This window comes from Rhizobium sp. LjRoot258, from assembly GCF_964254185.1.
Classification (GTDB): Bacteria; Pseudomonadota; Alphaproteobacteria; order Rhizobiales; family Rhizobiaceae; genus Rhizobium.
Genome location: NZ_CAXUST020000001.1, coordinates 3,962,615 through 4,075,161 on the forward strand (window position 1 = coordinate 3,962,615; position 112,547 = coordinate 4,075,161).

At 60.9% G+C, this 112,547-nt stretch carries 108 protein-coding genes, 2 tRNA genes and 1 other RNA gene (2 of these 111 running past the window's edge); 53 read left to right on the forward strand and 58 right to left on the reverse strand.

Going from position 1 to position 112,547, the window contains the following annotated elements; all coding sequences use genetic code 11:
- Positions 1-627: the 5' portion of an NAD(+) diphosphatase gene (gene nudC, locus ACSQ9D_RS19400; RefSeq protein ID WP_436283510.1), read on the reverse strand. The gene continues 336 nt to the left of window position 1, outside the view; 627 of the gene's 963 nt are visible here — the first part of the coding sequence; the start codon lies at positions 625-627; the stop codon falls past the left edge of the window.
- Complete coding sequence (locus ACSQ9D_RS19405) at positions 624-1,034, reverse strand: HIT domain-containing protein (protein ID WP_024316264.1); 411 nt, start codon at positions 1,032-1,034, stop codon at positions 624-626. The genes nudC and ACSQ9D_RS19405 overlap by 4 nt, the downstream gene beginning before the upstream one ends.
- An 88-nt stretch (positions 1,035-1,122) precedes the next feature.
- On the opposite strand from ACSQ9D_RS19405, the gene ffs reads away from it, so the two are divergent.
- The 4 genes from ffs (at position 1,123) to ACSQ9D_RS19425 (ending at position 4,164) form a co-directional block, all read left to right on the forward strand.
- Positions 1,123-1,219, forward strand: an RNA gene (gene ffs / locus ACSQ9D_RS19410) — signal recognition particle sRNA small type.
- A gap of 47 nt (positions 1,220-1,266) precedes the next feature.
- A complete protein-coding gene (locus tag ACSQ9D_RS19415) occupies positions 1,267-3,135 on the forward strand; it encodes a DNA polymerase III subunit gamma/tau (RefSeq protein ID WP_436283511.1) in 1,869 nt (622 codons plus the stop codon).
- Between the two features lie 22 nt (positions 3,136-3,157).
- On the forward strand, positions 3,158-3,481 hold the full coding sequence (locus ACSQ9D_RS19420; protein WP_024316266.1) for a YbaB/EbfC family nucleoid-associated protein: 324 nt from the start codon (positions 3,158-3,160) through the stop codon (positions 3,479-3,481).
- Positions 3,482-3,552: 71 nt separating this feature from the next.
- The gene (locus ACSQ9D_RS19425; protein ID WP_436283512.1) at positions 3,553-4,164 is read left to right on the forward strand and encodes a LysE family translocator; all 612 of its coding nucleotides are present in this window, start codon (positions 3,553-3,555) and stop codon (positions 4,162-4,164) included.
- Position 4,165: 1 nt separating this feature from the next.
- Here ACSQ9D_RS19425 and ACSQ9D_RS19430 read toward each other — a convergent pair whose 3' ends face one another.
- Both ACSQ9D_RS19430 and ACSQ9D_RS19435 read right to left on the reverse strand, forming a co-directional pair.
- Positions 4,166-4,693 carry a DUF992 domain-containing protein gene (locus tag ACSQ9D_RS19430; RefSeq protein ID WP_436283513.1) on the reverse strand — a complete coding sequence of 176 codons (528 nt, stop codon included), beginning with the start codon at positions 4,691-4,693 and terminating at the stop codon, positions 4,166-4,168.
- Positions 4,694-4,776: 83 nt separating this feature from the next.
- Entirely contained in the window at positions 4,777-5,259 is a 483-nt protein-coding gene (locus ACSQ9D_RS19435) for an Lrp/AsnC family transcriptional regulator (RefSeq protein WP_436283514.1), read from the reverse strand.
- Positions 5,260-5,368: 109 nt separating this feature from the next.
- Here ACSQ9D_RS19435 and ACSQ9D_RS19440 point away from each other — a divergent pair, with 109 nt between their 5' ends.
- Positions 5,369-5,905, forward strand: coding sequence for an RBBP9/YdeN family alpha/beta hydrolase (locus ACSQ9D_RS19440; protein WP_436283515.1), 537 nt, complete (start codon positions 5,369-5,371; stop codon positions 5,903-5,905).
- Here ACSQ9D_RS19440 and ACSQ9D_RS19445 read toward each other — a convergent pair.
- Positions 5,902-6,525 (reverse strand): MOSC domain-containing protein, encoded by a 624-nt coding sequence (locus ACSQ9D_RS19445; RefSeq protein WP_436283516.1) that lies wholly within the window; start codon positions 6,523-6,525, stop codon positions 5,902-5,904. The genes ACSQ9D_RS19440 and ACSQ9D_RS19445 overlap by 4 nt on opposite strands.
- A 56-nt stretch (positions 6,526-6,581) precedes the next feature.
- Here ACSQ9D_RS19445 and recR point away from each other — a divergent pair, with 56 nt between their 5' ends.
- Positions 6,582-7,187 carry a recombination mediator RecR gene (gene recR / locus ACSQ9D_RS19450; RefSeq protein ID WP_436283517.1) on the forward strand — a complete coding sequence of 202 codons (606 nt, stop codon included), beginning with the start codon at positions 6,582-6,584 and terminating at the stop codon, positions 7,185-7,187.
- Between the two features lie 8 nt (positions 7,188-7,195).
- The gene (locus tag ACSQ9D_RS19455; protein WP_436283518.1) at positions 7,196-8,449 is read left to right on the forward strand and encodes a lytic murein transglycosylase; all 1,254 of its coding nucleotides are present in this window, start codon (positions 7,196-7,198) and stop codon (positions 8,447-8,449) included.
- A gap of 2 nt (positions 8,450-8,451) precedes the next feature.
- On the opposite strand, the gene ACSQ9D_RS19460 is transcribed toward ACSQ9D_RS19455, so the two are convergent.
- The gene (locus tag ACSQ9D_RS19460; protein ID WP_436283519.1) at positions 8,452-8,907 is read right to left on the reverse strand and encodes an N-acetyltransferase family protein; all 456 of its coding nucleotides are present in this window, start codon (positions 8,905-8,907) and stop codon (positions 8,452-8,454) included.
- 8 nt (positions 8,908-8,915) lie between these two features.
- The gene (locus ACSQ9D_RS19465; RefSeq protein WP_436283520.1) at positions 8,916-10,547 is read right to left on the reverse strand and encodes an MFS transporter; all 1,632 of its coding nucleotides are present in this window, start codon (positions 10,545-10,547) and stop codon (positions 8,916-8,918) included.
- A 226-nt stretch (positions 10,548-10,773) separates the two neighbouring features.
- Here ACSQ9D_RS19465 and rimP point away from each other — a divergent pair, with 226 nt between their 5' ends.
- The 10 genes from rimP to ACSQ9D_RS19515 all read left to right on the forward strand — a co-directional run bounded on the left by rimP (position 10,774) and on the right by ACSQ9D_RS19515 (position 22,971).
- Positions 10,774-11,379 (forward strand): ribosome maturation factor RimP, encoded by a 606-nt coding sequence (gene rimP / locus ACSQ9D_RS19470; RefSeq protein WP_436283521.1) that lies wholly within the window; start codon positions 10,774-10,776, stop codon positions 11,377-11,379.
- 60 nt (positions 11,380-11,439) lie between these two features.
- Positions 11,440-13,044 carry a transcription termination factor NusA gene (gene nusA / locus ACSQ9D_RS19475; protein ID WP_024316277.1) on the forward strand — a complete coding sequence of 535 codons (1,605 nt, stop codon included), beginning with the start codon at positions 11,440-11,442 and terminating at the stop codon, positions 13,042-13,044.
- Positions 13,044-13,733, forward strand: coding sequence for an RNA-binding protein (locus tag ACSQ9D_RS19480; RefSeq protein ID WP_072374838.1), 690 nt, complete (start codon positions 13,044-13,046; stop codon positions 13,731-13,733). Before nusA ends, ACSQ9D_RS19480 begins: the two co-directional genes overlap by 1 nt.
- 100 nt (positions 13,734-13,833) lie before the next feature.
- Entirely contained in the window at positions 13,834-16,578 is a 2,745-nt protein-coding gene (gene infB, locus ACSQ9D_RS19485) for a translation initiation factor IF-2 (RefSeq protein ID WP_436283522.1), read from the forward strand.
- A 75-nt stretch (positions 16,579-16,653) separates the two neighbouring features.
- Positions 16,654-17,064 (forward strand): 30S ribosome-binding factor RbfA, encoded by a 411-nt coding sequence (rbfA, locus tag ACSQ9D_RS19490; RefSeq protein WP_436283523.1) that lies wholly within the window; start codon positions 16,654-16,656, stop codon positions 17,062-17,064.
- A gap of 12 nt (positions 17,065-17,076) precedes the next feature.
- Positions 17,077-18,009 carry a tRNA pseudouridine(55) synthase TruB gene (gene truB / locus ACSQ9D_RS19495; protein ID WP_436283524.1) on the forward strand — a complete coding sequence of 311 codons (933 nt, stop codon included), beginning with the start codon at positions 17,077-17,079 and terminating at the stop codon, positions 18,007-18,009.
- A 131-nt stretch (positions 18,010-18,140) separates the two neighbouring features.
- A complete protein-coding gene (locus ACSQ9D_RS19500; protein WP_436283525.1) occupies positions 18,141-18,992 on the forward strand; it encodes an alpha/beta fold hydrolase in 852 nt (283 codons plus the stop codon).
- Positions 18,993-19,149: 157 nt separating this feature from the next.
- Positions 19,150-19,419 (forward strand): 30S ribosomal protein S15, encoded by a 270-nt coding sequence (rpsO, locus tag ACSQ9D_RS19505; protein WP_016552226.1) that lies wholly within the window; start codon positions 19,150-19,152, stop codon positions 19,417-19,419.
- Between the two features lie 318 nt (positions 19,420-19,737).
- Entirely contained in the window at positions 19,738-21,879 is a 2,142-nt protein-coding gene (gene pnp / locus ACSQ9D_RS19510) for a polyribonucleotide nucleotidyltransferase (RefSeq protein WP_436283526.1), read from the forward strand.
- A 75-nt stretch (positions 21,880-21,954) separates the two neighbouring features.
- Positions 21,955-22,971, forward strand: coding sequence for a class I SAM-dependent methyltransferase (locus tag ACSQ9D_RS19515; protein ID WP_436283527.1), 1,017 nt, complete (start codon positions 21,955-21,957; stop codon positions 22,969-22,971).
- Positions 22,972-23,015: 44 nt separating this feature from the next.
- Here ACSQ9D_RS19515 and fabI read toward each other — a convergent pair whose 3' ends face one another.
- Genes fabI through fabA form a run of 3 tightly spaced genes read right to left on the reverse strand, consistent with a single transcriptional unit; the run spans position 23,016 to position 25,625 of the window.
- Complete coding sequence (fabI, locus tag ACSQ9D_RS19520; RefSeq protein WP_436283528.1) at positions 23,016-23,822, reverse strand: enoyl-ACP reductase FabI; 807 nt, start codon at positions 23,820-23,822, stop codon at positions 23,016-23,018.
- A gap of 1 nt (position 23,823) precedes the next feature.
- Entirely contained in the window at positions 23,824-25,050 is a 1,227-nt protein-coding gene (fabB, locus tag ACSQ9D_RS19525; RefSeq protein ID WP_037115222.1) for a beta-ketoacyl-ACP synthase I, read from the reverse strand.
- Between the two features lie 59 nt (positions 25,051-25,109).
- Complete coding sequence (fabA, locus tag ACSQ9D_RS19530) at positions 25,110-25,625, reverse strand: 3-hydroxyacyl-[acyl-carrier-protein] dehydratase FabA (RefSeq protein ID WP_024313348.1); 516 nt, start codon at positions 25,623-25,625, stop codon at positions 25,110-25,112.
- A gap of 303 nt (positions 25,626-25,928) precedes the next feature.
- Here fabA and irrA point away from each other — a divergent pair, with 303 nt between their 5' ends.
- Positions 25,929-26,348 (forward strand): iron response transcriptional regulator IrrA, encoded by a 420-nt coding sequence (gene irrA / locus ACSQ9D_RS19535; protein ID WP_436283529.1) that lies wholly within the window; start codon positions 25,929-25,931, stop codon positions 26,346-26,348.
- A 2-nt stretch (positions 26,349-26,350) separates the two neighbouring features.
- Here the strand turns inward: irrA and ACSQ9D_RS19540 are convergent, their stop codons facing one another.
- Positions 26,351-26,986: a trimeric intracellular cation channel family protein gene (locus tag ACSQ9D_RS19540; RefSeq protein ID WP_024313350.1), complete on the reverse strand. Its 636-nt coding sequence runs from the start codon at positions 26,984-26,986 to the stop codon at positions 26,351-26,353.
- 125 nt (positions 26,987-27,111) lie between these two features.
- Here ACSQ9D_RS19540 and ACSQ9D_RS19545 point away from each other — a divergent pair, with 125 nt between their 5' ends.
- Positions 27,112-27,594, forward strand: coding sequence for a hypothetical protein (locus ACSQ9D_RS19545; RefSeq protein WP_436283530.1), 483 nt, complete (start codon positions 27,112-27,114; stop codon positions 27,592-27,594).
- A 5-nt stretch (positions 27,595-27,599) separates the two neighbouring features.
- Here ACSQ9D_RS19545 and ACSQ9D_RS19550 read toward each other — a convergent pair whose 3' ends face one another.
- The 5 genes from ACSQ9D_RS19550 to ACSQ9D_RS19570 all read right to left on the reverse strand — a co-directional run bounded on the left by ACSQ9D_RS19550 (position 27,600) and on the right by ACSQ9D_RS19570 (position 30,416).
- Positions 27,600-28,385, reverse strand: coding sequence for a YdcF family protein (locus ACSQ9D_RS19550; RefSeq protein WP_436283531.1), 786 nt, complete (start codon positions 28,383-28,385; stop codon positions 27,600-27,602).
- A gap of 65 nt (positions 28,386-28,450) precedes the next feature.
- On the reverse strand, positions 28,451-29,161 hold the full coding sequence (locus ACSQ9D_RS19555; RefSeq protein ID WP_037115217.1) for a YoaK family protein: 711 nt from the start codon (positions 29,159-29,161) through the stop codon (positions 28,451-28,453).
- Between the two features lie 107 nt (positions 29,162-29,268).
- Positions 29,269-29,568, reverse strand: coding sequence for a hypothetical protein (locus ACSQ9D_RS19560; RefSeq protein ID WP_436283532.1), 300 nt, complete (start codon positions 29,566-29,568; stop codon positions 29,269-29,271).
- A gap of 234 nt (positions 29,569-29,802) precedes the next feature.
- Positions 29,803-29,878: transfer RNA gene (locus ACSQ9D_RS19565), tRNA-Ala, on the reverse strand.
- 148 nt (positions 29,879-30,026) lie between these two features.
- Positions 30,027-30,416, reverse strand: coding sequence for a TIGR02300 family protein (locus tag ACSQ9D_RS19570; protein WP_037115215.1), 390 nt, complete (start codon positions 30,414-30,416; stop codon positions 30,027-30,029).
- 239 nt (positions 30,417-30,655) lie between these two features.
- On the opposite strand from ACSQ9D_RS19570, the gene ACSQ9D_RS19575 reads away from it, so the two are divergent.
- From ACSQ9D_RS19575 to rpsA, 3 genes are all read left to right on the forward strand, one after another.
- Positions 30,656-31,297 (forward strand): FMN-binding negative transcriptional regulator, encoded by a 642-nt coding sequence (locus ACSQ9D_RS19575; RefSeq protein ID WP_436283533.1) that lies wholly within the window; start codon positions 30,656-30,658, stop codon positions 31,295-31,297.
- 8 nt (positions 31,298-31,305) lie between these two features.
- Positions 31,306-31,953 carry a (d)CMP kinase gene (gene cmk, locus ACSQ9D_RS19580; protein WP_436283534.1) on the forward strand — a complete coding sequence of 216 codons (648 nt, stop codon included), beginning with the start codon at positions 31,306-31,308 and terminating at the stop codon, positions 31,951-31,953.
- 167 nt (positions 31,954-32,120) lie between these two features.
- The gene (gene rpsA / locus ACSQ9D_RS19585; protein ID WP_007798943.1) at positions 32,121-33,824 is read left to right on the forward strand and encodes a 30S ribosomal protein S1; all 1,704 of its coding nucleotides are present in this window, start codon (positions 32,121-32,123) and stop codon (positions 33,822-33,824) included.
- A gap of 90 nt (positions 33,825-33,914) precedes the next feature.
- Here the strand turns inward: rpsA and ACSQ9D_RS19590 are convergent, their stop codons facing one another.
- The 3 genes from ACSQ9D_RS19590 to ACSQ9D_RS19600 all read right to left on the reverse strand — a co-directional run bounded on the left by ACSQ9D_RS19590 (position 33,915) and on the right by ACSQ9D_RS19600 (position 37,193).
- Positions 33,915-35,453: a hypothetical protein gene (locus tag ACSQ9D_RS19590; protein ID WP_436283535.1), complete on the reverse strand. Its 1,539-nt coding sequence runs from the start codon at positions 35,451-35,453 to the stop codon at positions 33,915-33,917.
- Positions 35,454-35,682: 229 nt separating this feature from the next.
- Complete coding sequence (locus tag ACSQ9D_RS19595) at positions 35,683-36,309, reverse strand: ribonuclease D (protein WP_436283536.1); 627 nt, start codon at positions 36,307-36,309, stop codon at positions 35,683-35,685.
- A gap of 74 nt (positions 36,310-36,383) precedes the next feature.
- Positions 36,384-37,193 (reverse strand): MerR family transcriptional regulator, encoded by an 810-nt coding sequence (locus tag ACSQ9D_RS19600; protein ID WP_436283537.1) that lies wholly within the window; start codon positions 37,191-37,193, stop codon positions 36,384-36,386.
- Positions 37,194-37,386: 193 nt separating this feature from the next.
- Here ACSQ9D_RS19600 and ACSQ9D_RS19605 point away from each other — a divergent pair, with 193 nt between their 5' ends.
- Positions 37,387-38,664, forward strand: coding sequence for a 4-aminobutyrate--2-oxoglutarate transaminase (locus ACSQ9D_RS19605; RefSeq protein ID WP_436283538.1), 1,278 nt, complete (start codon positions 37,387-37,389; stop codon positions 38,662-38,664).
- Between the two features lie 35 nt (positions 38,665-38,699).
- Positions 38,700-40,181 (forward strand): NAD-dependent succinate-semialdehyde dehydrogenase, encoded by a 1,482-nt coding sequence (locus ACSQ9D_RS19610; RefSeq protein ID WP_436283539.1) that lies wholly within the window; start codon positions 38,700-38,702, stop codon positions 40,179-40,181.
- An 83-nt stretch (positions 40,182-40,264) separates the two neighbouring features.
- Here the strand turns inward: ACSQ9D_RS19610 and ACSQ9D_RS19615 are convergent, their stop codons facing one another.
- Together ACSQ9D_RS19615 and ACSQ9D_RS19620 are read right to left on the reverse strand one after the other, a co-directional pair.
- Positions 40,265-40,708: a PACE efflux transporter gene (locus ACSQ9D_RS19615; RefSeq protein ID WP_436283540.1), complete on the reverse strand. Its 444-nt coding sequence runs from the start codon at positions 40,706-40,708 to the stop codon at positions 40,265-40,267.
- 116 nt (positions 40,709-40,824) lie between these two features.
- Positions 40,825-41,034 carry a SlyX family protein gene (locus tag ACSQ9D_RS19620; protein ID WP_436283541.1) on the reverse strand — a complete coding sequence of 70 codons (210 nt, stop codon included), beginning with the start codon at positions 41,032-41,034 and terminating at the stop codon, positions 40,825-40,827.
- Positions 41,035-41,216: 182 nt separating this feature from the next.
- On the opposite strand from ACSQ9D_RS19620, the gene uxaC reads away from it, so the two are divergent.
- Both uxaC and ACSQ9D_RS19630 read left to right on the forward strand, forming a co-directional pair.
- Positions 41,217-42,632 (forward strand): glucuronate isomerase, encoded by a 1,416-nt coding sequence (uxaC, locus tag ACSQ9D_RS19625; RefSeq protein ID WP_436283542.1) that lies wholly within the window; start codon positions 41,217-41,219, stop codon positions 42,630-42,632.
- Positions 42,629-44,083, forward strand: coding sequence for a mannitol dehydrogenase family protein (locus ACSQ9D_RS19630; protein ID WP_436283543.1), 1,455 nt, complete (start codon positions 42,629-42,631; stop codon positions 44,081-44,083). Before uxaC ends, ACSQ9D_RS19630 begins: the two co-directional genes overlap by 4 nt.
- Positions 44,084-44,218: 135 nt before the next feature.
- Here ACSQ9D_RS19630 and ACSQ9D_RS19635 read toward each other — a convergent pair whose 3' ends face one another.
- The 7 genes from ACSQ9D_RS19635 to ACSQ9D_RS19665 all read right to left on the reverse strand — a co-directional run bounded on the left by ACSQ9D_RS19635 (position 44,219) and on the right by ACSQ9D_RS19665 (position 52,937).
- Complete coding sequence (locus ACSQ9D_RS19635; protein WP_436283544.1) at positions 44,219-46,669, reverse strand: GcvT family protein; 2,451 nt, start codon at positions 46,667-46,669, stop codon at positions 44,219-44,221.
- 1 nt (position 46,670) lies between these two features.
- On the reverse strand, positions 46,671-47,546 hold the full coding sequence (locus tag ACSQ9D_RS19640) for a phosphotransferase (protein WP_436283545.1): 876 nt from the start codon (positions 47,544-47,546) through the stop codon (positions 46,671-46,673).
- A 65-nt stretch (positions 47,547-47,611) separates the two neighbouring features.
- Positions 47,612-48,691, reverse strand: a complete 1,080-nt coding sequence (locus ACSQ9D_RS19645) for an ABC transporter ATP-binding protein (RefSeq protein ID WP_037115195.1) — start codon at positions 48,689-48,691, stop codon at positions 47,612-47,614.
- Between the two features lie 24 nt (positions 48,692-48,715).
- Positions 48,716-49,789 (reverse strand): Gfo/Idh/MocA family protein, encoded by a 1,074-nt coding sequence (locus ACSQ9D_RS19650; RefSeq protein ID WP_436283546.1) that lies wholly within the window; start codon positions 49,787-49,789, stop codon positions 48,716-48,718.
- Between the two features lie 22 nt (positions 49,790-49,811).
- Positions 49,812-50,696: a carbohydrate ABC transporter permease gene (locus ACSQ9D_RS19655; protein ID WP_436283547.1), complete on the reverse strand. Its 885-nt coding sequence runs from the start codon at positions 50,694-50,696 to the stop codon at positions 49,812-49,814.
- Complete coding sequence (locus tag ACSQ9D_RS19660) at positions 50,689-51,645, reverse strand: carbohydrate ABC transporter permease (protein ID WP_436283548.1); 957 nt, start codon at positions 51,643-51,645, stop codon at positions 50,689-50,691. The genes ACSQ9D_RS19655 and ACSQ9D_RS19660 overlap by 8 nt, the downstream gene beginning before the upstream one ends.
- A 5-nt stretch (positions 51,646-51,650) precedes the next feature.
- Positions 51,651-52,937, reverse strand: coding sequence for an ABC transporter substrate-binding protein (locus tag ACSQ9D_RS19665; RefSeq protein ID WP_436283549.1), 1,287 nt, complete (start codon positions 52,935-52,937; stop codon positions 51,651-51,653).
- Positions 52,938-53,138: 201 nt separating this feature from the next.
- Here ACSQ9D_RS19665 and ACSQ9D_RS19670 point away from each other — a divergent pair, with 201 nt between their 5' ends.
- Both ACSQ9D_RS19670 and ACSQ9D_RS19675 read left to right on the forward strand, forming a co-directional pair.
- Complete coding sequence (locus ACSQ9D_RS19670; RefSeq protein WP_436283550.1) at positions 53,139-53,816, forward strand: TetR/AcrR family transcriptional regulator; 678 nt, start codon at positions 53,139-53,141, stop codon at positions 53,814-53,816.
- Between the two features lie 156 nt (positions 53,817-53,972).
- Positions 53,973-55,247 carry a Gfo/Idh/MocA family protein gene (locus ACSQ9D_RS19675; RefSeq protein ID WP_436283551.1) on the forward strand — a complete coding sequence of 425 codons (1,275 nt, stop codon included), beginning with the start codon at positions 53,973-53,975 and terminating at the stop codon, positions 55,245-55,247.
- On the opposite strand, the gene ACSQ9D_RS19680 is transcribed toward ACSQ9D_RS19675, so the two are convergent.
- Genes ACSQ9D_RS19680 through ACSQ9D_RS19690 form a run of 3 tightly spaced genes read right to left on the reverse strand, consistent with a single transcriptional unit; the run spans position 55,244 to position 59,144 of the window.
- Entirely contained in the window at positions 55,244-56,254 is a 1,011-nt protein-coding gene (locus tag ACSQ9D_RS19680; protein ID WP_436283552.1) for a hydroxyacid dehydrogenase, read from the reverse strand. The genes ACSQ9D_RS19675 and ACSQ9D_RS19680 overlap by 4 nt on opposite strands.
- Entirely contained in the window at positions 56,251-58,107 is a 1,857-nt protein-coding gene (locus ACSQ9D_RS19685) for a DUF2264 domain-containing protein (protein WP_436283553.1), read from the reverse strand. Before ACSQ9D_RS19685 ends, ACSQ9D_RS19680 begins: the two co-directional genes overlap by 4 nt.
- A 17-nt stretch (positions 58,108-58,124) precedes the next feature.
- On the reverse strand, positions 58,125-59,144 hold the full coding sequence (locus ACSQ9D_RS19690) for a LacI family DNA-binding transcriptional regulator (protein ID WP_436283554.1): 1,020 nt from the start codon (positions 59,142-59,144) through the stop codon (positions 58,125-58,127).
- Positions 59,145-59,285: 141 nt separating this feature from the next.
- On the opposite strand from ACSQ9D_RS19690, the gene ACSQ9D_RS19695 reads away from it, so the two are divergent.
- From ACSQ9D_RS19695 to ACSQ9D_RS19720, 6 genes are all read left to right on the forward strand, one after another.
- Positions 59,286-60,575, forward strand: a complete 1,290-nt coding sequence (locus ACSQ9D_RS19695; protein ID WP_436283881.1) for an ABC transporter substrate-binding protein — start codon at positions 59,286-59,288, stop codon at positions 60,573-60,575.
- 179 nt (positions 60,576-60,754) lie between these two features.
- A complete protein-coding gene (locus ACSQ9D_RS19700; protein ID WP_436283555.1) occupies positions 60,755-61,777 on the forward strand; it encodes a LacI family DNA-binding transcriptional regulator in 1,023 nt (340 codons plus the stop codon).
- 43 nt (positions 61,778-61,820) lie between these two features.
- Positions 61,821-63,059 (forward strand): ABC transporter substrate-binding protein, encoded by a 1,239-nt coding sequence (locus tag ACSQ9D_RS19705; RefSeq protein ID WP_436283556.1) that lies wholly within the window; start codon positions 61,821-61,823, stop codon positions 63,057-63,059.
- A 76-nt stretch (positions 63,060-63,135) separates the two neighbouring features.
- Positions 63,136-64,053: a carbohydrate ABC transporter permease gene (locus ACSQ9D_RS19710; protein WP_436283557.1), complete on the forward strand. Its 918-nt coding sequence runs from the start codon at positions 63,136-63,138 to the stop codon at positions 64,051-64,053.
- The gene (locus ACSQ9D_RS19715) at positions 64,050-64,913 is read left to right on the forward strand and encodes a carbohydrate ABC transporter permease (RefSeq protein WP_037115175.1); all 864 of its coding nucleotides are present in this window, start codon (positions 64,050-64,052) and stop codon (positions 64,911-64,913) included. Before ACSQ9D_RS19710 ends, ACSQ9D_RS19715 begins: the two co-directional genes overlap by 4 nt.
- 25 nt (positions 64,914-64,938) lie before the next feature.
- Positions 64,939-66,852, forward strand: a complete 1,914-nt coding sequence (locus tag ACSQ9D_RS19720; RefSeq protein ID WP_436283558.1) for a glycoside hydrolase family 127 protein — start codon at positions 64,939-64,941, stop codon at positions 66,850-66,852.
- Between the two features lie 42 nt (positions 66,853-66,894).
- Here ACSQ9D_RS19720 and ACSQ9D_RS19725 read toward each other — a convergent pair whose 3' ends face one another.
- Positions 66,895-67,638: a type 1 glutamine amidotransferase gene (locus ACSQ9D_RS19725; protein ID WP_436283882.1), complete on the reverse strand. Its 744-nt coding sequence runs from the start codon at positions 67,636-67,638 to the stop codon at positions 66,895-66,897.
- Positions 67,639-67,755: 117 nt separating this feature from the next.
- Here ACSQ9D_RS19725 and ACSQ9D_RS19730 point away from each other — a divergent pair, with 117 nt between their 5' ends.
- Complete coding sequence (locus tag ACSQ9D_RS19730; protein WP_436283559.1) at positions 67,756-68,052, forward strand: SelT/SelW/SelH family protein; 297 nt, start codon at positions 67,756-67,758, stop codon at positions 68,050-68,052.
- A 51-nt stretch (positions 68,053-68,103) separates the two neighbouring features.
- Here ACSQ9D_RS19730 and ACSQ9D_RS19735 read toward each other — a convergent pair whose 3' ends face one another.
- The gene (locus ACSQ9D_RS19735; protein WP_436283560.1) at positions 68,104-68,532 is read right to left on the reverse strand and encodes a BA14K family protein; all 429 of its coding nucleotides are present in this window, start codon (positions 68,530-68,532) and stop codon (positions 68,104-68,106) included.
- A gap of 177 nt (positions 68,533-68,709) precedes the next feature.
- Between ACSQ9D_RS19735 and ACSQ9D_RS19740 the strand changes: the two genes are divergently transcribed.
- Positions 68,710-68,796: transfer RNA gene (locus tag ACSQ9D_RS19740), tRNA-Leu, on the forward strand.
- Between the two features lie 260 nt (positions 68,797-69,056).
- Here ACSQ9D_RS19740 and ACSQ9D_RS19745 read toward each other — a convergent pair.
- Entirely contained in the window at positions 69,057-69,389 is a 333-nt protein-coding gene (locus tag ACSQ9D_RS19745; RefSeq protein ID WP_436283561.1) for a hypothetical protein, read from the reverse strand.
- A 356-nt stretch (positions 69,390-69,745) separates the two neighbouring features.
- Here ACSQ9D_RS19745 and purU point away from each other — a divergent pair, with 356 nt between their 5' ends.
- The 9 genes from purU (at position 69,746) to ACSQ9D_RS19790 (ending at position 81,434) form a co-directional block, all read left to right on the forward strand.
- Positions 69,746-70,630: a formyltetrahydrofolate deformylase gene (purU, locus tag ACSQ9D_RS19750; RefSeq protein WP_436283562.1), complete on the forward strand. Its 885-nt coding sequence runs from the start codon at positions 69,746-69,748 to the stop codon at positions 70,628-70,630.
- Positions 70,631-70,739: 109 nt separating this feature from the next.
- Positions 70,740-73,667: an aminotransferase gene (locus tag ACSQ9D_RS19755; protein ID WP_436283563.1), complete on the forward strand. Its 2,928-nt coding sequence runs from the start codon at positions 70,740-70,742 to the stop codon at positions 73,665-73,667.
- A gap of 519 nt (positions 73,668-74,186) precedes the next feature.
- Positions 74,187-74,381: a hypothetical protein gene (locus ACSQ9D_RS19760; RefSeq protein ID WP_007529092.1), complete on the forward strand. Its 195-nt coding sequence runs from the start codon at positions 74,187-74,189 to the stop codon at positions 74,379-74,381.
- Between the two features lie 120 nt (positions 74,382-74,501).
- Complete coding sequence (locus tag ACSQ9D_RS19765) at positions 74,502-75,533, forward strand: P1 family peptidase (RefSeq protein WP_436283564.1); 1,032 nt, start codon at positions 74,502-74,504, stop codon at positions 75,531-75,533.
- An 18-nt stretch (positions 75,534-75,551) separates the two neighbouring features.
- Positions 75,552-76,472 (forward strand): LysR family transcriptional regulator, encoded by a 921-nt coding sequence (locus ACSQ9D_RS19770; protein ID WP_436283565.1) that lies wholly within the window; start codon positions 75,552-75,554, stop codon positions 76,470-76,472.
- A 146-nt stretch (positions 76,473-76,618) separates the two neighbouring features.
- Positions 76,619-78,148, forward strand: a complete 1,530-nt coding sequence (locus ACSQ9D_RS19775; RefSeq protein ID WP_436283566.1) for an ABC transporter substrate-binding protein — start codon at positions 76,619-76,621, stop codon at positions 78,146-78,148.
- A gap of 47 nt (positions 78,149-78,195) precedes the next feature.
- Complete coding sequence (locus ACSQ9D_RS19780) at positions 78,196-79,143, forward strand: ABC transporter permease (RefSeq protein WP_436283567.1); 948 nt, start codon at positions 78,196-78,198, stop codon at positions 79,141-79,143.
- 1 nt (position 79,144) lies between these two features.
- Positions 79,145-80,035, forward strand: a complete 891-nt coding sequence (locus tag ACSQ9D_RS19785; protein WP_436283568.1) for an ABC transporter permease — start codon at positions 79,145-79,147, stop codon at positions 80,033-80,035.
- 7 nt (positions 80,036-80,042) lie between these two features.
- Positions 80,043-81,434, forward strand: a complete 1,392-nt coding sequence (locus ACSQ9D_RS19790) for an amidase (RefSeq protein WP_436283569.1) — start codon at positions 80,043-80,045, stop codon at positions 81,432-81,434.
- On the opposite strand, the gene ACSQ9D_RS19795 is transcribed toward ACSQ9D_RS19790, so the two are convergent.
- The 3 genes from ACSQ9D_RS19795 to ACSQ9D_RS19805 all read right to left on the reverse strand — a co-directional run bounded on the left by ACSQ9D_RS19795 (position 81,427) and on the right by ACSQ9D_RS19805 (position 84,151).
- A complete protein-coding gene (locus ACSQ9D_RS19795; RefSeq protein WP_436283570.1) occupies positions 81,427-82,284 on the reverse strand; it encodes an NlpC/P60 family protein in 858 nt (285 codons plus the stop codon). The genes ACSQ9D_RS19790 and ACSQ9D_RS19795 overlap by 8 nt on opposite strands.
- 10 nt (positions 82,285-82,294) lie before the next feature.
- Positions 82,295-82,645, reverse strand: a complete 351-nt coding sequence (locus ACSQ9D_RS19800) for a MarR family transcriptional regulator (RefSeq protein WP_024313401.1) — start codon at positions 82,643-82,645, stop codon at positions 82,295-82,297.
- Between the two features lie 117 nt (positions 82,646-82,762).
- Positions 82,763-84,151, reverse strand: coding sequence for a leucyl aminopeptidase family protein (locus ACSQ9D_RS19805; RefSeq protein ID WP_436283571.1), 1,389 nt, complete (start codon positions 84,149-84,151; stop codon positions 82,763-82,765).
- 141 nt (positions 84,152-84,292) lie between these two features.
- Here ACSQ9D_RS19805 and ACSQ9D_RS19810 point away from each other — a divergent pair, with 141 nt between their 5' ends.
- Positions 84,293-85,123, forward strand: a complete 831-nt coding sequence (locus ACSQ9D_RS19810) for a tetratricopeptide repeat protein (protein WP_436283572.1) — start codon at positions 84,293-84,295, stop codon at positions 85,121-85,123.
- A gap of 2 nt (positions 85,124-85,125) precedes the next feature.
- Here the strand turns inward: ACSQ9D_RS19810 and ACSQ9D_RS19815 are convergent, their stop codons facing one another.
- The 10 genes from ACSQ9D_RS19815 to ACSQ9D_RS19860 form a co-directional block, all read right to left on the reverse strand.
- The gene (locus ACSQ9D_RS19815) at positions 85,126-85,758 is read right to left on the reverse strand and encodes a LysE family translocator (RefSeq protein ID WP_436283573.1); all 633 of its coding nucleotides are present in this window, start codon (positions 85,756-85,758) and stop codon (positions 85,126-85,128) included.
- 83 nt (positions 85,759-85,841) lie between these two features.
- The gene (locus ACSQ9D_RS19820) at positions 85,842-86,825 is read right to left on the reverse strand and encodes a type II secretion system F family protein (RefSeq protein WP_436283574.1); all 984 of its coding nucleotides are present in this window, start codon (positions 86,823-86,825) and stop codon (positions 85,842-85,844) included.
- 12 nt (positions 86,826-86,837) lie between these two features.
- The gene (locus ACSQ9D_RS19825; RefSeq protein ID WP_436283575.1) at positions 86,838-87,845 is read right to left on the reverse strand and encodes a type II secretion system F family protein; all 1,008 of its coding nucleotides are present in this window, start codon (positions 87,843-87,845) and stop codon (positions 86,838-86,840) included.
- 4 nt (positions 87,846-87,849) lie between these two features.
- Complete coding sequence (locus ACSQ9D_RS19830) at positions 87,850-89,319, reverse strand: CpaF family protein (protein ID WP_436283576.1); 1,470 nt, start codon at positions 89,317-89,319, stop codon at positions 87,850-87,852.
- 29 nt (positions 89,320-89,348) lie between these two features.
- Positions 89,349-90,626, reverse strand: coding sequence for an AAA family ATPase (locus ACSQ9D_RS19835; RefSeq protein WP_436283577.1), 1,278 nt, complete (start codon positions 90,624-90,626; stop codon positions 89,349-89,351).
- A gap of 18 nt (positions 90,627-90,644) precedes the next feature.
- The gene (locus ACSQ9D_RS19840) at positions 90,645-91,370 is read right to left on the reverse strand and encodes a CpaD family pilus assembly protein (RefSeq protein ID WP_436283578.1); all 726 of its coding nucleotides are present in this window, start codon (positions 91,368-91,370) and stop codon (positions 90,645-90,647) included.
- 17 nt (positions 91,371-91,387) lie between these two features.
- Entirely contained in the window at positions 91,388-92,893 is a 1,506-nt protein-coding gene (locus ACSQ9D_RS19845; protein ID WP_436283579.1) for a type II and III secretion system protein family protein, read from the reverse strand.
- 11 nt (positions 92,894-92,904) lie between these two features.
- Positions 92,905-93,720 (reverse strand): Flp pilus assembly protein CpaB, encoded by an 816-nt coding sequence (cpaB, locus tag ACSQ9D_RS19850; RefSeq protein WP_436283580.1) that lies wholly within the window; start codon positions 93,718-93,720, stop codon positions 92,905-92,907.
- Between the two features lie 110 nt (positions 93,721-93,830).
- Positions 93,831-94,343 (reverse strand): A24 family peptidase, encoded by a 513-nt coding sequence (locus tag ACSQ9D_RS19855; RefSeq protein WP_436283581.1) that lies wholly within the window; start codon positions 94,341-94,343, stop codon positions 93,831-93,833.
- A 95-nt stretch (positions 94,344-94,438) separates the two neighbouring features.
- Complete coding sequence (locus ACSQ9D_RS19860) at positions 94,439-94,636, reverse strand: Flp family type IVb pilin (protein WP_024313413.1); 198 nt, start codon at positions 94,634-94,636, stop codon at positions 94,439-94,441.
- A gap of 407 nt (positions 94,637-95,043) precedes the next feature.
- On the opposite strand from ACSQ9D_RS19860, the gene ACSQ9D_RS19865 reads away from it, so the two are divergent.
- From ACSQ9D_RS19865 to ACSQ9D_RS19895, 7 genes are all read left to right on the forward strand, one after another.
- Complete coding sequence (locus ACSQ9D_RS19865; protein WP_436283582.1) at positions 95,044-95,454, forward strand: pilus assembly protein N-terminal domain-containing protein; 411 nt, start codon at positions 95,044-95,046, stop codon at positions 95,452-95,454.
- A 114-nt stretch (positions 95,455-95,568) separates the two neighbouring features.
- Positions 95,569-96,186: a TadE/TadG family type IV pilus assembly protein gene (locus tag ACSQ9D_RS19870; RefSeq protein WP_436283583.1), complete on the forward strand. Its 618-nt coding sequence runs from the start codon at positions 95,569-95,571 to the stop codon at positions 96,184-96,186.
- Positions 96,186-96,761: a TadE/TadG family type IV pilus assembly protein gene (locus ACSQ9D_RS19875; RefSeq protein ID WP_436283584.1), complete on the forward strand. Its 576-nt coding sequence runs from the start codon at positions 96,186-96,188 to the stop codon at positions 96,759-96,761. The genes ACSQ9D_RS19870 and ACSQ9D_RS19875 overlap by 1 nt, the downstream gene beginning before the upstream one ends.
- Positions 96,762-96,852: 91 nt before the next feature.
- On the forward strand, positions 96,853-98,073 hold the full coding sequence (locus ACSQ9D_RS19880) for a phosphopentomutase (RefSeq protein ID WP_436283585.1): 1,221 nt from the start codon (positions 96,853-96,855) through the stop codon (positions 98,071-98,073).
- Positions 98,070-99,038, forward strand: coding sequence for an adenosine deaminase (locus tag ACSQ9D_RS19885; RefSeq protein WP_436283586.1), 969 nt, complete (start codon positions 98,070-98,072; stop codon positions 99,036-99,038). The genes ACSQ9D_RS19880 and ACSQ9D_RS19885 overlap by 4 nt, the downstream gene beginning before the upstream one ends.
- A 100-nt stretch (positions 99,039-99,138) precedes the next feature.
- Complete coding sequence (upp, locus tag ACSQ9D_RS19890; protein ID WP_024313419.1) at positions 99,139-99,768, forward strand: uracil phosphoribosyltransferase; 630 nt, start codon at positions 99,139-99,141, stop codon at positions 99,766-99,768.
- Between the two features lie 159 nt (positions 99,769-99,927).
- On the forward strand, positions 99,928-100,449 hold the full coding sequence (locus tag ACSQ9D_RS19895; RefSeq protein WP_436283587.1) for a TIGR02281 family clan AA aspartic protease: 522 nt from the start codon (positions 99,928-99,930) through the stop codon (positions 100,447-100,449).
- Positions 100,450-100,581: 132 nt separating this feature from the next.
- Here the strand turns inward: ACSQ9D_RS19895 and ACSQ9D_RS19900 are convergent, their stop codons facing one another.
- The 11 genes from ACSQ9D_RS19900 to ACSQ9D_RS19950 form a co-directional block, all read right to left on the reverse strand.
- Complete coding sequence (locus tag ACSQ9D_RS19900) at positions 100,582-101,382, reverse strand: ATP-binding cassette domain-containing protein (RefSeq protein WP_436283588.1); 801 nt, start codon at positions 101,380-101,382, stop codon at positions 100,582-100,584.
- Positions 101,375-103,627, reverse strand: a complete 2,253-nt coding sequence (locus ACSQ9D_RS19905) for an ABC transporter permease (protein ID WP_436283589.1) — start codon at positions 103,625-103,627, stop codon at positions 101,375-101,377. Before ACSQ9D_RS19905 ends, ACSQ9D_RS19900 begins: the two co-directional genes overlap by 8 nt.
- Positions 103,628-103,705: 78 nt before the next feature.
- Entirely contained in the window at positions 103,706-104,788 is a 1,083-nt protein-coding gene (locus ACSQ9D_RS19910) for a substrate-binding domain-containing protein (protein WP_436283590.1), read from the reverse strand.
- A 297-nt stretch (positions 104,789-105,085) separates the two neighbouring features.
- Positions 105,086-106,402, reverse strand: coding sequence for a thymidine phosphorylase (deoA, locus tag ACSQ9D_RS19915; RefSeq protein ID WP_436283591.1), 1,317 nt, complete (start codon positions 106,400-106,402; stop codon positions 105,086-105,088).
- Between the two features lies 1 nt (position 106,403).
- Positions 106,404-107,180 carry a deoxyribose-phosphate aldolase gene (gene deoC / locus ACSQ9D_RS19920; RefSeq protein ID WP_436283592.1) on the reverse strand — a complete coding sequence of 259 codons (777 nt, stop codon included), beginning with the start codon at positions 107,178-107,180 and terminating at the stop codon, positions 106,404-106,406.
- Complete coding sequence (locus ACSQ9D_RS19925) at positions 107,177-107,980, reverse strand: purine-nucleoside phosphorylase (protein WP_436283593.1); 804 nt, start codon at positions 107,978-107,980, stop codon at positions 107,177-107,179. Before ACSQ9D_RS19925 ends, deoC begins: the two co-directional genes overlap by 4 nt.
- Entirely contained in the window at positions 107,977-108,366 is a 390-nt protein-coding gene (locus tag ACSQ9D_RS19930) for a cytidine deaminase (protein WP_436283594.1), read from the reverse strand. The genes ACSQ9D_RS19925 and ACSQ9D_RS19930 overlap by 4 nt, the downstream gene beginning before the upstream one ends.
- Before the next feature lie 4 nt (positions 108,367-108,370).
- Positions 108,371-109,342 (reverse strand): ABC transporter permease, encoded by a 972-nt coding sequence (locus tag ACSQ9D_RS19935; RefSeq protein ID WP_072375167.1) that lies wholly within the window; start codon positions 109,340-109,342, stop codon positions 108,371-108,373.
- Between the two features lie 12 nt (positions 109,343-109,354).
- The gene (locus ACSQ9D_RS19940) at positions 109,355-110,458 is read right to left on the reverse strand and encodes an ABC transporter permease (protein WP_436283595.1); all 1,104 of its coding nucleotides are present in this window, start codon (positions 110,456-110,458) and stop codon (positions 109,355-109,357) included.
- Between the two features lie 7 nt (positions 110,459-110,465).
- Complete coding sequence (locus tag ACSQ9D_RS19945; RefSeq protein WP_436283596.1) at positions 110,466-111,977, reverse strand: ABC transporter ATP-binding protein; 1,512 nt, start codon at positions 111,975-111,977, stop codon at positions 110,466-110,468.
- 68 nt (positions 111,978-112,045) lie between these two features.
- Positions 112,046-112,547: the 3' portion of a BMP family lipoprotein gene (locus ACSQ9D_RS19950; protein WP_024313430.1), read on the reverse strand. It continues 491 nt past the right edge of the window; 502 of the gene's 993 nt are visible here — the last part of the coding sequence; its start codon lies beyond the right edge, outside the window; the stop codon is at positions 112,046-112,048.

The window sequence follows — 112,547 nt, forward strand, 5'->3', positions numbered from 1 at the left end:
ATACATACCCGGCGCAAAATGCGGGCTGCGGCCGAGAAGGCAGAGATCGCGTTCCTCGTCGATCGTCAGCATGATGACGACGGGATCGGTGCGCGGGAAGATTTCGTGTCCGCAGGCCGAGCAGACGCGCTTGTACCCGCCGATATGGATTTCCATGGTCGAGCCGCAGCGGCCGCAGAACTTGTTGTCCCGGTTCCAACGGATGAGGCTTGCGCCTTGGGCGAACTCACCGAGAAGGACTTCATCAAGCAGCATCTCGCGAAATAGCGAGCGTCCGTCCGAGGGCTTGTATTGGCTAGCCAATTCCTCTTCCGCGACGCCGACGGGAACCGCAAGCCGGGGCTCGCCGGTCTTGCGATAGCCAAGCAGCACTGTTTCGTCCCAGTTCGGCCGCAGGTCTTTCAGTTCGTAACGGGCAAACAGCGGATCGAGCACCTGTCCGTCGTGCTTCAGTACCAATTTGTCGCCCGCAAAAGCGAAGATATGCGTTCCTTCCTTCGCAAGCGCCATGTCGACGGACGTCTCGTCGCGATGTTCGGAATCGCGGATCAGGTCGTTGGCAGCGAAGGCAGTCAGGCTGCTGGGTTCCGGATGCGGAACATCCGAATCGAAAAGCGAACGGCTCATGATGAAAGGGCTTCCCGCAACTTCTCTATAAGGTCATCTCTCTTGTCGGCCGCATAGGGTTCAGCCTTGCCAAATCCCCAAACCGGATTCGGCCAATTGGCATCGCCTTCGAAGCGGGCAATGACATGAACATGAAGCTGACGGACGATGTTGCCAAGGGCCCCGATATTGATTTTTGCGGCGCCGGTGATCTTCTTCAGGGCGGAGGCGACCATCTCCGTCTCGAATGTCAGCAACACCTGATCGAGCGGGGTCAGTTCGAAGACTTCGGTGACATCCGTCCTGCGCGGTACGAGAATCAGCCACGGCCAACGGGCGTCCTTCGACAGCCTGAGATCGCAGAGCCCCGTCTGCATAACTCTGTCGCTATCGCTTTCCAACCGACGGTCGAGCTTGAAATCGTCCAACAGGCATTCCTCCATGTTTTCTTGAGGCTAGCAGTTTTTTTTGAGCTTGGCTTGCTTTTGATGGCGATATTGCCGATATGTGCATCCGGGAGGTTGGTGGTGGACGAGCCACTCGCCAACCGGGTCAGGTCCGGAAGGAAGCAGCCCTAACGAGCCCGGCACGGGTCATCGTGCCAGCCTCCCACCCTTCTCTCCATCCTTTGCCCGATTAGTCCGGGCGCTAAGCAGGGCGATGAGCGACACCGAGCGACAATCAAAAGATGCCGCCTCGACGGGCACCGGATACCGGGTGCTGGCACGCAAATACCGCCCCAAGGATTTCACGGATCTGATGGTCGGCCAGGAACCGATGGTCCAGACCCTGACCAACGCTTTCGAGACCGGCCGCATTGCCCAGGCCTACATGCTGACCGGGGTTCGCGGGGTCGGCAAGACGACGACGGCCCGCATCCTTGCCCGCGCCCTGAACTACAAGACCTCAGTGGTCGACAAGCCGACGATCGATCTGCGCATCCCCGGCGAGCACTGCCAGGCGATCATGGAAGGCCGGCATGTCGACGTCATCGAGATGGACGCCGCCTCTCATACCGGTATCGACGATATCCGCGAGATCATCGAGCAGGTGCGCTACCGCCCGGTTTCGGCGCGCTACAAGGTCTACATCATCGATGAAGTGCACATGCTTTCGACGCAGGCCTTCAACGGTCTGTTGAAGACGCTCGAAGAGCCGCCCGAGCATGTGAAATTCATCTTCGCCACCACCGAAATCCGCAAGGTGCCGATCACGGTCCTGTCGCGCTGCCAGCGCTTTGACCTGCGCCGCATCAGCGCCTCGGATCTCGTCGGCCTCTTCACCACGATCGCATCGAAGGAAGGCATCGAGGCAGAGCCCGATGCGCTGGCGATGATCGCCCGCGCCGCCGAAGGCTCGGCACGTGACGGTCTGTCGCTGCTTGATCAGGCAATCGCCCATGGAGGCGGCGCCGTTTTGACCGACGCCGTACGCGGCATGCTCGGCCTTGCCGACCGCGCTCGCATCGTCGATCTCTTTCATTACATCGTGAAAGGTGATGTTGCTGCGGCGCTGAGCGAATTCGAAAGCCAGTACGAAGCTGGTGCCAATCCGGTTGCGGTGCTGACGGACCTTGCCGATTTCACGCATCTTGTCACGCGGCTGAAGTATGTGCCGGATGCGGCGAACGACCCTTCGCTCAGCGAGATCGAGCGCACAAAGGCTGCGGAATTCGCCCAGGGCGTGGCGGTGACGGCGCTGTCGCGCATCTGGCAGATGCTGTTGAAGGGCATTCCGGAAGCCGAAGGCTCCTCGCGCCCGGCCGGCGCCGCCGAGATGGTGCTGATCCGACTGGCGCATGCCGCGCATCTACCGGCACCTGAGGATGCTGCCCGTCGCCTCGCGGAGTTTTCCGAGGCGAACGGTGGAAGCCGTCCGCCTGCGCCGTCGGGCAACAGCGGTGGCGGCGCAACGGTGAACTATCAGGGCAATCTGGCGGCGCGATCGACGGACCCGATACCGCGTCCGCAGCCGGTGGGGCCGACCGCCATGCTGCGTGCGGTTCCCAATCCCGATCCGCATTACGTGCCGGTCGGGCGTGTCGAGACGAAGCCCACCGAGGCGCCGAAGCCATTGGTGCCGGTCAATTCCATCGCCGATCTCGCCAATCTAGCAGGCGACAAGCGCGATGCTAAGATCAAGGCGCTGGTGCGCAACTTCGTCCGTCCCGTTCGCATCGAACCCGGTCGCCTCGACGTCAATCTGACCGAAGGCGCGCCCGGCACGCTGCTCAACGAACTGGCGGTCAAGCTCAAGGACTGGACGGGCATCCATTGGATTGTCAGCCTCAGCCGCGAGCAAGGCCAGCCGACCATCGTCGAGGCCGAAGCCAGCGCCAAGGCGCAGCAGGTGAGCGACGCGCGGCAGGACCCGGATGTGGCGGCGATCCTCGCGCAGTTTCCGGGCGCCAAGATCATCGACGTGCGCGTGCGGGCACCGGAGCCGGACGAGGAAGAGGAGGTCAAGGCGCCTGCCGCTGCCGAATCCGATGAAGGCGACATCCTGCCCGGCGACGACATAATATTCTGAGGTATCAAGAAGGAGCGAGACGATGCGCGACATCATGGGCATGATGGGCAAAGTCAAGGAAATGCAGGCCAAGATGGAGAAGATGCAGGCGGAGATCGCCGAACTCCATGCGGAAGGCAAGTCGGGTGGCGGCCTCGTTACCGTGGTCCTCAACGGCAAGGGCGAGATGCAGAGCCTGAAGATCGACCCGTCGCTATTCAAGGAAGACGATGTCGAGATTCTCGAAGACCTGATCGTTGCCGCTCACAAGGATGCCAAGGACAAGGCGGAAGCCGCCGCGGCTGAGAAGACCAAGGCGCTGACCGCCGGCCTGCCGATCCCGCCCGGCTTCAAGATGCCGTTCTGATCGGCCAGTAGACCGAAGAAGTGGTGCCGGCCGAACCTGGCACCGCTTCCGTCATGTGAGGGGGGAGCCGGATGACGTTGACCAGCCTGTTCGTCTTTGCCTGCGCGCTGTTCGTGGCTGCCGGCTCTCCAGGGCCGAGCGTTGCTGCACTCGTCGCCCGCGTGATCTCCAAGGGCGCGCGTGACGTTCTTCCCTTCCTGGCGGCCATGTGGCTCGGCGAGACGATCTGGCTGACCTGCGCCGTTGCCGGTCTCGCCGCGATTGCCGAAACCTTCCATTACGCCTTTGTTGCCGTCAAGTGGCTCGGCGTCTGCTATCTGCTCTATCTCGCCTGGAGGATGTGGTTTGCCTCGCCCGACCGTGAGGCCGAATCGCTGCCCGACACGCAATCGCCGCTAAGGCTTTTCCTCGCTGGCATGACGGTGACGCTCGGCAACCCGAAGATCATGATGTTCTACATGGCGCTGCTGCCCTCGATCATCGACATCCACGCCGTGACCATGGTCGGCTGGGCCGAGCTCGTCGGGACGATGCTTCTGGTGCTGATCGTCATCGATATCAGCTGGGCGCTGCTCGCGGCGAAGGCGAGAGGCTTCCTGAAAAGCCGCCGCGCTGTTCGTGTGGCCAATCGGGCCAGCGCCGGAACGATGGCCGGCGCTGCGGTCGCGATCGCGATGCGTTAGGCTACCTCTGTGAGATATGCCGCTTGGGAGCCCGTGGCGGTGGTGCCGGCGGCACCCAGGTCAGAATCATGTTAGCAACGCCTGCCGCGATATTGAGGCCGGACGTGCCCTCCGCCGAGACCGGCTGCAGCGCAATCGAGCCTTCGAAACCGCCGATAAGGACATTCGCCCCGACACCGAGGCCGACAGTCGCGTTGGCTGCGACGCCGGAGTAGCTTCCCTGCAGAGCGCCGTCGAGCCGGTTGGTCGGTGCATAGACGAGCCAAATCATTCCGCCGCCCGCCAGAGTGCCGATATCAATGCCAAACTTGGTGATTGTACCGGTATAGCGTTCGCTCGGCCGTCCCGGCGAAGACGGGGTGAATATGCAGTTGAGCGTCCGCTTCGAACCGATGATCACGCCAAATCCGGGAGATATGTCACAGCCAAGCGAGCCGACTTTGACGCGGGCGGCCGCCGGCGTCGCTGATAGGAAGGTAGTGGCCGTTGCGGCGATGACTGCCGCCGCGATAAGTCTTGCGATAGACATGCGAGCCTCCTTCGATTTACACTCCGTGCGTGAAAATCTAGGCGCGTCGGCCTTGTCAGCAAGTGGCAGTGGTCGAAATCACGTTAGAGGTGGTGTCGCGCCAGTTTCACCAGTTCGCGGCCGATCGGCTTCATCGGTTCGCCGCGCAATACGAGGGAGGTCGTCACTGCGCCGTAGCGCGCGATGCTGTCGACGATGATTTCAAGCTCGGACGGCGAGGGGACCAGGACCTTCAACACGAAGCAATCCTCTCCCGTCAGCCTGAGAACCTCGACAATCTGTGGCATTTCCGAGAATTGCTTGAGACAGGCGCGGATATGTTCGTGGCCGGTCCGCAGTCGAACGACGGCCATCATGCCCAGCCCGAGTGCCGCGGCATTGACGCGGGCGCCGTAACCCTCGATGATTCCCCGTTCCTCCAGGCGTTTCAGCCGCTCGGACGCAGCCGGTTGCGACAGACCGACCTTGCGCCCGAGTTCGGAAACAGAGATGCGCCCGTCCGCCTGCATGATCTCGACGATCAGCATGTCGGTCGGGTCGAGTTGTCGGCTCATGAAATCAGCCATCATTATTCGCCTTTAATTCATCGGTTGAACGATGATTTTTCCGATGATTTCCTATGTCGTTTGCAGACTATCTCACGCAGCCTATGCGTCGAGCAACAGGAAGGAAGCGATGCGAGATATCATCATGGTGCCGGGCCTTGGCGGGTCTGGCGAAGCACACTGGCAGTCCCGATGGGAGGCGGCCGATCCCCGTATGCGGCGGTTTTCGCCCTCGAACTGGGATCAGCCGAACCTCGAGGATTGGATCGCCGCGCTGGACCGGGCTGTCGGACAATCGGAGAACGAACCGTTTCTCGTCGCCCACAGCCTCTCCTGCCTTCTGGTTGCCCATTGGGCGCGGCGGGCCGCCCATCGCGCCAGCGGCGCCTTGCTGGTCGCGCCACCGGACCCACGCTCGCCGGCTTTCCCCCCGGAGGCTGCCGGCTTTGCCGATCCACCTGTCACGGCCCTTCCGTTCCTGTCGCTTGTCATAGCCAGTAGCGACGACCCTTTCGGTTCGCTCGACTATGCGCGTACCAAGGCCGATGCTTGGGGTAGCGAGTTCATGGGTATCGGTGCCCGCGGTCACATCAATGAGAAGAGCGGGCTCGGCGACTGGCCGGAGGGAAGGGCGGCATTGGCGGCCTTTGAGGCGCACTTGCGCTAGGTGCCTGCCTGCACTGCCAAGATATTGCGCAGTTTATAGTGGATCGGTGCTGCGAGATAGCGGCTGCGATCCTGCGCCGCGAGTGTCTTGCCGAAGGTCGCGAGCATCTCCGGCATCGTGACCTTCTCGCCGTCATAGCGCAGATAGTCGACCGTCATTCCGGCCGCGATTGCCCCACCGTGAAGAACGCGGCAATAGATGCCTGGCCGCGCTGCCTGCGTGTAGCGCTTGATGAACAGCGGGTCGCCCATCCGGGCGGCAAAAGTGGCGCAAGGAATGCGTGCGCTGGTGACCTCCAGAACAAGATCGCCGGCTATGAATCTATCACCCACCGAGACAATGCGGTTATCGAGATCGTCGATCACCATGTTCTCTCCGAACGTGCCCGGCTCAATTGGCCGCCCAAGCTCCTTTGACCACCAGTCGAGCGTCAGCGAACCCTCGAGATAGACGGCCTGGTCAACGCCACCATGGTGTTTCCGGTTACAAATGGCGTCGCCGACAAGCCCTTCGGCATCGACGAGCACGTTGCCGCCCACGGGATGCTTGTAGATGCCGGTCTTGTAGCTCTTGCCGGGTAGCCGCTCGGCACTGCCAATGCAGACGGCGAGGATTTTCATCGAGCGACGCTCCCAACCTGTTTCCGTTTTTGCAGCATATGGGCTAATAACCGCTCATGGCAAAGCGAGTCACCGGCCCCGAAATCGAAAAACTGATTCAGCTTCTGGCGAAGGTGCCCGGCCTTGGTCCGCGGTCCGCGCGCCGGGCTGCCCTGCACCTCATCAAGAAGAAAGACCAGTTGCTCGGCCCCCTGTCGAATGCGATGGGCGAGGCCTATGAGAAGGTCAAGATCTGCTCCCATTGCGGCAATGTCGATACAGTTGATCCCTGCACGGTCTGCACGGACGACCGGCGCGACCAATCCGTCATCATCGTCGTCGAAGATGTCTCTGACCTCTGGGCGCTGGAGCGTGCCGGCGCCTTGAACGCGACCTATCATGTACTCGGCGGCACCCTCTCACCGCTGGATGGCGTCGGGCCTGATGACCTCAACATTCGCGGCCTGATCGAGCGCGCCAGCGCCGGCGGCATCCGCGAACTAATCATCGCGGTCAATGCGACCGTCGAGGGGCAGACGACAGCACACTATATAACCGACCAGCTGGGTGGGCTGGACGTGAAGATCACGCGCCTCGCCCACGGCGTCCCGGTCGGCGGTGAACTCGACTATCTCGACGAAGGAACGCTGCAAGCGGCGCTCAGAGCACGTACGGCAATCTAGGGGGAAGCATGAACAGGAGCATTTTCAGCCGCCTCTTGATTGCAACGGCGGCGCTGCTGACGCTGTCATGCTCGTCGGTTCTTTCCGCATCGAAAGCTGATGTCGAAGCGCAATTTGAAAGATGGGTGCAGGCTGATCTCTGGCCGGAGGCGCAGAAGAACGGTATTTCGGAGCGGGCGTTTCGCGCGTCCTTCGCGGGCGTCGAACTCAACTGGAGCCTGACCGATCTTGCTCCTCCCGGCTTCCCGCCGCCGAAGCAACAGAAGCAGACGCAGGCTGAATTCTCCTCGCCGGGGCCGTATTTCAACGAGGATCGGCTGAAGCGGCTGGGGGGCACCGGCCGCGGTTTTGCCTCGCAATATGCCGCGACGCTGAAGAAGATCGAGAAAACCTACGGGGTCCCCGGTTCGATCGTGCTTGCCGTCTGGGGACGCGAAACGGGTTTCGGGGCGGCCAAGATCCCCAACTCGGCGATCGAGGTGCTGGCGACGAAGGCTTTTATGTCGACACGCAAGGAGATGTTCCGCACGGAACTGCTCGCTGCCCTGCACATCATCGATCGCGGCGACGCGACACCAGCCGAATTCAAAGGCTCATCGGCCGGCGCGCTTGGCCAGCCGCAGTTCATGCCAACCAGTTATTTGAAATATGCCGTCGATTTCGACGGTGACGGCCACCCCAATATCTGGACATCGGTTCCCGACACGCTTGCCTCGATCGCCAATTTCCTCGTCCAGAAGGGCTGGCAGCGCGGCCGTAGCTGGGGATATGAAGTGACGATTCCTGATCAGGTTTCTTGCGCGCAAGAAGGGCCGGATCTCGCCAAGCCCGTATCGCACTGGGCCTCGCTCGGCCTCGCGCGCGTGTCCGGCAAGGCCTTCCCTTCCGACGAAGGCAAGGCATCCGGCATAATGCTTGTACCGGCCGGCCGCGACGGACCGGAATTCGTCGTCACGCCGAACTTCTACGTGATCAAGGAATACAACAACTCCGACCTTTACGCGCTCTATATCGGCAACCTCGCCGATCGCATTGCGTACGGCTCCGGCGCCTTCCAAGGGGCATGGGGCGATGTCGGCAAGATGCTGCGATCCGACGTCGCGGCCATGCAGAAGGCACTGGAGAAGAAGGGATACGACGTCGGCGGCTCCGACGGGCTGCCGGGCTACAAGACGCGCCGGTCTATCGGCCAGTGGCAGGAAAAGAACGGCATGAACCCGACCTGCTATCCCGAGGCAACGATGATCGGCAAGTTGAAGTAAGCCTAGAGGTTGCGCTTCAAGCCCTCGTGGCTCGCGACGAACCCCAGCTTCTCGTAGAAGCGGATAGAATCCCTCCGCGATTTGTCGGACGTCAATTGCACCAGACCACAGCCGCGTTCGGCGCAGCGCGCAACAGCCCATTCGATGAAATCGGAGCCAAGGCCCAAGCCACGCGCGTCTCTGGCGACACGCACGCTCTCGATCTGCCCGCGCCACATGCCCGTTCGCGACAGGCCGGGAATAAACGTCAGCTGCAGGCAGCCGATGACACGATCGTCCTCGTCCACCGCGACGGCCAGCAGTTGGTTTGCATCGACTTCGATTGCCTCGAATGCGGTAACATAGCTTGTATCTGGCGGATCCGAGATGATCTCGCGGGTCGCTCCGAGATCGTCATCAGAGAGCAGGCAGATGATTGCCGCCAGATCGGAAGGACGGGCGGGGCGAAAGGAATACATGTCTTGCCTCAATGGTGCAGATCGATCGGTGTCTTGTAGAAGACGTCGCTGTCGGGCGGAATGGCCTGGCGCTCGATCAGCCGGTGGACCTGCGGCAGTTGTTCGCCGCGGTGAAGTGCCCGAAGCCGTTCGATGTTTTCCGCATCGGCCTGCGTTCGGCGCTGATTGTGCCTGATGTATTCGACCCAGGTCGGCGTGTGGTAGGTCTCTGTCCATCGCCCCGGCTTTTCGAGATCGCGCATCAGCGCCCAATTGCGGGCGCCATCGCGAATTCTGATACGCCGCCGCTCGCCCATCTGTGCCAGAAACTCGGGAACATCCGCATCGGCGATTTCGTAATCGATTTGGACGACGATCGGACCGCTGCGCGGGGTAATATCGAGGCCGAGCGCCGGCTCGATGAAGCGGTTGAGCGGGTCGAGATTGAGCGAGGCAAAGGCCGGCATGGCAAAGCGCAGCCCGACGACGATGCCGAAGAGCATGACGACGGCGGAGATCAACAAGGTGTCCGAGACGCCGTAGCGATCAGCCGCCACGCCCCATAGCCAGCTGCCACCGGCGATGCCGCCGAAGGTCACCGTCTGATAGAGCGACAAAGCGCGGCCGACGACCCAGCGCGGCGTCGACAACTGGACGATCGTGTTGAACAGCGAAAGTGCCAGCACCCAGCATGCCCCTGATATCACCAGCCCGGCACAGGTCAGTGCGGCAATCGGGCTAAAAGAGGCAATCGTGGCGCTCAGCGCAAAACCGGCGAAGGAAATCCGCACGATCGTTTCACTGGAGAAGCGTTCGCGCAGCCGATCATTCAGCATCGCGCCGCCGATCGCACCGATGCCGAAGGAGCCGAGCATGAGACCGTAGGTCAGCGGGCCGCCGACAACGAGGTCGATCGCCACGATCGGCAGCAGTGCGAGAATCGAGCTGGCGCTGATCCCGAAGATGAGCCCGCGCAGCAGCACCTTCTGCAGGTTGGGCGACATTGACACATAGCGAAGGCCCGCAAACACTGCGCTGCCAAGCGTTTCCCGTGGCAGGGTGGAGGCCGGGAGGCCCGGCTTCCAGCGAATTAGCGCATAGATCAGCGCGAAGTAGCTCAGCGTGTTGACGGCAAAGGCGGCTGCCGCGCCGGCGGCAGCGACGATAACGCCACCGATGGCGGGGCCAACGCTGCGGGTGATGTTGAAGCCGACGCTGTTCAACGTCACCGCGCCCGGCAGATCGCTGCGCGGCACCATGTCGCCGACCGAAGCCTGCCACGACGGATTGTTCAACGCAGTGCCGCAGCCGATCAGGAACGTGAAGAAGAGGAGCAGCCAGGGCGAAAGCCAGTTGAAGTAGGCCGAGATGCTGAGCAGTGCCGAAACCGCAAGCATGAAATATTGCGCGGTCAGCATCACCCGGCGGCGGTCAAAGCTGTCGGCAAGGGCGCCCGATACGAGCGAGAAGAGCATGATCGGCAGTGCCGTCGATGTCTGCACCAGCGCGACCATATTTTCCGATGCCGTGATGGTTGTCATCATCCAGGCGGCGCCAACCGCCTGGATCAGCCCCCCGAAGTTCGAAGCGAGGCTTGCAAACCAGATCGTCCGGTAGGTTTCGTGCCGCAACGGCGCCAGTGTCGACGAAGTGTATGGCACGATCCCTCCCGATGCCGGTCCCTCTGAGCCAATATATGGCGAAAGATGCCGCTGGCTAGCGTGGGAGCTCATTGGGAAGGTTAGTGACGGAGCTTGCAATTTTGTAAAAACGGGCCTATATGGCTCTCAAATCTTGATCGCATTGATGAAGAGTGGGCCGCAAGGACCCGCTCTTTTTTATTACCGCGATCACCCAAAATGCATGACATTGCTAGGAGCGCATCGCTTGTCGGATTCGACGAAAGCAGACAATGAACTTGAGCCGCGGCTCATCACGGAGACTGGTCTCGACCAGCGCCTTGCCGACATTATCGAGCCTGTGCTTGTTGACCTTGGTTACCGTCTGGTCCGTGTGCGCATGCTCAACCAGAACGGCGCCACCATGCAGATCATGGCCGAGCGCAACGATGGAACGATGGACGTCGAAGGCTGCGAAGAGGTCTCGATGGCCGTTTCTCCGGTTCTCGATGTGGAAGATCCTATCGATAGAGAGTATCATCTGGAAGTGTCTTCGCCGGGTATCGACCGCCCGATGGTGCGGAAGTCCGATTTCGTGCGCTGGCAGGGACATCTTCTGAAGTGCGAAACGTCGATCATGGTCGGCAACCGAAAGCGCTTCCGTGGTAAGATCGTTGCGACCGACGCCGACGGTTTCACGCTCGAGCGTGACCAGGTTTCCGAGGGCGAAGAACAGAATATCGTTATTCCATTCACGGCCCTCGCCGATGCAAAGCTCATTCTGACCGACGATCTGATCCGTGATGCACTGCGCGCCGACAAGCTGGCGAAGGCAGAGGCCGCGAACCAGAACGAAGCGGAAGACGAAGAATAACCGATCAACTTGTGGCTCCAGGGACGGGAACCCCGGACGCCTAGACGGAGAGAAAAGACAATGGCAGTCAGTGCGAACCGGCTCGAGCTTCTGCAGATCGCAGATGCAGTGGCGCGCGAAAAGGTCATCGACCGTGAGATCGTGCTTGCCGCAATGGCAGACGCGATCCAGAAGGCAGCGCGCTCTCGCTATGGCACTGAGTCCAACATTCGGGCCGACATCAACCCGAAGACCGGCGAAATCCGCCTTCAGCGCCTGCTCGAAGTTGTCGACAAGGCCGAAGACTATTCGACCCAGATCCCGCTCGAGCTGGCCCGCGACCGCAACCCGGATGCAGCCCTTGGCGATTTCATCGCCGATCCGCTGCCGCCGATGGATTTCGGCCGTATCGCGGCTCAGTCCGCAAAGCAGGTTATCGTCCAGAAGGTTCGCGAAGCCGAGCGTGATCGCCAGTTCGACGAGTTCAAGGATCGCGTCGGCGAGATCGTCAACGGCACCGTCAAGCGCGTCGAATACGGCAACGTCATCGTCGATCTCGGCCGTGGCGAAGGCATCATCCGTCGCGACGAAATGATCCCGCGCGAAAACGTCCGCTATGGTGATCGCGTCCGCGCCTACGTATATGATGTTCGCAGAGAGCAGCGCGGCCCGCAGATCTTCCTGTCGCGCACACATCCGCAGTTCATGGTGAAGCTGTTCACGATGGAAGTGCCTGAAATCTACGACGGCATTATCCAGGTGAAGTCGGTTGCCCGCGATCCGGGTTCGCGCGCCAAGATTGCCGTGATCTCGAACGACAGCTCGATCGATCCGGTCGGCGCCTGCGTCGGTATGCGCGGTTCGCGCGTTCAGGCCGTTGTCGGCGAGCTTCAAGGCGAAAAGATCGACATCATTCCGTGGTCGCAGGATCCGGCGACCTTCGTCGTCAACGCTCTGCAGCCGGCTGAAGTGGCCAAGGTCGTTCTCGACGAAGATGCAGAGCGCATCGAAGTCGTGGTTCCGGACGAGCAGCTGTCGCTGGCCATCGGCCGCCGCGGCCAGAACGTTCGTCTGGCGTCGCAGCTGACCGGCTGGGACATCGACATCATGACGGAAGCCGAAGAATCCGAGCGCCGCCAGAAGGAGTTCAACGAGCGTACCAACCTGTTCATGGACTCGCTCGACGTTGACGAGATGGTCGGCCAGGTACTGGCCTCGGAAGGCTTCGCAGCGGTCGAAGAGCTGGCTTACGTCGATCTTGACGAAATCACCTCGATCGACGGTTTCGACGAAGACACGGCACAGGAAATCCAGACCCGTGCCCGCGAATACCTGGAGCGCCTGGAAGCCGAAATGGACGAAAAGCGCAAGGCGCTTGGCGTTTCCGACGAACTGCGCCAGATCGACGGCATAACCGCTCAGATGATGGTCGCGCTCGGCGAAGACGGCATCAAGACGATCGAGGACTTCGCCGGCTGCGCCGCTGACGATCTCGTCGGCTGGAGCGAACGCAAGAACGGCGAGACCAAGAAGTTCGAAGGTCTGTTCTCCAAGTTCGACGTTTCGCGCGTCGAAGCCGAGCAGATGGTCGTTCAGGCTCGCCTCGCGGCTGGGTGGATCACCGAAGAAGATCTCGCCAAGGACGCGGAAGCTGAAGAAGCTCCCGAGGCCGAGCAGGAAGTATAATGTCCGCGCGGGAGCCGACCGTTTCTCCTGAGGACGACGATCTTGCAGGATATGACGTGAATGGTCGCATGTGCATCGTGACGCGCGAAAGCGGATCGCCGGATGAGCTGATCCGCTTCGTCGCCGCTCCCGATGGGACTGTGGTCGCCGATCTGAAGCGCCAGCTTCCGGGACGCGGCTGTTGGGTCAAGATCGATCGCTCGCTGGTCGACAAGGCCGTGGCGAAGAAGCTCTTCGCCCGCGCTTTGAAAGCGGATGTGAAGGCGGCAGCCGATCTCGGCCAAACCGTTGAGACGCTGCTCGAACAGCAGTTGATGCAGATGATGAACATGGCCCGCAAGGCGGGGCAGTTCGTTACAGGCTCTGCGAAAGTGGACGCCGCAGTCAGGAGTGGAGCGGCGATTGCCGTGTTCCACGCGACGAATGCCGCCGAAGATGGCGTGAGAAAAATCGACCAGGCTCGCAAGGCCTGGCACCTCGGAATGGAGACCGAGGAGGAAATACCTTCCTACCGTCTCTTCTCGGAGAGCGAAATGGAAGGCCTGATGGGCCAGAACGCTTTTATCCATGCTGCAGTGCTTGCAGGGCAGGCGGGTGAGGGTGTAGTGAAGCGCGCAAAGATGCTCGAACAGTACCGCAATGGCGGTCAGTCCCGGGCAGCGGGCGGCGCTGGCCGGCAAAAACAATGATACGGTCACCGGCTTGTCCGGTCCCAACATCATTGATCGACATATTTGATTGACAGGGCCTGATGACGTCATCGCTCCCTGTCCGAAGGAACGGGAACGAATGACCGATAGCAATGACGACAAGACACTGAACGGACCGGGCAAGAAGACTCTGACCCTGAAGCCGTCGGGAATGAGCCAGGGCACCGTGCGCCAGGACATGGGCCGCGGTCGCACCAAGGCGGTCGTTGTCGAGACCCGCAAGCGGCGTCCGATGCGTCCGGAAGACGAACGCCCGATCACATCTGCAGCGCCGGCAGCGCCGCTTCGCACAGCCGAACCCGCCCGTTCTCCGGCACCCGCGGCACCGGTTCAGGCGCGCGGTCCGCAGGTACCACAGCCGCGCATCCATCAGCCGGGTGGACAGCAGCAGCGTCCGCAGCAGCCTTCATCGCAATCTTCGCGTCCTCAAGATCGTCCGCGGCCGGTAGTCCTGAACCACCTGTCTCCGGAAGAAATGGACGCCCGCCGTCGTGCGCTTGCAATGGCGCAGGTTCGTGATGCGGAAGATGCCGTTCGCCGCGCCGAGGAAGAAAAGCGCCGTGCTGCAGAGGACGCCGCGCGTCAGGCTGCCGAAGCTGAAGAAGCCAAGCAGCGTGCAGAGGAGGAAGCGGTACGCGCGGCTGCAACCGCATCCGCCGCGGCAGAGGCAGAGGCAGAGGCACCAGCTGCGCCGGCAGAAGCTCCCCGTGTCCAACCGGCTACGCCGGCAGTACGTCGCCCAGACGCGGCTGCTTCGCCGACCCAGGCACGTCCGGCCCCGGGCGGCGTCGCTGCCCCGGCCGTTCGCGGCCGCCGTGAAAACGAGGAAGAAGATCGTGGGGCACCCCGTGGCGTTCCCGCTCGAGGTCGCGTTGTGCGCCCCGAGCCGGCAAAGCCGGTCACGACACGTCCGAAGACGGACGACGAGCGTCGCCGTGGCAAGCTGACTATCGGCACTGCCGGCGTCGACGACGACGGCACGGCACGCGGTCGCTCTATGGCTGCCATGCGCCGACGCCAGGAAAAATTCCGCCGCAGCCAGATGCAGGAAACCCGCGAAAAGGTTGTTCGCGAAGTCATTCTGCCTGAGACCATCACCATTCAGGAACTGTCGCAGCGCATGTCCGAACGTGCGGTCGACGTCATCAAGTACCTGATGAAGGAAGGCCAGATGATGAAGCCGGGCGACGTCATCGACGCCGACCTTGCGGAACTCATTGCCGGCGAATTCGGCCATACCGTCAAGCGTGTCTCCGAATCCGACGTTGAGCTTGGCATCTTCAATGTTGCCGACCAGGAAGGCGATCGCGTTTCGCGTCCGCCGGTTGTGACGATCATGGGTCACGTCGACCACGGCAAGACCTCATTGCTCGACGCCATCCGTCATGCCAACGTCGTTGCGGGGGAAGCCGGTGGTATCACGCAGCATATCGGCGCCTACCAGGTCGAACAGAACGGTCAGAAGATCACCTTCATCGACACCCCCGGCCACGCCGCTTTCACGGCAATGCGTGCCCGCGGTGCGCAGGCGACCGACATCGCGATCCTGGTCGTTGCAGCTGACGACAGTGTCATGCCGCAGACGATTGAATCGATCAACCATGCCAAGGCGGCCGGTGTTCCGATCATTGTGGCGATCAACAAGGTCGACAAGCCGAGCGCCGATCCGCAGAAGGTTCGTACGCAGCTCCTGCAGCACGAAGTCTTCGTGGAATCGATGGGTGGTGAAGTTCTCGACGTCGAAGTTTCGGCGAAGACGGGCTTGAACCTCGACAAGCTGCTGGAAGCCATCCTGCTGCAGTCCGAAATCCTCGACCTCAAGGCCAATCCGAACCGCACGGCGGAAGGTACTGTCATCGAGGCCCAGCTCGACCGCGGCCGCGGTTCGGTTGCCACGGTTCTCGTCCAGAACGGCACGCTGAAGCCCGGCCAGATCATCGTCGCTGGCGATGTCTGGGGTCGTGTTCGCGCGCTCGTCACCGACAAGGGCGAACACGTCAAGGAAGCCCCGCCGGCCATGCCGGTCGAGGTGCTCGGCCTCTCCGGCACGCCGCAGGCGGGTGACAAGTTCGCCGTCGTCGAAAACGAAGGCCGTGCTCGAGAGATCTCGGAATACCGCCAGCGTCTCGCCCGCGACAAGGCTGCCGCCCGCCATTCGGGCCAGCGCGGCTCGTTGGAACAGATGATGACGCAGCTGCAGTCCGCCGGAGTCAAGGAATTCCCGCTGGTCATCAAGGGCGATGTGCAGGGTTCGATCGAAGCAATCGCCGGTGCTCTCGAAAAGCTCGGCACGGACGAAGTTCGCGCCCGCATCGTCCACTCGGCTGTCGGCGGTGTCACGGAATCGGATATCTCGCTTGCCGAGGCATCGGGCGCCGCGATCATCGGCTTCAACGTCCGTGCAAACGCGCAGGCTCGCACTCTGGCCGAACGTCAGGGCATCGAAATTCGCTACTACAACATTATCTACGACCTCGTGGATGACGTGAAGGCGGCGATGTCGGGTCTGCTCTCGCCGGAGCGCCGCGAAACCTTCCTCGGCAACGCCGAGATCCTCGAGGTGTTCAACATCACGAAGGTCGGCAAGGTCGCGGGCTGCCGCGTCACCGAAGGCAAGGTCGAGCGTGGCGTTGGCGTCCGCCTCATCCGCGACAACGTCGTCATCCATGAAGGCAAGCTCAAGACGCTCAAGCGCTTCAAGGACGAAGTCTCGGAAGTGCATTCCGGCCAGGAATGCGGTATGGCTTTCGAGAACTACGAAGACATCCGCGCCGGCGACACGATCGAGTGCTTCCGCGTCGAACACATCACCCGTACGCTCTGATCGTGTGATATTGGAAATTTGGACGGGCGCCGGATCATGTGAGGCCGGCGCCCGAACCTTTTGAGGCAAAGAAAAATGGCAACAAGACCAACAACCTCCGCACCTTCGCAGCGCATGCTGCGCGTCGGCGAGCAGGTTCGCGCCGCCATCACGCAGGTTCTGCAGCGCGGCGAAGTGCGCGATGACGTGATCGAGAAGACCGTTATTTCCATCTCCGAAGTCCGAATGTCGCCCGACCTGAAGATCGCGACGGCGTTTGTGACGCCGCTCGGCGTGACGGATCATAATGCGGTGATCGCCGCGCTGAACCGCAATGCGAAATACATTCGCGGTCGCCTCGGCCCGCAGCTTCGGCAGATGAAGTACATGCCGGAAGTCCGCTTCCGCGACGATACGAGCTTCGACAATTACAAGAAGATCGACGAGTTGCTGCGCTCGCCCGAGGTCCAGCGCGATCTCGACCAAGGCGATACTGAAGAAGAATAGTAGAAGAGACTGATGTCAAAACCACGTAAACCGAAGGGCCGCCCGATCTCCGGTTGGCTGATCCTTGATAAGCCGGTCGATTTCGGCTCCACCGAAGCCGTTTCCAAGATCAAGTGGCTGTTCAAGGCGCAGAAGTGCGGTCACGCCGGCACGCTTGACCCGCTGGCGTCGGGCATGCTGCCGATTGCGCTCGGTGATGCGACGAAGACCGTTCCCTACGTGATGGACGGCCGCAAGATCTACGAATTCACAGTGACCTGGGGCGAGGAACGCGCAACCGACGATCTCGAGGGCGATGTGACTCAGAGCTCCGACGAGCGCCCGAGCGAGCAGCAGATCCGCGATCTCCTGCCGAAGTATACCGGCGTTATCAGTCAGGTTCCGCCGCAGTTCTCCGCGATCAAGATCGCCGGCGAGCGCGCCTATGATCTGGCGCGTGACGGCGAGGCCGTCGAAATCCCCTCCCGTGAGGTTGAAATCTTCCGTCTCACGCTGCTTGCCTGCCCGGATGCCAGTACAGCGCATTTCGAAGTCGAATGCGGCAAGGGCACCTATGTCCGGGCGCTGGCCCGCGACTTTGGCCGCGAACTCGGCAGCTATGGCCACATCTCCGGCCTGCGCCGCAGTTTTGTTGCGCCCTTTGCCGAAGAAACAATGGTGCCGCTTGCCGATCTCGTCGCGCTCGAGGCAATCGAGGACGCGGACGAGCGACTTGCTGCACTGGACGCCCTTCTGATCGACACGAGCGAAGCGCTTTCTTCGCTGCCGCATCTCGTCGTCAACGACGACCAGGCACACCGGCTGAAGATGGGCAATCCGATCCTCGTGCGTGGGCGGGATGCGCCGGTTGCCGAAAGCGAAGCCTACGCCACAGCCCGTGGCAAGCTGATCGCAATCGGCGAGATTGGCCAGGGCGAATTCCGTCCGAAGCGCGTCTTCGGCTGAGTTTTCAGTTAAACCTCTGGTTTTGCCCCGATAGGGACCAGGCCTAACCATAGGTCGTAATTGTCAACCTTTGCCATTGGGATATGCTTCCTGATCTGGGCCGTGGGGCCGTTCAGGTCAGGGAGAAAGTCATGCGCAGAGTTGCAGCCGGCATCCTGTTGTTCTTCTCGGCGGTCTTGATGGCCGCCAATGTCCACTGCGCGGAACGCTGGGCGAAGTTGCCAGCCTTTCCGCCGATGCCTCCCGCAAAGACGAGCGGCATGGCCCCCGTCAACGACATCAAGATGTACTATGCCGAGTACGGCGAGGGTGAACCGATCCTGTTCATCCACGGTGGGCTCGGCAGCGCCGATGTCTGGGGCTATCAGGTCGCCGATCTCGCGAAGGATCACCGGGTGATCGTTGCTGACAGCCGAGGACACGGTCGTTCGACGCGCAGCGAGCAGCCTTTCGGTTATGACCTGATGACCTCAGATTATGTCGCGTTGCTCGATTATCTGAAGCTCGACAAGGTGACACTGGTCGGCTGGTCGGATGGCGGCATCATTGGCATCGATATGGCGATGAAGAACCCGGAAAAGCTGACGCACGTCGTTGCGCAAGCCGCGAACGTGACGACCGACGGCGTTAAGTCTGACGCCACGGACAACAAGACGTTCAAGGAGTACATCGAAGCCGCCGGCGAGGCCTACGGGACGCTGTCGCCGACGCCAAACGGCTATAGCGCCTTCCTCAAGCAGATGATGGCGATGTGGGGGAGCCAACCCGCCTGGACGGCCGACGACCTCGGCAAGATCAAGGTGCCCGTCACCCTGGCGATCGGCGATCACGACGAGGCTGTCAAGCGCGACCATACCGAGATGATGGCCACACAGATTCCTGGGTCGAAGCTGGTGATCCTCAAGGACGCGAGCCACTTCGCCATGCTGCAGGACCCCGAGGGTTACAATTCGATGATCCGGGATGCAATGACTGGAAAATGACGAATCAGCCGTCTGTGGCCATGCCTCTTTCCATCGCGACACATTTGGTTTATACGCAGCGCCAGCATCAGGCAGGGCTTGAATGCATTCGCGGCCAATGCTGGACGACATCCCGGCTTTTGGCGACCTTATCTCCTCTCATCGAAAGGATTATCCGATGTCGATTACTGCTGAGCGCAAGACGGCTCTGATCAAGGAATACGCAACGTTCGAAGGCGACACCGGTTCACCGGAAGTACAGGTTGCCATCCTGACCGAGCGTATCAACAACCTGACCGGCCACTTCAAGGACCACAAGAAGGATAACCATTCCCGCCGTGGTCTGCTGACGATGGTTTCCAGCCGCCGCTCGCTTCTTGATTACCTCAAGAAGAAGGACGAAGGCCGCTACACCAAGCTGATCGGCAGCCTGGGTATCCGCCGCTAATGATTCTTCGGCGGGCGCTCCCATTGGGACGCCCGCCGGATTTTTTCGGGAAGTCTTTTCCCGATTCCGCCACACGTGGCGGATTGCCCGGCAGACCCGGATGGGCCGGTTCTGCCAAACCAACCGTTGACCTGTCATGGGGCAGGATTGCCGGATGCTTTCGGCCAGAGCTTCAGGAGCTTTGGCCCGGTCTCTTCCGGGGCCGTCGACGCAAAGCCTCCCGTTGTCTTGCCCATGATGCGTCACACCGATTGCGGTTGACCGTGCGCGATGCCTTGGAAGGCGAGGCGCATGTTCCCGCATTGAAGGACAAGACATATGTTCGATACTCATAGTGTTGAAATCGAGTGGGCAGGCCGCCCGCTAAAGCTCGAAACCGGCAAGATCGCCCGCCAGGCTGATGGCGCTGTTCTCGCAACCTACGGCGAGACCGTGGTCCTCGCTACCGTCGTTTCCGCCAAGGCGCCGAAGCCGGGGCAGGACTTCTTCCCGCTCACCGTCAACTACCAGGAAAAGACCTACGCAGCCGGCAAGATCCCCGGCGGCTATTTCAAGCGCGAAGGTCGCCCGTCCGAAAACGAAACCCTCGTTTCCCGCCTGATCGACCGCCCGATCCGCCCGCTCTTCCCGGAGGGCTACAAGAACGACACGCAGGTCGTTGTCACCGTCATCCAGCATGACCTTGAAAACAACCCCGACATCCTGTCGATGGTTGCGACCTCGGCAGCCCTGACGCTCTCCGGCGTTCCCTTCATGGGCCCGGTCGGCGGCGCACGCGTCGGCTATATCAACGGCGAATACGTCCTCAACCCGCATCTCGACGAGATGGACGAGTCGGTGCTCGACCTCGTTGTTGCCGGTACGCACGACGCCGTTCTGATGGTTGAATCCGAAGCCAAGGAACTCAACGAGGAAGTCATGCTCGGCGCCGTCATGTTCGGCCACCGCGGCTTCCAGCCGGTTCTCGACGCGATCATCAAGCTCGCTGAAGTGGCTGCCAAAGAACCGCGCGACTTCCAGCCGGAAGACTATTCCGAACTCGAAGGCGAAATGCTGAAGTATTTCGAAGCCGAGCTTCGCACCGCCTACAAGAACACGCAGAAGGCTGAGCGCTACGCTGCCGTCGACGCTGTCAAGGCGAAGGTCAAGGCGCACTTCCTGCCGGAGGAAGGCGAAGCCGAGTACACGGCCGAAGAAGTCGGCGCGATCTTCAAGCACCTGCAGGCGAAGATCGTTCGTTGGAACATCCTCGACACCAAGAGCCGCATCGACGGCCGCGACCTCGAAACCGTTCGTCCGATCGTTTCGGAAGTCGGCCTCCTGCCGCGCACGCATGGTTCGGCGCTCTTCACCCGCGGTGAAACGCAGGCGATCGTTGTTGCCACCCTCGGCACCGGCGAAGACGAGCAGTATGTCGACTCGCTCACCGGCATGTACAAGGAGCGCTTCCTGCTCCATTACAACTTCCCTCCTTACTCCGTTGGCGAAACCGGCCGCATGGGCTCCCCGGGCCGCCGCGAAATCGGCCACGGCAAGCTCGCATGGCGTGCTATCCGCCCGATGCTGCCGACTGCCGAGCAGTTCCCCTACACGCTGCGCGTCGTTTCCGAGATCACCGAGTCGAACGGCTCGTCCTCGATGGCCACCGTCTGCGGCACGTCGCTCGCTCTGATGGACGCTGGCGTTCCGCTCGCAAAGCCGGTTGCCGGTATTGCCATGGGCCTGATCCTCGAAGGCGATCGCTTCGCGGTCCTCTCCGATATTCTCGGTGACGAGGACCACCTCGGCGACATGGACTTCAAGGTCGCTGGTACGGCCGACGGCATCACCTCGCTGCAGATGGACATCAAGATCGCCGGCATCACCGAAGAGATCATGAAGGTCGCTCTCGGCCAGGCACAGGGCGGCCGCAAGCACATCCTCGGCGAGATGGCAAAGGCCATCACCGAGAGCCGCGGCCAGCTCGGCGAATTCGCACCGCGCATCGAAGTCATGAACATTCCGGTCGACAAGATCCGTGAAGTCATCGGCTCCGGCGGCAAGGTCATCCGCGAAATCGTCGAAAAGACCGGCGCGAAGATCAACATCGAAGACGACGGCACCGTTAAGATCGCTTCTTCTTCGGCCAAGGAAATCGAAGCTGCCCGCAAGTGGATCCACTCGATCGTTGCAGAACCGGAGGTTGGCCAGATCTACGAAGGCACGGTCGTCAAGACCGCCGACTTCGGCGCATTCGTCAACTTCTTCGGCGCCCGTGATGGTCTCGTCCACATCTCGCAGCTCGCTTCCGAGCGTGTTGCCAAGACGCAGGACGTTGTCAAGGAAGGCCAGAAGGTCTGGGTCAAGCTCCTCGGCTTCGACGAGCGTGGCAAGGTCCGCCTGTCGATGAAGGTTGTCGACCAGGCAACCGGCCAAGAAATCCCTGCCGACAAGAAGAAGGAAGAGGCAGCAGCCGAGTAAGCTGCGCCTTCCCAAGTCTTCATGGGCGCGGGATCTTTTCCGCGCCCTTTTTGTATCCGAGAATGAGACGAGACCATGAGCCGCGAAACCTTGAAGACCCTGTTCCATCCCTTTGCAAGCGGCACCGTCGAAGCGCCCGGCGAGGGTGAGCGCGTGCTCTTCCTTGGCGCCGAGGCAGGCTTTGCCGTGCCGGAAGGCTTTGCCGCCTCGCTAAGCGCCGTACAGGGCTTCCGGCCGCTGTACCGGCAGCTTCTCTCCCAGCGCATCGAAACCACGCCTGAGATAGAAGGCGAGGACTATGATGCCGCGCTGGTCCTCTGCAACAAGCACAAGGGCGAGAACGAGGCCAACATCGCTGCGGCACTTGAGCGCGTGAAGGCGGGCGGCCTGATCGTCATCGCCGGCGGCAAGGAGGATGGCATCCAGTCGCTCCGCAAGCGCATGGAGGGCTTCGGCCTCGAGATCGAGCATATGCCGAAGTATCACGGCGTTGCGCTGTGGTTCGCACGGCCGGCCGATGTCAGCGAGATCGTTGGCAAGTTCGCCAAGCCATCCGTGCGCGTCGATGGCCGCTTCCTGGCGGCCGCCGGCATGTTCTCGCATGACCGCATCGATGACGGCTCGGAACTGCTCGCCTCGCGGCTGCCTGCGGATTTCACCGGCGATGTTGCCGATTTCGGTGCTGGCTGGGGCTATCTCTCCGTCGAACTGGCCGAGCGCTCGCCCGGTGTCGGCCGCCTCGACCTTTACGAGGCCAACCACGCCGCCCTGGAGGCAGCCAAGGCAAATCTGGCGGAGAACTGCCCTGATGTGCCTGCGCGCTTCTTCTGGGCCGATCTGGCGGGCGAGCCGGTCAAGGACAAGTACGACCTCGTCGTCATGAATCCGCCCTTCCACGAAGGCCATGCGGCCGAGCCGTCGCTCGGCCAGGCGATGATCAAGACCGCCGCCTCGGCGCTACGCGGCGGCGGACGTCTGCTTCTCGTTGCCAATCGTGGATTGCCCTACGAGCCGGTCCTGGCTGCGAACTTCAAGGAAAGCGGCGAAACCTGCCGCAACGCCCGCTTCAAGGTGCTGTGGGCGAAGAAATAGAAAAGGCGGCCATCGGCCGCCTTTTTTGTCGCATCAGTCGATGCTCACTCGACGTCTGCCCTGCGCAGCGCTTCGAGCGTCGGCATCGAGGTGATGTTGAAGCCGGCATCGACGAAATGGATTTCGCCGGTAACACCAGCGGAAAGGTCCGACAGCAGGTAAAGGGCGGAATTGCCGACCTGATCGATCGTCACCGTTTTGCGCAGCGGCGAGTTGCGCTGGTTCCAGGAGAGGATCGCGCGCGCATCGGAAATACCGGCACCGGCGAGCGTTCGGATCGGGCCTGCGGAGATCGCGTTGACGCGAACACCCCTGGGACCGTAATCCGCAGCCAGATACCGCACAGAGGCCTCGAGAGCCGCCTTGGCGACGCCCATGACGTTGTAGTTCGGGATGACGCGCGTCGAACCGTTATAGGTCAGAGTCAGCATCGAGCCGCCTTCGTTCATCAGCGGCGCACAGCGCTTGGCGATCTCGGTGAAGGAGAAACAGGAGATAACCATCGTGCGGCTGAAGTTTTCGCGTGTGGTGTCGGCGTAGAGGCCCTTCAGCTCGTTCTTGTCCGAGAAGCCGATGGCGTGGACGACGAAGTCGAGCGCGCCCCAGCGTTCCCTGATGGCATCGATGGTGTTGTCGACAGATGCGATATCCTCGACGTCGCACGGCAGGACGAAGTCGGAACCGACTTCTGCCGCCAGCGGCTTGACGCGCTTGCCGAGCGCGTCGCCCTGATAGGTGAAGGCGAGCTCGGCTCCCTGCGCTGCCAGTGCTTTCGAAATTCCCCAGGCGATGGAATGGTTGTTCGCGACGCCCATGATGAGGCCGCGCTTACCCTGCATGATTCCCGTCATATTATTGTCCGTTGTAGCGCTGGAAGACGAGCGTGGCGTTGGTGCCGCCGAAGCCGAAGGAGTTGGAAAGCGCGATGTCGATCTTGGCGTCGTCGATGCGCTTGCGAACGATCGGAACGCCGTCGAATTCGGGATCAAGCTCGGTGATATGTGCGCTTTCACCGATGAAGCCGGCTTGCATCATCAGCAGGGAGTAGATCGATTCCTGCACGCCGGCGGCACCGAGCGAGTGGCCCGTCAGCGACTTGGTCGACTGGATGTGCGGGATCTTGTCGCCAAAGACTTCGCGGATCGCGCCGATTTCCTTGCTGTCGCCAACCGGGGTCGAGGTTCCGTGCGTGTTGACGTAGTCGACGTCGCCCTTAACGGTGGCAAGCGCCTGGCGCATGCAGCGGATCGCGCCTTCGCCCGATGGTGCAACCATGTCATAGCCGTCGGAGGTCGCGCCGTAGCCGACAATTTCGGCATAGATCTTTGCGCCACGTGCCTTTGCGCGCTCAAGCTCTTCGAGAACGAGGACACCGGCGCCACCGGCGATCACGAAACCGTCGCGGCTGACGTCATAGGCACGCGAGGCCGTTGCCGGCGTGTCGTTGTATTTGGAGGACATGGCGCCCATGGCATCGAAGAGGTTCGACATCGTCCAGTCGAGGTCCTCGTGGCCGCCGGCGAACATGATGTCCTGCTTGCCCCACTGGATCATTTCCGCAGCATTGCCGATGCAGTGCGCCGAGGTTGAGCAGGCCGACGAGATCGAGTAGTTGACGCCGTGGATCTTGAACCAGGTAGCAAGCGTCGCCGATGCGGTCGAGGACATCGCCTTCGGCACGGCAAACGGGCCGATGCGCTTCGGGCTGTTGTTCTTGATGGTGATGTCGGCCGCTTCGATCAGCGTGCGCGTCGACGGGCCGCCGGAGCCCATGATGATGCCGGTGCGCTCGTTATTGCTGATGTCGCTCTCTTCCAGACCGGAATCGGCAATCGCCTGCTTCATGGCGACATGGTTCCAGGCGCCGCCCTGCGACAGGAACCGCATGGCGCGACGATCGACCAGGTCGGTCGGATCCAGTGTCGGGCGCCCCCAGACTTGGCACTTGAAGCCGTGTTCGGCGAAATCGTTGGAAAAGGAAATGCCGGACTTGGCATCGCGCAGCGAGGCAGTGACCTCGGCGGCATCATTGCCGATCGAGGAAACAACGCCCAGACCCGTGACAACTACCCGTCTCATGTGTTTCGACCTTTTCGTTTTTTCTAACTTGGAAAGCCGGGCAAGCGCGCCCGGCGCAATCAGGCGGCCTTGTCCTTAGACAGTCCCACGCGCAGGTCGCTTGCCTGATAGATGACCTCGCCGTCGGCCTTGAGCCAGCCGTCGGCGGTGCCGAGTACGAGGCGGCCACGCATGACGCGCTTGAAATCGATGCCGTACTCAAGGAGCTTCGTCGTCGGACGAATCATGCCCTTGAACTTCACCTCGCCGGTCGAAAGGGCCATGCCGCGCCCCTGTTCACCCAGCCAACCCAGGAAGAAGCCAGTCAACTGCCACATTCCGTCGAGGCCAAGGCAGCCTGGCATGATCGGATTGCCGGCGAAGTGGCAGGGAAAGTACCAGTCGTCAGGCTTCACGTCATATTCCGCGCGAATGTAGCCCTTGTCGAAGCTGCCACCCGTTTCGGAAATGTCTGTAATGCGATGAACCATCAACATCGGCGGGAGGGGGAGCTGCGCATTGCCCTGGCCGAACAGTTCGCCGCGGCCGCAGGCCAGAATTTCCTCGTAGTTGAAGCTGGATTGTTTCGTCGCCATGAAAACTCTAATTCCCCCCGCAACTCTGCCGATGGATGTGAACGTTTAGTCCAAGTTCAGCGGAAAATGAAGCATAAGCATGACTGAGCTTCACCCACCTTCGGAGGACCGGCTGCGCGCCTTATTTGGTGGTCGCATACAGGAAGGCCAAGCCCCCGGCCAGCACTAATTGCGCCAAAAGCCCGATTTTGCGGCGCTTTCGCACTCTTTGTCCCCATTGAAACTATTGAAACGCTTTTGCGCAAAAGTTATATGGCTAATGAAACCTGATTACTTGACGCTAGATTAACCGGAGTTTGACGGATGGTGGCAGAGGCCCCGCTTACCATTGAGGTACGGCTGAGAAGCGCCGGCTTGCGTCCGACGCGCCAGCGTGTCGCGCTCGGCGACCTGCTCTTTGCCAAAGGCGATCGGCATCTGACCGTCGAGGAGCTCCACGAGGAGGCCGTGCAGGCGGGTGTGCCGGTGTCGCTGGCAACTGTCTACAACACGCTGCACCAGTTCACCGAAGCGGGCATGATCCGGGTCCTCGCGGTGGAGAGCGCCAAAACCTATTTCGACACCAACGTCTCCGACCACCACCACTTCTTCGTCGAAGGCGAAAATGACGTGCTGGATATTCCGGTCAGCAATCTGACCATCGGCAATTTGCCGGAGCCGCCGGAAGGCCTGGAAATCGCGCATGTCGACGTGGTGATCCGCCTGCGCCCGAAGCGGAGCTGATTTCACATCACATCATCAGGGTGCCGGCCGGGCTTGGCTTTGTAAGTTGGAAAGGTCCAGCCGAAATACAGCGCGCCGCCGCGCACTGAGAATGCTGCGATCACGCCGACCGCAGAGGCCGCATAAAGTGGCAGGTCGAGTGCGTGTGCAGCCGTAAATATGCCGCTGCCGACGAGTGCTGCCGTGATATAGATTTCAGGCCGCAACAGCACAGATGGCTCATTTGCCAGGAGATCGCGCAGGATGCCGCCGAAGGTCGCCGTCAGTGTCCCGGTGACGATACCGATCGTAGGCGAGCCCGTGGCGGCGAGGCCCTTCGCCGCACCCATCACGCAATAGGCGGAGAGCCCGACGGCATCCAGCCAGATCAGCAGGCGATAACGCGACTCGACAAGGTGGGCGGTAAAGAACACCAGGATGCCGACGGCGCAGCAGACGATGACATAGGTGGGGTTCAGGACCCAGAATACCGGCACGCGACCAAGGACAATGTCACGCACCGTGCCACCGCCGGTGCCGGTAACGATCGCAAAGAAGAGAAAGCCGATCAGGTCGAGCTGCTTGCGTGAGGCTGCGAGCGCTCCTGTGGCCGCAAAGAGCGCGACGCCGGCATAATCCACGTAGACGAACAGCGGCATGCAGTCCTCCAGAGCCGACGCGTATCTTTGCGAAATATGAATCACGGCGGCAAGGGCGGCGCAAGGCGGATCAAGCAAACTGTTCGGCCAACAGCGTCCTTATCCGACCAAAAGAGAAGCCCCTCGTGAAAACGCTCCTGATCGCTTTGAACATTGCCGCGCTGCTCGCCGCCCCCGTTGCGGCTTTTGCCCAGCAATCCCTTATCTCGGACCCGGAGATCTATGAGAAGAAGCACTTCCAGGAGCAGTGCACAAAGGCCGAATTCTCGGATGGCTTCATCATCCGCCAGGATATCAACAATGACGGCCTGATCGATGCCGTCGTGAACGAGGGCGAGCTGACCTGCGACGGCGAGAAGGGCCCACAGTGCAATGACGACGGCTGCACCTACAATTTCTATCTGCAGGTCGCCGAAGGTGGCTACTTCATGATCGCGACCGCCCAGATCTATGGCTACGACTTCGTGAAGCGCTTCGGCAACATGGTGCTGGCGATGAAAATGCATCCGCGCTTCTGCGATCGGCCGGATGCCGACAAGGGGAAGGAGCCCTGCATCGTCACAGCCCGTGTGCGCGGCACCAAGTTCGTGACGATCTCCAAGAAATAGCTCGTTCAGCCCGGATAGAGCTCTGAGGTACGGCCGGCAAGATAGTAGCCGACAAGCCCGAACCATTCGCGGATTGCTGTCGCGAGGTTCTGCGAATTCCGGCTCGGTTGCGTGAAGTCGAGGCCAAGCCTCTCCCGCCCGTCGGTGCGGTAGTCTGTCGGCCATGGCATCACGTCGATACCAAGCTTGCGAAAGATGCCGACCGAGCGCGGCATATGATAGCTGGAGGTGATCAGCAGGCAGTTCGAAAGGCCTTGGCTCGCCAGAAGATCCTTGGTGTTCATGGCGTTTTCGAAGGTCGTCCGTGACGTCGTTTCTTCAACCAGGCGTTCCCTCGTGATGCCGAACATCGGGAAGAAACGCGCCGATATCACCGCGTCGCCTTCATAGATGCCGGAGATCGATCCATCGCCGCCTGAAATCAGGATTCGCGCCTGTGGATATTTCTGTGCCAGGCGAAGCGCCTCAACGAAGCGATCGGCGCCGGCATTGAGCTCTATACCATGGCGCGCGGTATTCACTTCGTTCTCGAAAGCGCCGCCCAGCACGATCATGCACTGCAGGCTGGCCGGATCCTGCGGTTTTACAAACCGGCCCTCCAGACCCTGCAGAAGGTCGTTGCCGACGGTTGTGTAGAGCGTGACGAACAGGATGAGGCCCGCAATCGCGGAGGAAACGAGGCTTGTCGTGCGCCAGCGGACAAGGCCTGCCGCCAAGGCAAGCACGACGAAAAGAAAAGCGAGCGACAAAGGTTGCCCGAACACCCAGAGGAACTTTGAAAAGAGAAACAAGGATGCCTTCCTTCAGCGGTTTCCGCGCGCCCTCTATCTGATTCGGTGGGGCTGTATTGCGACCGTCACTTCATGCGTGTTGCCGAACGTGGCGCTGCGTTGAACCGGCGTTGCGTACGTTTCGGAATCAAGAGGGTAGCAAGCGCAACCAACATCGCAAAAACGGCAATCAGCCACAGCGCCGCTGCCCCCGCGATCTGTGTCAGCAGCGCCCCAACGATAGCTCCAGCCAGCATGCCGACCCAAGGCACGATCTGGATGGTCCAGTCCACTCGCCTGTCGCCGACGATCCAGCGTCCGAGACCGCGTCCGAAACGCGAGAGGGCTCCTGTCACATAAGTCAGTCCGATCGGTAACCCTTCGATCTGCTCTACCGCCGCGTTGACCATCCCCATCGAGGCAACGATGAGATAGAAACGCGGCATCGCCAGGCTCTCGCCCGCCATGAGCGAGGCGGTTGCGAGCACGATGCTGACGCATGAAAGCACAACAAACGTACGACGGTCGGCAAAATAAGCGAGCACGATGCCGGCGGCATTTCCAAGCACGAAGACTACGATCGCCAAAAGAAGAATGCTTGCATGTCGCAGGTTGCCATCGCCGAGCGACAAGGCGGCGCGCGTCGTGTTGCCCGTCATGAACGACACGAAGTCTCCTGTCAGTGCGAGGCCCGTCGCATCCGTCATACCAGCCAGAAAGGAGATCGCGCCGGCAAGGGTCAGGCCCGTTGCCGTTCTGCGTGTATGAATGATCCGCCGCCGTTTTTCTCGTGTCATTGAACCAAGGCTCCACTCCGCCGGACAAGGCGGCATCGAAACCATAGCCGGTGTTGCTAAAAAATTGGCAAAGCAATGGCGCGCGAAGCGCTACGGCAAGCTGTCGTTCAGTTGACGGTAGCTGGCGATCTCGTGACATCCGGCGCGCTCAACACATAGTTCTGCTCCACCAGGTCGCGATGGCGCTTCGTCCAAGCGAAGCCGGTGAGGGCTGGGAGGTAGGTGTTGGGACGAAAAATGTCTTCGCTGTCGTTTCTATTCAGCATGCCCACCAATTCATCGCCCTCCTCGGCGGTAACCATATCCATGACAAACCCGTCGAGCACGGCTTTTTGGCCGGTGACGTCGTCAAACACTGTCCAATAGATGTTGAGGTTCTTGTGCAGGCTATATCTCTGGGCTTCCATGGGAGGTTCCTCCGGCTTGCCGAAATCGCCAGGCTTCTGCACAGAATTGGATGGTGGCGCAGAACCTTTGAACACCCGGATAGGAGACCATGATCGCTCCGCGAAATGAATCGCACAGGCATATAGACAGCCTATCCATTCGGATAGGGTCTGGTGGACCTTTTCCAGGCGCGCGTTCCGCGCACAGGCGTTTCAATGGAATAAGACGAGGCGGTACTACATGTTCGGAAGATTTGGTGGAGCTAAGCGGGATCGAACCGCTGACCTCTTGCATGCCATGCAAGCGCTCTCCCAGCTGAGCTATAGCCCCATCAAGGCGGTCCGGCGTGGCCGGTCCTGGGATGCTTCGCGAAGGCTTGCCTCGCGGAGTGGCGGCTTATTACTTCCGGTTTTTGGAGATAGCAAGCCAAAAAGATCGGCCCGGCGAAATTTTCTCGTCCGGGCCTAGACTTATCGGATCAGACTTCGTCTTCGTCGCCGGTGACGCCGATGATGTCGCTCATGTCGTCATCGTCGTCGTCTTCGTCGGCTTCGAGGAAGGTGTCGTCGTCATCATCGCCTTCGATTTCGACGTCGTCATCGCCGATATCTGGAATGTCGTCGCCAGATGCGCCCTCATCAGCGTCCTCGAGCGAAACCAGTTCGACTTCCGTGCTTTCGGTATCGACTTCGGCCACCTCCTCTTCATCCTGGACTTCAGCCGCTGCGGCAGCAGAGGTTTCCTCGAAGAAGGAGAGGGGATAGGACTTGCCGGTGTAAGGAGAAACAATCGGATCCCGGTTCAGGTCGTAGAACTTCTTGCCGGTTTCCGGGTCGGTACGCTTCGTTCCAAGTTCAGCTTTCGCCACTGTAAGCCTCGTGAGAATGGCCGAATCAAGATTCGGCAAATGCCGTGAAAACCGGCGTGCTATTCGGAATTTATAAGCCGGTCCCCATAATCGTTGCAGCACTGCATGTCAAAGCCAAACTTCATGCATCGCTCATGCGCGCCGGATGACCGGCGCCGCCATTTGTGGTAGTGAGCCGGCGATTGTTCATTTGCAGGGCAGCTCGGCGCGCGGCCGGCTGCCGGAATGGGTGTCAGACAATGTACCAGCCGCCGCATTTTCGTGAGGACGACTTGGGTGTTCAGCACGCCTTGATCCGGGCGCATCCGCTCGGCTTGCTGATCACGGCGGGCGCCTCGGGCCTGATGGCCAATTCGGTTCCCTTCCATCTGGATGCCGCAGCATCCGAGAAGGGGATCTTGCGTCTTCACCTCGCCAAGGCCAATCCGCAGTGGCGCGATATCGAGGCGGGCGCCGATGTGCTTGCCGTCTTCCAGGGTGCCGATGCCTATATTACCCCGTCCTGGTACCAGACGAAGCAGGAGACCGGCAAAGTCGTGCCGACCTGGAATTACGCCATCGTGCAGGTGAGGGGCAAGGCGCGCGTCATCGACGATGCCGCCTGGCTGCTAGCGCAGATCAACGCAATCACCACGCAACAGGAAGGACCGCGTGACAGGCCCTGGGTGGTCGGCGACGCGCCGGATGATTTCATTCGTGCGCAGCTGAAAGGCATCATCGGCGTGGAAATCGAGATTGCCGCGATCGAAGGCAAGTGGAAGGTAAGCCAGAACCGACCGGTTGCCGATCGCGAGGGGATTGCTGCCGGTCTCGGCGAAGGGACCGGTCAGGCCGATATGGTCGATCTCGTTCGTCGCTACGGCGGGCTGACGGAGAAATGAACGGACAAATGACCTCCAGACACTTTACGATCGCCATCGATGGGCCGGCCGCTGCAGGCAAGGGTACACTTTCGCGCCGCATAGCGGAGACCTACGATTTCCATCATCTCGATACGGGCCTTACCTACCGCGCCACGGCAAAGGCATTGCTGGACGCCGGCCTGACGCTCGACGACGAGGCGGTGGCAGAAAAGATGGCTCGCGAGGTTGAACTGGCCGGTCTCGATCGCGATATACTCTCGAAACACGAGATCGGCGAGGCGGCCTCGAAGATCGCGGTCATGCCTGCGGTGCGGCGTGCACTGGTGGAGGCACAGCGGCGATTCTCGGAAAAGGCGCCCGGAACGGTGCTGGACGGCCGTGATATCGGTACCGTCGTGTGCCCGGCGGCGCCGGTGAAGCTTTATGTGACGGCAAGTCCCGAGGTTCGGGCGAAGCGCCGCTACGACGAGATAAGAGGCAAGGGAGGCATTGCCGATTTCGATGCCATTTTCGAAGACGTCAAGCGGCGCGACGAACGCGACATGGGACGGGCCGACAGCCCTTTGAAACCAGCAGAAGACGCGCACTTGCTTGATACGTCGGAAATGAGTATAGAGGCCGCGTTTCAAGCTGCGAAATCGATCATCGATGCAGCTTTGAGCCGAAATACCTGAATTCGAGCGATTTGCCCAAGCTCTGCCTGGGTCGCTTATGAAGACTAAGCCTGAAATTCCGTCCAAGCGCCGGATTGCTTCCTGACAGGAGGCGGACTGGGTTCAGGCCCGTTCAACACGAACCAACCGGCGCATACGTATCCGGGCTCGGATATGCAGGAGATTACATGTCAGTAGCTACTCCCTCTCGCGAAGATTTCGCGGCTCTTCTCGAAGAGTCCTTTGCCAAGCACGACCTGGCTGAAGGCTATGTCACGAAGGGCATCGTAACGGCAATCGAGAAGGATTCTGCCGTTGTCGACGTCGGCCTCAAGGTCGAAGGTCGCATCCTACTCAAGGAATTCGGCGCCAAGGCCAAGGACGGCTCGCTCAAGGTCGGCGACGAAGTCGAAGTTTACGTTGAGCGCATCGAAAACGCTCTTGGCGAAGCTGTTCTGTCGCGCGAGAAGGCTCGCCGCGAAGAAAGCTGGATCAAGCTCGAAGCCAAGTTCGAAGCTGGTGAGCGCGTTGAAGGCGTCATCTTCAACCAGGTCAAGGGCGGCTTCACGGTCGACCTCGACGGCGCGATCGCCTTCCTGCCGCGTTCGCAGGTCGACATCCGTCCGATCCGCGACGTTACCCCGCTGATGCACAACCCGCAGCCCTTCGAAATCCTCAAGATGGACAAGCGCCGCGGCAACATCGTCGTATCGCGTCGTACGGTTCTGGAAGAATCCCGTGCCGAGCAGCGTTCTGAAATCGTTCAGAACCTCGAAGAAGGCCAGGTTGTTGACGGCGTCGTCAAGAACATCACCGATTACGGTGCGTTCGTTGACCTCGGCGGCATCGACGGCCTGCTGCACGTCACCGACATGGCATGGCGCCGTGTGAACCATCCGTCGGAAATCCTGTCCATTGGCCAGCAGGTCAAGGTTCAGATCATCCGCATCAACCAGGAAACCCACCGCATCTCGCTCGGCATGAAGCAGCTCGAGTCGGATCCGTGGGATGGCATCCAGGCCAAGTATCCGGAAGGCAAGAAGATCTCCGGTACTGTCACGAACATCACCGACTACGGTGCGTTCGTCGAGCTGGAGCCGGGCATCGAAGGCCTGATCCACATCTCGGAAATGTCCTGGACCAAGAAGAACGTGCACCCCGGCAAGATCCTGTCCACGAGCCAGGAAGTCGAAGTCGTCGTTCTCGAAGTCGATCCGTCCAAGCGTCGTATTTCGCTCGGCCTCAAGCAGACGCTGGAAAATCCGTGGGCAGCCTTTGCTCGCAACCATCCGGCTGGCACTGAAGTCGAAGGCGAAGTCAAGAACAAGACCGAATTCGGCCTGTTCATCGGCCTTGACGGCGATGTTGACGGCATGGTGCACCTCTCCGACCTCGACTGGAACCGTCCGGGCGAACAGGTCATCGAAGAGTTCAACAAGGGCGACGTCGTCAAGGCTGTCGTTCTTGATGTTGATGTCGAAAAGGAGCGCATCTCGCTCGGCATCAAGCAGCTCGGCAAGGATGCTGTCGGCGAAGCAGCAGCTTCCGGCGACCTGCGCAAGAATGCAGTCGTTTCCTGCGAAGTCATCGCAGTCAACGACGGCGGCATCGAAGTGAAGCTCGTCGACCACGAAGACATCACTTCGTTCATCCGCCGCGCAGACCTGTCGCGCGATCGCGACGAACAGCGTCCGGAACGCTTCTCGGTTGGCCAGGTTGTTGACGCTCGCGTTACCAACTTCTCCAAGAAGGACCGCAAGATCATGCTGTCCATCAAGGCCCTGGAAATCGCGGAAGAGAAGGAAGCTGTCGCTCAGTTCGGTTCGTCCGATTCCGGCGCTTCGCTCGGCGACATCCTCGGCGCGGCTCTGAAGAACCGCGGCGGCGAATAATCGCTAGCCTCAGGCTTGAAGAATAAAAGAACCCGCCGGAGCGATCCGGCGGGTTCTTTGCTTTTGTGCTGTTGTCGTCGCGGTCTCTGGCTATTCCCAGTCGACCTTGCGCCGGTAGAGCGTATAGGCTTCGTCCATGCTCGCGGCCATTGGTAGGGGCGGCGCCGGACGGTGGGGCGGTGTCCCAGCCTTGACCTGGCTTTCCCGGGCGGCCATCACGGCGGCTTCATCATCCGCGACGATATCGGCCTCGCTATCATTCGGGGGATCGCCTTGCTCGGCATCCTCCTCCGACGGCTCGCCGCCGTTGTGGTCTTCGCGATACATCTCGCGGGCGCCGCTGTCGTCGGCCTCGTCCCTCGAGAATTCGTAGGGCTGCATGGCGTAAGGCACGCCCTCGACGATCTTCATGAGCACCGGTACATAGGTTTCATCGATCGCCTGCTGTACCATCAATGGCACCGGCACTTCCGGTGCAGAGTGTTTCTTCGCGGCTGTGGCGGCTGCTTCGGTCGCCGGTTGTTCTGCGACAAGTGGCGATTGATGCGCCACGCCATCCGGCGGCGAGTGCCGATCGGGCAGGGTGGTCAATTCCTCCGGGAGATCAGTAAGGAACGTCTCGCCGAGGATGATGTCGATTTCGACTGCGGGATCTGGATCGGCAGCCTCCAGCAACGCTTCCGATTCCTGGTCCTGAATGATTGCAACGATCAGCTTTGTCGTATCGTCCGAGAGTGAGGCTGGTATCGCCGGCCAGCGCTTCGGAATGATGGGATCGCCCTTGGACACTGCCCGCGGTGTGTCCGCTTGTGCGGTTGCGTGCGCCGGATCTGCGGCTTCCTTAGGCGGTATGGCCCCTTGCAAATCTTGGCCGAACTCGGTGCCCGCCTCTTCAGGGGGCGCCTCGACAGTCAAGTGCGCGATCGGCTCGTCAACGACTGCAGATTCTTTGATGAGTTGGACCTTCTCGCCGTCTGCATCGAAATAGGCGGCTGCAACAAGCGATGCCTGCGGCCGTGGAGCTTCCGGTCCCTGCTTCGTCGTCAGAGGACGTGCTGCTGCGGCAAGACTGTCCCGCTGGATGCTGATTTCAGTCCGCTGCTCCTGGCGTAGCGGAGAGGCATCGTTCTGGCCGTAGGAGCGAACAACGGCGCGGGCTGCGAGATCGCGATCCTTGTAGCGGATGGTTTCGAGATAGGTGGCGATGCGGGCGGCTTCCGGTCCGGCCGGATTCCGAAGTGCGGTTGCAAGCAGGCGCAAAGGAACCGCTTGGCCTTGCATCGCAAGCTGACGCTCGACTTGTTCCATCTTCGCCGGCGGCAACTTCTGAATTGCCGCGGCCAGCCGGGAGGCAAACGCAAGGGCAGTTTCGTCGTCCTCACGCGGGATTGAAAGCGCCTCGCCCGTGGCATTGAGTACATCGAGAAGGGCGTCGACCATGCGCGCCCGCACAGCCAGCAGGAGAATGTTGAGCTTGCCGGCAACGGAAGAATTGAGATCCGCGCCCTGAATCTGGTGCACGGGAGCGACTGCACTGGCAGCACCCACGAGGCCGTCGGCGCTGACCGCCGCAGTCTGGCCCTGGGAGGGTAAGCTTGCATTTGACGCTGAACGAACCGGAGTCAACATGTCATGCTCCTTCTTTCGTAAAGTGCGGTGAAAGCAGGTTACAAGAAGGCCGCGCTCATCCGGCCTTTCGCATTCCCCAGCAGTTCCTCCTGCCTGACTCGGTGCTCCATCGCACCGTCGAATGCATAAAAATTAACGAGTATCCTAGCGAAACGGCGTTAAGGAATCGCTAATGGCCGGCGCGCGGCGGGCCGCGCCCGGTCAACATCGGGCATAATCCGGGAACGTTTCAGCTGTGCGCGAAGATGTCGGTTTCTTCCCAGCCGAGCAGGTCGAGCTTGGCGCGTGTCGGTAGGAACTCGAAGCAGGCGTTGGCGTGGTCGATGCGACCGTCGCGCACAAGCCGCTCGGTCAACTTGTCGCGCAGTGCGTGCAGGTAGAGCACGTCGGAGGCGGCGTATTCCAGCTGCGCCGGCGACAGTGTCGCGGCTGCCCAGTCGGAAGACTGCTGCGCCTTGGAAATATCGACGTCCAACATTTCCTTGAGATTATCCTTCAGGCCATGCCGATCGGTATATGTGCGGCAAAGGCGCGAGGCGATCTTGGTGCAGAAGACCGGCTGCGTGGTGACGCCGAAGGTGTAAAACAGAACGGCGATATCGAAGCGGCCGTAGTGGAAAATCTTCTGGCGGGAGGTATCGGCGAGCATGGAGACGAGGTTCGGCGCTTCCTTTTGGCCGGCAGCGATGCGGATCACGTCGGCCGAGCCGTCGCCTGCTGAAAGCTGCACGACGCAGAGTCGGTCGCGGCGCGGCACAAGGCCCAGCGTCTCGGTGTCGATGGCAATCGCTCCGGTGTAGCGGGCGGCATCTGCCGCGGAAATATCGCCTTCATGGTAACGTATGGTGGCTGCCATCTGCCTCGTCTCTCATCCAAAACGTCTGTCAGGGCGCTATAGCGCAAAGACATGGCCGGCGATACCGTTAAGGCTCAGAATGTCGGCGGTGTATTGATCCAGATCAGGATCGTCTCGCCATCGTGGCGATTGCGCCAGGAGTGATAGCGGCGGCTTTCGAAATAAAGCGAATCGCCGGGCCCGAGGTCGAAGAACTGGTCGGAATCGAGAACCAGTTCCAGCCGCCCCGAGAGCACATGCATGAACTCCTCGCCATCGTGCCGGTAAGCGCCTTCGCTCGCCGCACCGGGTGAAAGCACGAAACGATGGCAGTCCATCATCGTGCGACCCTCGGCCAAAAGCTGTACGGTGACACCCGGCGTCGTTTCCGGCCAGGTGCGCCAAGCCCCTGCGCGGACGACCTCGGGCACGGCATCGCGTACCTCGCCGGAAAGCCGGGAAACCGTCGTGCTATAATATTCCGCAAGATCGTGCAGCGTCTTGAAGCTCACACCCTGGGATGTGCGCTCGAGCGTCGACAGCGTCGATGCGGCAATGCCGACATCGCCTGCGACCTGGTCCAGTGTCTTGCCGGCGGCATGGCGCAGACTGCGCAGCCGCCGTCCGAGATCGGAGGCATCCGCCGCTGTATCGGAACTGTCCGACGGCTCTTCGCTTTCCAATGCCTCGCGAATGGCCGCCGGATTGAGTCCGCGCTCGGTTCGATACCAGGCTATTTTCTTTAGCCGTGCCACGTCTTCGGCGCTGTATTGTCGGTGTCCGGTCGCCGACCGATCCGGAACGACGAGGCCCTGGCTTTCCCAAAGGCGCAAGGTCGATGCGGAAACACCTGCCGATTTTGCCGCCTCGGCTACCTTGTAGCGCACGGGCGTCCCATTGCTCATAAGCCAATATTCCCGGTTCGTTTGAGGCCGTATCGGCCCTCGTTTTCTTGAGCGACCATCGCCGAAAACGGCGACGGTTTGAAGCAGAAAATGCCCCTTGCTTTCTTGCAGGAAAAATGTAGGTATTTTCTATACGCCTTGCAGAATTTATGCAAGATCGCTTCGATTCATTCCAGAGCGCAGGAGCGCACCGATGACAGCGACCACCCTTACAGACCGGAAGAATGCTGCAATTTCCCGCGGCGTCGGGATGACCACGCAGATCTATGCCGATCGCGCCGAAAATGCCGAGATCTGGGATCGGGAAGGTCGCCGCTATATCGACTTCGCGGCCGGCATTGCCGTCCTCAATACCGGCCATCGCCACCCGCGGGTGATCGCTGCCGTGAAGGATCAGCTCGATCACTTCACCCACACCTGCCATCAGGTCGTTCCCTATGAGAGCTACGTGCATCTGGCCGAGCGGCTGAACGCGCTGACGCCCGGGGACTTCGCCAAGAAGACGATCTTCGTCACGACAGGTGCCGAAGCCGTCGAGAATGCCGTGAAGATCGCGCGTGCGGCGACCGGCCGTTCTGCCGTCATCGCCTTCGGGGGCGGCTTTCATGGCCGCACCTTCATGGGCATGGCTCTCACAGGCAAGGTCGTGCCTTACAAGGTCGGATTCGGCGCGATGCCGGGCGATGTCTTCCATGTGCCGTTCCCGGTGGAGCTCCATGGCGTGACGCCTGAGCAATCGCTTGCAGCCTTGAAGAAGCTGTTTGCCGCCGATGTCGATCCGCAACGCGTTGCCGCAATCATCATCGAGCCGGTGCAGGGCGAGGGCGGCTTCTATGCGGCGCCGGCCTCGTTCATGAAGACACTGCGCGAACTGTGCGACCAGCACGGCATCCTCCTGATCGCGGATGAGGTTCAGACCGGCTTTGCGCGCACCGGCAAGATGTTCGCGATGGATCATCATGAGGTCGCACCCGACCTGATGACGATGGCCAAGAGCCTCGCCGGCGGCCTCCCGCTGGCTGCCGTCACCGGCCGCGCCGACATCATGGATGCGCCGGGACCGGGCGGCCTTGGCGGCACCTATGGCGGTAATCCGCTTGGTATCGCCGCTGCTCACGCGGTTCTCGATGTCATCAAGGACGAAGATCTCTGCAACCGCGCCAATCAGCTTGGCAGCCGGTTGAAGCAGCGTCTGGAATCGTTGCGCGAGAGGGCGCCTGAGATCGTTGATATCCGTGGCCCGGGCTTCATGAACGCCGTCGAATTCAACGACAGAACGACGAAGCTGCCGAGCGCCGAATTCGCCAACAAGGTCCGCCTGACCGCGCTTGAGAAGGGCCTGATCCTGCTGACCTGTGGTGTCCACGGCAACGTCATCCGCTTCCTCGCCCCGATTACCATCCAGGACAGTGTCTTTGGTGAAGCGCTTGACATTCTGGAAGCCTCGATCCTCGAAGCAAGTGGCAAGTAGGCTCGCCGGCCTTCTCTGCCCTGGAGTTACATGACATGGCATTCACGACTGCACTGACAAAGCACGTTCCCTTCTCCTCGCCCTTCCTGCGCGATGCCGGTTACATCAACGGCGCCTGGACAGCCGGTGGCGCGACCAAGACCTTCGATGTCCTCAATCCTGCTACTGGTGAGGTTCTGGCCTCGCTGCCCGACATGGGTGCCGCCGAAACGCGCGAAGCGATCGAAGCCGCCTATGCCGCGCAGCCGGCCTGGGCCGCGCGCCCTGCCAAGGAACGTGCCGGGATCCTGCGCAAATGGTTCGACCTGATGGTCGCCCATGCCGATGAGCTGGCTGCCATCCTCACCGCTGAAATGGGCAAGCCTTTCGCGGAGGCCCGTGGCGAGATTCTTTACGCCGCCGCCTATGTCGAATGGTACGCGGAGGAAGCCAAGCGCATCTATGGCGAAACGATCCCGGCGCCGTCGAACGACAAGCGCATGATCGTCATCAAGCAGCCCGTCGGCGTCGTCGGCACGATCACGCCCTGGAATTTTCCGGCAGCGATGATCACCCGCAAGATCGCACCGGCGTTAGCCGTCGGCTGCGCGGTTGTCTCCAAGCCGGCCGAGCAGACGCCGCTGTCGGCATTGGCACTTGCAGTTCTTGCCGAGCAGGCCGGCATTCCCCCCGGCGTCTTCAATGTGATCGTCGGCGAAGACGGCCCGGCGATCGGCAAGGAACTCTGCGGCAACGAGAAGGTGCGCAAGATCAGCTTCACCGGATCGACCGAGGTTGGCCGCATTCTGATGCGCCAGTGCGCCGATCAGATCAAGAAGATCAGCCTCGAGCTCGGCGGCAACGCGCCGTTCATCGTCTTTGACGATGCCGATCTTGATGCGGCGGTCGAGGGTGCGTTGGCGTCGAAGTACCGCAATGCGGGCCAGACCTGCGTCTGCGCCAACCGCCTCTATGTCCAGTCCGGCGTCTACGACGCCTTTGCCGCCAAGCTTGCGGCGAAGGTCGAGACGATGGCGGTCGGCGACGGCTTCAAGGCAGGCGTGACGATCGGTCCGCTGATTGATGAGCAAGGGCTGGCGAAGGTCGAAAGCCATGTGGCGGATGCTGTCTCGAAGGGGGCCAGGATCCTGACGGGCGGCAAGCGCGTCGAAGGTGCCGGCACCTTCTTCACGCCGACCGTGCTCACCGGCGTTACCCGCAAGATGAAGGTCGCTCGCGAGGAGACGTTCGGTCCCGTCGCGCCGCTCTTCCGCTTCGATACCGTCGAGGATGTCATCGCCCAGGCAAACGACACCGAGTTCGGTCTCGCCGCCTATTTCTTCGCCGGTGACCTCAAGAAAGTCTGGCGCGTCGCCGAGGCGCTCGAATACGGCATGGTGGGCATCAACACCGGTCTGATGTCGACGGAAACGGCGCCTTTCGGCGGCATCAAGCAATCCGGCCTTGGGCGCGAGGGCTCGCGTCACGGTGCCGAGGACTATCTCGAGATGAAATATCTCTGCATGGGCAATGTCTGAGCGACGTCTGGCTCAGATGCTTCAGAGACAATACGAAAGGGATCGCCGGCAGCGGCGGTCCCTTTTCTCCGGTTGCGTGATGCCTAGCCTTGCGATGCTTGCGCTGCGGGCTGCCAATCCGGCAGCGGGAAGACACGGTCATAGGCCCAGTTGAAGACGAAGGCGTAGACCATGTAGAAAATCGCGAACGACACGTCCATCATCAGGGCCTGGATGACGCTGACGCCGAGGTACCAGGCGATCATCGGCAGCAACGCCAGCAGCAACCCCACCTCGAACATGACCGCATGCGCCACGCGGATGCGGACGCTCTTCCGCGTGCTGCCGGTCAGACGCTGCATCAAATGATCGAAGCCGAGATTGTAAACATAGTTCCACATCGTCGCCAGCGTCGCGCCGGCAACGCCGACCACGCCGATATCGGCCATCGGCATGCCGAAGGCGAGCGCGCCGAGCGGCGTGACGAGCGCGAGTCCGATGAGTTCGAAGCTGATGGCGTGACGGATACGATCTGCGGCCTTACGCATATTTACCCCCGGCGGGAATGTTCGGGTCGTCCCGAGGTGATGCCCGTAGAGGGGGAGGTCGTCCTCACGGCCTTTTAATGGGTATTCCGGCCGCCGAAAACAAGGGCTGAGCTTGCTCAGTAGTGCGGCGGCCGGGTCATTGCTGGGGCCTCCAACGATTGCTCCTCGAGCGACAGGAATCGTTCCGTCAACCGGTCAAGCTTGGCGCGCGTCTGTTCCATGACCTTCCATTGCTCGGCCAGCTGGTCGGACAATTCCTCGATCGTCTTTGCCTGATGGGCGACGATTTCCTCGAGTTTCGTCATGCGGCTCGTCTCGTCGGACATGGAACCTCCTTGCCGCAACCGGCCAATGTCATCCGCACCTGAAAAGCGGAAATAGTTCGTGCGGTCAATCATTTCGAGAGTAGGGAAGTACGATTTTCAAAAGTGAACCGTTTAGTTACTAAAAGCCCTTGCCGCGTTCCAAGTTGTGGGGTAGGCCGGTAACCCTTCAGGGAGGAATTCTCATGGATGTTGGAAACGGCTTTCTTCATCCGGACCGGCTCTTTCCGGCCGATCCGACAACACGCGCGATCGCGCGGGACCTTTACGAGACCGTCCGCACGCTGCCAATCGTGAGCCCGCACGGCCATACAGAACCCTCGTGGTTTGCCGACGACAAGCCTTTCGACGATGCATCCTCGCTCCTCGTTATTCCGGATCACTATCTCTTCCGCATGCTGCACAGCGTTGGCGTCAAGCTCGATGATCTCGGCGTACCGCGCCTCGACGGTAAGCCGGTCGCCAAGGGCCGTGACATCTGGCGCGCTTTCGCCGCGCAGTACCATCTCTTCCGCGGCACGCCCTCCAGCCTGTGGGTCGATCACGCGATGTCGGCCGTGCTTGGTTGCGAGGAACCGCTGACGCCTGACAATGCCGATGCGCTGTACGATCATATCAACGCGCAGCTGGCACTTCCGGAGTTCCGTCCGCGCGCCCTGCATAAGCGTTTCGGCATCGAGACGATCGCCACGACCGAAGGCGCACTTGACCCACTGGTGCACCACCAGAAAATGGCAAAAGACGGCTGGATCGGCCGCGTCCGCACCACTTACCGCCCGGATGGCGTCACCGACCCGGATGCCGTCGGCTTCCGCGAAAACCTGGTGCGGCTTGGCGAACTGACCGATTGCGACGTGACGAAGTGGGACGGGCTGATCGAGGCTCACCGCAAACGCCGTTCCTATTTCCGCCAGTACGGAGCAACCGCCACAGACCACGGCGTTCCGACGGCGTTTACCGCCGACCTGCCACTGGCCGATAAGCAGCGGCTGCTCGACAAGGCGCACAAGGGCACGCTGAGCACTGAGGAAGCGGAGCTCTTCCGTGGCCAGATGCTGACCGAAATGGCCGGGCTTTCGGCCGAAGACGGCATGACGATGCAGATCCATGCCGGCTCGCGTCGCAATACCGACCGCGAGCTGTTCCAGACCCGCGGCCCGAACATGGGCGCCGATATCCCGACCACGACGGATTGGGTCGGTGGGCTCTCTGCGATGCTTGCAAAGTATGGTCACGCCCCTAGCCTGCGTGTGCTCCTGTTTACGCTCGACGAGACGACCTATGCCCGCGAGCTGGCGCCGATGGCCGGCCATTGGCCGTGCCTGATGATCGGTCCTCCCTGGTGGTTCCACGACAGCCCGAACGGCATCCGCCGCTATCTCGACCAGATGGTCGAGACGGCCGGTTTTGCCAATCTGGCCGGCTTCAACGACGACACACGCGCGCTTCTGTCGATCCCGGCACGCCACGATGTCTGGCGCCGCGAGGTCTGCCGCTTCCTGGCCCAGTTCGTGACGGAACACCGGATGTCCCGAAAGGAAGCAGAAATCGTCGCCGGCGAACTCTCCTATGGAAACGCGAAGAAGGCATACAAGCTGTGACCGAACGTCTGACGAGCCTGTCCGGCCTTGCGCCGACAGCCAAGCTTCCCCTCTATGATCGCGATGCGTTGAAGCCGGGCATCCTGCATCTTGGTCCCGGCGCATTCTTTCGCGCGCACTTCGCCCCCTTCACCGATGGCGCGATTGCGGCGGCCGGCGGCGACTGGGGCATCGAGGTGGCGAGCCTGCGCACAGCCGACGTTGCCGATCACCTGAACGAGCAGAACGGGCTCTATACCATGCTCGTGCGCGATACTGCGGGCACGACGGCGCACGTCATCGGCCCGATCCTGCGCGCCCATGTCGCGACCCGCAATCCCGGCGATCTGCTCGCCAAGCTTGAGGATCCCGCAATCCGCATCGTCAGCTTGACGGTCACCGAGAAAGCCTACGGCTTCGATTCCGCCACCGGCGGGTTGGACCTGAAGCATCCCGACATTGCCGCCGACCTCACTGACCGCCATGCGCCGCGCGGGGTCGTCGGCTATCTGGTCGAAGGTCTTTGTCGCCGCCGCGCCAAGGGCATCGCACCCTTCACACCGCTTAGCTGCGATAACCTACCAAGCAACGGCGCCGTTCTGAAGCGGCTGGTGCTCGACTTCGCCGAACGAGTCGATCCGGACCTTCGGCAGTGGATCGAGGACAACGTTCCTTTCCCGTCGACCATGGTCGATCGCATCACGCCGGCAAGCACGGATGCCACTTACCGCGACGCTGAAGGGCTCACGGGCCGGCGGGATCTGGCAGCGATCGAGACTGAACCTTTCACGCAATGGGTGATCGAGGACCACTTTGCCAACGGCCGCCCGGATTGGGAGCAGGCCGGCGCTTTGATGGTCGAAGACGTCTCCGCTTACGAGAAGATGAAGCTGCGCATGTTGAACGGCGCGCATTCGCTGCTCGCTTATCTCGGCTATATCGGCGGCTATGAGTTTATCCGCGACGTCATGGATGATGCCGGCCTGGCAGCCCTCGCGCGCCGTCACATGAACGCAGCAGCCGCAACCTTGGATCCGGTGCCTGGCATCGATCTCGAGGCCTATGCTGATGAGCTGATAGCACGCTTTGCAAACAAGGCGATCGCCCACCGCACCTATCAGATTGCCATGGACGGCACACAAAAGTTGCCTCAGCGCCTTCTCGAACCCGCCTCCGAAGCTGTGGCTGACGGCGGCAAGGCAGAGACCTATGCCATCGCGGTGGCCGCCTGGATGCGCTACGCACTTGGCGCTGACCGGAACGGTGAAAGCTACGAACTGCGCGACCCGCGCGCCGCCGAGATAACAGCGCTGCTAGCCGACGTGCCACGCAATGGGGGCGCTGTATCGAAAGCTCTGTTCGGGCTGCCGGGCCTTTTCCCGGCTGCGCTGACCGACAATCTCGGCTGGACGGAGGATGTGGCGAACAAGCTGGAGATCTTGATCCAGGACAACAGGTTGCCGTTGTTTTGATGGCGCACGACATCCCTTCTGCGCGGAAGACTCCCCACCGCGCAAAAAGGGGTCCCTTCGCTTCGCAGACGCGCGTCGGCCCCCAAGCACAGGAATGAGGCAATTCGGGTCACAGGCCGTCCTTCTATTGCCTTGTCACGCCTTTACGCGGGCCATCTCAGGATCGTAGAGGGGCTCGAGCGATACCCGGCAGGACACGCGCTCGCGCGCCACGTCAAGTTCGTAGCTGCCGGACAGCACGAAGTCTTCGGTCACGCCTTCCGGATTGCGGACATAGCCGTAGCCGATCGGCTTGCCGATCGTGTAACCGAAGCCGCCGCTGGATAGCCAGCCGACACGCTTGCCGTCGCGATAGATGGTCTCGCGGCCGAGCAGAACGACATCGGGGTCCTCTGGAACGAAGCATGCAAACATCTTCCTGACGCCCGAGGCCAACTGCCGCTCGATCGCCTCGCGGCCGCGAAACAGCGTGGTCTTTCTGGTCTTCACCGCCCAGCCAAGCCCGGCCTCGATGGGCGTATGGTCCGGCCCGATATCGGAGCCCCAGGCGCGATAGCCCTTCTCCAGGCGGCAGCTTTCGATGGCGCGGTAACCGGCATTGGTAAGCTGCAACGGACCGCCCGCCGCCATCAGCGCATCATAGACGGTTGTTGCGTATTCGACCGGCACATGCAGTTCGTAGCCGAGCTCGCCGACATAGGTGATGCGCAGCGCTCGCACCGGGCAGCCGGCGATGCCGATGGTCTTGACGCGGCCGAAGGGGAAGGCAGCGTTGGAAACGTCGTTGCTTGTGACCGTCTCCAGCACTGCGCGAGCGTTTGGTCCCATCAGCGACAAGACCGAATAGGCGGAGGTGACGTCAACGAGTTCGGCATGCATTCCATCTGGAATATTGCGTGCGATCCAATCGAAGTCATGCGTCGCGAAACCGGTGCCGGTGACGATGTAGTATTCGTCGTCGGCCATGCGGGCGCAGGTGAGGTCGCACTCAATGCCGCCCTTGTTGTTCAGCATCTGCGTATAGATCAGCGAGCCGACCGGTTTTGTCACATCGTTGGAGGCGATCCACGACAGAGCCGCTTCGGCATCGCGTCCCTTCAGCACGAACTTGGCAAACGATGTCTGGTCGAAGATGACGGCCGCCTCGCGCACTGTCTTGTGCTCGCGGCCGACGGCATCGAACCAGTTCTGGCGGCCATAGGTGTAGATATCCTTCGGCTCCTCGTTGGCGAAGAGATCGGCAAACCAGTTGGGCCGCTCCCATCCAAGCTTTTCACCGAAGCAAGCACCTTGCGCCTTCAGCCGGTCGTAGAGCGGCGATTTACGGCAGGGCCGGCCGCTTGAATACTCTTCGAGGGGGAAAGCCAATGTGTAGTGCTTGCCGTAAGCTTCCAGCGTGCGGGTGCGCACCCAATCGGTATCGAAATGCGGGCGGCCGAAGCGGCGAATATCGACCGGCCAGAGATCGTAGGGCGGTTCGCCGTTGGCGACCCATTCGGCGAGGGCCATGCCGGCGCCACCGCCGGACGCGATGCCGAAGGCATTGAAGCCGGCGCCGACGAAGAAGTTCTTCAACTCCGGTGCTTCGCCGAGAATGAAGTTGCCGTCAGGCGTGAAGCTTTCCGGGCCGTTCAGCAGCTGTTTCACGCCGACGTTTTCGAGCGCCGGGACACGCCCGAGAGCCTGTTCCATGATCTGCTCGAAATGCTCGAAATTGCTATCGAGCAATGTGTAGTGGAAGCCCTCGGGAATGCCGGCTTTCGCCCACGGTATCGGGTTGGGTTCGTAACCTCCCATGACGATGCCGCCGACCTCCTCCTTGTAATAGGTCAGGCGGTCGGGGTCGCGCAGCGTCGGCAGGTTCGACGGCACCCCGAAGGACTCGGTGATGATGTACTGGTGCTCGACAGAAACGAGCGGGACGTTGACGCCGAAGCGGGCGGCGAAAGCGCGCGTCCACTGCCCAGCGCAGACGACGACACGCTCGCATTCGATGCGGCCTTGCGCGGTGATGACGGCGCGGATCTTGCCTTTGTCGATCTCAAGATCGATCACCTCGGTATCCTCGAAGATCGAGACGCCCGCCATGCGCGCACCCTTGGCAAGTGCCTGGGTGATATCAGATGGGCTCGCCTGGCCGTCCGTCGGCAAGAACGCCGCGCCGACGAGATCGTCGATGGTCATCAGCGGCCAGAGATCGAAAGCCTCCTGCGGCGTCAGCAATTGCATCTCGAGCCCGAAGGATTGGGCCGTGGTCGCCTGTCGCTTGACCTCGGTCCAGCGTTCCTCGTTGCAGGCAAGTCGCAGGCCGCCATTCATCTTCCAGCCGGTGCCAAGTCCCGTCTCGACCTCCAGTCTCTTATAGAGATCGACGGAATAGCCGAGCAGCTGGGTGATGTTGGCACTGGTGCGGAGCTGGCCGACGAGGCCGGCCGCATGGAAAGTGGTGCCGGAGGTGAGCTTCTTGCGCTCCAGGAGCACGGTATCCGTCCAGCCGAGCTTACCGAGATGATAGGCCGTCGAGCAGCCGATGATCCCGCCGCCGATAACGACCGCCTTGGCGGTCTTTGGCAATTCCTTCGTCATATTATCGATCCTGTTCAAAAGCGTCGTAGGCGCGCTCGAAGCGCGCAAGATTCTCGGCAGTGTAGGCGGCGTAATCGAAGTCGATCGTGGAGTGGATTTCCGAAACCATGCTCCAAAGTGTCTCGCGCAACAGCGAAGCGCATTTCATCGCCTGGTAGCGCCGCCAGAGATCTCCAGTCAGCGGCATCTGATAATAGGTCTCGAGCATCAATCGCTCAGCCACCTCGGAGAACTCGCTGTTGGAGGCGAGGCCACCCAGATCGAAGAGCGGCGTGTTGAAGCCCGCATAGTCCCAGTCGATCAGCCACAGGCGCTTGCCGTCATCGAGAAAGTTGGCGGCCAGCATGTCGTTATGACCGAAGGCGATCTCGAACGGACCGCCGGCCGCTTCCAGCCGTTCGGCCTTTGCCAGCAGGTCCGGGAAAAGTTGACGATAGGGGCTGTTGGCTGCTTCCAGATTGGCGATGTAATCGCGAATGACATGAAAGACCCAGAAGATCGCCGCCGCGCCGCGAAATTCACGGGCGATATCGTGGTGGCAGGCCCGCACCAGCGGGATAACACGCTCCAACATCTCTGAGCGTCGCAGGTCGTCAGGCGAAAGCGCCGTCGACTCGATGTAGTCGAGAACAAGCACGCCCGGCGCATGATGGATAACAGCCGGCGAAAGCCCGGCTGCATGTGCAGCCTGACTGGCGGCAAGCTCGTTCTGGCGGCTGATATGGTGAACGGGGATATCTTCCCCCAGCCGGACGACGCGACGCACCGCACGATCCCGCACGAGATAGTTCCGGTTGGTGATGCCGCCGACGATCGGCACAATTTCGATCGGACCCTGCCAGATGCCGAGCGCATGAATCCGATCTTCAGGCGTCACGTTTTTCCCTTTCGTGGCCTATCCTATTGAAATCATGGCCAGAGCGGGATCGGCTGTCAAGCGCGCTAGATGGCGGCGCCTGATGCGTCGAAGACGTGGCACCGCGCCGGGTCGAAGAAGGCCTTCACGTTCGTCCCGCGCTCCACCTTCTGCTGCCCGTCGAGCGCGATCGTCATCTGCTGGCCGTCCGGCGTCTTCGCGTAGAGCATGGTCGCGCCGCCGAGGTTTTCAACGAGGTCGATATTCACGGTCGCAAGCGTGATGCCGCTGTTGTCGAGGACCGAAAGATGCTCCGGACGAATGCCGAAGGTGACGGCCTGGCCGGCTTCTGCCTTCAGCCGCCGAGGCAGGCGAACGGAGTTGCCACAGACGTTGATGGTCGTCTCGGCCTCTCCGGTCTGCTCCACGCGCGCCTGTAGGAAGTTCATCTTCGGGCTACCGATGAAGCCTGCCACGAAGCGGTTGATCGGATTGTTGTAGAGGTCGAGCGGCGCGCCGATCTGCTCGATGCGGCCTGCGTTCAGCACGACGATCTTGTCGGCCATGGTCATGGCCTCCACCTGGTCGTGGGTGACGTAGATCATCGTATTGCCAAGACTGCGGTGCAGACGGGAGATCTCGACGCGCATCTGCACGCGCAATTCCGCGTCGAGGTTGGAGAGTGGCTCGTCGAACAGGAAGATGCGCGGCTCGCGCACGATTGCGCGGCCGATCGCCACGCGCTGGCGTTGGCCACCGGAAAGCGCCTTCGGCTTGCGTTCCAGCAGTTTCTCGATCTGGAGGATTTCAGCCGCGCGTTTCACCTTCGGCTGGATCTCGGTCTTCTTGTAGCCGGCCGTCTCAAGCCCGAAGGCAAGATTCTTGTAGACCGACATATGCGGATAAAGCGCATAGGATTGGAATACCATCGCAATACCGCGCTTGGCCGGCGCCACCTCGTTCATTCGCTCGTTGTCGAGCAGAAGCGCGCCGCCGGTGATTTCTTCAAGCCCGGCTATCATGCGCAGCAGCGTGGACTTACCGCAGCCGGAAGGGCCGACGAAGACCGCGAACTCGCCGGGATCGATCTTCAGGTCGATGCCGTGGATGACGTCCAGGGCGCCGTAGCGCTTCTCGACTTTCTGGAGAACGACGCTTGTTGCCATGATCTCAGGATCCTCCCTGGTCCGTTACTTCGTGCGGGCACGCCAATCGGCGTACTTGGGGCTGTCCGATCCGATCGGCAGGCTGACTTCGCGGCCGGTGTCGGATGATTGATAGATCGCAGTGACGAGTTCCAGCGCGCGGCGCGCATCCTGGGTCGTCACCGGCAGCGGTCCGTTGCCGCTGAGATAGGTATGAAAATGCTCCATCTGCGTGGTGAAGCGCGGTGCGACCGGCTGCCAGTTGCCGATGACGGCGTCGATGCGCGCCTGCACATCATCATTCGCGACGATGATCTTCCAAGGGTCCCTACCCGGCGAGTAGGGCTCGTGATTGCTCTCGAAGGTCACGTTCTCAAAGTGCAGCCGCAAGCGACTGATCTGCTCCTGCGAGCCCAGCGTGCAGGACAGCGACACGAAGGCGCCGTTCTCCATCAGCAGGCTCGCCGAGGCGCAGTCCTCCACCTCGATGTCGTTGACGCGGGTCGCAACGCGGCCGAACACCTTCGAGACCGGCCCCATCAGATGCAGCAGCATATCGTGCAGGTGCAACGCGTGGGTCACCAGCACGCCACCAAGCTCGGTCGCCCATTTTCCGCGCCATGGAACCGAATAATATTCGGGCGTGCGCAGCCAGAAGGTTTCGACCGAGCCCATGTAGGGCTTGCCGGCGATGCCGGCGTCGATGATCCGTTTCGCTTTCTCGATGCCGTCGCCATAGCGATATTGGAAGATCGGCATCAGCGTGCCTTTGGCCGTCTTTTCCGCTTCCATGATCGTGTCGACGCCCGAGAGCGAGCCGGTCAGCGGCTTCTCGCAGATGACGTGCTTGCCGGCTGCCAGCGCTGCCACCACTTGCTCGAGGTGGATGCCGGGCGGCGTGCAGATGTCGACGATATCGACGCTCTCGTCGCCAAGCACATCGGCAAACGAGGTCGTGCGCTTGGCGATGTCGAACTCATCGCCGATCTCGCGCAGGCGCTCCTCGTTCAGGTCGCAGATCGCTACGACCTTGAACTTGTCGGGATGCGGCAGGTAGCCTTCAACGATGTGGGAGCGGCCGATGCCGCAGCCCACGATCGCAACTCTCTTGATACTCATATGACCTGTACCCGTAGCTGCATCAGCGCTTCATGCCTGTCGTGGCGATGCCTTCGATCAGCAGGCGCTGGAAGAATAGGAAGAACAAGAACACGGGCACCAGCGTCAGCGTCGACATGGCGAACAATCCGCCCCAGTCCGATGCACTGGTCGAGTCGACGAAGGTGCGCAGGCCGAGCTGGATCGTGTAGGTGTTCATGTCATTGAGGTAGATCAGCGGACCGAAGAAATCGTCCCAGGTCCAGATGAAGGAGAAGATCGCGGCGGTCGCCAGCACCGGCAGCGACAGCGGCAGCATGATCTTCCAGTAGATGCGCCAGGCGCTGCAGCCGTCCATCATCGCCGCTTCATCGAGTTCGCGCGGAATGCCGCGGAAGAACTGCACCATCAGGAAAATGAAGAAGGCGTCGCTTGCCAGGAACTTCGGCACCACGAGCGGCAGGATGGTGTTCACCCAGCCGAGATTGAGAAACAGCACATACTGCGGGATCAGCGTCACGTGGTATGGGATCATCAGCGTGCCGAGCATGATCGCGAACCAGAAGTTGCGGCCAGCAAAGTGCAGGCGCGCAAAGGCATAGGCGGCCAGCGAACAGGCAACGACATTGCCGATGACCGTCAGGACCGAAATGACGAGCGAATTCCAGAAAAAGCGCCCGAAGGTGATGTCGAGCCCCGTCCAACCACGCAGGTAGGAGGAGAAGTCGATCGACGACGGAATGAGCGAGGTCGACGAGAAGATCTCGTTTTCCGGGCGAACCGAGGCGGACACCATCCACAGCAGCGGATAGAGCATCAGCAGCGAGCCCAAGATCAGCAGTGTATGGATGGCAACCGACGTCGGAAGGCTGCGCTTGGTGATGTCGGATGGCGGCGCCGCGACGGCGGTGGTGATCCCGTTAGTCATCGTAGTGCACCCAGTAACGCGAGGTCAGGAAGGAGAAGGCCGTGAAGATCGCGATGATCAGCACGAGGATCCAGGCAAGCGCCGAAGCGTAGCCCATGCGGAAGTTTCCGAAAGCCTCCTGATAGAGATAAAGCGTGTAGAACAGCGTCGAGTTGATCGGCCCGCCCGTTCCGCCGGATATGATGAAGGCCGGCGTGAAGGCCTTGAAGGCGTCGATCGTCTGGACGACGGCGTTGAAGAAGATCACAGGCGTCAATAGCGGCAGGGTGATCTTGTAGAACTGCCGGAATTTGGATGCGCCATCGAGGCTGGCGGCCTCATACATGTCGGTCGGAATCTGGCGCAGGCCGGCGAGGAAGATGATCATCGGCGAGCCGAACTGCCAGACGCTGAGCGCCACTAGCGTGTAGATCGAGTAGCTCGGGTGAGAGATCCAGCTCGGGCCTTCGATCCCGAAATGCGCAAGCGCGGCATTGACCAGGCCGTCGCCGGCAAAGAGCTGCCGCCAGAGGACAGCGATCGCCACGCTGCCGCCGAGCAGCGACGGCAGGTAGAAGATCGCGCGGTAGAGCGGCAGGCCGCGAACGCCCTTATTGAGCGCCATCGCGACCAGCAGCGCGAAGGTGAGCTTGAAGGGCACTGACAACACGACATAAGTCAGCGTGACCCTCATCGCCGCCGCAAATTTCGGGTCGGCGGTTGCGATGCGCACGTAGTTTGCTGCTCCCACCCACTCGGCCGACTGGATCATGTCGAAATCCGTGAACGACAGGTAGAGCGAGATGACGGCCGGTCCGAGCGTCAGCCCGAAAAAGCCGATCAGCCACGGCAAGAGAAAGAGATAGCCTGGGGCATTGGCGGTCCAGAGGCGTTTGAAACGCCCCTGGGCCGCCGCCCCATATTCACTCTTGATGGCGTCCGGGGCGGTCGTGCGCATCACATCACTCATTCGCGTCAGCCTTTGGCGAGCAGGCGGCTGATCTCATCGACCAGCTGCTTGCCACCGTCGCTGGGTGTAAGCTGGCCGAAAGCGACTTGCTCGGCGATGGTGCGCAGCACCACCTGGCCTTCACCAGCGCCCGAGGGCGGCGGCGGCGGCAGCTTGCCTGCGAGGTCGCCGAGACCGCTGACGTAGTTGAGCGGGACCTTGCCCGTCTCATCGAGCTTGGCGGCCACGACGTCGCGCATCGCCTTCGATTCGGGAATGCCGCGTTCGACGTCGAGCGCCAGAGCCGCATCGGGGTTGGTGACGAAGAAGTTGACGTAGTCGACCGCCTGGTCGGGCACCTTCGACTGCGAGGACACCGAGAAGAACATCGAAGGCTTGCGATAGTGGCCGCCCTTCGAATCCGGTTTGATGCGCATGTAGTTGGTCAGCGCCAGCTTGTCCTTGCTGATCGCCTGGAAGCCGACGAACTGGTTGCTGTGCGCGTAGTCGGCCGCAGCCTTACCAAGGGTGAGCGGGCTGGTGTCAATCGTGTCCTTGTAGAGCGCCTGAACGTCGGGCGGTACGCAGGCGCTCGCTTCGCGGAATTTGCTCCACATGTCGAACCATTCGGAAGCCTCTTCGGCGCCGAAGGCGATCTTGGAATCGGCCGTATAGAGCGCTTTGCCGCGCTGCCTAAGATAGTTTTCCAGCAGCGGTTCGTTGCCGCTGCCATCGGCAAAACCAAAGAAGCCCTTGCGCTTGCCGGCCTTGGTGATCTCGGCGCCGATCTTGCCGAATTCCTCCCAGGTGGTTGCTTGCGTCGGCAGGTCGATACCGGCTTCCTGGAACGCGGTGGTATTCAAGACCGTTGATGCGGCGTTGGCGCCGAGGCTGACACCGTAGAGATGCCCGTCAACGCTGCCGCCCTCGATCTGCGCTGGGTCGAAATCGCCAAGATTGAGCTTGGACGGCATGTAGGATTCGAGCGGGGCAAGTGCGCCGCGCCGCGCATATTCGACGATATAGCGGTAGTCCATCTGGATGACGTCGGGTGCGTTGCGGCCGGCAACCTGTGTTGCCAGACGGGGCCAATAGTCCCCCCATCCAAGGAATTCGCCGGTGATCGACGTTCCCGCATTCTTCGTCTGGTAGAGTTGCGAGACCTTGTTGGTGCGGTCGGCACGCGGCTGCGAGCCCCACCACAGAAGCCGCAGGCGGGCATCGGCGGCAAAAGCCTTCGATCCCAGTGCGGACATCGAAAGAAGCGTTGCTCCTCCCGCAACGAAATTCCGTCTGCTTACGCGAAGTGTCATCTGTTCTCCTCCTCCCTTGGGGAGCGCCTCCACACGCTCCTTGCTGGTTTCTCTTGCAACAAATAACTAATTGGTTACAAGCTATGGAGAAGCGTTGAGGCTGTCAAGCGCTGATATGATGGTGCTCCTCACGCTTCTCGTTTTTTACAATCTGTTCTCAACGTACTATGAGCGCAATGGGGAAATAAGAAAGGTGGGCCGATGGAAGGCACCGGCGGAAATAGGGAAAAGAAGAGAGTAAGGCGTCAATCGCCCGAGCGTGTCTTGCAGCGCGATCCCGAACGAACCCGTGCGGCAATTCTTGAGGCTGCGACCAAGGAATTCGCCGAGAACGGCATGGGCGGCGCAAGAGTTGATGCGATCGCCGAGCGCGCCGGCACCAACAAACGCATGCTCTACCACTATTTCGGCGATAAGGAACAACTGTACCTGCGCGTCCTTGAGGAAGCCTACGTCGGTATTCGCACGGCCGAGCGGGAGCTCCATATCGGCGATCAAACGCCCCAGGAAGGAATTGGCGAGCTGGCGCTGTTTACCTGGCGTTATTTTCTCAAGCACCCTGAGTTCCTCAGCCTGCTCGGAACCGAAAACCTTCATCGTGCGCGCTGGCTGCGCCAGTCGGTTCGACTCAAGGAATTGCATTCCCATCTGATCGGAGAACTTTCCGAGGTGCTGGAGCGCGGCAAGAAGGCGGGCGTTTTCATCGCAAACGCAGATCCGCTGAACGTCTATCTGACGATTGCCTCGCTCGGATACTTCTATCTTTCCAACCAGTATACGCTCTCGACGATCTTCGGCCGCGACTTGGTCGAGCCGGGCAATCTCGATGCCTGGGAGCGCCACATCGTCCATGTGACGCTCGCATCGATCGCCGCCTGATCGTCGAAATCCGAGATCGGCTATTGACAGTGGACGGTGTCTGGCATCAGGTAACTGTTTAGTTACAGCCTGATACGGCCTGCAGATTGGGGAGCCGCGACCTTGTTGGGCACCGGACCACTGTTCGTTTCATGACGCATGAAGGAGGATCATACGATGGAGAAACGTCGCTTTGCCTTGATTGGAACGGGAAACCGCGGCACCACCATGTGGGGCAAGGAACTGCTTGCCGGCTGGCGCGAGCATGTGGATCTCGTCGCGATCGTCGACACCAATTCGCTGCGTGCCGAGCGCGCCCGCACGATGATCGGCAGCAATGCGCCGATTTATGAGAACATCGACGCCATGCTCGCCGAACAGCAGGTCGACCTCGTTATCGTCTGCACGCCCGACTATACGCATGACGACATCGTCGTCCGCGCGCTTGAGGCCGGCATCGACGTCATCACGGAAAAGCCGATGACCACAGCGGTCGACAAGATCCGCCGTATCCTCGATGCCGAAAAGCGCACCGGCAAGCGGGTGGATGTCTCCTTCAACTATCGCTATTCGCCGACGGCCGCCAAGATCAAGGAACTGCTCAACGCCGGCGAGATCGGTCGCGTCACGTCAGTCGACTTCCACTGGTATCTCGACACCAAGCATGGTGCCGACTATTTCCGCCGCTGGCACGCCTATACCGAAAATTCCGGCAGTCTCTTCGTGCACAAGGCGACGCACCACTTCGACCTCTTGAACTGGTATCTGGACAGCGACCCGGATGCCGTCACCTCCTTTGCCGATCTCCAGAATTACGGGCGCAAGGGGCCATTCCGCGGCCCGCGCTGCAAGCTCTGTCCGCATACGGGGGAGTGCGACTACTTCCTCGACCTCGAGGCCGATCCATTTCTCGATTCGCTGTACGAGGATCCGTCGAAGATCGACGGCTACTTCCGCGACGGCTGCGTCTATCGCGAGGATATCGATATCCCCGACACGATGGTCGTCAGCATCCGCTACAAGAACAACGTCCATGTCTCCTATTCGCTGAACACCTTCCAGCCGATCGAAGGCCACCATATCGCGTTCAACGGCACCCACGGGCGTATCGAGCTGCGGCAATACGAGAAGCAGCCGTGGGAAACGCCGGATCAGGACACTATCCTGCTCGTTCGCAATTTCCCGAAGGGAAAGGATACCGTCGAGCGGATCGTCGTGCCGCATTCACCAGGCGGCCACTACGGTGGCGACGACCGGATGCGCAACATGATCTTCAAGCAGGGCATGGAAGACAAGCTTGGCCAGCGGGCCGGGACGCGCGCCGGTGCCATGTCTGTGCTGTGCGGCATCGCCGCCCTGAGCAGCTCACGCAGCGGCAAGGTCGTGAAGATCTCCGACCTGATGCCGGAGATCGTCACGGGCAGCGCGCCGGCAAGTCTGAAGGCTGGCTAAGCGATGAGTGCCAGATCGCGACGCAGGATCTGATAGAGGAGCGGTTCGCCTTTGACGAACCGCTCTATTTCATCGACTGCCATATCCCCAAGCCGTCCGCGCTCCAGTCCCACGGCACCGGCGATATGCGGCGTCAGGAAGACATTGGGCAGGTCGTAGAAGGCCGAGGCCTCCTCCGGTATCTCGGGGTCCGTCACGTCGATGATGGCGTCAATCCGTCCGGCGCCAAGCGTCTTCAGGAGCGCGGCTTCGTCGATCAGAGCACCGCGCGCTGTGTTGATCAGCGTGGCCCCATCTTTCATCAGCGACAGCTCTTCGGCTCCGATCATGTGACGCGTCGACGGTAGCGACGGTGCGTGCAGCGAGACGATATCGGATTGCTTCATGAGCGTCGGCAGATCCGCCTTCTCGGTTCCAAGACTGCTCGCCTCGGCAATGTCGACGGTGGGATCGAAGAGGAGGATTCGGTATTCGAATGGCCGCAGCAGCTCGATGACCCGTCGCCCGATGCGCGAGGCGCCGACAATACCGACCGTGCGGCGATAGTTGCCGATCGCCAACCGCTGCATGGGGTGCGTCCGGTCGCGGTTGCGGTCAGCGACGTAGAGGTCGCGGAAGCGGAACACCTGCTTGCCGGCGAAGATGATCGCCGCAAGCGTAAACTCCGCAACCGGGACAGAATTTGCCTCGGCAGCATGCGTTACGGCAATGCCGGCATCGAAGATCTGCTCATCGACGATCCCTTTGACGGTTCCGGCCGCATGCGCAACCAGCCGCAGCCGTGGAGCCGCTGCAAGGACCTCGCGCCCGACATAGGGCGATCCCCAACCGGTGATGAGGATATCAGTGTCGGCGAGAATGCGCCGGGCGCGATCGCCGTCGAAGCTTTGGAGCGGCTGGGGATCGAGAAGGTGGCCGAGCTCGCCGAGCCGGCGCAGCGTCTCGGCAGGCAGGACATGCTCGGTCCGTGAAGGCTGCATCGCAAGCGCGATGGAGGGGCGCGTCATGGCACCTGCCCCGGCGCCTCGATCGCGCTGACCCTGATGCCCTTGCTGGCGACGAGCGCTTCGAGCTCGGCAAGGTCAGGCGCCTGCGGCGGCGTGGTCCAGGCGCCGGTCACGATACCTTTGTCGTTTGCGGCGAGGACAGCGGTCATCAGGATTGTCTGGCCTGCCGGTACTGCTGCGCGCAACTGCGGCACGAGCGTCTTGGCGATAATCATGTTGGTATTCGGCGGCGCCTTCTGCGTCAGGCCCGTGCGCGGCACTTGCGAGCCGATGTCGAGAATGCCGCTGAAATCCCCTTCTCCGATCGCATAGGCGCTCGAGCCGTCCGCGACCAGTGTATCGAGTTCGAAATCGCGGCGCGCGATCGCGAAGCCGCCTTCCGCGGTCTGCAGCGGCCGCGGCGAATTGATGCGGTGGACGCGGACGTGCCAGGGCGCTGCCGGCACCAGCCAGGTTTCGACCTCCACGTCCCGGAATGGCGACCACTTCGAGTAGAGGACGTCGCCCGCAAGCTTGGCTTCCTGATTGGTCTCGCGAACCCGGTAGTGCAAGCCGTCATCGCTGAAGGCGAGGGTCGAATCGAGCGCCGCGCCGGCGAAGTTGCGTTCGTCGGATTCGACGCTGAAACCGTAGCGGCTGGAATAAGCGAATTTCGCGTATTTCTCCGTGCCGAACCGCATCTGCAGGTTTTCCTGGCCGCAGGAGAGCGCCACGACGTCGCCGCCATTGCGCATCAGCACCATACCGGGATGGCGCTGCGGCAGGACTCTTGCCGTCTCCGCAGGTGCCGTTTCCTTGGCGGTCCAGAAGGGGTGGTCTTCAGCGAGCGCCAGCGGCAGGAACGCCTTGAAGGCCCAATAAGGCGAACCGGCCGAATTGTAGTTCTCCGACATCAGAAGATTGGGATAGCCGAAACCGATCGAAAGAATGCCGTCGCGGTTGGTCATCGGCTTGTCCTTCCACCAGCGCAGGTGCTGCAGGCAAAGGCTTTTGATCTCGCCCCACGGCAGCGCTTCGAGGTCGGCGAAGGCGAGCGCCGACCAGAAGCCGGCACAGGCGAAGCGGTAGGTCAGGCTGCGGCCGAACGGGATAGTCGCCCCATCCGCGCCGAACCAGTGCCTGAAGTCGTTTGCGAAGAGGAGGGCGCGTTCGCGATAGCGCTTTGCGTAGTCGTCATCGACGAGCTTGGAATAGATCAGGCCGTAGAAGTGCATGGCAAACGGGATGTAATGGTCAATGCGGCGCACATTGCCGTCGCGGTACCATCCGTCGCCGATGTAGAAGCCTTCGAGCTCCTCGAGATACTGCCGTGTCAGGCTGCGGTCGAAGTTGGCGCCGACGCGGTCGAGCGCGATGTCGACGAAGATGCGGAAGAATTTCCAGTTGTTGTCAGCATAGTCGAACTGTCGCGCATGCTTGAGATAGGCGACGACGTTGTCGCGCGCCCGCCCGCCAAGCGGCTCCCATACCTTCTCCGGCACGAGCGCCAGCGCAAAACCGAGCGCCGCAAGCTCCACCATGCGCTGGTCGCGGCCGTTGACCGTTCCCCAATATTCCGGATGCTTCGGGTCCGTGCCATTGGCGATGCCTTCGGCAAAGCGATGCCACTCCGCAAATTCGCCGCCGCCGGCCCCGAGCGGCGCCAATCCCCAGAGCGGCCGCGCAAAGCCTTCGAGGTCGGCCGCCGCGCGGTCGAAATGGGCGGCTCCACCGTCGAGGCGTACGCGCGCATTCCCTGCCGAGAAGTAGGGCAGCAGCGGATCGAAGAGATTGAGAAGCGCACGCGACATGTCCTCGCGCGTCTTCAGCGGATTGTCGGCAAGCGGATTTGCACTGGCGGGATCATAGGTCATCGGCATTGCTCGTCATATCAGGAGTGCAAAACGGTGCCGCCGGCAATAGGCACGACGGCGTGGCAAATCTGGCGGGCGGGCGCGGCGCGATCCTTGAAGCGCGCAACCATGAGACTGACCGCCTCCCTGCCGAGCGCCACGCGATCCACGCGCATGGTTGACAGCGGCGGATTCGTCATCAGCGCGCAGGGAAGATCGTCGAAGCCGACGATGGCGAAGTCATCGGGCACGCGCAGCCCGGCCTCGGTCACGGCTTCGAGAACGCCGACGGCGATGAAGTCGTTCATGCAGAAGGCGGCGGTGAAGCCGGCATTCTCTGCAAGCACGCCGGCTGTCAGTTCATGCGCCTCATGGATCGCGCTGCCTTGAAAGGTCATCGACACGAGACGCCCTTCGGCGCCTTCGACCTCGGCAATCGCAGCCCTGAAGCCACGCACGCGCTCGCGGATGGTGTTGCGGTGCGAGCCCGTCAGATGCAGGATCTGGCGGTGGCCGGCATTCAGCAGGCGCGTCGTCGCTTCATATGCGCCGTAGAAGTTCGAGGGAGAAGCGCCGTCGAGCCGCAGCTGCGGATCGGTGCCGTTGACCAGTACCGTCGGGATTGCCGCGACCTCGAGCCACGCGCACAGGTCGGCGCTCGGATCGATCCCAACCAGGAACAAACCACCGGCGCCGGCCGTCTGCATATACTCGTGGACCACATCGGGTGTGGCTCTGTTCTCGCGGATCAGCCGCACTTCGAAGGGAACGCCGGCATCGAGCGCGCCGGCGCGCAACCCTTCGACGATCCCTTCGTAGAAGACGCTGAGCCCGCCCGTTACCCCGTCGCTTGCAATCAGCGCCAGGCTGCCACGCAGCGCACCGTTTGCGGTGCGTGCCGAGTAGCCGTTTTCGGCCGCCACCTTGAGAATGTGCTGGCGTACGCTCTCGCTGATGCCTGGCTCGTTGGCGAGCACGCGGGACACGGTAGATACAGACACACCCGCCATGGTGGCGATGTCGGCCTGTCTCAGTCTTTTCGTCTTGATCTCGTTCATGGAGTGAAGCTTATGCAAATAGCGCAAATTTGCAAGAAAAAGATAATTTGTTGCATTGGGTAAGTTTTTGCGTAATCTACGCCGCATAAGCCCATGGAGCTGTTGGAGGATGGCGGGGCGATGAAAGAGGAGGATGAAATCATGCTGGTCAATCGCCGTTCATTTCTGATGGGTTCGGCAGGTGTCGCTGCCGGGCTGGCCTTCGGCGCCGGAAGCTCTGTTCCGGCCTTTGCAGAAGATACCAAGCTGCGTGCGATGTGGTGGGGATCGAACGATCGCGCCAAACGCACGCTTGATGTCGCCAAGCTCTATGAAAGCAAGAACGCCGGCGTTTCGATCGTCGGCGAGTCGCTGAGCGGTGATGGCTATTGGACAAAACTCTCCACCCAGATGGCCGGCCGTGCAATTGCTGACGTCTTCCAGCTCGAGCCGGGAACGATCTCGGATTACTCCAAGCGCGGTGCATGCCTGGCGCTCGACGAGTTCGTGCCCTCGACGCTGAAAGTCGATTCCTTCGGCAAGGACATGCTGAAGCTGACGACGGTGGACGGCAAGCTCTATGGTGTCGGCCTCGGCCTCAACTCCTTCGCGCTGTTCTTCGATCAAACAGCGTTCCAAAAGGCAGGCATTCCGGTGCCGACGGCGGATCTGACCTGGGATGAGTATGCCAAGCTCGCGGTCGAGCTGACAAAGGCCGGAGGCAAGGACAATTACTGGGGCGGCCCGTACGGCGCGCGCTACGCCTACGTCTTCGACGCCTGGCTGCGCCAGCGCGGCAAAAGCCTCTATGCCGATGGCAAGCTCGGCTTCAATGTGGATGACGCAACAGCCTGGTTTACCTACTGGGAAGATCTGCGCAAGAAGGGCGGCACGGTCGCAGCCGATGTCCAGACGCTCGACCAGAACACGATCGACACGAACTGCCTTGCGCTCGGCAAGTCGGCGATGGGCATGGCCTATTCCAACCAACTCGTCGGCTATCAGCTGATTTCCAAGAACAAGCTCGCAATCACGCTCCTGCCGCGTGAAAAGAAGGGCGGCCCGTCCGGGCACTACTATCGCCCGGCATTGATCTGGAGTATTGGCGGGACGACGAAGAACGGCGAGGCCGCGGCCAAGTTCATCGATTTCTTTGTCAATGACGTGGAAGCCGGCAAGATCCTTGGCGTGGAGCGCGGCGTGCCCATGTCGCCGACTGTGCGGGAGGCGATTCTCCCTCACCTTAATCCGACCGAGCAAGACACCGTGAAGTACGTAAACCTGCTGAAAGATCAGGTGGGCGAATATCCGGCGCCTGCACCGCTCGGCTCGACGCAGTTCGACCAGCGCGTCTTCCGTCCGATTGCCGATGAACTTGCATTCGAGCGGACAACTCCGGCCGAAGCCGCGGCACGTCTCCTGGAAGAAGGCAAGGCGACGATCAAGGGCTGATCGCACATCGACAAAGCATTTGGATCGCGGCGGGCATTGGTCTGTCGCGATTTTCTTTGTCGCCAGCGTTCCCCGAATACCTTGATGACAATCGTATGATTTTTGCGATGAGAAAACCTTTTCCCACTTGACGATGAAGTTGGGAAAAGCTTTTCTCATCGCAAATGAGGAGACGCGCGGTGAACGTCGCGGGAGGAAAAAGAGGCCGGATCACCATCCACGACGTCGCAGCGGCGGCCGGGGTCAGTATTTCCACGGCCTCGAAGGCGCTGAATGAAACCGGCCGCATGAGCGCCGAGACCCGCGAGCGCGTAAAGCGCATTGCCGGCGAAGTCGGCTTCCGCCCCAATGCACTCGCCAGGGGCCTCCTGAGCAAGCGCAGTTTCACCATCGGCCTGTTGACCAACGACACCTACGGGCGCTTCACGCTGCCGGTGATGGCCGGCATTTCCGAAGCGCTCGTCGATCACGGCGTATCTGTTTTTCTCTGCGCGATTGAAGACGATCCGTCGCTTGGTCAGATCCATGTCGATGCCATGCTGGAAAAGCAGGTGGACGGGATCATAGCGACCGGAAAACGCTTGGACCGGCAGCTTCCGGTCGATCTGTCGAACCTGCCTGTCCCCGTCGTCTACGCTTTCACCGAGGGGACGCCGGCAAGCGTTACCTTCCGCTCCGACGACGCGCAGGGCGCACGGCTCGCCGTGGAGTGGTTGGTGAAGATGGGCCGTCGGCGGATCGCGCATATCACGGGGCCGGAAGACTTCTTCTCGGTTCGCGAGCGCACGGGCGCCTACCGCGATGTCATCGGCGGGGAGGGCCTCGTCATGTTCGGCCATTGGGCGGAAGCCTGGGGCCACGAGGCCATCGCGAAGATCTGGAACGGAGAGGGCGAAAAGCCGGACGCGATCTTCTGCGGAAACGATCAGATCGCCCGTGGCGCTGTCGATGCGCTGCGCGAGCGCGGTGTTCGCGTGCCGGAGGATGTTTCCGTGGTCGGGTTCGACAATTGGGAGATTGTCGCCGGCCAGACGCGGCCGCCGCTCACCTCCGTCGATATGGAGTTGAAGGAACTGGGGCGCCAAGCCGGGTTGACGGTTTTGGCGCTGGCCGAGGGGCGCCCGGTGGAACCTGGCGTCAGGAAATTGCCGTGCCGCCTCGTGGTGCGGCAGTCATGCGGGGCCCAAAGCCCCAGGAGATGAGGAACCGGCGCGGAGGAGATGCGCCAATTTTGGGAGGAGTGCCATGATTAAGCGTCTGTTGGCTGCGACAAGCGTTGCCACCCTATGTCTGGTGTCCGGAGCATCGGCCGCCGAGAACGTCGAAATGTGGGTCCGTTCCGGTATCGGCGAGTCCTTCAAGAAGGTCGTCGAAGCCTACAATTCCAGCCACGAGAACCAGGTTGTCGCGACCGAGGTGCCGTTCTCGGAACTTGTCCAGAAATACGCAACGGCAATCGCTGGAGGCCAGGCGCCGGACGCGTTGTCGATGGATCTCATCTACAATCCGGCCTTTGCCGCTGCGGGACAGTTGGAAGACCTGACGGACTGGGCAAAGAAGTTGCCCTATTTCAATTCGCTGTCGCCGTCGCACGTGCGCCTCGGCACCTATCAGGATCGCGTCTATGGCCTGCCGCTTTCGGTCGAAACCTCGGTCTTTGCCTGGAACAAGGACCTCTACAAGAAGGCGGGCCTCGATCCTGAAAAGGCGCCTGCGACCTGGGAGGAAATCACTGCCAACGCCGAGAAGATCCGCAAGCTGGGTGACGACACCTACGGCTTCTACTTCTCCGGCGGCGGTTGCGGTGGCTGCATGATCTTCACGTTCACGCCGCTCACCTGGGGCGCAGGCGCTGATATCCTGTCGGCCGATGGCAAAACGGCGACGCTCGACACCCCGCAGATGCGCAAGGCCGTCGACTACTATCGCGACATGGTGAAGAAGGACGTTGTCCCGGCAAGTGCTGCCAGCGACAACGGTGCCAACTTCCTGAGCTTCACCAACGGCAAGATCGGCCAACAGAGCCTCGGCGCATTCGCGATCGGCACGCTTGTTACCGAGCATCCCGACATCGACTTCGGCGTGACGCTCATTCCGGGCGTTGACGGCAATCCGTCCTCCTTCGCCGGTGGCGACAACTTCGTCATCACCAAGGGCACGAAGAAGATCGATGCCGTGAAGGAATTCCTCGAATACATCTATTCGATGGACGGTCAGAAGATCATGGCGAAGTACGGCAGCCTGCCAACCCGCGGTGACATCGCCGACAAGGTGCTCGAAGGCCTTGATTCGAGGATGCAGGTCGGCCTGAAGGCCATATCGGTCGCGAAGACACCCTACACGCTGCAGTTCAACGATCTGATCAACAGCGCCAACGGTCCGTGGGCGACCTTTACGAACGCCGCCATCTTCGGTGACGACGTCGACGGCGCCTTTAAGAACGCGCAGTCGGAGATGCAGTCGATTATCGACAGCGGCCAATAATCTCCCAACGGCCGTGGCCGGAGGGTGGTGGCAGTCCTCCGGCCGATTTTTATCAGGAATGATGCGGAGTGTTTCGATGACCGTGACGGGTCAAAAGCAGACAGCATGCGTGCGCAGACATGCCCCACGACCGGAATGGACCGGCCTCCTCTATATCGCTCCGGCGATGCTTTTGGTGATCGTGTTCTTTGTGCTGCCGGTCGGCTTCACCGCCTGGATGAGCCTTCACAACTGGCCGCTGATGGGTGCCTCGCGCTGGATTGGCTTCAACAACTACTTTCGCATGTTCAATGACGGCCGCTTCGTCGCGGCGCTGAACTTCACAGCCTACTATACGGTCATCGTGACGATCCTCATCTTCGCGGTCGCCTTTCCGCTTGCTCTTTTCGTCGAGCGGCAGCGGGCATTTGTCAGTACCTACCGCACCATCATCTTCCTGCCCGTCGTGGTCGGTCTGGCGTCGGCGTCGCTGCTTTGGGTGTGGCTTGCCAATGTCGACAGCGGCTTCATCAGTCCCGCCTTGAAAGCGCTCGGACTTGTCGAGAAGAGCCCCAATCTGCTCGCCACGTTCGACAGTGCATTCCTGACCATCTGCGTCATGGTCGTGTGGAAGATAGCCGGCTTTACAATGATCATCCTGCTGACGGGCCTGCAGGCGATCCCCACCGATCTGACGGAGGCCGCCGTCGTCGACGGGGCAAGCTGGTGGCAGCGTTTCCGCTTTCTGACATTGCCGCTGATGCGCAGGACGATCGCGCTCGCACTGATCATTTCCGTGACGGGGTCGATCCTCGCCTTCGATCAGTTTTACATCATGACCTCAGGCGGACCGCAAAACCGTATGATCTCTGTCGTCTACTACATCTTCAACCAGTCTTTCGTGTCCTTCAATCTCGGATACGGCGCGGCGCTGTCGATTGCGCTTCTTGCCATTCTCGTGGTCATCAGCGTCGTGCAGCTCTGGCTGCTGCGTGTCGGAGAGGAGCGCCCATGAGCCTCGTCACCGGTCGCAGGAGAAGCCGTGAAATCCGCGGTCAGGTCGCCTATCACGGCACCGGCATAGCCGTTGCCATTTTCTTTCTCGCTCCGTTTGTCATTACGCTGCTCGCCTCGTTCCGGCATGGCACGGAGGCGCGCCTGCCACCGCTGCCGCCATGGCCGACGAACGGCATCAGCGTCGATTCCTATCGCTCGCTCGACAGTTTCGGTGCCGGCATCTGGCAGCACACCCTCAATTCACTCATCGTGTCGCTTGCGACGGTCGTGCTGACGGTCGTGATCAGCCTGCTCGCCGGCTATGGTTTCTCGCGCTATCGCTTCCCGCTGAAGAATGTCTTCTTCATCCTGATCATCGCGACGCTGATGATCCCATTCCAATCGATCCTCACGCCGCTCTTCATCATCCTCGCCAAGCTCGGGCTCAACAACTCGCTCTTCGGTCTGACGCTGGTCTACGTGACGCTGCAGTTGCCGTTCTCGGTCTTCATGATGCGCAATGCCTTCGACGCCGTGCCGAAGGAGATCGAGGAGGCGGCTCGCATCGACGGCGCCCATGATCTGAAGATGCTGGTTTTGGTACTGCTGCCGCTCGTGCTGCCGGGCGTGGCCACGGTGGCGATCTTTGCGTTCCTCAATGCCTGGAACGAATTCCTGGCCGCGCTCGTGCTGCTTTCGAGCAACGAGAAATACACGCTGCCTGTCCTGATGATGGCGGTTCGCGCTGGCCGTCTCGGGGCGATCAACTGGGGCGCCGTGCAGGCGGGTGTCGCTGTCATGACGATCCCCTGCCTCATCGTCTTCCTGCTTCTGCAACGCTACTACATGCGCGGGCTTATGGCCGGCGCGGTGAAATGACTTCCCAAGAGAGATGGATCACGCCATGAACAAGTTGAAAAGAGACCGCCAGTTTCGTCCGCTGCCCGTGCCTGATGTCGATGTGCATGGGCTATTCGGCGAGCGCCAGGACGCGATCTGTGATTCCACTGCCGAAACGCTGCTCGACCGTTGCGTCCAGGCAGGGATGCTAGGTGCGATCGATGTCGACCAGCCGAGTCCCGGAATCGTGATCCCGATCGGCCCATGGGGTGGTTCTACGCAGATGTTCTGGGACAGCGATTTCGGTAAGTCGATCGAGACGGTTGCCTACTCGCTCTATCGCCGCGCCAATCCCGCTCTGGAAGCCCGCGTCGACGCCATCATCGACATGTATGAGAAGCTGCAGGACAAGGACGGTTATCTGAACGCATGGTTCCAGCGGGTTCAGCCCGATCGCCGCTGGACCAACCTGCGCGATCATCACGAACTCTATTGCGCCGGCCATCTGATTGAGGGCGCCGTTGCCTATTATCAGGCCACCGGCAAGCGCAAGCTGCTCGACATCATGTGCCGCTTTGCCGATTACATGATTTCCGTCTTCGGCCACGGACCTGGCAAGATCCCTGGTTATTGCGGTCACGAGGAGGTCGAACTGGCGCTGGTCAAGCTCGCCCGCGTGACGGGCGAGAAGAGGTATTTGGACCTCGCCAAGTTCTTCATCGATGAGCGTGGCACCGAGCCCAATTTCTTCACCGAAGAAGCGATCCGCGATGGTCGCAACGCCGCCGACTTCCACCAGAAGACATATGAATACGGCCAGGCGCACGAGCCGGTTCGCGAGCAGAAGAAGGTCGTCGGTCATGCCGTGCGCGCAATGTATCTCTATTCCGGCATGGCCGACATCGCGACGGAGTACAATGACGACAGCCTGACCGGGGCGCTCGAGACGCTCTGGGACGACCTGACGACCAAGCAGATGTACGTCACCGGCGGCATCGGGCCGGCAGCCGCGAACGAGGGCTTCACCGACTACTACGATCTGCCGAACGAAAGCGCCTACGCCGAAACCTGCGCTTCAGTCGGTTTGGTATTCTGGGCGAACCGCATGCTCGGACGTGGCCCGAACCGGCGCTATGCCGATATCATGGAGCAGGCGCTCTACAATGGCGCCATGGCCGGCCTGTCGCTCGACGGCAAGACGTTCTTCTACGAGAACCCGCTGGAAAGTGCCGGCAAGCACCATCGCTGGACCTGGCACCATTGCCCTTGCTGCCCGCCGAACATTGCCCGCCTGCTCGCCTCGATCGGCTCTTACATGTATGGGGTGGCGGAAGACGAGATCGCCGTTCACCTCTACGGCGAGGGAAGCGCGCGGTTCGAAATTGCCGGCACCAACGTCGAGCTGGCGCAGAAGACCCGCTACCCCTGGCACGGCGCCGTTCACTTCGACGTCAAGACGAGCAAGCCGGCGCATTTCGCAGTTTCGCTGCGCATCCCGGAATGGGCAAAGGGCGCGAGACTGGCCGTCAACGGCGAAACGATCGATCTCGGTTCAGTCGAAGTCGATGGCTACGCCCGCATCGAACGCGAATGGCGCGATGGCGACAAGATCGATCTGAACATCCCGCTGGAAGCGCGCGCCCTCTGGGCAAACCCGCTGGTGCGGCAGGATGCCGGACGCGCTGCACTGTTGCGTGGCCCGCTCGTCTATTGCGTGGAGGCGACCGACAATGGCGCGGGCCTGAACGGCATCCGGCTTGGCGAGGACATCGCGGCGAAGACCGCGGAAATCCCCGAGCTCGGCGGTGCGGTTGCGCTCGACATTCCAGTCACGAAGGATGAGTCGGATTGGGGCGCGACGCTCTATCGGACCAAGCCGCCGGTGGCCGAGAAGGCGACGGTTCGCTTCGTGCCGTACCATCTGTGGGACAATCGCGCGCCAGGCGAAATGCTTGTCTGGATCCGTTCCGCGACGTAGCGCCGGCCATGTCGTATTCGTTCACAATGGTCGTCGCCCGTGCTACCTAGCGGCGGCGACTTCCTTGAAGGACGGCCGTGCCTCGGCTTGGATCATGCGCACCCAATTGCGACCGATGGCAAGGCCGCTCGCATCAGATTCGCTCGCATGGCCGGCGGCAAGCGCCACGTATCGTTCATGCCAGCCGGGCTCCATCTGCTCGATCGATGCGGCAAATTCGGCTTTCCAGCTATCGATCACCGATGCGCTGGCCTCGAAGTGGAACTGCGTGCCATAGGCTGCGCGTGCAACGCGAAACGCCTGGTTCTGCGTCAGGCTGCTGAGCGCAAGGCGCTTGGCGCCCTTCGGCAGCGTGAAGGTGTCGCTGTGCCACTGGAACGTCGTGAAATCATCCGCGAGGCCGGAGAGCAACGGGTCCGCCCGGCCATCCCTGGACTTGCTGACCGCGTGCCAGCCGAACTCCAATCCGGCATTCAAATGGTTTTCCGCGCCGTAGGCACGCGCCAGGATCTGCGCGCCGAGGCAGATGCCGAGCACCGCCTTGTCTGCCTCGGCAAAGCCGCGCATCAGCTGCGCAAGCGCCGGCAGGTACGGATAGGTCTCATCATCGATCGCGTTCTGCTCGCCGCCGAGCACCACCAGCGCGTCATGATCGGCAATACTGGTGGATAATCTGCCGTCGATCCACGGGTGGAAGCGCTCGACCTCTGCTTTGGCCTCCGCCAGTGCCACGCCCAGCGAGCCGAGCGGCGTGCTTTTCATGTTCTCGATGACGGCGACCCGCATCAGCATCTCCAATACGATCTTCGACACGGAGAGGAACACCAAGCGCTGCGCGATTGCAATATGGATTGCGCCACGCAACGGCAGTTCGTAAACCGGCATGACGAAAGGAAACCTGACATGAGCGACAAGAAAGCCCGCGTGACGATCCTCTACTGCACCCAATGCAACTGGCTGCTGCGTGCCGGCTGGATGGCGCAGGAGCTTCTGCAGACCTTCGCTGACGGTCTCGGCGAAGTGGCGCTCATTCCCGGGACGGGCGGTAATTTCGAAATCCGTGTCGATGGCGACCTGATCTGGGAGCGCAAGCGCGACGGCGGCTTTCCAGGTCCAAAGGAACTGAAGCAACGCGTCCGCGATATCATCGAGCCCGGCCGCGACCTCGGCCACGTCGATCGCGCCTCGCTGGAAAGCTGAGCCTAGATCAGGATGATTTTAGGCCATCGGCCTAGAATCTGAATCCTCCCTCTAGTCGTACGGCGAATTGCAGGTTTTGTAGATGCCCTCAAACGTCACGAACCGGTCGGTCTTAGGATTGTAACTCCGATACTGATTTCGGCACCAATCCACATGGAACTGTCGTCCCTGTGCCTTCGGTTGCACCGTGCGCACGGGCGGTGGATCGTAGTAGAGCGGTGCGGGTCCCCGTGCGGCCGGTCGATAGTAAGTTGGGCCTGTGGCGGTCGGCGGTCGGTAGTTTGGCTGCACATAGGATGGGCGGAACGACTGCACCGGCCCGAAGGTAAAGCAGCCGCGCGCATCGCACATGGTCGACCCCACACGGACGATGTCCGATTCGCGGGCGGGGGCTGAAAATACGCCGAGCGGCATCGCAACCGCCGCGTAGGGCAACAGGGAGAAAAGCGCGATCAGGCAGAGATTGTGAAGACCTGGCATCGGACGATCCTTTCTTGCTGCGTATATAGTGCGCCTTGCGCCGATCACTATCGCCGCCTCCTCAGATTGTGCCGTCGTCAGCATACACCGGCATCAAAGACTTTTTTGCTGCCTGTCAGGAAAACTTCAAAAACCCTGTTGACAGCAAGAGGCCACCCCCGTACATGGCTCTCCGTCGCCCAGATGGCGGAATTGGTAGACGCGCCAGCTTCAGGTGCTGGTACCCGAAAGGGTGTGGAGGTTCGAGTCCTCTTCTGGGCACCATTCCCTAATAAATGCAAAGTGAAAGCCGATACCAACGGCTTCCTATTTCTTCCTGGATCTACATTGCTAGCGTAGGCATCGACGCCCGATCAGGCTGCCGATTGTAGTAACAGCTGCGATCGCGATTCACGAAAGCGGGCTGTCGCCCCGAGGCGATGGGCCGGTCGCCGCCGCGGTCCTGTCAGCGCGATCATTGCCGCGTCCGAGGGTGGATATCGACTACCCGATCGCGCGCCATTTTGGCCGAGCAGCCAATAACCTCAGCGGACCGGCTGATAGTGTCCCCGTAGCGGCACCTGCGTGCCGGTGCTCTCCACGCCGTCACGATCGCAGACGTAGACAAGGGTCGGCAGCCCGCCAGTCCGGAAGATCTTGTCGTATCCGCGGCGAAGTGGCCGCGTCTCCGTCCGGCAGTTATACTGTTCCTCGTCCTTCGGATCCGGCTGCGCCTTGACCCCCGGCAGGTTTGCGTAGGGATAGACCGAGTGGGCCTGGGTTTCGCCAGCACGCCGCCAGTCCGCCGCGAAGCTCGCTCCCGGCGCTAGGCTTGCGCCGGCTGCCGTGGCTATCAACAACACCTTTGCGAACCGCATCTCGTCGCCTCGCCAGATTTCTGGACTTCATCTTCTCCCACGGATGTAGGCGCGGCGGCGATCCACATCAAGCAATCGGATCGCTCTGTCGGCCATCATCTCGAAAGCGTGACTTCGCCGAGGCGATTTCCCTGCCGTGTGTTGTACGGCGGGGATACGCGTCTTGACGACGCAAGCGGAACGGAGTTTTGCGCGCTCTGCCGTAAGTTGGTCGCGACGGGGAGACGCGAGAGCCTGCAAGCTTCTGACGGTTTCTCCTGCAGATAGTTGCACGAATGAAGGCACGGTGTTCTATCCGTGACTTTCGCTATGATCTAAGCAGGCCGGCCAGCAGGCGCCGCAACAAGGACGGACACATGACGAGCTATGTATTGACGGTGACGTGCAAGTCGACGCGGGGGATCGTGGCAGCGATCGCGAACTATCTGGCGGATCAGGGCTGCAACATCGTCGATTCGTCGCAGTTCGACGACCTCGATACCGGCAGGTTCTTCACCCGTGTCAGCTTCATTTCCGAAGAAGGTGTGGGCCTTGCGGCGCTGAAAGAAGGCTTCAAGCCGGTCGCCGAGAAATTCGAGATGGATGCTGAAATCCATGATGGCGCCAGCCGCATGAAGGTGCTTCTGATGGTGTCCCGCTTCGGCCACTGTTTGAATGACCTGCTCTACCGCTGGAAGATCGGTGCGCTGTCGATCGATATCGTCGGCGTGGTTTCCAATCACTTCGACTATCAGAAGGTCGTCGTGAATCATGATATCCCGTTCCACCACATCAAGGTGACGAAGGAAAACAAGCCGCAGGCCGAGGCACAGCTCCTCGATCTCGTGGATCAGACCGGCACCGAGTTGATCGTGCTCGCCCGCTACATGCAGGTTCTTTCCGACGCCATGTGCCGCAAAATGTCGGGCAAGATCATCAACATCCATCACTCCTTCCTGCCGAGCTTCAAGGGTGCCAACCCTTACAAGCAGGCCTATGAGCGGGGCGTGAAGCTCATTGGCGCCACGGCCCATTATGTGACGGCGGATCTCGATGAAGGTCCGATCATCGAGCAGGATACTGCCCGCATCACCCACGCTCAGAGCGCTGACGACTATGTCTCTATCGGCCGCGACGTCGAGAGCCAGGTGCTGGCGCGTGCCATCCATGCCCATATCCATCGCCGCGTTTTCCTGAACGGCAACCGCACCATCGTATTCCCCGCAAGCCCGGGCAGCTATGCTTCCGAGCGCATGGGCTGACAGCTGCGGCGGCTTTGCCGTTGAGCGACTGCGATCCCCTCGCTTGCCGGTGGCAAGGATTCGATTATCTGCTTAGTCTGCAGAATCGAATCATGCCGCGGGGGATGCCATGACTGACGAGACGCTTGCCTATCGCGCGACGTTGCCACGCCCGGACGTGACCGCCGCAGAAGCTGGCGACATTCTTCAGTCGCGATATGGCTTGTCGGGAACGATCGCCGAGCTCGGCAGCCAGCAGGATCGCAACTATCGCCTGGATACCGGCGAACGGCGCTACGTGCTCAAGATATGCCACGTGACCTATGAGACGTTGGAACTCGAGGCACAGAACGCAGCGATCCACCACATCGGCACGAAAGAGAATGCGCCGCGCGTTCCGCGGGTTATCCCATCGACGGACGGGCAGGACATCGTGGCCGTCACCGTGCGCGACCAGACCTTTCAGGTTCGGCTGCTGGAGTATCTCGAAGGCGAGGGGCTGACGCATCGCAAGCACTTGCCGAAGGAGTCGGTTTCCGCGCTTGGGGGTCTCTGCGCCCGCCTGGCGCAGTCGCTGGCCGATTTCACGCATCCTGGCCTCGATCGCAGCCTGCAATGGGACCTGCGCCGCGCAGGCCCGGTCGCCGTTCAGCTGCTGTCGGCGATCACCGACAGCGCCGCACGCGATCGCATCGCCAAGACGATGGTGGCCGCGGTGCGGCGAATCCAGCCTTTGGCGCCGTCTTTGCGCTTGCAGGCCGTGCATCATGACGTGACGGGTGACAACGTCGTCAGTCATCGCGACAGCCGCGCTCGTCTGGTTCCCGACGGTGTCATCGATTTCGGCGATATCATCCGCGGCTGGCTGGTCGGGGATCTCGCGGTGACCTGCGCCTCGCTGCTGCATCAGGCGGATGGCGACCCGCTCTACATTCTTCCGGCGGTGAAGGCCTATCACGAAGTCTATCCGCTCACGCAGGAGGAACTGCGCGCTCTTTGGCCCCTGGTGGTTGCGCGCGCCGTCATCCTTGTCGCCAGCAGCGAGCAGCAGATCTCGATCGACCCCGAGAACGACTATGTTCGCGGCAATCTCGAGCTCGAGCGCCGCATATTCGACACGGCGGTCTCTGTTCCGTTCGAACTCATGGAGATCGCTGTCCTGAAGGCGGTGGGCATGGAAACGGCCACGCTTTCGACGCAGGACTGGCGTCCGCTGTTTCCCGACATCGACCCGGCGACGATTTCCTTTGTCGATCTCGGTGTCCAGAGCCCGCATTTCGCCGCCGGCAACTGGTCGCAGGCCGACATGGATTGGCGGTTACTTGCCCGCGCGGCGGCCGAGACCGGCACTGCGGCGACACGCTACGGCGAATACAGATTGTCGCGCTCCAAGCTTCATAGCGCCACGCCGTCCGCGACCTTTGCACTGCATTCCGACATTTGCCTTGCCGGTGGCAGCACGGTTGCCGCCCCGTTTGCCGGAAGGGTCAGTTGGAAGAACCACCATTTCATTCTGGCAGGCGAGGGCGTCAACCTTCATCTGGATGGAATTGAGCCCTCGCTTGAGGATGAGGCGGAGGTCGAGACAGGGCAGCCGCTCGGGACGATCTCCGGTGAAAGCGGATCTCTCGGCGGGCTGCGGGTGCAGCTCTCCACCTTGCAGGGCGCGGAGCCGCCGCTCTTTTGCGGTCCGCAGCAGGCAGTGGCCTGGTCGGAACTATGCCCGTCGCCGGCAGCCCTTCTCGGCGCTGGCGTCGATGCGCCGAAGCCGGCGTCCGCGCAATTGTTCGCACTCAGAGAGGCTCATCTCGCACGGCCGCAGAAGAACTATTACGAGACGCCGCCGCAGATGGAGCGCGGTTGGAAAGAGCATATGTTCGATGTCGAGGGGCGCGCCTATCTCGACATGCTCAACAACGTCACCATTCTTGGTCATGGTCATCCGCGCCTGGCCGAGGCGATCAGCGAGCAGTGGCTGAGGCTGAATACCAATTCACGCTTTCATTATGCCGCCATTGCCGAATTTTCAGAGCGCCTGGCCTCACTTGCTCCAGAGGGACTGGACGCAGTCTTTCTCGTCAACAGCGGATCGGAGGCCAACGACCTCGCCCTTCGGCTTGCCTGGACCCACACGGGCGCCAAGCCTATGGTCAGCCTTCTTGAGGCCTATCACGGTTGGTCGGTTGCAAGTGATGCAGTCTCCACGTCGATCGCCGACAATCCGCAGGCTCTGACGACGCGGCCCGACTGGGTGCATGCCGTTCCCTCGCCGAATACATATCGGGGTGCCTTCCGTGGTTCGGAATCAACGACCGGCTACCTGGAAGCGGTGGTTGAGGTCCTTGAAGCCATCGACGCAAAGGGCGAGGGACTGGCCGGCTTCATTGCCGAGCCGGTCTATGGAAATGCCGGCGGCATTTCGCTTCCGGACGGTTACCTTGCGGCGGTTTACGGACAGATCCGGGCCCGTGGCGGCGTCTGCATCGCCGACGAAGTGCAGGTGGGCTACGGACGGCTTGGGCACCATTTCTGGGGCTTCGAGCAGCAGGGTGCCGTCCCCGACATCATCACCCTCGCGAAGGGTATGGGAGACGGGCATCCGCTCGGCGCTGTGATCACGACCAGGGCCATTGCCGGTTCGCTGGAAAAGGAAGGTTATTTCTTTTCGTCCACCGGCGGCAGCCCGGTCAGTTGTGTGGCCGGTATGACGGTGCTCGATATCATGGCCGATGAAAGGCTGCAGGAGAACGCGCGCGATGTCGGCGATCACCTCAAGGGTCGTCTGGTGGCGCTGATCGAGCGCCATGAGATCGTCGGCGCCGTGCATGGCATGGGGCTTTATCTCGGCCTCGAACTGGTCCTCGACAGAACGACGCTGGAGCCGGCGACGGAGGAGACGGCGGCAATCTGCAGCCGCCTCCTCGATCTCGGCGTCCTAGTGCAGCCGACCGGCGATCACCTCAATGTGTTGAAGATCAAGCCGCCGCTCTGTCTGACAGTCGACAGTGCCGATTTCTTCGTCGACATGCTGGAAAAGGTGCTCTCGGAGGGGTGGTAGGCCGTTTGTGGCAGCGTTAACCATTTCGGTCATTTCGCGGCTTTGCATTTTTAATCAAATGCCCCATTGCCGGAATCAGCGGCACTTCCTATGTCTGCTCCGTGATCGAAAGAGAGCTTCGGACCGTCACGCGAATTGCACAAAGACTTGATAGGGTTCTTGCAGTCAATTCGAATATGATGGAATGAAATTTTCCGAATGGTCGATTTTTTGACACGTTTCGGAATATGTTTCTGATTGACTGCGACGTATAGTCTACCAATGAGGTAGATTAATAGCGCCGTCATCGCCGGCTCTGGAAAGCCAGAGCCTCAAGCAAGCGCAACGCCAGAGAAAGGAACGAGACATGACGAAAATCGATACTCTCGCCGATTTCCTTGGGCGATCCGTGCTTGGCAATGACCGTCCGGGCGCCCTCTCCCGCCCGAACTGTCGAATGTGACCTTCGTCCACCTTTAACGGAATCAGACAAGTCAATTCGCCATCGCCAGCGCATACCGCGCGGCAGGAGTTCTACGCATGAAAAAAGAAGTAATCGAGTACGCAGGCGTTCCCGTCGGGATCGTCATCCCGGATGAGAACCGGTTGAAGTTCATCGCAGTGAAATTTCACGTCCACGATCTGGACGAGCAGCATTTCAGCTCGCCGGCGGAAGTGAAGCTCGCGATCCATGATCTGATGACCCGTCGTCACCCGAAGCCCATTCATGCCTGAGGGCATGAAGCACGGCCTAACCAGCCTTGACAGATTTCAGACCGGTCTTGCCAAAGGTGAGGCCGGTCTTGTCTTTTGATCGCCGTTGCGGTCCTATCGCGCGCTCTTGCTCAAACCAGGATGGTGCGGTTGCTGAATCTGATCACCGACATTGAAGGCGTCTCAGTCGGAAACGCGACGGATCTGAAGCTCGGCTCAGGTGTAACCGTCATCGTCTTCGACGAACCGGCCACGGCGTCTGGGGTCGTGCTGGGCGGTGCGCCCGGTGGCCGCGACACAGCGCTTCTCGATCCGTCGATGACGGTCGGCGCGGTTGACGCGTTTGTGCTCTCCGGCGGGTCGGCCTTCGGTCTTGACGCTGCGGGCGGCGTCCAGGCAGGTCTGCGGAACATCGGCCGAGGCTTTCCTGTCGGCGATGTGAAGGTGCCGATCGTTCCCCAGGCAATCCTGATGGACCTGCTGAATGGCGGCGACAAAGACTGGGGTCTGCAGTCGCCCTATCGCGAAATGGGCTATCAAGCTTTCAAGGCGGCGGAGAAAGGGCAATTCGCGCTCGGCACCGTTGGTGCGGGCGCGGGTGCAACGACCGCGACCTTCAAAGGGGGGCTCGGTTCGGCAAGCGCCGAAACCAGCACCGGCCTGAAGATCGCGGCGATCGTCGCCGTCAATGCGCTTGGCTCGGCAACGGTGGGCGAGGGGCCGCATTTCTGGTCCGCGCCTTTCGAGCAGAACGGAGAGTTCGGCGGCCTCGGCTTGCCCTCGCCAATCTCGCAAGCCGACACGCACATGCGGCTGAAAGGCATGAGCACCACGGCGACGACGATTGGCGCCATCGTCACCGATGCCGAATTGACCAAGCAGGAGGCGCACCGCCTTGCGATAATGGCCCATGACGGCTTCGCCCGTGGTCTGCTGCCGGCTCATCTGCCCCTTGATGGCGACACTGTTTTTGCCGCCTCGACGGGCAGGAAGCCGCGGCAGGATCTGCCTGCCTTTCTGGAGCTGTGCCATCTTGCCACAATGGTGATGGCACGCGCCATCGCGCGCGGTGTCTACGAGGCCACTGCACTTCCGGTCGTCGGCGCGCAGCCGGCCTGGCGAGATCGCTACCCTGATCGCGCAAGATCGCTTAAACAGGGCGATATTGCCTGAAGCGGCGGAGACCACGAAATGCAGATCCGGGCCCTGATGTATTTCGACGAGCTGGTGCGCACCAACTCCATGCGCCAGGCCGCGGAGAATCTGAACGTTGCGCCGACGGCGATCAGCCGGCAGATCGAGAACCTGGAATATCACTTCGGTGCGCCGCTTGTGGAGCGCAGCGCCCGCGGCGTCAAACTGACGGCGGCGGGTGAGTTGCTTGCGGCGCGTGCGGGTCGGACACTGCGCGAACTCGATCACGTCGGCCAGCTGATCGAGGATCTGAAGGGGCTGCAGCGCGGCCGGGTCAGCATCTATGCCAACGGCGCCACCGTCGCCAATCTGCTCGCTCCGGCGCTGGCGGAGTTCAGCTTGAAGTATCCAAAACTGCGCTTCGAAGTCGCGATAACAAGTGCACGCCAGGCGATTGAAGCGGTGAACGGCGCTGAAGCCGATATCGCGGTAACGCTGTTTGCGCCGCCGCTCTCCGGCACGAAGGTACGGTTGCGCTCAGAAATCGCCTATGACCTGATCGTCGCGCCAACGCATCCTGGTGCGGATCGGGCCGAGATCCCGCTGAAGGATATCGCCGAGTATTCGCTGGCGCTTCCCGATCAGTCCTTCAGCTTCCGGCAGGCCTTCGATGCACGCATTGAGAAGGAGGGGTTGAATGTCGAGCCTGTGTTCGTCACGAGCTCGCTCGAAATGCTCAAGGAACTGGTTTTGAGCGGCGCCGCAGTTACCTTGCTGCCGGCACTGACCGTCCGCCGTGAAATCGAGGCGGGCCAACTCCGCGCCATTCCGCTGGCGGGAAAAAACGCGATACGCACCTATGTCGATCTCTGCGTCGCTCCTGATCGCCAGCTTTCCTTTGCGGCCACAAAGCTCGTCGATTTCATTGAACGGTTCATGCGCGAGCGCGCGGAGGGAAGACCGCGAGCAAAAGATTAGTCCCTGGGCTTGCTCGGACCACAGCTTCGAGTGTAGCACTTTCGGCTACGCCGAGAACACATAATCGTCATTGTGTGTGCACTCCGGGAATGACACTTTAGCTCGCAAAGGTCGAAGCTACGGCAGCGGCCAGACAGGGGAACATAATGATGAAGGTTTCGCTCGCGCCGTCGGCGCGGCTGGTTCAGCGACTTTCGCTCGGGGCGGCCGTTTCTGTCGGTCTTGTTTTGCTGGGGCTCACCCCGGCGCAAGCGGCCAAAACCACATTGACCCTCGGCATGACCGTGGAACCGACCGGTTTGGATCCGACGATCGCGGCCCCTGTCGCGATCGGGCAGGTGACCTGGCAGAATATCTTCGAAGGCCTTGTCGCGATTGATGAGGCCGGCAAGGTCCAGCCGCAACTTGCCAAGAGCTGGGAAGTCTCCCCTGATGGTCTCGTCTATACCTTCAAGCTACAAACTGGCGTCAAATTTCACGACGGCGAGGTTTTCGATTCTGCTGCGGCGAAGTTCGCGCTGGATCGTGCCCGCGGTTCCGACTCGGTAAACCCGCAGAAGCGTTTCTTCACCTCGATCGCTTCCATCGAGACGCCGGACCCGGAAACGCTCGTGCTGCGCCTCACCGCACCGACAGGCAGTCTCCTCTATTGGCTTGGCTGGCCTGCCTCGGTCATGGTGGCGCCGAATTCCGCCGCCGACGACAAGACGAATCCCATCGGCACAGGTCCGTTCAAGTTTGTGAACTGGGCAAAGGGCGACAAGGTCGAACTCGAAAAGAACGTCGACTATTGGAACAAGGAGGTTGCGGTAAAGCTCGAGAAGGTGACGTTCCGCTTTGTTGCCGATCCGCAGGCCCAGGCCGCGGCGCTGAAGTCTGGCGATGTCGACGCCATTCCCGAGTTCGCGGCGCCCGAGCTGATGGGTTCGTTTGACGGCGATGCGAGGCTTGCCACCAGGATCGGCAATACCGAGCTCAAGGTCGTGGCCGGTATGAACAACGCCAAGAAGCCGTTCGACGACAAGCGCGTGCGACAGGCCCTGATGATGGCGATTGATCGGAAGACGGTCATCGACGGTGCCTGGTCAGGCCTCGGCACGCCGATCGGCAGCCACTACACGCCGAACGACCCCGGCTACGTCGATCTCACTGGCGTTCTGCCCTATGATCCTGAAAAGGCCAAGGCGCTGCTTGCCGAAGCCGGCTATCCCAATGGTTTCAGCTTCACGATCAAGTCGCCGCAAATGGCCTATGCGCCACGAAGCGCGCAGGTCATGCAGGCGATGCTGGCCGAAATCGGAGTGACGATGAACATCGTGCCGACCGAGTTTCCGGCCAAATGGGTGCAGGATGTCATGAAGGACCGCGCCTACGATATGACGATCGTCGCACATGCCGAACCGCTCGACATCGACATATACGCGCGCGATCCGTACTACTTCAATTACAAGAATCCGGCGTTCAACGACCTGATGAAGAAGGTGCAGGAGACCTCGGATCCCGCGGCGCAGGCCAAGATCTACGGGGAGGCCCAGAAGGTTCTGGCCGAGGATGTGCCGGCGCTCTATCTCTTCGTCATGCCCAAGCTCGGCGTCTGGGACAAGAAGCTGAAGGGTCTTTGGGATAACGAGCCGATTCCCTCGAACGTCCTCACGAACGTCTCCTGGGAAGACTGATTGCGGATGGATGACATGGCGGGGCGGCGAACAATACCGGACGTGAAATGATAGCGCTTCTGTCCCGTCGCCTCGCCGGTCTAATCGTCACGCTCACCGTCGTTTCACTGCTGATCTTTGCAGTGATGGATCTTCTGCCGGGTGATCCGGCCTCCATCATGCTCGGCACGTCGGCTTCACCGGAAACGCTCGCAACCCTCCGTCACGAGCTTGGACTCGATCAGCCGCTCCTTTGGCGCTATGGCGAGTGGCTGGTCGGCGTATTCCGCGGCAATCTCGGCCAATCCTATACCTATGGCGTGCCGGTTGCCGGCTTGATCCTTGAACGGTTGGCGGTCACGCTGCCTCTGGCGCTGTTGGCGATCGCCCTCTCCGTCGCAGTCGCCATCCCTCTGGGTGTCCTTGCAGCGTCTCATCGAGGCGGGCTGCCGGACGTTGTCGCTTCGATATTTTCGCAGATAGGCATCGCTGTCCCGGGCTTTTGGGTGGCGTTGCTGCTGATCATGCTGTTTTCAACGACGCTCGGCTGGATGCCGGCCGGAGGATTCCCGGGATGGAGTTCCGGCATCGGGTCGGCTCTCAAAGCGCTTATCATGCCCGCAGTGGGGCTTGCATTGCCACAGGCGGCCGTCTTGGCACGCGTCACGCGTTCTGCCGTTCTGGAGACCATGCATGAGGATTTCACGCGCACGGCGCTTGCCAAGGGACTGTCGAAGCAGCGAGTCCTATGGCGCCACTCGGTGCCGAATGCCCTCGTTCCTGTTTTGACGATCCTGGGGCTGCAGTTCACCTTCCTGGTTGCGGGAGCAGTTCTCGTTGAAAATGTCTTCAATCTTCCTGGCCTCGGGCGTCTTGCCTATCAGGCCCTGTCGCAGCGTGACATCGTCGTCATGCAGGATGTCGTGCTGTTCTTTGCCGCGCTCGTCATCGTCATGAACTTCATCGTCGATCTGTCCTACCTGGCGATCGATCCTCGCCTGCGAAAGGGCGTCTGACATGGCGCCGGTCGTATCCAATCAAGCGCTCATTCGGCGCCGCCAATTTGAAATTAGCCGGAGAATGAATCTGATCGTTGGCGGCAGTATCATCGCGCTGCTCATTGCCGTCGCTTTGTTGTCGCTGGTCTGGACGCCGCTGCCACCCGCGAAGATGCAGATCATTCACAAGCTACATCCGCCTCTTGCCTTCGGCATTCTCGGCACGGACCAGTTTGGGCGGGATGTCCTCTCTATGATGATGGTCGGTTGCTGGAACTCGCTTTCGATCGCCATCGCCGCCGTTGCGATCGGCGGCATGCTCGGTTCGATTGCCGGCATCTCGGCGGCTGCTCTACGGGGAACCTACGAAGCTCTGCTGATGCGCGCCTGCGATGTCATCTTTGCGCTGCCGCCGATCCTTTCGGCGATGATGCTGGGGGCCTTTCTCGGTCCGGGTCGGCTCACCGCCATCATTGCCATCGCAACCTTCATGATCCCCGTCTTTGCTCGCATCACGCTCGCCACAGCGCTTCAGGCCTGGAGCCGGGACTATGTGCTGGCGGCCCGCGCAATCGGGAACAGCCGCTTTACGATCTCAGTCCGTCATGTGCTGCCGAACATCATGAGCCAGATCATCGTCCAGGCGACGATCCAACTGGGGTTGGCGGTGTTGACAGAAGCAGGGCTCAGCTTCCTTGGCCTCGGCATTGCGCCGCCTGCGCCAACATGGGGTCGTATGCTTGCCGACGCGCAGACCTACCTTGCGCTTGCGCCGTGGCTGGCAATCCTGCCTGGCCTTGCCATCGCGCTCTGCGTCTTCGGCTTCAACATGCTCGGCGACGGCCTGCGTGACATGCTCGACCCGCGCGAAGCGAGCCGCGTTCGTCCTCGAAACCACACGCCTGGATGACAATGCCATGTCCGAAACCGATTTAACGATCCGCGAATTGAGGCAGCGCTTCGCCGATCGGAGCCTGTCCCCGCTTGAGTACTGGCTGGCGCTGGAGCGACACATCGAAGCGTGGGAGCCCGCCATTTGCGCCCTCTATGCCTATGATCCAGATGCAGCGCGCAAGCAGGCGCAAGCTTCGACCGACCGATGGATAAAAGGCACGACACTTGGCATGCTCGATGGTATCCCGGCGACGCTGAAGGAGCTTATTGCCACCAAGGGGCAGCCGGTGCCGCTCGGGACCAGAGCGATTGAGTTGCAGCCTGCGACCGAGGATGCCCCCGCCGCCGCAAGGCTGCGCGAGGACGGCTCAGTGCTCTTTGCGAAGACCACCTGCCCGGACTATGGGATGCTCTCCTCAGGCCTCTCGAGCTTCCACCCTCTGAGCCGAAATCCCTGGGACATGACGCAGAATCCTGGAGGCTCGAGTGCCGGCGCGTCTGCTGCCGCAGCTGCGGGTTACGGACCCCTGCACGTGGGTACCGATATCGGCGGCTCGGTGCGTCTGCCGGCAGGCTGGACAGGGATCTTTGGCTTCAAGCCGAGCCATGGCCGCATTCCGGTCGATCCGTTCTATGTCGGCCGCTGTGCGGGGCCGATGACGCGCACGGTCGAGGATGCTGCCTTTGCGATGGCGACACTTTCGCGCCCGGACTGGCGCGATGGCACCAGCCTGCCCCCGAACGATTTCGATTGGATGGATCTCGAGATCGACGTTCGCGGACTGAAGATAGGGCTTATGCTGGACGCCGGATGCGGTCTCGCGGTTGATGACGAGGTGCAGGCGGCGGTCGAGGCGGCGGGGCAGCGATTTGAAGATGCCGGCGCGATTGTCATTCCGGTTCAGCCTGTTCTGACGCGGGAGATGCTGGACGGCCTGGACACGTTTTGGCGTTCCCGCTTCTGGGGCGATATTGAGAATCTGAGCCGAGAGCGTCGAAACAGCATCCTGCCCTACATTTATACGTGGGCTGAGGGCGGCGCGTCGATTAGCGGCGCCGATGCCGTCAGGGGTTTCAATCAGACGATCGAGATGCGCAAGAGCTGCGGCAGGCTGTTCACGAAGGTCGACGCAGTGATTTCGCCGACCAACCCCATCGTCTCCTATCCCGCCGAATGGGCGTCCCCGACGAACGATCCGGCACGCCCCTTTGAACACATTTGCTTCACGGTGCCCTGGAACATGTCCGAGCAGCCCGCTTCATCGATCAATTGCGGCTTTTCGCGATCCGGAATGCCGATGGGATTGCAGATCGTTGGCCCGCGCTTTGACGATATGCTTGTCCTGAGGCTGTCGAAGGCTTTCGAGAGCTGGACTGGCGGGATCAGGTCATGGCCGAAGCCGCCAGTCAGGTGAGCGGGCGACGATAACCTGTCGGCTGCTCGTAAAGCCAGCCGATGCGCTTGATCGCGTCCTCGAAGTTTTCCCGCGCAACCGTCATCGTATGGCCGTTGGCGTGAATAATCGTTTCCGGATCTTCAAGGACGGCAACGTGCCCCCTCCAGAACACCAGGTCGCCGCGGAGCAGCTCGGACCGGCCGATCGGCTCCCCGAGGGTTGCCGCCTGCATGTCGGTGTCGCGCTGCGCGCTTCGTCCCGTCATCAGCATCGAAAGCTGGACGAGGCCTGAACAGTCGATGCCAAGTCCGGAACGACCGCCCCAGAGATAAGGGGTTTCAAGGAACCGGCTTGCCACCTCGACATAGTCGCCGCCTTCGCCCGCGCCGATCGGCTGCAGATGCTTGGCAAAAATCGCTGTGCCGTCTTCCAGCATCGCATAGCGGTTGCCGCGCGTTTCCGCCTCGCCGACAATCTGAACTCTGCTGCCCATGGACAGAATGGTCTTGTAGGGTTTGCGGAGTTCCGCCTCCAGATAGAGGAAGGTCCGCTGGACCGTGACGATATGTGTCGGCACAACGAGCGAGTTCGAAACGGCGGTCTCCGGCAGATAGCCGACATAGCCATCAGAGGCGGCTTTGACCCAGCACCAGCCGTTTGCGCGGTCGAACACCGTGACGTCCTCGCCCAAGAGCAGTTCGGTATCGATCCCCTTGGCAAGGTCAGGCTCGGGCCTGAGCCCGATGACCGGCACGGTTACCTGTGCCGGCGCACCGGCAACGAAGCGCAGGGCATCGACGCGACCCTCAAGCCCTGCTTCTGCAAGGTCCGCTCGGTAGGCATGCAGGCGGCGGTCAAGCATCGTCATTCTATCCCTTTCACGGTGTCAGGCGGCGACCCTGGTCACGCACGAGATCACCAAGCTTTTCCAGATAGAGCGCACCTCCCACGGTACGCTTTATCACGACGTTTCGCCGGTCTCGTTCGTCGCGCACGCGGTCAACCAGACCCATTTCGCCCATCGTATCCAGTGCCCGGGTGATGACAGGCTTGGTCACGTTGAGCGTCGCCGCCAGACCGCGCACGGTGTGTGGCGGCGGCACGAGATAGATATGCAGCAGGATCGCCATCTGGCGCAACGTCAAATCGCGATCGTCGAGCCTAACCTGATCGAGCGTCACACCATGCCACAGGCCCAATGCCTGCGAAGCCGTCAGTTCGATCGGCATGGGTCCTCCGGAAAACTCGTTACGTCTGCGTTCCATTTTCCGACAGTGCACCGTGCGACGCAATGGGCGACAGATTCTGCCGCCCGTCACGGTGAATAGAATTTTAATGATCAGCGTTCAACGCACGCTCTGCCGGATGTGATGGTAGAGCGCGCGAATTGCCTGCGCCTCGCCGCCGCCGGGGGAGTGAGGTCTTTCCGAAGGCGCCCAGCCGTAGATATCGAAATGCGCCCAGCTCGTGGTGTTGGAGACGAAGCGCTTGAGAAACAAGGCGGCCGTGATCGCGCCGGCCATGCCACCGGCGGGCGCATTGGTAATATCGGCGAACTTGGCGCGGATATCCTTTTCATAGCCGGCATAGAGCGGCAGTCGCCACAATGGGTCGTCCGTCTCAAGGCTTGCTTCGGTCAGGTCCTGAGCAAGTTCAACGTCATCGGTAAAGAAGGGCGGCAAATCGGGACCGAGGGCCACACGGGCAGCACCCGTCAGCGTCGCCATGTCGATCAGCAGGTCAGGCGCATCCTCATCCGCATAGGCAAGGGCATCAGCCAGGATCAAACGGCCTTCGGCGTCGGTATTGTCGATCTGCACCGTCAGCCCCTTGCGGCTCCGGTAGATGTCGCCTGGACGGAAGGCATTGGCTGAGATCGAGTTTTCGACGACAGGAATGATTACCCTGAGATCGACCTTGAGCTTGGCGTCCATGATCATCAACGCGAGGCCCATGACGTTTGCCGCGCCGCCCATGTCCTTCTTCATCAGCAGCATCGAAGATGCCGGCTTGATGTCAAGGCCGCCGGTGTCGAAGCAGACGCCCTTGCCGACCAGCGTGATCTTGCGGTGGCCCTTCTTGCCCCAACGCAACTCGAGCAGGCGTGGTGCATCGGCGCTTGCGCGACCGACGGTGTGGACGAGCGGGAAGTTCTGCCGGAGGTCGTCGCCGCTGACGACATTGATCTCGGCCTTGTAGTGGGCAGCCAGGCCACGGAAGGCGGCTTCCAGCTCGTTCGGCCCCATGTCGTTGGTGGGCGTATTGATCAGGTCGCGTGCCAGGAAGACGCCCGCCAGTTGCCGCTTGATATCCGCTCCGTCGGCATCGCGCGGGATCATCAGCGTCGGAGCCGAAGACTTCTCCGACTTGTACCGGTCGAAGCGATAGCTGCCGAGGCCGAAGCCTAGAGAGAGGCGGTTTGCCGTCAGCGGCGCTGTTTCGATATGCCAGTCGCCGGCCGGCAGCGTGCGGGCAAGCTTGCCGGTGATGTAGGGTTGTTCGGACGGATTGATGCCGAGCCCGAACAGTGCGCCGCCGAGATGACCTTCCTCAGTTGGAATGAGCAGCAACGAGCCACTCTCGGCCTTGTAGCCCGCCTTCTTGGCCCAATCGAGTGCGATCGGGTCGATCGTGCCGGTTTCTATGTGGGCCGGGGTGACGGCAAAGATCGGCAGGGTCGAGCCGCCCTTGCTGTTGAACGGGGTCGGTCTCTCGATGAACTGATAGGGTGCCATGTTTATCCTTCGGGGCGTCCGGGAATCACGTCTTAACGGTCTGTTAGGGTTAACAGACTATTGCTGGAGTGAAGATTGCGTCAAAACCTTTCCCTGTTCCGCTTTGAGGTCAGACGCCAATTCGGATCTCAGGGACGCACGATGCCTGCTTCGGCCAATAGTTTTCTCAAAACCCGTGTTTTTCAGGGCGTTGCGACCGCGCTCGTCATGCTGGCACTTGCCGGCTGCACGACGACCAAGGATCGGATGACGACGGGATCCGTGCCGACACTCACCAAGCCGGTCGAAACGATGAATGACGCCGAGCTGCGCAGCTCAACCGAGCGTGTAGGGCAGGCGTACGAAAAGAACCCACGCGATGCCATCAATGGCGTCAACTATGCGAATCTCCTTCGGATGCAGGGCCGCGATGCGCAGGCGCTCGCCGTCATGCAGCAGGTTGCAATTGCCAACCCGACCGATCGAAACGTCCTGGCGGCCTACGGAAAGGCGCAGGCGGCGGCCGGTCAATTGCAGCAGGCGCTCGATACGATCGGCCGCGCCCAGACCCCTGACCGTCCGGACTGGAAGCTCACATCGGCGGAAGGCGCGATCCTCGATCAGCTCGGGCGCTCTGCCGAGGCGCGCCAACGCTACCGCGAAGCGCTCGATATCCAGCCGGGCGAGGCATCGATCCTGTCCAATCTCGGCATGTCCTATGTGCTGACCGGCGACCTCAGGACGGCCGAGACCTATTTGCGCCAGGCCGCAGGGCAGCCCACGGCTGACAGTCGAGTCCGCCAGAATCTCGCACTCGTCGTCGGCCTTCAGGGCCGGTTCCCCGAGGCAGAAAAGATTGCGCGCGGAGAGCTTTCGCAGCAGCAGGCCGATGCCAACGTCGCCTATCTTCGCTCGATGCTGTCGCAACAGAATTCCTGGCAAAAGCTCGCGGCCAAGGATAGCGGCAGTAGCGCTTCCACCAGCACAAACTGATCTTAGCGGCCGGCCAGTCCCGAGGTGACGAGCTGCACGCCGAGGCCGGCCATGACCGTCCCAGCCAGGCGATCGATCCAGGTCTTCGCAGCGAGGTATAGCCGCCTCGGATGTTTTGCCGAGAATGCGAGCGCCACGACTGTGTACCAACCAGCTTCAACCGCAAAGACGCCAATCGGCAGCGCGAAAATAAGCCCAAGCGGAACCGTCTTCGGCAGCAAGGCTGCAAAAATACTTGCGTAGACGACAATCGCTTTTGGGTTGCTAACCTGTGTCAGGAGAGCCGTGGTAAAGCTTCGGGCGAGTGCCCGATGATCGCTTCCTGCATCACCGACGTGGATCGGCTCGCGTGCGCCACGCCAAATTCTGAAGGCGATGTAAACGAGATAGGCTCCGCCAGCCACCTTCAGAGCCAGATAGAGCCATTCGAATTGCGAGAGCAGCGCCGTCAGCCCCGCCAGCGCCAACACGCTGAAGGCAACGCCCCCAATGCCCATCCCGAGCGCCGCCGCAAGCCCGTCCAGACGTGAACGCGACATCGCAATGCGTGAAACGAGGACGAAGCTCGGACCGGGACTCATCGCCCCGATCGACAGGGCCGCAATGATACTCAGGAAGATGCTTGTGGACGACATCGTCGGGCCCCTGCTTGGTCACGGAGATGCCGGCCAACCTATGCCCGATGCGTTGCGATGGCCAGCCCTACGGAAATGGAAGCCTAGAAGCGATCGGCCACCTGAATGCCGGCTGGTCCGAGAATGACCGCGACAAGAACCGGCAGGAAGAACAGGATCATTGGCACCGTGAGCTTCGGCGGCAGGGCAGCAGCCTTTTTCTCGGCCTCGTTCATGCGTTCGTCACGGCCTTCCTGCGCGAGGACGCGCAGCGCCTGCGAAACCGGCGTGCCGTAGCGATCCGCCTGGATCAGGGCCTGGGTGACGGACTGCACCAATGGGATCTGCGTGCGCAGGCCGAGGTTTTCCAGCGCAACGCGCCGATCGGGAAGGAAGGAAAGCTCGGCCGTCGTCAGAATCATTTCTTCCGCCAGCGGCGGGGAAGCCTCGCCGAGCTCTTCCGAGACACGACGCATGGCTGCTTCGATCGAAATGCCCGACTCGACGCAGATCAGCATCAGGTCGAGCGCGTCCGGCCAAGCGCGCTTGATCGAATGCTGGCGCTTCGACATCCGATTGGAGATGAAAATGTTCGGTGCATAAAAGCCCGCATAGGCGATCCCCAGCGTCAGCAGGAAGCGCATCATCGTTGGCTTGTCGGCCAGATTGTTGAGACCGAAGACCCAGAAAACCGCAAAGCCGAAGAATAGGAACGGCAGCAGGAAACGCGCGACGAGGAACATATTCAGCGCATTTTCCGAGCGAAAGCCGGCGGCGCGCAGTTTGTTCATGGTGTTTTCGTCGACCAGCGCCTCGCGAAGGTTGAACTTCTCCACGATCTGACGGACCGACCGGTTGTTCTGAGTGCGAAGCGAGCCCTTTCCGGCGGAATCGGCGTTCATGCGTGCGCGTTCGCGGGCGCGAATCTGTTCGCGCTCCGTCGATACAGCCTTCATGCGCTTGTTAAGATCGCCGCGCTCGAAGAACGGAACGGCGATCGTGTACAGACTGGCAAACACCGCGATCGCGACGAGCACCGCGATCAGCATGGAGGGGTCTGTCAGTTTGGTCGCGAGATCAGATGACATCGCCCGTCTCCATCAGATGTCGAAATTGACCATGTTGCGCATGACGAAAATGCCGATCGACATCCAGACCGCCGAAACGCCCATGATCAAATGGCCGCGGGGGTCGGTAAACAGGATCAGCATGTATTCGGGCGATGTCAGATAGACGAGTGTCGCAACGATGAACGGCAGCGCACCGATGATGACGGCCGATGCTTTCGCTTCCATCGACAACGCCTTGACCTTCGCCTTCATTTTCTTTCGATCGCGCAGGACCTTTGCCAGATTACCGATGGCTTCCGAAAGGTTGCCGCCGGCCTGCGATTGAATCGCGATGACGATGGCAAAGAAGCTGACTTCCTGCAGCGGCATGTGATTCACCATGCGCGCGCAGGCGTCCGGCACGCTGAGGCCGACCTGCTGCGATTCGACGACGCGGCGAAACTCGCTCTTCACGGGATCCTTGCCCTCGTTGGCGATGAGCCGGATGGCATCGTTCAATGGCAAGCCGGATTTGATGGAGCGCACAATGACATCGAGCGCGTTGGGAAACTCGTCGAGAAACTTGTTCTGGCGCCGCTTAATCAGGAAACCGAGCACCCAGCGCGGCATTCCAAGTCCGGCGATGATGGGCAGACCGAGCACGACCATAAGCGGTGCATCTGCCAGGAAGGCGACGAACATCAGGATGAAGCCGAAGATGGCGCTGAACGTGTAGAAGCGCCCCGGCGTGATCTTAAGACCGGCCTGTGTCAGCCGCGATTTCAAGGACAGCTTCTTCCTGGTATTTTCCTGCTGCCGCTTCTCGAGGTCCTTCAGATTATCCTGCACCGATTTGCGGCGCTTCGACATTTCCTGGACGCGGTCGCGGGCCGCCTTCATGTTGGCTTTGTCTGCCTCCGCCGAAGCGACGCGGCTGACGCGGCTTGCCGATTTTTTTTCGGTCTCCATCCGCGTGAAGAGAAGGCCATAGCAGACGGCGCCGGCCGCAACGGCGGCAAGCACGACAATGGCCAACACAACAGGATCGAACCCGAACATCTCACTAATCCTTGGACTTGGCTTCCATTTCGTCGAGCGCGGCAGCAAGGCGCTTTTCTTCGTTGAAGTAGCGGGCGCGGTCCCAGAAATGCGGCTTGCCAATCCCGGTCGACTTGTGCCGGCCGACGAGCTTGCCGGATGCGTCCTCGCCCTCGATCTCATAGCGCATGAGATCCTGGGTGATGATCACGTCGCCTTCCATCCCGATCACCTCGGTGATCTGCGTGATACGGCGGGAGCCGTCACGCAGACGGGCCGCCTGGATGATCACGTCGACCGAGCCGGAAATGATTTCGCGCACCGTCTTGGCCGGCAATGTGAAGCCGCCCATTGCGATCATCGACTCGATACGGCTGAGGCATTCGCGCGGCGAGTTCGAGTGGATCGTGCCCATGGAACCGTCGTGGCCGGTATTCATTGCCTGCAACAGGTCAAAGACCTCCGGTCCGCGGACTTCACCGACGATGATACGTTCCGGACGCATACGCAGGCAGTTCTTGACGAGATCGCGCATCGTGATCTCGCCTTCGCCTTCGATGTTCGGCGGGCGGGTTTCAAGGCGCACCACATGTGGCTGCTGCAGCTGCAGTTCGGCAGTGTCTTCGCAGGTAATGACGCGCTCATCCGCATCGATGTAGCGGGTGAGGCAATTGAGCAGCGTCGTCTTGCCAGAGCCGGTACCGCCTGAGATGACGACGTTGCAGCGAACGCGGCCGATGATCTGGAGCAGCGTCGCACCTTCCGGCGTGATGGCGCCAAAACGGACAAGCTGCTCGAGGGTGAGCTTGTCCTTCTTGAACTTACGAATCGTCAGTGCAGGTCCGTCGATGGCGAGTGGTGGTGCAATGACGTTGACACGGGAACCATCGGGCAGGCGCGCGTCGCAGATCGGGCTCGATTCATCGACGCGGCGCCCGACCTGGCTGACGATGCGCTGGCAGATCGAAAGCAGCTGCGAGTTATCGCGGAAGCGAATCTCGGATTCGATCGTCTTGCCGCCGACTTCGATGAAGGTCTGGCCGGCGCCGTTGACCATGATATCGGCGATGTCGTCTCGTGCGAGCAGCGGTTCGAGCGGGCCGTAACCAAGAACGTCGTTGCAGATGTCTTCGAGCAGTTCTTCCTGCTCGGAGATCGACATCGCGAAGTTCTTGATCGTGATGATGTCGTTGACGATGTCGCGGATTTCTTCGCGCGCGCTTTCACCGTCGAGCTTGGCAAGCTGCGAAAGGTCGATCGTATCGATGAGCGCGGAAAAGACCTGCGCTTTGGTATCGTAGTATTCGTCGGTACGGGCAGGGCGCTTGCGCTGCGGCATCTGCATCGGCGGCGGCGAAACCTGCTGGCGCGAAGGTTCGCGCTGCGGTTCGACCAGAACCGCAGGTGCCGACGGGGAGGATTGTTGCGCCGACGGGGGCGGTGCGATCGTGCCACCCGCCTTGCCAAATCCTTCGTTTCCGCGTTTTCCGAACATGCCTTATTCCAATTCACTCTTGGCGGGCGTCATTTGCGCTTTAAGAGGCCGAGCAATCCGCCCTTCCGTGCCTTTTTGATAGCGATCCGCCCGGTTACGATGTGCGATATCTGCGAGAACGTCTCGGCCGTCGGCGACTTCGCATCCATTTCAGAGATCATTCGACCGCTGTTGGCCGCGTTGCCGAAGAGGTTGGCGTCGAAGGGGATGATCGCGATCGGGTCGGTTTCCAGCGGCTCGCAGAAGTCGGATGGGTTGATCTCCGGTCGTTTCGGCATACCGACCTGGTTGAGGATCAGATGCGGCATCTTGTCGTTGGGCCGCATCTTGCGCAGCGCATCCACCATGTTCTTGGCGTTGCGCAGGTTGGCGAGATCGGGGGACGCGCAGATGACGACCTCGTCTACGCTGGCCAGCAGGGAACGCGTCCATTCCGACCAGGCATGCGGCACGTCGAGGACGGTGATGGGGGCGTTGCGCTGCAAAACTTCGAGAACAGGCTGGAACGCCTGTCCTTCGAAATCATAAGCGCGGTCGAGAAGCGAGGGTGCCGCAAGCAGTGACAGATGCTCGGAGCACTTCGTCAGCAGGCGGTCGAGAAACACTTCATCCAGGCGGTCCGGCGCGTAGACGGCCTCGGCGATGCCCTGGGTCGGGTCCTGGTCGAAGTCGATATTGGCCGTGCCATAGGGCAGATCGAGATCGGCCAGGATCGTTTCGGTCGAAAAAAGATTGGAGATGCCAAAAGCGCAGTTGTGGGCGATCGTCGAGGAGCCGACGCCGCCCTTGGCACCGATGAAGGCGATGCTGCGGCCAAGCGGCTCCGCATCCGGGTCAACGAAGATCGTGGCCATTGCCATCATGATGTCCGACATGGCAACGGGCTGGACCATATACTCGGAAATCCCATTGCGTACGAGTTCGCGGTAAAGCGCGATGTCGTTGTAGTAACCGACGACAATGACCTTGGTGGAAGGGTCGCAAACGGCGGCAAGCGGCGCCAGCTCGTTCAGCAGATTGGCGGCTCCCGCCTTGGTTTCGAGAATGATCAAGTTCGGTGTCGGCGCAGTCGCGAACATGTTCGCAGCTGCCGCGGTGCCGCCGCTGGTGATGCGCAGGCCGACCTTCGACATGCGACGGTCATGGCTGCAACGCTCCATGACCCGCTGCAATTCTTCGCTCTCGCAGAAGGCGTGCACCGATATGCGAGGAAGTGGGCGCATGTTCTCGAGTTCGGCCATGCGAATGGCATCCTCGGTGTTGCGCAGCTCCGTCGTATTTTTGATCTCGTATTCGACTGTACTCATCGTTCGGTCCTAAACTGATCAGAAGGTGCTGGAGCCAATTTCTTCGATCGTGCTTGTTCTTTCGCGATACTCCTTGATCGCGGCGTTGCGACGCGTCGCATCGATCGGAGTCATGCCACGAGGCGCGATCAGGTCTTCCGGGTTCGCCACCTGTGCGGCCAGGTTGTTCTGCGTTGCGCAGCCGAAATTGTAGTAATTCTGGTTGCTGAAATCGTTGATCATGTCCCTCGGCCATTGACCGCACTGTGACGTCATTGCCGTCGTGCCGACAAAAGTCAGGCGAATGGGTGCTGCGTCGCCCGCACCGGCGGCTGCGTAAGAGCTGTTGACGATCTTGGAGCTCGCGATGCCGCGGGCGGAAAGTTCGGCGCGAACCTGGCCGCGCAACTGACGCGCGGCTGTCGCATTCGGCGATCCCTCGGGCGTCAGCAGGTAGACCGGTCCGGTCGCCCGCGACGTGTAGTTCTGCGCGAAGCCGCGGATCATGTCGCGCTGGGCGATGTTGAGACGGCGGTCCGTCGAAGCGACCGGGATATCAACCGATTGCTCGGCTTCGGCAACCACGATCGGGTGGCGCTGGCGATAGTCGTCAGGGATGCCGCCGGTCGTCAGTTCGTCGTGGGAGGCGCAGCCGGAAAGCAGGGCGGCCGCCACCGCGACCAGGGTCAGCAGCGATTTCGAAAGGCGGGATTGATGCGCGGTGTTCTGCTTGTGGGCCATCGGCTGATCTCTGTGTTGTGCCATTGCTGATCCTGGCGCGCTCATTTGTAGATGAACCCGATGGAGCCATGGAATTGAGCGTCGGCGACGGGTGTTTCGCGGCCGCCGTAAACCTTGTTGACGCGATTGAGGAGGAAAGCCGCAGCGTCATTTTCCGGGCTGAAGTTGTCGTCCGGACGGTTGAGCTGATTGCGGGCAACCGGGCGAACGAGATAGGGCGTTGCGATGATGACAAGTTCGGTCTCGTCACGCTCGACCGTACGCTGCCGGAACAAAGTGCCAAGCAGTGGGATCTTGTTGACGCCGGGCGTACCGTTTGAGGTTTGGGAAACGTTGTCGCGGATCAGGCCGGCAAGCGCGATGGAACCGCCGGAGGGGAGCTCGACGGAGGTCTCGGCAGCACGGCGTTGATAGGTTGGCGTCGAACCGGAAACCGAAGGTGCAGGCTCCGATACGTTGGTCTTGATCTCCAGGCTGATGCGACCGGAGGAAAGCACCACCGGCTTGAAGGCGAGATTGATGCCGTAATTGTACGGAACGATCGTGACGTTGCCGTCATTGTCCGTCGTGGAATAGAGCACCTGACCGCCCGAATTGAAGGTCGCTGCCTGGCCGGAAATCGCCGTGAGCGTCGGCTCGGCCAGCGTCTTGACGACCTTCGCCTGCTCAAGCGCGCTCAAATAGGTCGAAATATCGTATTTTCCGATCGAGCTCTTGAAGAGGGCGGCTAGACCGCCGCCCACGACCGCGGTCGCGCTATCTACGTTAGGGGAGCCCAGCTGGGCGACAGAAAGACCCTTGGAATTGGAGACCAGATTGTCGAAGCCGAGCTGCTTCAACACCTCTCTTCGGACTTCTGCGATGGTGACCTTCAGCGTGACCTGATCTTCGCCCTGGATCTGCAGGAGATTGACGACCTGCGAGACTTGGCGACCTTCAGCGAACAGTGCCACCGAGCCTTCTCCGCCCGAACCACTGGCAGTTTCCGTGCGCGTCGTCGCTTCGCCACCTTTCAGGAAAACCTGTGCCAGGTCCGCGGCCTGGGCAGCGTCCTGTGGCGTGCGTACGGTGCCGGTCAGCACGATGTTGTCTGACACGATCTCGACTTTGATGCAGGAGTCCGGGATGAAGCGCCGGAGATTGGTTTCGAGGCCGGCGACGTCGCGCTCTATCGCGATATCGAGGCTGACGATCTGCTGGCCATCGGCGCCGAAAATGAAAATGTTCGTCTGGCCGACTGTCTTGCCGAACAGGTAGATACGGCGCGAGCTGCGGGTGACTGCGTCGGCCATGGAAGGGTCCGAGACGAGGATATCGTGGGCATCGACCGGCAGATCGACGACGATCGCCTTCTTCAGACCGAGTTTCAGGCTGCGATGAGCACCGGGACCCGACTGGGTTATCGTGACCATGCCGTCGGAATTCGCCCATGCGGCGCTGGTACCGAGGACAGGAGCAAGAAAAGCCGGCGCTACGCCGGAGAACCCAATCGCAAAAGACAAGCACCCTGCCATCAAGGGCTTCATGTGGCGCTTCAAACTGCCCATTCCCATTTCCTTTACTCGGCCTTCGGCGCGCTGATGCTGTCTGTAACGATTGAGCCTGATTTGATGACCTGAACGATGGCGCTGCCGTTGTCACCGCTGAGGAGGTAGTCGGCAGCACTGGTATCCTGCTCCTGGGCATCGGCCACGGAGCGCAATGCCAGCGACAGCCGGTCGGCGATTTGCTGTGCGACGGCCAGAACCTTGGTCTGGTCGGGGGTCAGCTCCAGTGTAGCGGTGGTGCCGACCACGGCTTTGGAGCCGTCTTCCTTTTCCTGGATCTGCTGGTCGATCGCGAGCACGCGCACATTGTTGAGCACCGTCTCGGTCAGATACTTATCGGCTTCCTTGGATTTGCGAACCATGATCACGTCGACACGGTCGTTCGGCAGGATAAAGCCGCCGGCACCTGTGGAGACCGAGATTTCCGTTGCGACCGCGCGTTTGCCGGAAGGCAGGAGCGAGGACATGATCCGGCTGCTCGAATCCGCGACCTTTTCGGCGCGGATCGGCTCGCCTTCGAAGATCGGCAGGCGAACAACGGCACCCTGCATGTTCTTCAGTGCATCGGGCTTGTCAGCCTCGGTGATGAAGCCCTGGACGACTGCGCTCTGCGGCCAGGCCATCCAGTGCACGGCCTTGTCGTCCAGTCGTGCGCCGACCGGCAGATTGGCGCTGGAGACAAGCACGTTGACGGTCGGCTCCTTCTCGACCACCGATTGAACCTGGGTGACGACGGAACCGCGTCCCGCGAGGCTCATCGCCAGCACACCGGCAAGGCCGGCTGCAACGACAGCCACTCCAAGTATCAAAAGGCGGGCGGGTCTCATCGAATGTTCCTCGGGGATTCGCGATATTCGCCCGAAGAATGGCCCGCAATTGGTGTAATTATAGTTAATGAAAGCCTTCGATTTTAAGTTAACGGAGACTTAATTTGCCGTTACTTCAGGCTTTCCAACGCCACAATGAAGAGCGGGGAGGAAGGGAAGGCAATAAAGCCGCCTGCGGCGATAGCAATGCCGTAGGGGATCTTCTTGGCAAGAAGGATGGAGTTGGGAATCGGTAGTCCTACGGCGAGGATGACATGGGCCTGTGTACGGATCAGAAGGATCACAAAACACGCGATGCCGCCAAATACGCCGACATAGACCAGAAGCTCGACAAGAGCAGGATCGAAACCAAACCAGAGAGATGTTGATGCTAGCAGCTTCGCATCGCCGCCGCCCATGATATTCAGGGCAAATAGGACAAAGCAGACAGCGAGAACCGAAAATGCAGCAGCGAGATGCGTTCCTATCACAAAGAGCGGCATTCCCGCCAGCGTCGCGACTCCCAGGAATGCGATAGAAAGAATGATCGATGCGCGGTTGGGGATCGTCATCGTAAACAGATCCGAGAACGCGGCGATGGCAAGGCAGAGCGGGAAAATCACAAAGACGGCGGCTGCGATCATTCCGTAAATCCCGGTGAATAAAAAAGGCTCACAGCGTTAGCCTGTGAGCCTGCTTTTGGCAAAACGCCCTCAAGTCTCGCCAATATCCCTGTCGATCAAGGAAGGGTAACGTTAGCCTTGCCAGCCGCCGAGTTCATCGTGACAGACAGGTTGTTGAACAGGATGTTCAGTTTGCTACCCAGTGCGGATGCACCGGTGATGAGCGCGACGGAGATCAGCGCTGCGATCAGGCCGTATTCAATTGCGGTCGCGCCGGATTCGTCCTTCAGAAAACGGCTAACAAGCTTGGTCATGGTAACTCCTAACTCCAGTTGAGGTTCAGCACGTCCGCCAACTGTTGCCGTTGATCGGATTGCCACAATTTAACCAGCGCCTGTTTCTATCAACTTAAAGAGTTGGGTTACCACTTCGTAAATACCGAGCGACACTTAAGAATGGTAAGTATTATCTTTCCTGAATATCTAGAAATCTAGGAAAGGCCCTGCGTACCTTGCAGTAATTTAAGTTTCCGTGGCTTGTCGGAGCTTCCGCCGATGTTCGGGGCGGCCAGCAAACGCATTGCATCACGAGAAAATTGTCTCTTTATGGGTGCGAGCCGCTGGAATCCTGCGCACGTCAGAAAAGAATTAAAGCTTCATTCACCAATTTTTCTCATGCTGTTCTCTAAAAATCGTCGCAACCTCTTCAGAAGAGAACCAAAATGCCCCTGAGTGGCAAGAGGATTTTCCTAGCCAGCTTTCTTGTCGTTCTCGGCCTTTGTACGTCTGCGCACGCGCAGCAGGATGTTCTGCGGGTCTATATGGACCAGGCGCGTGTATTGAAGCTGGATCGCCCGGTAAGTAAGGTCATCGTCGGCAACGCCAAGGTTGCCGACGCAACGGTCGCTGATTCTAAGACGATCGTGCTGACGGGACGTAGCTTCGGAACGACCAACCTCGTGTTGCTCGACGCTGACGGTAACGCGATTTTGGACGAGAGCATCCTGGTGTCGATCGACGAGGCAAACACCGTCCGCGTCTTTCGACAGACGGAGCGGTCGGTCCTTTCCTGTACCCCGAATTGCGAACAGCATAGCCAGCAAGGAGCGGAGGCTGCAGCGGCAGCTCAATAGTAGCCCCAAAATCGCGTTTGCAAACGTCCGTTAAACTTCTGATCCGGCTTGAAACGGAAAATCAACGATCACCCTTTAAAACGGTGTAGTCGAAGCTGTCCCCGGATGCATGCCATGAAGGAAACGGATCAAGCAGCGGACGCGGCCTCCCGCCCTCATCGGCGGAAGCGGCCGCGGTTAACCGCATTTGCGCGCTCTCGCGACGGGTCGGCCGCTATCGAATTTGCACTCCTCGCCATACCCTATTTTCTGGTGGTCTTTGCGATCATCGAGACATTCATTGCCTTTGCCGGCGAGGAGCTCTTGTCCAATGCCGTGGATACGATGAGCCGCAAGATGCGGACCGGCCAGATCACACCCGCGAATACGGATGTGACAGCGTTCAGGACGGCGTTCTGCGATGAGATTTCAATTCTGATAAAATGCTCTACAACGGAAGTGGCGACCCCGAGCAAGCTGTTCATCGACGTACAGAATTTTTCCACATTTGCTGCCATTCCGACGACGATACCGAGGACGTCCACCAGTGCCTACGCGGACATCAAGACCTCGGACTTCAAATATCTTCCCGGCGGTTCTGGCACGATCAACATGGTCCGGGCCTATTACCGCTGGCAAGTCATCACCGACCTGATAAGGCCTTACATTACGAACGTCCGCCCTACCGACGGCTCTTCCTCATATTTTCTAATGGTCGCCACGACGGCGTTCCAGAACGAGCAGTACCCCTGATGGCAGGTCGAGGCGTATTGATCAGGCTTCATCGGCTCGCAAGACGCTTCATCAGCGACCGGCAGGGCGTGGGCGCGATCGAGTTTGCCATCCTGTTCCCGATCCTGGTGATGCTTTACATCGGTGCATTCGAGATCACGATTGGTCTCAGCATCAGCAAGCGCGCGAGCCGGGCAGCTGGCATGATCACGGATGTTGTGACCCAACAGAAAAGCGTGACCAAAGCTTGGCTCGCCGATATGCCCTCGGTGGCCTCTGCGGTGTTCGTCCCCTACGGTTCGACCGGCCTTACGATCAAGATCACGGGCATCGCTCTCGATGGTACTGGAAACCCGACAGTGGCATGGTCGTGGGCGCAGGATGGCAGCCGTCCATACGTGGCCAATTCCGCCACCACGGTGCCGGCCGACATGAAGAGAGCCAATATCTTTTTGGTTCGTACCGAACTCAGCATTCCGTATAAGCTCTTCCTATTTGCACCAAACCTGGTGCCGAACGACAGCACGATCACCATCAGCCGCAGTTACTTCTATCTCCCCCGTGCGAGCGCTACTGTCACGTGCGGCGATTGCTGACTGAGCGGATGCAGGTTTGCCAAGCGCGCTCTGCCGTTATAAGGCTTGAGCAGTGGCCCACTGCGTGGACCGTGAATTCGCTGGGTGGAGCATGGCGCGAGCGTTTCTTTTCGTTCTGGATTCTTTTGGCGTCGGCGGCGCTCCGGATGCTGCGGCTTACGGCGATGAGGGCGCCAACACGCTGGGACACATCGCGGAATTCTGTGCGGCGGGTGTCGGCGATCGCGAAGGGTTGCGCTCTGGCCCGCTCCAGCTTCCGAACATGTCGGCTCTTGGTCTGGTGCATCTGGCAAAGGCCGCGTCGGGCCGTTTCCCGGCCGGGATGCCGGTTCCGGAAAAGGTCTACGCGATGTTCGGCTCCGCCACCGAAGTTTCGCATGGCAAAGACACCCCGTCCGGCCATTGGGAGATCGCCGGAACACCGGTAACATTCGACTGGGGTTACTTTCCGAGCGAGGGGGAAGCCTTTGCGCCGCAGCTGGTCGAGGCGCTCTGCAGGGGCGCGGACGTTCCGGGGATTCTAGGAAATTGTCATGCCTCCGGCACCGACATCATTGCCCGCCATGGCGAAGAGCATATCCGGACCGGAAAGCCGATCTGCTACACCTCGTCCGACTCGGTCTTCCAGGTTGCCGCGCACGAGACACATTTCGGCCTCGACAGGCTCATGACCTTCTGCACGATCGCGCGGGCGCTGCTGGACCAATACAATATCGGCCGCGTCATCGCGCGGCCATTTGTTGGGGAAACCGTCTCCAAGTTTCAGCGTACCGGAAACCGGCGCGACTTCTCTGTGCCGCCGCCGGAGCCGACGCTCCTCGACCGACTGGTCAAGGAAGGTCGCAAGGTCCATGCCATTGGCAAGATCGGCGACATCTTTGCGCATAAGGGGGTATCCCTGGTTGTCAAGGCGAATGGCAATGAGGCGTTGATGGATGCTAGCCTCGCAGCCATGGACACCGCCGAGGATGGCGAACTGGTTTTCACAAACTTTGTGGATTTCGACATGGTCTATGGCCATCGCAGGGATGTGGCAGGCTATGCCGCCGCGCTTGAAGCCTTTGATTCCAGGCTGCCCGAAGTGGGCGGCAAGCTGAAGCCCGGCGATCTCGTGATCCTGACTGCCGACCATGGCTGCGATCCGACGTGGCGCGGCACTGATCACACACGCGAGCGCGTGCCGATCATTGCCTACGGGCCGGGGTTGCGTTCTCGCGATATCGGCATCCGCGCGACCTATGCGGATATCGGCGAGACGATTGCCCGCCATCTGCGCATTCCGGCGGGCGCGCACGGGAGAAGTTTTCTATGACGTCGCATTTGAAGAAGGTCGAGCTGCACTGCCATCTGGAAGGTGCGGCGCCACCAACACTTACCTTGGCGCAGGCCCGCAAGTACAACATCGACATCAGCAGCTACCTGACCGATGGTGCCTATGTCTGGCACGATTTCGCAAGCTTTCTGCAATGCTACGACAAGGTCTCCGAGGTCTACAAGACCGAAGAAGACTATGCGCTGCTGACTGAAACCTATCTTGAGGAACTCGCCGCCATAGGCACGATCTACAGCGAGCTGATCGTGTCTCCCGATCATGGCAAGCGGATAGGGCTTGGCGCGGACGCTTACATCGAGGGCGTGTGCGAGGGAATTCATCGTGCGAAGGCGAGAAGCGGTATCGAGGCACGTCTGATCGTCACGGGGGAGCGTCATTTCGGCCCAGAAAGTGTCATTGGCGCCGCGGAATATGCTGCTAAGGCGAAAAATCCACTTATCACCGGATTCAATCTTGCCGGCGAGGAGCGAATGGGTCGGGTTGCCGACTACGCGCGTGCCTTTGACATCGCGCGCCATGCAGGGCTCGGCCTCACCATCCACGCGGGCGAGGTATGCGGCGCTTTCAGCGTTGCCGAGGCGCTCGACGTCGTCAGGCCCTCGCGGATCGGGCACGGCGTGCGCGCCATAGAAGACATGGATCTCGTCCGGCGGATCGCCGACCTCGGAACGGTGCTCGAAGTCTGTCCCGGCTCCAACATTGCGCTGAACGTCTTCCCGGATTTCGCCTCTCATCCGTTGCCACGGCTCAAGGAGGCCGGTGTACGCGTGACGATCAGTTCGGACGACCCGCCGTTCTTTCATACGTCGCTGAAGCGCGAGTACGAATTGGCCGCCGATGCCTTTGGCTTCAGCGATGCCGCAATTGATGAGATGACGCGAACTGGTATCGAGGCAGCCTTCGTCGACGAGCCGACGCGCCAGGCGATTTTTGCCCGGATGTGATCCTCTCGCCTTGGGGAGCAAAATTGCCTCCGCTCTTGCAGTGGAGGCAATTTCCATGGAAGAAACATCCGATAAGAACAACGATAGGAAGGGCTCGGCCATGGATGGCGTAACGGTCATTGATCACCCGCTTGTGCAGCACAAACTCACGATCATGCGGCGCAAGGAGACCTCTACCGGGAGTTTCCGTCGGCTCCTGCGCGAAATCTCCACGCTGCTCTGCTACGAAGTGACCCGCGATCTGGAGCTCACGATGGAGACCATCGAGACGCCCCTGCAGACGATGGAATCGCCGATCCTCGAAGGCAAGAAGCTCGTCTTCGCCTCGATCCTGCGTGCCGGCAACGGCCTTCTCGAAGGCATGCTCGATCTCGTGCCGTCGGCGCGCGTGTCGCATATCGGCGTCTACCGCGATCACGAGACGCTGCAGCCGGTCGAATATTACTTCAAGGCTCCGGAGGATATTTCAGAGCGCCTGATCATCGTCGTCGACCCGATGCTTGCCACCGGCAACTCGTCGATCGCCGCCATCGACAAGCTCAAGGAGCGCGGAGCTCACAACATTCGCTTCCTCTGCCTTCTGGCGGCACCCGAGGGCATCAGAAATTTCCGCGATGCACATCCTGATGTGCCCGTCTTCACCGCATCCATCGACAGCCATCTGAACGAGAAGGGCTACATCATGCCTGGTCTCGGCGACGCCGGCGACCGCATGTACGGCACGAAATAATTCACAATCCGTTTACCAAATCGAGGCAGTTGATGGCCCGGACAGGTTTGCCGGGCCATTTGCTTTTCGGCATTAGCAACTTGTCAGCAATTATGGCGTAGCAGCTATAAGCAGGGCCACGCATGACGCGGGGTTTATACAGGAAGGATTTCTGTCCCGATGCTCCTGCGCACCGTCATTTTTGCAAGCATCGCCGCGGTGCTTGCCACACAAATACCGTCCCTCTTGGGAAAACCAGGCAGCGAAGCAGTCGTTTCGGCCAACTTCGCAACCGGCAGCACCGAACAGGTGCCGGCCACGGCGGTTAATGGCGGCACGATGCGCCTGCAGGCCGATGCCCAGGGACACTACTCCGGAGACTTCAGGATCAACGGTCGACAGGTGCAGGGCCTAATCGACACAGGCGCGACCTACGTCGCACTGAACGAGAGCTTCGCCCGACGCCTTGGGTATACCGGCAACCAGCTTGATTTCCGCTACTCGGTGGACACGGCCAACGGGCAGACAAAGGCGGCGCACATCACATTGGATCGGGTAGAAATCGGAGGCATTCGTGTGCGGGACGTGGAAGCTTTCGTGCTGAAGGATGATGCCCTGTCTTCCATGCTCGTCGGCATGAGCTTCCTCAGGAAGCTTGCCTCCTATTCCGTTGCAGACGGATCCCTCAGTTTGAAGCAATAGACCGGGGTATCGAGGACTTTCCGGAGCGTACAGGTCATCAAGACCGCGCATCATCTCCTCGTCGGCGTTACGCCGTCGTCGAAATCTTGTCTGGGCAAATGCAAGCGCGGGTGAATGCAGCTTGGCATGACGTCAGGGCGTCGATGGCCGATCAATGTTTCTTGCCTCGTCGGCTGTCAGCGCGTTCTCGCTGGTGCCGGAGACAATGATCTCCAAGACCTCGTGCTCGTCCGTGTTCTTGACGTAGCGGTCGCCGACATACTCACCGCGCTTAAGGACCATGACGCGATCGCCGACGGCAAAAATATCAACAAGGCGGTGCGAGATGATGATTTGGGCGACGCCTTGCTTCTTCAGCTCCAGCATGGTTTCGAGCAGCCGTTCGGTCGCCATCACGGAAAGGTTGGCAGTCGGCTCGTCGAGGATCACGACGCGCGGCTCGAACGAGATCGCGCGGGCAATCGCCACGGACTGCTGGCGGCCGCCCGACAGGCTTTCAACCTTCTGGTAGACGGAATTCACGTCGACTTTAAGCCGTTTCAGCACGTTGTCGGCCTCCGCATACATTTTCCGTCGGTTGACGAAGAGGCCCTTGAGGGGCCAGCGGCCAAGGAAGATGTTCTGGCCGACATCCATGTTCCCGCAAAGCGCGAAGTCCTGATAGATCATCTCGATTCCGGCGTTGCGGCTCTCATGCGGGCCCTTGAAGTACACCGGTTGCCCGGCAACCAGGATTTCACCGGAATCGCGCTGATAGGCACCGGTCAGGATCTTCATCAGGGTCGACTTGCCGGCCGAATTGTCCCCGACTAGACCGAGAATCTCGCCGGGATAGAGCGTGAGATCGACTTTGCGGAGTGCCTGCACGGCTCCGAAGGCCTTTTCGATGCCCCGCATTTCCACAATCGGCTGTAAGGGCTGCGCGTCAGCCATGGATGCGTTCTCCCGTTGGCACAGCTTTCGTGAAAAGGCCCCGCAGGCGCGCGAAGACATTGGCCTGACGCACCCATATGTCGATCAGCACTGCCACAATGAGGATGACCCCAATGAAGACATTGATCCAGTGCTGCGGCATGCTGAAGCCCTGGACGTTGAGCTGCAGGAGTGCCCGGATGAGCGTGATCACCGCCGCACCGGCAAGCGAACCGATCATCGTGCCATAACCGCCGAAGATCGATCCGCCGCCGATGATAACGGAGGCGATGGCGTCAAGCTCGCGGAACTGGCCGGCAACCGGGTTGAAGCTGCGGAAGTAAGCGACGTTGATGATCCCGGCCACGGCTGCGCAAAGAGCGGCCAGCATGAGTGAAATGAAACGCACGCGGTTCGTGTTGATGCCGGCATAAGCGGCCGCGCGGACGTTGCCGCCCGCCGCGCAGACCTTTAGTCCGAATGGTGTGTAGGCAAGTACGATACCAGCGATGACGGCGACCAAAAACATAAAGATCGTCTGGATGCTGACGACCTCGGCCAGCGAGCGAATGATCCCCGGCGGCAGCGATAGGCCGAAATGCAGGAGAACGTCATTCACCTTGCGACCAAGCAGGTTGTAGCCTTCAGGCCAGCCCGTCAGTTGCTGGCCGGCGACGAACCAGGCGGCGAGACCGCGAGCAATGTAGAACATACCGAGCGTGGCGATGAAAGCGGGCAGCTTGAAGCCGACTGTGACGACGGCGTTGACGAGGCCGGCAGCGCTCCCCGCGAGCAGACCCATCGCCACGGCGGTGAACGGATCGGCGCCCAGTACCTTCAAGAAATAGGCCGCGGTGCTGCCTGCAAGCGCAAGCACCGCGCCAACGGAGAGATCGATATCGCCGGCTGCAATGACGTAGGTGAGTCCGACGGTAATGAGTGCCAGTTCTGTGTAGTTGAGCAGGATTGCGAAGGTGTTGGGCAGATTCCACCAGTAATCTGGCCTCAGCGCCAAGCCGGTCAGCCACAGCACCGCGGTCAGGATGATGGCCAGCGCGTCGCGACGCGCGAGGAACTTGCCGAGCCCGGTAGCCGAGAGTGCGATGTCGGTCGCCATCGCCCCTTTCGTCTGCACACCCTCCAGGGCCACGCCGCCGGTCTCGTAGGCCGGCGGCGGTGGTCGGCCGCGGATCCAGGCCCAGAACCGGGCCGCGATCTGGCGGCGAATGAGGAACGGCTCGATGAGCACGGCCGTGACGAGAAGGAGGCCCAGGAAAACCAACACGGCACCGGCGGGTAGGGTGAACCTGGCACCGACGGCAATGCTCTCCCCATCGATAACGACGGTACGGGTGATCGGCCAGCCCTCGCGCAATACCTTGTCGATCAACACGACGGCTGCGGCACCAAGGCAAGACCCGATTACGCGACCGCGCCCACCCAGGATCGATGCACCGCCTATGACGACCGACGCGATAACGGTGAGTTCCCAACTGACGCCGTAGAGAGGAGTGACACCCTTGTCCTGCGCAGCTGACAGGAGAGCAGAAAGGGTCGCGCAAAGCGATGAGAGCAGGTAGGCGCGAATACGCACCCAGCGCGTGCGGATGCCGGCATAGGCTGCAGCCTGCTCGTTTCCGCCCGTAGCAAAGGTCTCATAGCCCCAACGGGTCTTGGCAAGCACATAAGCGCCGATGACAGCGATGAGAAGGAAGATCGCGATCTGGTTGTTGAAGCCGAGAGCATTGATCTCGCCGAGATGGAAGAAGAGCGGATAGTCTTTCGCCTTGCCGGAGTAATAGATCGCCTGACCATGCGTAAGCGCAAGAACGAAGCCACGACCGATGAAAAGCATCGTCAGCGTAGCAATGAAGGCAGGCACTCTCAGGGTCGTCACAAGCACGCCGTTGACGAGGCCAATCACCGTGCCCAGCAGCACGCAGAAGATTGCGGACTCCATGACCCCGAAGTCGAGAACGTTCGACGCAAAAAGCCTGGCGAAAACCACGGCGATCAGTCCGTAGGTGGAGCCGACCGAAAGATCGAGATCCTTGTTGGCGATGACAAAGGTCATTCCGACCGCGATGATCCCGACACGGGAGGTATCGCGCAGCAGCGCGTGAAGGGCTTCCGGAGAGCCAAAAAAGGCCGGGTTGACGAAAGCGCCGCCGAGATAGAGCAATATGAGGAAGAGCAGCAGCCCAGCCTCCCAGCCGCCGACGAGCTGAGGCGGCGCGCGGCCTAACGATGTTGTCGTGGACGCCATGGTCTCTGCCGATCAACCTTGCCGTGACGATGCGGGAGGCTTGCGTCCTCCCGCATCGATTTCAGGCGGTTCAGGTGGTTAGTTCTCGAAGCGCTTGCCAACGTTTGCGACGGTCTCCTTCGTCACCAGTTGTGCACGCGTGTCGAGGTTGGCGGCAGCAATGCCGCGATCGATCTGCAGGTAAAGCTGCATGACAGGCCAGAAGCCCTGCAGGAAGGGTTGCTGTCCAAGCGAGCCGGTCAGGTTTCCAGCGGCAATGCCCTCTTGCTGTGCCGGGCCGAGATCGAAACCAAATGCGCAGAACTTGCCGGTCCGCCCCATCTGGGCGACCGCCTTGACGAGCGGTGGTGTGAAGACGTTGTTGGCTGTGAAGGCGCCGACCGCGTCGCCGCGGGACTCGAAGAGCGAAACGAGCGCATTGACCGGATCGTTCGGATTCGTATCGATGCCGACATTCTCCGGCCCGGCGTCGACCTTGAAAGCGTCAAGCTTGCCGGCATCCTTCAACGTCTTGACGATGGCGTTGAAAGCGGCAGTCACGCGGTTGTTCACCTCAACGTTGCCCATCGCGGTCGACGAAGGCAAGAGAATCGAGCCGCTGGTCGCGCCGCTCGCAAGCACGCAATTGGCGAGTGCCTCGCCGCCGATTGCTGCGGCCGATGCGTCCTGGCCGGTATGACTTATGTTGTTGCGATGCAGGATGGTCGCATCGAATGAGTTGGTCGTCGCGATCGGTATGCCTGCCGCCTCGGCTGCCTTGACGATGTCATTGTAGGCGCCAATCTGCGGCGTCGTCATGATAATACCGTCTATTGTCGGGTCCTGGGCAATCTGGTTCAGGATCTCGATCTCACGGGCTGGATCGTCTACCGGTGATTCCGAACCGAGCAGCAGGATCTTGGCGCCGATCATGTTGCCGGCGACGGTCGCGCCGACATAGACAGGATCAAAAAAGCCGTTGCCTGCCGTATGGGTCACGATCGCGAAGGTCAGATGACCGTCAGCCGAATGGAAATCTTTCGTGCCGGGCGCTTCCTTGGCAGCTTCGGCAAAATTGTAGCCGCCAACCGCTTTCTCAACGCTGCCCGACTGCGCAAATGCATGCGAGACGCCGAGCGATAGTACCGCAGCTGACGCCGCGTACAGCAAAGTCCGCCTCATGATTAATCCTCCCTTGAGCCAAGGGAGGAAAGCCGTTCGGGCGCAATTTATAGAGAGTGAGGGCCGAAGGCTTCCTCCCATGCGCTAATATTCTGCGCAATTTTGATGCAAGTAAACGATGAACTCATCGTAGGGGTGAATTTGTTTGCCTTGTACGCATCCTATACTTGCGTTGACTGGCAAATTGCCGTCGAAGTCGTGTTTGGATGCCTCCAGGCAGATCGGGCCGCGTTTCGCCGCGCTAGCGGGCGTCGGTATTCGAAATCCAGGACCGGGCATCACCGGCCGCTGCCGCTGTTAGCTGGCCGCGATGCGCTCGCACACCACGTCGGGAATAACAAGCTCGCGTTCATCGATCCGGTAGTTTGCGGTCAGGGCTGCCACCGCGGCATCTGCCGAAGCCGCGCTTGCGGCATGTACCAGCGCGATCGGGTCGCCTTTCTCTACACGCGTGCCAAGCGGCAGAATGTCGGATAGCCCAACGCGGTGGTCGATCCTGTCGTCGGGATGCCGTCGTCCGCCACCGAGGTCGACAACGGTCATGCCGATCTCGCGAACGTCGCAGCCGGAAAGCCAACCGGACCGAGGCGCGGGAACCGGCTTCGTGACCGGTGCCTTGACAAGATATTTGTCGGGTGCCTCCAAAAGATCCGACGGGCCGCCAAGAAGACGAACCATGCGGGCAAAGCTCTCTGCGGCTTTGCCTGAAGCAAGGGCGTCCGCGGCCCTCGTTTCACCGTCTCGCAGTGACGAGGCCAGGCCGGATTTCACCAGCATCTCGGCCGCAAAGGCCAGCACGGCCACCTCGAGGCGCGTGCTCTTCTTGCCGCCTGCCAGAAATTCCAGGCAATTGCGGATCTCGACAGCATTTCCTGCCGCATCCGCGAGCGGCTGGTTCATGTCGGTGATCAGCGCCGACGTCCTGACGCCTGCGCTATTGGCGACATCGACAAGCGCACGGGCCAGTGTCTCGGCGTCTTTCGGCTCGGCCATGAACGCGCCGCTACCGACCTTGACGTCGAGGACCAGTGTCTGCAGCCCGGCCGCAAGTTTCTTCGAGAGGATCGAGGCGGTGATGAGCGGGATCGAGTCGACGGTCGCCGTCACATCCCGCACGGCGTAGAGCTTGCCATCGGCAGGAGCAAGGGCTCCGGTCTGCCCGATGATGGCGCATCCGACATCCTTCACGACCCTGCGAAAGAGTGTTGCGTTGGGGGTGATGGTGTAGCCGGGAATGGCTTCGAGCTTGTCCAATGTTCCGCCGGTATGGCCGAGGCCACGACCGGAAATCATCGGAACCGCCAGGCCGCATGCTGCGGCGATCGGCGCGAGCATCAGGGAAACGTTGTCGCCGACGCCGCCTGTCGAATGCTTGTCGGCGATCGGACGGTCGATGTCGGTCCAGCTCAGCGTGTCGCCGGAGTGCGCCATTGCAAGCGTCAGGGCCACGACCTCTTCGCGCGACATGCCCTTGAACCAGACTGCCATGGCAAAGGCGCCGATCTGCCCTTCCGAGAGCTGGCCGGACGCAAGTGCGGAAATGAACGACTGAATGTCCCCTTCGGAAAGCGTCTCGCCGTTTCGTTTCTGGCGGATGATCTCCTGCGGGATCATTTCAATAGCTCGATGCAGCGGCGGGCGCGGACTGCGTGCCGCTAAGAACGGCAAGGATATCGTCGAGCAATCCGGACGCACCGAAGCGGAAGGTGGATGGCATGGGCCAATCCGGTGCCATGATCGTCTCCGCAAGGCTCAGATAGAGCGCAGCGTCTGCCACCGACCCGATACCACCTGCCGGCTTGAAGCCGACCTTACGGCCACTCTGGCGGATGACCCGCAACATGATGTCGGCAGCTTCCAACGTCGCATTGACGGATACCTTGCCGGTGGACGTCTTGATGAAATCAGCGCCGGCCTCGATGGCGAGTTCGGAGGCGCGACGGATCAGCGCCGCGTCCTTGATTTCGCCAGTCTCGAGAATGACCTTCAGTAGAACCGGATCCTTGCACTCGGCGCGGACGGCTGCAACCATGTCTGTGACGGCCTTGCCGCTACCCGTCATGAACTTGCGATAGGGGATGACAAGGTCGATTTCGTCGGCGCCATCGGCAATCGCCTCGCGAGTTTCGGCGGCGACGTCGGCAACTTCCATCTCGCCGGAGGGGAAGTTGACCACGGTCGCAATGCGCACCGGATGGCCTGTGCCGAGGACGGCGCGGGCGCGGGCAACGAAGCGCGGCCAGATGCAGATCGCTGCCGTGTTGCCAAAAGGGGTCTGAGCCCGGGCGCACAGCGCGTCGATCTGCGCCTCGGTGCAATCATCCTTGAGGTTGGTGAGATCGAGGAGGGAAAGGGCGACGGCGGCCGTCTCCTTGCTGGAATGACTGGTCATTGTTCGCGTTCTCCTGCAATCATTTCTTTCAGTATGGCAGCGAGACGAGCGCCGCCGATCGGAGCCATGTCCTTGGTCTCGTCATGGCTCAGTTCGCCGCCGGTCATGCCGGCTCCATAGTTGGTGATAACGGACGCTGCCGCAACCCTTAAGCCCAGCATTCGCGCGATAATGACCTCCGGCACAGTCGACATGCCAACGGCATCCGCGCCGAGAATGCGGGCCATCCGGATTTCAGCTGGCGTCTCGAAGCTCGGACCGGAAAACCACATATAGACGCCTTGCGACAAGGCGATGCCGATCTTCGCTGCAGCCTTGCGCATCTTGTCGGCGAGGCTTGCATCGTAAGCGCTTGTCATGCCCACGAAGCGTCGGTCGCTTTCCTCGCCGATCAGCGGATTCATGCCGGAATAGTTGATGTGATCGGTGATCTGCATCACCGAGCCGGGTGGTATGTCGTCTCGCAAGGAACCGGCGGAATTAGTCAGGATCAAGGTTTCAACGCCAAGACCCTTGAGTACCTCGATCGGCAGCCGCATCGCGCTCGCATCGCCTTTCTCGTAAAAATGGACGCGGCCAGATAGCATGACGACCGGGACACCACCAAGCGAGCCGGCAACCACCTCGCCGGCATGGCCCGAAACAGCGCTAACCGGAAAGCAGGGCAAATCATGGTACGGAATGCGATGCGCGTCTGTCAGTTGGCCGACCAGCGAACCGAGGCCGGAGCCAAGCACAATGCCGTAGCGCGGCGAAAGGCCGCCGAGCTTGCCGGCTAGCACGTCCAGCGCGGCACTCATCCGAGTTTGGTCTCGAAGCTGAAGGGCAGGAGCTCGTCCATGGTCATCGTCTTCTTCACGCCGGCTTCGTCGCAGAGATAGATCTTCGTATCCTTGGAAGCGAACTCCGAGATCTTCTGCCGGCAACCGCCACAGGGCGGGCAAAGGGGCAGCTTCTCGGCAATAACAGCCATTTCGACGATCTTCTTGGCACCGCCCATGATCATGGCGCTGATAGCGGTCGGCTCCGCGCACCAACCCTGCGGAAAAGACAGGTTCTCGATATTGGCGCCAGTATAGACCTTGCCATCCTCGGCGCGGATCGCTGCACCGACCGGGAACTTCGAATAGGGGGCATGAGCGAAAGCCATGGCTCCGCGAGCGGCCTCGAAAAGATCGTGGGACATGTTCTCAACGTTCCTTCGTATACGGGACACCCCCCGCCTTCGGCGGGATTGCCACGCCGATGAAACCGGCGAGCAGAATGCAGGTGAGGATATAGGGCAGCGCCTGGAAGATCTGCACCGGCACTTCGCCGATTAGAGGAACCTGCTTGCCCTGCATGAAGTTCGCCAGCGCATCGAGGAAGCCGAAGAGCAGGCAGGCGAACATGACGGGTACCGGCTTCCACTTCGCAAAGACCAGCGCCGCAAGCGCAATGTAGCCCTTACCTGCCGACATATCCTTGATGAAGGCTGCCGATTGCGCGATCGCCAAGTAGGTTCCGGAGAAACCGCAGAGGATGCCAGCGCACATGACCGCACGATAGCGCAGCCAGCTCACCGAAATGCCCGCCGTATCGACCGCGCCGGGATTCTCGCCGACCGCCCGCAGTCGCAAGCCGAAGCGAGTGCGATAGAGGATCCACCAGGAGAGGGGAACGGCAAGGAAGGCAAGGTAAGTCAGGATGTTGTTGCCCGAAATCACGTTGGCATAGAGCGGACCGATGACGGGAACGCCGCGGATTGCATCGGCACCGGGCAGCACGATCGGAGCAAAGCGGGCGTCCGGAAGCAGCTGCGGCGTGCGACCGCCCTGGCCGAACCAGGCGCCGCCAAGAACGATCGTGATACCGGCGATGAAGAAGTTGATCGCCACGCCCGAGATGATCTGGTTGCCGCGATTGGTGATGGAGGCGAAGCCATGCACGAGGCTGAGCGCCACTGAGCAAATGATACCGGCGCCAAGACCGAGCCAAGCTGAGCCGGTCAGGTAGGCGACGCACGCCGCCGCGAACGCTGAGCCAAGCATCTTGCCTTCGAGGCCAATGTCGAAGATACCGGCACGCTCGGAGAACAGACCTGCCAGCGCCGTGAAGATCAGCGGGATCGACAAGCGGATCGTGGAGCTCAGGACGCTGATGAAGATGTCATAATAATCCATCGTCCGTTCCCCTTACGCGGCCTTGAACTGTTGGTAGGCGCGAACCATCGCAGGTCTGAACATGTATTCCAGCGCGCCCGCGAAGAGGATGACGAGACCCTGGATAACCAGGATCATTTCGCGCGTGATGTTCGGCATCTCGAAGGAGACCCAGTCGCCACCCTGATAGAGGATGCCGAAGAGGATCGCCGAGAAGATGATCCCGACAGGATGATTTCTTCCCATCAGCGACACGGCGATGCCAACGAAGCCGGCTCCACCGACAAACTCCACCTGCAGACGGGCGGAGGATCCCATCACCGGATTAAGCGCCATCATGCCGGCCAGCGCGCCGGAGAGCAGCATCGCGATCATGACGGTACGGGCGTACGGGATGCCGGCATAGGCTGCCGCGCTTTGGCTGACACCAAGCGTTCGCATTTCGAAGCCGAGCTTGGTGCGCCAGATCAGCAGCCAGACGAAATAGGCGGCAATGAGCGCGATAAGGAAGGAGACGTTGAACGGTGCGGCGCCAAGCTTGGCGCCGAAAAGGCTCATAAGCCAGCCGAGTTTCGGCAATTGCCCGCCTTCAAGGAATGTCCGTGTTTCCGGAGCCATCTTGCCAGGCACGATAAGCACATGCACCAGCAGGTACACCATCAATGCCGCGCCGATATAGTTGAACATGATGGTGGTGATGACGATGTGGCTGCCGCGCTTCGCCTGCAGGAAAGCCGGGATGAAGGCCCAGGCGGCACCAAAGAGGCCCGCGCCCACCACCGCCACCGGCATGGTCACATACCATGGCACATAGTGGTCGAGTGCCAGCGCCACCAGCGCGCAGCCGAGGCCGCCGAGATAGGCCTGGCCCTCCGAACCGATGTTGAACAGGCCCGCGTGAATAGCCACCGCTACGGAAAGTCCGGTGAAGATGAAGCTCGTCGCATAGTAGAGCGTAAAGCCGATGCCTTCGCCGCTGCCGAGCGCGCCTTCGACCAGCAGCGACAGGGCCGCAAGCGGGCTCTCCCCGATCAGCCAGACGACGAAGCCGGAGATCAGGAAGGCGACGAACAGATTCAACAGCGGGATGAGGCCGTAGTTGATCCAATTTGGAAGTGGAACTGAAGCAGTGCTCATGAAGGCCTCACGCGGCAATGCCGGCCATCATCAGGCCGAGGGTCTGTTCACCGGCATCGGGCGTCTTCTCGCCGACGACATGGCCGGCAAACATGACAAGGATACGGTCTGAAAGGGCGCGGATTTCGTCAAGCTCGACGGACACGAGCAGGATCGCCTTGCCCGCGTCGCGCATCTCGATAATCCGGCGATGGATGAATTCGATGGCGCCGATATCGACGCCGCGCGTCGGCTGGCCAATGATCAGCGCCGTCGGATCGCGCTCGATCTCGCGCGCCACGACGATCTTCTGCTGGTTGCCGCCGGAGAAGTTCGCGGTCTTCAGCCGCGGGTTCGGAGGACGGATGTCGTATTTCTCGATCTTCTCCATGGCGTCCTTGCGGATCGCGTCGAGATCAAGCAGCGGACCTTTGCTGTAGCCGGGATTGCGGTGGTAGCCGAGAACGGAGTTCTCGTATTCCTCGAACTTCAGCACCAGCCCCATGTGGTGCCGGTCTTCCGGAATATGGGCAAGGCCAAGCTCGCGCAAGCGCGCCGGATCGGCCTTGTCGATCGTTTGCCCGTCGAGGAAAATCTCGCCGGAATGCGGCTTGCGGATGCCGGCAATCGCTTCCAGCAATTCGGACTGCCCGTTGCCGGCGACCCCAGCAATGCCGACAATCTCGCCGGCGCGGACATCGAAGGACACGTTGTCGACCATGACGACGCCGCGATTGTCCTTAACCGTGAGGTTGCGGACCGACAGGATCACCTTGCCCGGATTGGCCTCACCCTTCTGAACGCGCAGCAGGACGCGGCGGCCAACCATCAGCTCGGCCAGTTCCTCGACGGTTGTCTCGGATGTCTTGCGGGTCGCCACCATCTCGCCGCGGCGCATCACCGACACTGTGTCGGTGATCGCCATGATCTCGCGCAGCTTGTGGGTGATCAGAATGACGGTCTTGCCTTGGTCGCGCAGGACGCGAAGAATTTTGAACAGATGGTCGGCTTCGGCCGGAGTCAGCACGCCGGTCGGCTCGTCAAGAATAAGGATCTCGGCGCCGCGGTACATGGCCTTGAGGATTTCCACGCGCTGCTGCAACCCGACCGGAAGCTCTTCGATCAACGCATCGGGATTGACCTCGAGGCCGTAGTCCTTTTCCAGGCGCCGCAGCTCGGCGCGCGCGGAAGAGACTCCCCTGGCGAGCAGCGCACCGCCCTCGGCCCCAAGCATGATGTTTTCGAGCACCGTGAAATTGTCGACCAGCATGAAGTGCTGGTGCACCATACCGATCCCGGTGGCGATCGCGGCCTGGCTGTCCTTAATGGTCACGGGATTGCCGTTGACGCGAATCTCACCACTATCGGCATGGTAGAAGCCGTAGATGATCGACATCAAGGTCGATTTCCCGGCACCGTTTTCCCCGATGATGCCGTGGATCGTACCCTTGGCGACGGTAAGATTGATGTCTTTGTTGGCGTGAACGGCACCGAATTTCTTGTCGATGCCCACAAGTTCGATAGCGGGCGTGTCTGTCACAGCAGGCTCCAAATACGAAAAGGGCGTATGACGGAGTAACTCCGCCATACGCCCGTCTCAGTCACGGATCACTTCGGGCAAGCGTTGTCCGTCGTGTAGTCGTGAACCTTGATGGTTCCCGCGATGATGCCTTCCCTGGCCTTGTCGAGCGCAGCCTGCATTTCCGGCGTGATCAGGGCCTTGTTGTTGTCGTCGACGGCGGCGGCAACGCCGTCCTCCTTGACGCCGAGCGCCTGGACGCCGGCCGTGAACTTGTCACCCTTGACGTCACTGAAACCGTTGTAGACTGCGAGGTCGACACGCTTGACCATCGAGGTCAGGACGGAGCCCGGGTGAAGGTGGTTCTGGTTGCTATCGACGCCGATCGAGAGTTTCTTGTTGTCGGCAGCCGTCTGCAAGACGCCGAGGCCGGTTGCGCCGGCTGCCGCGTAGATGACATCCGCGCCCTGATCGATCTGGTTCTTGGTGAGTTCGCCACCACGTACCGGGTCATTCCAAGCAGCGCCCGTCGTGCCGGTCATGTTCTGGAACACTTCGACATCAGCCTTGACGGAGCGTGCGCCCTGCTCG

Coding starts and splice junctions, on each gene's coding strand:
- ACSQ9D_RS19415 (WP_436283511.1), top strand. CDS start 1,267: ATGAGCGACACCGAGCGACAATCAAAAGATGCCGCCTCGACGGGCACC.
- ACSQ9D_RS19420 (WP_024316266.1), top strand. CDS start 3,158: ATGCGCGACATCATGGGCATGATGGGCAAAGTCAAGGAAATGCAGGCC.
- ACSQ9D_RS19425 (WP_436283512.1), top strand. CDS start 3,553: ATGACGTTGACCAGCCTGTTCGTCTTTGCCTGCGCGCTGTTCGTGGCT.
- ACSQ9D_RS19430 (WP_436283513.1), bottom strand. CDS start 4,693: ATGTCTATCGCAAGACTTATCGCGGCGGCAGTCATCGCCGCAACGGCC.
- ACSQ9D_RS19435 (WP_436283514.1), bottom strand. CDS start 5,259: ATGGCTGATTTCATGAGCCGACAACTCGACCCGACCGACATGCTGATC.
- ACSQ9D_RS19440 (WP_436283515.1), top strand. CDS start 5,369: ATGCGAGATATCATCATGGTGCCGGGCCTTGGCGGGTCTGGCGAAGCA.
- ACSQ9D_RS19445 (WP_436283516.1), bottom strand. CDS start 6,525: ATGAAAATCCTCGCCGTCTGCATTGGCAGTGCCGAGCGGCTACCCGGC.
- recR (WP_436283517.1), top strand. CDS start 6,582: ATGGCAAAGCGAGTCACCGGCCCCGAAATCGAAAAACTGATTCAGCTT.
- ACSQ9D_RS19455 (WP_436283518.1), top strand. CDS start 7,196: ATGAACAGGAGCATTTTCAGCCGCCTCTTGATTGCAACGGCGGCGCTG.
- ACSQ9D_RS19460 (WP_436283519.1), bottom strand. CDS start 8,907: ATGTATTCCTTTCGCCCCGCCCGTCCTTCCGATCTGGCGGCAATCATC.
- nusA (WP_024316277.1), top strand. CDS start 11,440: ATGGCAGTCAGTGCGAACCGGCTCGAGCTTCTGCAGATCGCAGATGCA.
- ACSQ9D_RS19480 (WP_072374838.1), top strand. CDS start 13,044: ATGTCCGCGCGGGAGCCGACCGTTTCTCCTGAGGACGACGATCTTGCA.
- infB (WP_436283522.1), top strand. CDS start 13,834: ATGACCGATAGCAATGACGACAAGACACTGAACGGACCGGGCAAGAAG.
- rbfA (WP_436283523.1), top strand. CDS start 16,654: ATGGCAACAAGACCAACAACCTCCGCACCTTCGCAGCGCATGCTGCGC.
- truB (WP_436283524.1), top strand. CDS start 17,077: ATGTCAAAACCACGTAAACCGAAGGGCCGCCCGATCTCCGGTTGGCTG.
- ACSQ9D_RS19500 (WP_436283525.1), top strand. CDS start 18,141: ATGCGCAGAGTTGCAGCCGGCATCCTGTTGTTCTTCTCGGCGGTCTTG.
- rpsO (WP_016552226.1), top strand. CDS start 19,150: ATGTCGATTACTGCTGAGCGCAAGACGGCTCTGATCAAGGAATACGCA.
- pnp (WP_436283526.1), top strand. CDS start 19,738: ATGTTCGATACTCATAGTGTTGAAATCGAGTGGGCAGGCCGCCCGCTA.
- ACSQ9D_RS19515 (WP_436283527.1), top strand. CDS start 21,955: ATGAGCCGCGAAACCTTGAAGACCCTGTTCCATCCCTTTGCAAGCGGC.
- fabI (WP_436283528.1), bottom strand. CDS start 23,822: ATGACGGGAATCATGCAGGGTAAGCGCGGCCTCATCATGGGCGTCGCG.
- fabB (WP_037115222.1), bottom strand. CDS start 25,050: ATGAGACGGGTAGTTGTCACGGGTCTGGGCGTTGTTTCCTCGATCGGC.
- fabA (WP_024313348.1), bottom strand. CDS start 25,625: ATGGCGACGAAACAATCCAGCTTCAACTACGAGGAAATTCTGGCCTGC.
- irrA (WP_436283529.1), top strand. CDS start 25,929: ATGGTGGCAGAGGCCCCGCTTACCATTGAGGTACGGCTGAGAAGCGCC.
- ACSQ9D_RS19540 (WP_024313350.1), bottom strand. CDS start 26,986: ATGCCGCTGTTCGTCTACGTGGATTATGCCGGCGTCGCGCTCTTTGCG.
- ACSQ9D_RS19555 (WP_037115217.1), bottom strand. CDS start 29,161: ATGACACGAGAAAAACGGCGGCGGATCATTCATACACGCAGAACGGCA.
- ACSQ9D_RS19560 (WP_436283532.1), bottom strand. CDS start 29,568: ATGGAAGCCCAGAGATATAGCCTGCACAAGAACCTCAACATCTATTGG.
- ACSQ9D_RS19575 (WP_436283533.1), top strand. CDS start 30,656: ATGTACCAGCCGCCGCATTTTCGTGAGGACGACTTGGGTGTTCAGCAC.
- cmk (WP_436283534.1), top strand. CDS start 31,306: ATGACCTCCAGACACTTTACGATCGCCATCGATGGGCCGGCCGCTGCA.
- rpsA (WP_007798943.1), top strand. CDS start 32,121: ATGTCAGTAGCTACTCCCTCTCGCGAAGATTTCGCGGCTCTTCTCGAA.
- ACSQ9D_RS19590 (WP_436283535.1), bottom strand. CDS start 35,453: ATGTTGACTCCGGTTCGTTCAGCGTCAAATGCAAGCTTACCCTCCCAG.
- ACSQ9D_RS19595 (WP_436283536.1), bottom strand. CDS start 36,309: ATGGCAGCCACCATACGTTACCATGAAGGCGATATTTCCGCGGCAGAT.
- ACSQ9D_RS19600 (WP_436283537.1), bottom strand. CDS start 37,193: ATGAGCAATGGGACGCCCGTGCGCTACAAGGTAGCCGAGGCGGCAAAA.
- ACSQ9D_RS19605 (WP_436283538.1), top strand. CDS start 37,387: ATGACAGCGACCACCCTTACAGACCGGAAGAATGCTGCAATTTCCCGC.
- ACSQ9D_RS19610 (WP_436283539.1), top strand. CDS start 38,700: ATGGCATTCACGACTGCACTGACAAAGCACGTTCCCTTCTCCTCGCCC.
- ACSQ9D_RS19615 (WP_436283540.1), bottom strand. CDS start 40,708: ATGCGTAAGGCCGCAGATCGTATCCGTCACGCCATCAGCTTCGAACTC.
- ACSQ9D_RS19620 (WP_436283541.1), bottom strand. CDS start 41,034: ATGTCCGACGAGACGAGCCGCATGACGAAACTCGAGGAAATCGTCGCC.
- uxaC (WP_436283542.1), top strand. CDS start 41,217: ATGGATGTTGGAAACGGCTTTCTTCATCCGGACCGGCTCTTTCCGGCC.
- ACSQ9D_RS19635 (WP_436283544.1), bottom strand. CDS start 46,669: ATGACGAAGGAATTGCCAAAGACCGCCAAGGCGGTCGTTATCGGCGGC.
- ACSQ9D_RS19645 (WP_037115195.1), bottom strand. CDS start 48,691: ATGGCAACAAGCGTCGTTCTCCAGAAAGTCGAGAAGCGCTACGGCGCC.
- ACSQ9D_RS19650 (WP_436283546.1), bottom strand. CDS start 49,789: ATGAGTATCAAGAGAGTTGCGATCGTGGGCTGCGGCATCGGCCGCTCC.
- ACSQ9D_RS19655 (WP_436283547.1), bottom strand. CDS start 50,696: ATGACTAACGGGATCACCACCGCCGTCGCGGCGCCGCCATCCGACATC.
- ACSQ9D_RS19660 (WP_436283548.1), bottom strand. CDS start 51,645: ATGAGTGATGTGATGCGCACGACCGCCCCGGACGCCATCAAGAGTGAA.
- ACSQ9D_RS19665 (WP_436283549.1), bottom strand. CDS start 52,937: ATGACACTTCGCGTAAGCAGACGGAATTTCGTTGCGGGAGGAGCAACG.
- ACSQ9D_RS19670 (WP_436283550.1), top strand. CDS start 53,139: ATGGAAGGCACCGGCGGAAATAGGGAAAAGAAGAGAGTAAGGCGTCAA.
- ACSQ9D_RS19675 (WP_436283551.1), top strand. CDS start 53,973: ATGGAGAAACGTCGCTTTGCCTTGATTGGAACGGGAAACCGCGGCACC.
- ACSQ9D_RS19680 (WP_436283552.1), bottom strand. CDS start 56,254: ATGACGCGCCCCTCCATCGCGCTTGCGATGCAGCCTTCACGGACCGAG.
- ACSQ9D_RS19685 (WP_436283553.1), bottom strand. CDS start 58,107: ATGACCTATGATCCCGCCAGTGCAAATCCGCTTGCCGACAATCCGCTG.
- ACSQ9D_RS19690 (WP_436283554.1), bottom strand. CDS start 59,144: ATGAACGAGATCAAGACGAAAAGACTGAGACAGGCCGACATCGCCACC.
- ACSQ9D_RS19695 (WP_436283881.1), top strand. CDS start 59,286: ATGCTGGTCAATCGCCGTTCATTTCTGATGGGTTCGGCAGGTGTCGCT.
- ACSQ9D_RS19705 (WP_436283556.1), top strand. CDS start 61,821: ATGATTAAGCGTCTGTTGGCTGCGACAAGCGTTGCCACCCTATGTCTG.
- ACSQ9D_RS19710 (WP_436283557.1), top strand. CDS start 63,136: ATGACCGTGACGGGTCAAAAGCAGACAGCATGCGTGCGCAGACATGCC.
- ACSQ9D_RS19715 (WP_037115175.1), top strand. CDS start 64,050: ATGAGCCTCGTCACCGGTCGCAGGAGAAGCCGTGAAATCCGCGGTCAG.
- ACSQ9D_RS19720 (WP_436283558.1), top strand. CDS start 64,939: ATGAACAAGTTGAAAAGAGACCGCCAGTTTCGTCCGCTGCCCGTGCCT.
- ACSQ9D_RS19725 (WP_436283882.1), bottom strand. CDS start 67,638: ATGCGGGTCGCCGTCATCGAGAACATGAAAAGCACGCCGCTCGGCTCG.
- ACSQ9D_RS19730 (WP_436283559.1), top strand. CDS start 67,756: ATGAGCGACAAGAAAGCCCGCGTGACGATCCTCTACTGCACCCAATGC.
- ACSQ9D_RS19735 (WP_436283560.1), bottom strand. CDS start 68,532: ATGCCAGGTCTTCACAATCTCTGCCTGATCGCGCTTTTCTCCCTGTTG.
- ACSQ9D_RS19745 (WP_436283561.1), bottom strand. CDS start 69,389: ATGCGGTTCGCAAAGGTGTTGTTGATAGCCACGGCAGCCGGCGCAAGC.
- purU (WP_436283562.1), top strand. CDS start 69,746: ATGACGAGCTATGTATTGACGGTGACGTGCAAGTCGACGCGGGGGATC.
- ACSQ9D_RS19755 (WP_436283563.1), top strand. CDS start 70,740: ATGACTGACGAGACGCTTGCCTATCGCGCGACGTTGCCACGCCCGGAC.
- ACSQ9D_RS19760 (WP_007529092.1), top strand. CDS start 74,187: ATGAAAAAAGAAGTAATCGAGTACGCAGGCGTTCCCGTCGGGATCGTC.
- ACSQ9D_RS19765 (WP_436283564.1), top strand. CDS start 74,502: ATGGTGCGGTTGCTGAATCTGATCACCGACATTGAAGGCGTCTCAGTC.
- ACSQ9D_RS19770 (WP_436283565.1), top strand. CDS start 75,552: ATGCAGATCCGGGCCCTGATGTATTTCGACGAGCTGGTGCGCACCAAC.
- ACSQ9D_RS19775 (WP_436283566.1), top strand. CDS start 76,619: ATGATGAAGGTTTCGCTCGCGCCGTCGGCGCGGCTGGTTCAGCGACTT.
- ACSQ9D_RS19780 (WP_436283567.1), top strand. CDS start 78,196: ATGATAGCGCTTCTGTCCCGTCGCCTCGCCGGTCTAATCGTCACGCTC.
- ACSQ9D_RS19785 (WP_436283568.1), top strand. CDS start 79,145: ATGGCGCCGGTCGTATCCAATCAAGCGCTCATTCGGCGCCGCCAATTT.
- ACSQ9D_RS19790 (WP_436283569.1), top strand. CDS start 80,043: ATGTCCGAAACCGATTTAACGATCCGCGAATTGAGGCAGCGCTTCGCC.
- ACSQ9D_RS19795 (WP_436283570.1), bottom strand. CDS start 82,284: ATGACGATGCTTGACCGCCGCCTGCATGCCTACCGAGCGGACCTTGCA.
- ACSQ9D_RS19800 (WP_024313401.1), bottom strand. CDS start 82,645: ATGCCGATCGAACTGACGGCTTCGCAGGCATTGGGCCTGTGGCATGGT.
- ACSQ9D_RS19805 (WP_436283571.1), bottom strand. CDS start 84,151: ATGGCACCCTATCAGTTCATCGAGAGACCGACCCCGTTCAACAGCAAG.
- ACSQ9D_RS19810 (WP_436283572.1), top strand. CDS start 84,293: ATGCCTGCTTCGGCCAATAGTTTTCTCAAAACCCGTGTTTTTCAGGGC.
- ACSQ9D_RS19815 (WP_436283573.1), bottom strand. CDS start 85,758: ATGTCGTCCACAAGCATCTTCCTGAGTATCATTGCGGCCCTGTCGATC.
- ACSQ9D_RS19820 (WP_436283574.1), bottom strand. CDS start 86,825: ATGTCATCTGATCTCGCGACCAAACTGACAGACCCCTCCATGCTGATC.
- ACSQ9D_RS19825 (WP_436283575.1), bottom strand. CDS start 87,845: ATGTTCGGGTTCGATCCTGTTGTGTTGGCCATTGTCGTGCTTGCCGCC.
- ACSQ9D_RS19830 (WP_436283576.1), bottom strand. CDS start 89,319: ATGTTCGGAAAACGCGGAAACGAAGGATTTGGCAAGGCGGGTGGCACG.
- ACSQ9D_RS19835 (WP_436283577.1), bottom strand. CDS start 90,626: ATGAGTACAGTCGAATACGAGATCAAAAATACGACGGAGCTGCGCAAC.
- ACSQ9D_RS19840 (WP_436283578.1), bottom strand. CDS start 91,370: ATGGCACAACACAGAGATCAGCCGATGGCCCACAAGCAGAACACCGCG.
- ACSQ9D_RS19845 (WP_436283579.1), bottom strand. CDS start 92,893: ATGGGCAGTTTGAAGCGCCACATGAAGCCCTTGATGGCAGGGTGCTTG.
- cpaB (WP_436283580.1), bottom strand. CDS start 93,720: ATGAGACCCGCCCGCCTTTTGATACTTGGAGTGGCTGTCGTTGCAGCC.
- ACSQ9D_RS19855 (WP_436283581.1), bottom strand. CDS start 94,343: ATGATCGCAGCCGCCGTCTTTGTGATTTTCCCGCTCTGCCTTGCCATC.
- ACSQ9D_RS19860 (WP_024313413.1), bottom strand. CDS start 94,636: ATGACCAAGCTTGTTAGCCGTTTTCTGAAGGACGAATCCGGCGCGACC.
- ACSQ9D_RS19865 (WP_436283582.1), top strand. CDS start 95,044: ATGCCCCTGAGTGGCAAGAGGATTTTCCTAGCCAGCTTTCTTGTCGTT.
- ACSQ9D_RS19870 (WP_436283583.1), top strand. CDS start 95,569: ATGAAGGAAACGGATCAAGCAGCGGACGCGGCCTCCCGCCCTCATCGG.
- ACSQ9D_RS19875 (WP_436283584.1), top strand. CDS start 96,186: ATGGCAGGTCGAGGCGTATTGATCAGGCTTCATCGGCTCGCAAGACGC.
- ACSQ9D_RS19880 (WP_436283585.1), top strand. CDS start 96,853: ATGGCGCGAGCGTTTCTTTTCGTTCTGGATTCTTTTGGCGTCGGCGGC.
- ACSQ9D_RS19885 (WP_436283586.1), top strand. CDS start 98,070: ATGACGTCGCATTTGAAGAAGGTCGAGCTGCACTGCCATCTGGAAGGT.
- upp (WP_024313419.1), top strand. CDS start 99,139: ATGGATGGCGTAACGGTCATTGATCACCCGCTTGTGCAGCACAAACTC.
- ACSQ9D_RS19895 (WP_436283587.1), top strand. CDS start 99,928: ATGCTCCTGCGCACCGTCATTTTTGCAAGCATCGCCGCGGTGCTTGCC.
- ACSQ9D_RS19900 (WP_436283588.1), bottom strand. CDS start 101,382: ATGGCTGACGCGCAGCCCTTACAGCCGATTGTGGAAATGCGGGGCATC.
- ACSQ9D_RS19905 (WP_436283589.1), bottom strand. CDS start 103,627: ATGGCGTCCACGACAACATCGTTAGGCCGCGCGCCGCCTCAGCTCGTC.
- ACSQ9D_RS19910 (WP_436283590.1), bottom strand. CDS start 104,788: ATGAGGCGGACTTTGCTGTACGCGGCGTCAGCTGCGGTACTATCGCTC.
- deoA (WP_436283591.1), bottom strand. CDS start 106,402: ATGATCCCGCAGGAGATCATCCGCCAGAAACGAAACGGCGAGACGCTT.
- deoC (WP_436283592.1), bottom strand. CDS start 107,180: ATGACCAGTCATTCCAGCAAGGAGACGGCCGCCGTCGCCCTTTCCCTC.
- ACSQ9D_RS19925 (WP_436283593.1), bottom strand. CDS start 107,980: ATGAGTGCCGCGCTGGACGTGCTAGCCGGCAAGCTCGGCGGCCTTTCG.
- ACSQ9D_RS19930 (WP_436283594.1), bottom strand. CDS start 108,366: ATGTCCCACGATCTTTTCGAGGCCGCTCGCGGAGCCATGGCTTTCGCT.
- ACSQ9D_RS19935 (WP_072375167.1), bottom strand. CDS start 109,342: ATGGATTATTATGACATCTTCATCAGCGTCCTGAGCTCCACGATCCGC.
- ACSQ9D_RS19940 (WP_436283595.1), bottom strand. CDS start 110,458: ATGAGCACTGCTTCAGTTCCACTTCCAAATTGGATCAACTACGGCCTC.